Annotated in this window: 108 protein-coding genes, 2 pseudogenes and 1 riboswitch (1 of these 111 running past the window's edge); of the genes and pseudogenes, 54 read left to right on the top strand and 56 right to left on the bottom strand. The window is 41.2% G+C overall.

Annotated elements, in window-relative coordinates:
- Positions 1 to 105: 105 nt before the first annotated feature.
- The 3 genes from sppA (at position 106) to pncA (ending at position 3,787) form a co-directional block, all read left to right on the top strand.
- Positions 106 to 1,962 carry a signal peptide peptidase SppA gene (gene sppA / locus PR808_RS12150; RefSeq protein WP_206086145.1) on the top strand — a complete coding sequence of 619 codons (1,857 nt, stop codon included), beginning with the start codon at positions 106 to 108 and terminating at the stop codon, positions 1,960 to 1,962.
- 167 nt (positions 1,963 to 2,129) lie between these two features.
- Positions 2,130 to 3,149 carry an asparaginase gene (ansA, locus tag PR808_RS12155; RefSeq protein ID WP_272539380.1) on the top strand — a complete coding sequence of 340 codons (1,020 nt, stop codon included), beginning with the start codon at positions 2,130 to 2,132 and terminating at the stop codon, positions 3,147 to 3,149.
- 11 nt (positions 3,150 to 3,160) lie between these two features.
- Complete coding sequence (gene pncA, locus PR808_RS12160) at positions 3,161 to 3,787, top strand: bifunctional nicotinamidase/pyrazinamidase (RefSeq protein WP_206086147.1); 627 nt, start codon at positions 3,161 to 3,163, stop codon at positions 3,785 to 3,787.
- 67 nt (positions 3,788 to 3,854) lie between these two features.
- Here pncA and PR808_RS12165 read toward each other — a convergent pair whose 3' ends face one another.
- Positions 3,855 to 4,157, bottom strand: coding sequence for a YeaC family protein (locus tag PR808_RS12165; RefSeq protein WP_206086148.1), 303 nt, complete (start codon positions 4,155 to 4,157; stop codon positions 3,855 to 3,857).
- A 121-nt stretch (positions 4,158 to 4,278) separates the two neighbouring features.
- The gene (gene msrB / locus PR808_RS12170) at positions 4,279 to 4,692 is read right to left on the bottom strand and encodes a peptide-methionine (R)-S-oxide reductase MsrB (protein ID WP_206086149.1); all 414 of its coding nucleotides are present in this window, start codon (positions 4,690 to 4,692) and stop codon (positions 4,279 to 4,281) included.
- A gap of 355 nt (positions 4,693 to 5,047) precedes the next feature.
- On the opposite strand from msrB, the gene gapA reads away from it, so the two are divergent.
- Entirely contained in the window at positions 5,048 to 6,043 is a 996-nt protein-coding gene (gapA, locus tag PR808_RS12175; RefSeq protein WP_206086150.1) for a glyceraldehyde-3-phosphate dehydrogenase, read from the top strand.
- Between the two features lie 231 nt (positions 6,044 to 6,274).
- Entirely contained in the window at positions 6,275 to 7,156 is an 882-nt protein-coding gene (locus PR808_RS12180) for a D-hexose-6-phosphate mutarotase (protein WP_206086151.1), read from the top strand.
- A 66-nt stretch (positions 7,157 to 7,222) separates the two neighbouring features.
- Here PR808_RS12180 and PR808_RS12185 read toward each other — a convergent pair whose 3' ends face one another.
- From PR808_RS12185 to fadR, 4 genes are all read right to left on the bottom strand, one after another.
- Entirely contained in the window at positions 7,223 to 7,975 is a 753-nt protein-coding gene (locus PR808_RS12185) for a MipA/OmpV family protein (RefSeq protein WP_206086152.1), read from the bottom strand.
- 132 nt (positions 7,976 to 8,107) lie between these two features.
- The gene (alr, locus tag PR808_RS12190) at positions 8,108 to 9,187 is read right to left on the bottom strand and encodes an alanine racemase (protein WP_272539381.1); all 1,080 of its coding nucleotides are present in this window, start codon (positions 9,185 to 9,187) and stop codon (positions 8,108 to 8,110) included.
- 62 nt (positions 9,188 to 9,249) lie between these two features.
- On the bottom strand, positions 9,250 to 10,551 hold the full coding sequence (locus tag PR808_RS12195; RefSeq protein ID WP_206086154.1) for a D-amino acid dehydrogenase: 1,302 nt from the start codon (positions 10,549 to 10,551) through the stop codon (positions 9,250 to 9,252).
- Positions 10,552 to 11,042: 491 nt separating this feature from the next.
- A complete protein-coding gene (gene fadR, locus PR808_RS12200) occupies positions 11,043 to 11,759 on the bottom strand; it encodes a fatty acid metabolism transcriptional regulator FadR (protein ID WP_047756875.1) in 717 nt (238 codons plus the stop codon).
- 220 nt (positions 11,760 to 11,979) lie between these two features.
- Here fadR and nhaB point away from each other — a divergent pair, with 220 nt between their 5' ends.
- Both nhaB and dsbB read left to right on the top strand, forming a co-directional pair.
- On the top strand, positions 11,980 to 13,527 hold the full coding sequence (nhaB, locus tag PR808_RS12205) for a sodium/proton antiporter NhaB (protein WP_272539382.1): 1,548 nt from the start codon (positions 11,980 to 11,982) through the stop codon (positions 13,525 to 13,527).
- Positions 13,528 to 13,684: 157 nt separating this feature from the next.
- Positions 13,685 to 14,206: a disulfide bond formation protein DsbB gene (gene dsbB / locus PR808_RS12210; protein WP_206086156.1), complete on the top strand. Its 522-nt coding sequence runs from the start codon at positions 13,685 to 13,687 to the stop codon at positions 14,204 to 14,206.
- A 72-nt stretch (positions 14,207 to 14,278) separates the two neighbouring features.
- On the opposite strand, the gene PR808_RS12215 is transcribed toward dsbB, so the two are convergent.
- The 3 genes from PR808_RS12215 to PR808_RS12225 form a co-directional block, all read right to left on the bottom strand.
- Positions 14,279 to 14,578 carry a DUF333 domain-containing protein gene (locus PR808_RS12215; RefSeq protein WP_206086157.1) on the bottom strand — a complete coding sequence of 100 codons (300 nt, stop codon included), beginning with the start codon at positions 14,576 to 14,578 and terminating at the stop codon, positions 14,279 to 14,281.
- 47 nt (positions 14,579 to 14,625) lie between these two features.
- Positions 14,626 to 14,958, bottom strand: coding sequence for a DMT family transporter (locus PR808_RS12220; RefSeq protein WP_206086158.1), 333 nt, complete (start codon positions 14,956 to 14,958; stop codon positions 14,626 to 14,628).
- A 112-nt stretch (positions 14,959 to 15,070) separates the two neighbouring features.
- Positions 15,071 to 16,270, bottom strand: a complete 1,200-nt coding sequence (locus PR808_RS12225; protein ID WP_206086159.1) for a sugar transporter — start codon at positions 16,268 to 16,270, stop codon at positions 15,071 to 15,073.
- Between the two features lie 382 nt (positions 16,271 to 16,652).
- Here PR808_RS12225 and PR808_RS12230 point away from each other — a divergent pair, with 382 nt between their 5' ends.
- Positions 16,653 to 16,874, top strand: a complete 222-nt coding sequence (locus PR808_RS12230; protein ID WP_206086160.1) for a DUF2594 family protein — start codon at positions 16,653 to 16,655, stop codon at positions 16,872 to 16,874.
- Positions 16,875 to 17,047: 173 nt separating this feature from the next.
- On the opposite strand, the gene PR808_RS12235 is transcribed toward PR808_RS12230, so the two are convergent.
- The 7 genes from PR808_RS12235 to PR808_RS12265 all read right to left on the bottom strand — a co-directional run bounded on the left by PR808_RS12235 (position 17,048) and on the right by PR808_RS12265 (position 23,667).
- A complete protein-coding gene (locus PR808_RS12235) occupies positions 17,048 to 17,326 on the bottom strand; it encodes a hypothetical protein (RefSeq protein ID WP_206086161.1) in 279 nt (92 codons plus the stop codon).
- Positions 17,327 to 17,495: 169 nt separating this feature from the next.
- On the bottom strand, positions 17,496 to 17,804 hold the full coding sequence (locus tag PR808_RS12240; RefSeq protein ID WP_206086162.1) for a DUF7677 family protein: 309 nt from the start codon (positions 17,802 to 17,804) through the stop codon (positions 17,496 to 17,498).
- Between the two features lie 221 nt (positions 17,805 to 18,025).
- Positions 18,026 to 18,907: a protease HtpX gene (gene htpX / locus PR808_RS12245; protein WP_206086163.1), complete on the bottom strand. Its 882-nt coding sequence runs from the start codon at positions 18,905 to 18,907 to the stop codon at positions 18,026 to 18,028.
- A gap of 420 nt (positions 18,908 to 19,327) precedes the next feature.
- Positions 19,328 to 20,077: a cell envelope biogenesis protein TolA gene (locus tag PR808_RS12250; RefSeq protein WP_272539383.1), complete on the bottom strand. Its 750-nt coding sequence runs from the start codon at positions 20,075 to 20,077 to the stop codon at positions 19,328 to 19,330.
- A 245-nt stretch (positions 20,078 to 20,322) separates the two neighbouring features.
- Complete coding sequence (gene prc, locus PR808_RS12255) at positions 20,323 to 22,365, bottom strand: carboxy terminal-processing peptidase (RefSeq protein WP_272539384.1); 2,043 nt, start codon at positions 22,363 to 22,365, stop codon at positions 20,323 to 20,325.
- A 19-nt stretch (positions 22,366 to 22,384) separates the two neighbouring features.
- A complete protein-coding gene (gene proQ / locus PR808_RS12260; protein WP_206086166.1) occupies positions 22,385 to 23,074 on the bottom strand; it encodes an RNA chaperone ProQ in 690 nt (229 codons plus the stop codon).
- Positions 23,075 to 23,184: 110 nt separating this feature from the next.
- Positions 23,185 to 23,667, bottom strand: a complete 483-nt coding sequence (locus PR808_RS12265; protein ID WP_206086167.1) for a GAF domain-containing protein — start codon at positions 23,665 to 23,667, stop codon at positions 23,185 to 23,187.
- 133 nt (positions 23,668 to 23,800) lie between these two features.
- On the opposite strand from PR808_RS12265, the gene yebS reads away from it, so the two are divergent.
- The 3 genes from yebS (at position 23,801) to PR808_RS12280 (ending at position 27,722) form a co-directional block, all read left to right on the top strand.
- A complete protein-coding gene (yebS, locus tag PR808_RS12270) occupies positions 23,801 to 25,027 on the top strand; it encodes a membrane integrity lipid transport subunit YebS (protein WP_272539385.1) in 1,227 nt (408 codons plus the stop codon).
- Positions 25,002 to 27,341: a PqiB family protein gene (locus PR808_RS12275; protein ID WP_206086169.1), complete on the top strand. Its 2,340-nt coding sequence runs from the start codon at positions 25,002 to 25,004 to the stop codon at positions 27,339 to 27,341. Before yebS ends, PR808_RS12275 begins: the two co-directional genes overlap by 26 nt.
- Before the next feature lie 147 nt (positions 27,342 to 27,488).
- Positions 27,489 to 27,722, top strand: a complete 234-nt coding sequence (locus tag PR808_RS12280; protein WP_206086170.1) for a DUF1480 family protein — start codon at positions 27,489 to 27,491, stop codon at positions 27,720 to 27,722.
- 423 nt (positions 27,723 to 28,145) lie between these two features.
- Here the strand turns inward: PR808_RS12280 and PR808_RS12285 are convergent, their stop codons facing one another.
- From PR808_RS12285 to ftnA, 4 genes are all read right to left on the bottom strand, one after another.
- Positions 28,146 to 28,493 (bottom strand): DUF2511 domain-containing protein, encoded by a 348-nt coding sequence (locus tag PR808_RS12285; protein WP_206086171.1) that lies wholly within the window; start codon positions 28,491 to 28,493, stop codon positions 28,146 to 28,148.
- 65 nt (positions 28,494 to 28,558) lie between these two features.
- Positions 28,559 to 29,455: a copper homeostasis membrane protein CopD gene (gene copD / locus PR808_RS12290; protein WP_206086172.1), complete on the bottom strand. Its 897-nt coding sequence runs from the start codon at positions 29,453 to 29,455 to the stop codon at positions 28,559 to 28,561.
- Position 29,456: 1 nt separating this feature from the next.
- Complete coding sequence (gene copC, locus PR808_RS12295) at positions 29,457 to 29,843, bottom strand: copper homeostasis periplasmic binding protein CopC (protein WP_272539386.1); 387 nt, start codon at positions 29,841 to 29,843, stop codon at positions 29,457 to 29,459.
- Between the two features lie 234 nt (positions 29,844 to 30,077).
- Positions 30,078 to 30,581, bottom strand: coding sequence for a non-heme ferritin (gene ftnA / locus PR808_RS12300; RefSeq protein WP_206086174.1), 504 nt, complete (start codon positions 30,579 to 30,581; stop codon positions 30,078 to 30,080).
- A gap of 292 nt (positions 30,582 to 30,873) precedes the next feature.
- Here ftnA and PR808_RS12305 point away from each other — a divergent pair, with 292 nt between their 5' ends.
- Entirely contained in the window at positions 30,874 to 31,104 is a 231-nt protein-coding gene (locus PR808_RS12305; protein WP_206086175.1) for a DNA polymerase III subunit theta, read from the top strand.
- Positions 31,105 to 31,180: 76 nt separating this feature from the next.
- Here PR808_RS12305 and yebF read toward each other — a convergent pair whose 3' ends face one another.
- Together yebF and PR808_RS12315 are read right to left on the bottom strand one after the other, a co-directional pair.
- Positions 31,181 to 31,546, bottom strand: a complete 366-nt coding sequence (yebF, locus tag PR808_RS12310; RefSeq protein ID WP_272539387.1) for a protein YebF — start codon at positions 31,544 to 31,546, stop codon at positions 31,181 to 31,183.
- Between the two features lie 192 nt (positions 31,547 to 31,738).
- Positions 31,739 to 31,918, bottom strand: coding sequence for a YoaH family protein (locus PR808_RS12315; RefSeq protein ID WP_206086177.1), 180 nt, complete (start codon positions 31,916 to 31,918; stop codon positions 31,739 to 31,741).
- A 124-nt stretch (positions 31,919 to 32,042) separates the two neighbouring features.
- Here PR808_RS12315 and pabB point away from each other — a divergent pair, with 124 nt between their 5' ends.
- From pabB to mntP, 8 genes are all read left to right on the top strand, one after another.
- Positions 32,043 to 33,422: an aminodeoxychorismate synthase component 1 gene (pabB, locus tag PR808_RS12320; RefSeq protein WP_206086204.1), complete on the top strand. Its 1,380-nt coding sequence runs from the start codon at positions 32,043 to 32,045 to the stop codon at positions 33,420 to 33,422.
- A complete protein-coding gene (locus PR808_RS12325) occupies positions 33,406 to 33,966 on the top strand; it encodes a CoA pyrophosphatase (protein WP_272539388.1) in 561 nt (186 codons plus the stop codon). Before pabB ends, PR808_RS12325 begins: the two co-directional genes overlap by 17 nt.
- A 278-nt stretch (positions 33,967 to 34,244) precedes the next feature.
- Positions 34,245 to 35,609, top strand: coding sequence for an L-serine ammonia-lyase (locus tag PR808_RS12330; RefSeq protein WP_272539389.1), 1,365 nt, complete (start codon positions 34,245 to 34,247; stop codon positions 35,607 to 35,609).
- 656 nt (positions 35,610 to 36,265) lie between these two features.
- Positions 36,266 to 37,231, top strand: coding sequence for a PTS mannose transporter subunit IIAB (gene manX / locus PR808_RS12335; protein ID WP_272539390.1), 966 nt, complete (start codon positions 36,266 to 36,268; stop codon positions 37,229 to 37,231).
- 82 nt (positions 37,232 to 37,313) lie between these two features.
- Positions 37,314 to 38,114, top strand: a complete 801-nt coding sequence (locus PR808_RS12340) for a PTS mannose/fructose/sorbose transporter subunit IIC (RefSeq protein WP_206086181.1) — start codon at positions 37,314 to 37,316, stop codon at positions 38,112 to 38,114.
- Between the two features lie 13 nt (positions 38,115 to 38,127).
- Positions 38,128 to 38,979 carry a PTS mannose transporter subunit IID gene (locus PR808_RS12345; RefSeq protein WP_206086182.1) on the top strand — a complete coding sequence of 284 codons (852 nt, stop codon included), beginning with the start codon at positions 38,128 to 38,130 and terminating at the stop codon, positions 38,977 to 38,979.
- Positions 38,980 to 39,068: 89 nt separating this feature from the next.
- Positions 39,069 to 39,527: a DUF986 family protein gene (locus PR808_RS12350; protein WP_272539391.1), complete on the top strand. Its 459-nt coding sequence runs from the start codon at positions 39,069 to 39,071 to the stop codon at positions 39,525 to 39,527.
- 151 nt (positions 39,528 to 39,678) lie between these two features.
- Positions 39,679 to 39,867: riboswitch (yybP-ykoY riboswitch) on the top strand.
- The gene (gene mntP, locus PR808_RS12355) at positions 39,868 to 40,449 is read left to right on the top strand and encodes a manganese efflux pump MntP (RefSeq protein WP_272539392.1); all 582 of its coding nucleotides are present in this window, start codon (positions 39,868 to 39,870) and stop codon (positions 40,447 to 40,449) included.
- A gap of 44 nt (positions 40,450 to 40,493) precedes the next feature.
- Here the strand turns inward: mntP and rlmA are convergent, their stop codons facing one another.
- The 3 genes from rlmA to PR808_RS12370 all read right to left on the bottom strand — a co-directional run bounded on the left by rlmA (position 40,494) and on the right by PR808_RS12370 (position 41,902).
- Entirely contained in the window at positions 40,494 to 41,318 is an 825-nt protein-coding gene (rlmA, locus tag PR808_RS12360) for a 23S rRNA (guanine(745)-N(1))-methyltransferase (RefSeq protein WP_272539444.1), read from the bottom strand.
- Positions 41,319 to 41,424: 106 nt separating this feature from the next.
- On the bottom strand, positions 41,425 to 41,625 hold the full coding sequence (locus PR808_RS12365) for an acid-shock protein (protein ID WP_206086185.1): 201 nt from the start codon (positions 41,623 to 41,625) through the stop codon (positions 41,425 to 41,427).
- A 70-nt stretch (positions 41,626 to 41,695) separates the two neighbouring features.
- On the bottom strand, positions 41,696 to 41,902 hold the full coding sequence (locus PR808_RS12370; RefSeq protein WP_206086186.1) for an acid-shock protein: 207 nt from the start codon (positions 41,900 to 41,902) through the stop codon (positions 41,696 to 41,698).
- A 398-nt stretch (positions 41,903 to 42,300) separates the two neighbouring features.
- Between PR808_RS12370 and PR808_RS12375 the strand changes: the two genes are divergently transcribed.
- Positions 42,301 to 42,771, top strand: coding sequence for a GNAT family N-acetyltransferase (locus tag PR808_RS12375; RefSeq protein WP_272539393.1), 471 nt, complete (start codon positions 42,301 to 42,303; stop codon positions 42,769 to 42,771).
- A gap of 64 nt (positions 42,772 to 42,835) precedes the next feature.
- Here the strand turns inward: PR808_RS12375 and PR808_RS12380 are convergent, their stop codons facing one another.
- The 3 genes from PR808_RS12380 to PR808_RS12390 form a co-directional block, all read right to left on the bottom strand.
- On the bottom strand, positions 42,836 to 43,573 hold the full coding sequence (locus PR808_RS12380; protein ID WP_272539394.1) for a phosphatase: 738 nt from the start codon (positions 43,571 to 43,573) through the stop codon (positions 42,836 to 42,838).
- Between the two features lie 217 nt (positions 43,574 to 43,790).
- Positions 43,791 to 45,047, bottom strand: a complete 1,257-nt coding sequence (alr, locus tag PR808_RS12385) for an alanine racemase (RefSeq protein WP_442960061.1) — start codon at positions 45,045 to 45,047, stop codon at positions 43,791 to 43,793.
- Between the two features lie 222 nt (positions 45,048 to 45,269).
- Complete coding sequence (locus PR808_RS12390; RefSeq protein ID WP_272539396.1) at positions 45,270 to 46,253, bottom strand: aldo/keto reductase; 984 nt, start codon at positions 46,251 to 46,253, stop codon at positions 45,270 to 45,272.
- A gap of 115 nt (positions 46,254 to 46,368) precedes the next feature.
- On the opposite strand from PR808_RS12390, the gene PR808_RS12395 reads away from it, so the two are divergent.
- The 7 genes from PR808_RS12395 (at position 46,369) to PR808_RS12425 (ending at position 55,676) form a co-directional block, all read left to right on the top strand.
- The gene (locus tag PR808_RS12395; RefSeq protein ID WP_206086191.1) at positions 46,369 to 47,250 is read left to right on the top strand and encodes a LysR family transcriptional regulator; all 882 of its coding nucleotides are present in this window, start codon (positions 46,369 to 46,371) and stop codon (positions 47,248 to 47,250) included.
- A 731-nt stretch (positions 47,251 to 47,981) separates the two neighbouring features.
- Positions 47,982 to 48,401 carry a hypothetical protein gene (locus PR808_RS12400; protein ID WP_272539397.1) on the top strand — a complete coding sequence of 140 codons (420 nt, stop codon included), beginning with the start codon at positions 47,982 to 47,984 and terminating at the stop codon, positions 48,399 to 48,401.
- A 10-nt stretch (positions 48,402 to 48,411) separates the two neighbouring features.
- Complete coding sequence (locus PR808_RS12405) at positions 48,412 to 50,169, top strand: class I SAM-dependent DNA methyltransferase (RefSeq protein WP_272539398.1); 1,758 nt, start codon at positions 48,412 to 48,414, stop codon at positions 50,167 to 50,169.
- Positions 50,169 to 52,166 (top strand): restriction endonuclease subunit S, encoded by a 1,998-nt coding sequence (locus tag PR808_RS12410; protein WP_272539399.1) that lies wholly within the window; start codon positions 50,169 to 50,171, stop codon positions 52,164 to 52,166. Before PR808_RS12405 ends, PR808_RS12410 begins: the two co-directional genes overlap by 1 nt.
- Position 52,167: 1 nt before the next feature.
- A complete protein-coding gene (locus PR808_RS12415; protein WP_272539400.1) occupies positions 52,168 to 53,919 on the top strand; it encodes an AAA family ATPase in 1,752 nt (583 codons plus the stop codon).
- On the top strand, positions 53,916 to 54,773 hold the full coding sequence (locus PR808_RS12420; protein ID WP_272539401.1) for a hypothetical protein: 858 nt from the start codon (positions 53,916 to 53,918) through the stop codon (positions 54,771 to 54,773). Before PR808_RS12415 ends, PR808_RS12420 begins: the two co-directional genes overlap by 4 nt.
- Positions 54,774 to 55,010: 237 nt before the next feature.
- A complete protein-coding gene (locus PR808_RS12425) occupies positions 55,011 to 55,676 on the top strand; it encodes a hypothetical protein (RefSeq protein WP_272539402.1) in 666 nt (221 codons plus the stop codon).
- Positions 55,677 to 55,826: 150 nt separating this feature from the next.
- Here PR808_RS12425 and PR808_RS12430 read toward each other — a convergent pair whose 3' ends face one another.
- The 9 genes from PR808_RS12430 to PR808_RS12470 all read right to left on the bottom strand — a co-directional run bounded on the left by PR808_RS12430 (position 55,827) and on the right by PR808_RS12470 (position 61,700).
- Positions 55,827 to 56,057, bottom strand: coding sequence for a type I toxin-antitoxin system ptaRNA1 family toxin (locus PR808_RS12430; protein ID WP_125891112.1), 231 nt, complete (start codon positions 56,055 to 56,057; stop codon positions 55,827 to 55,829).
- Positions 56,058 to 56,132: 75 nt separating this feature from the next.
- Positions 56,133 to 56,390, bottom strand: a complete 258-nt coding sequence (locus tag PR808_RS12435) for a hypothetical protein (protein ID WP_272539403.1) — start codon at positions 56,388 to 56,390, stop codon at positions 56,133 to 56,135.
- 12 nt (positions 56,391 to 56,402) lie between these two features.
- Positions 56,403 to 57,761 carry a P-type conjugative transfer protein TrbL gene (gene trbL, locus PR808_RS12440; protein ID WP_272539404.1) on the bottom strand — a complete coding sequence of 453 codons (1,359 nt, stop codon included), beginning with the start codon at positions 57,759 to 57,761 and terminating at the stop codon, positions 56,403 to 56,405.
- A gap of 11 nt (positions 57,762 to 57,772) precedes the next feature.
- The gene (gene trbK / locus PR808_RS12445; RefSeq protein ID WP_272539405.1) at positions 57,773 to 58,009 is read right to left on the bottom strand and encodes an entry exclusion lipoprotein TrbK; all 237 of its coding nucleotides are present in this window, start codon (positions 58,007 to 58,009) and stop codon (positions 57,773 to 57,775) included.
- A 10-nt stretch (positions 58,010 to 58,019) separates the two neighbouring features.
- Positions 58,020 to 58,799, bottom strand: coding sequence for a P-type conjugative transfer protein TrbJ (trbJ, locus tag PR808_RS12450; protein WP_272539406.1), 780 nt, complete (start codon positions 58,797 to 58,799; stop codon positions 58,020 to 58,022).
- 105 nt (positions 58,800 to 58,904) lie between these two features.
- Complete coding sequence (gene traJ, locus PR808_RS12455) at positions 58,905 to 59,213, bottom strand: conjugal transfer transcriptional regulator TraJ (RefSeq protein ID WP_442960062.1); 309 nt, start codon at positions 59,211 to 59,213, stop codon at positions 58,905 to 58,907.
- Positions 59,214 to 59,843: 630 nt separating this feature from the next.
- On the bottom strand, positions 59,844 to 60,632 hold the full coding sequence (locus PR808_RS12460; RefSeq protein ID WP_442959384.1) for an ABC transporter ATPase: 789 nt from the start codon (positions 60,630 to 60,632) through the stop codon (positions 59,844 to 59,846).
- Positions 60,613 to 61,449, bottom strand: a complete 837-nt coding sequence (locus PR808_RS12465) for a helicase RepA family protein (RefSeq protein ID WP_442960063.1) — start codon at positions 61,447 to 61,449, stop codon at positions 60,613 to 60,615. Before PR808_RS12465 ends, PR808_RS12460 begins: the two co-directional genes overlap by 20 nt.
- On the bottom strand, positions 61,449 to 61,700 hold the full coding sequence (locus PR808_RS12470) for a helix-turn-helix transcriptional regulator (RefSeq protein ID WP_195569291.1): 252 nt from the start codon (positions 61,698 to 61,700) through the stop codon (positions 61,449 to 61,451). Before PR808_RS12470 ends, PR808_RS12465 begins: the two co-directional genes overlap by 1 nt.
- A gap of 93 nt (positions 61,701 to 61,793) precedes the next feature.
- Between PR808_RS12470 and PR808_RS12475 the strand changes: the two genes are divergently transcribed.
- Together PR808_RS12475 and PR808_RS12480 are read left to right on the top strand one after the other, a co-directional pair.
- Positions 61,794 to 62,966 (top strand): transcriptional regulator, encoded by a 1,173-nt coding sequence (locus PR808_RS12475; RefSeq protein ID WP_272539408.1) that lies wholly within the window; start codon positions 61,794 to 61,796, stop codon positions 62,964 to 62,966.
- Between the two features lie 29 nt (positions 62,967 to 62,995).
- Positions 62,996 to 64,357 carry a hypothetical protein gene (locus PR808_RS12480; RefSeq protein WP_272539409.1) on the top strand — a complete coding sequence of 454 codons (1,362 nt, stop codon included), beginning with the start codon at positions 62,996 to 62,998 and terminating at the stop codon, positions 64,355 to 64,357.
- Positions 64,358 to 64,447: 90 nt separating this feature from the next.
- Here the strand turns inward: PR808_RS12480 and PR808_RS12485 are convergent.
- The 3 genes and pseudogenes from PR808_RS12485 to guaB all read right to left on the bottom strand — a co-directional run bounded on the left by PR808_RS12485 (position 64,448) and on the right by guaB (position 69,074).
- A pseudogene (locus PR808_RS12485) lies at positions 64,448 to 65,635 on the bottom strand (tyrosine-type recombinase/integrase).
- Between the two features lie 310 nt (positions 65,636 to 65,945).
- Positions 65,946 to 67,523, bottom strand: a complete 1,578-nt coding sequence (guaA, locus tag PR808_RS12490; protein ID WP_272539410.1) for a glutamine-hydrolyzing GMP synthase — start codon at positions 67,521 to 67,523, stop codon at positions 65,946 to 65,948.
- Positions 67,524 to 67,607: 84 nt separating this feature from the next.
- Entirely contained in the window at positions 67,608 to 69,074 is a 1,467-nt protein-coding gene (guaB, locus tag PR808_RS12495) for an IMP dehydrogenase (protein ID WP_206086581.1), read from the bottom strand.
- A gap of 171 nt (positions 69,075 to 69,245) precedes the next feature.
- Here guaB and xseA point away from each other — a divergent pair, with 171 nt between their 5' ends.
- Positions 69,246 to 70,622 carry an exodeoxyribonuclease VII large subunit gene (xseA, locus tag PR808_RS12500; protein ID WP_272539411.1) on the top strand — a complete coding sequence of 459 codons (1,377 nt, stop codon included), beginning with the start codon at positions 69,246 to 69,248 and terminating at the stop codon, positions 70,620 to 70,622.
- A 54-nt stretch (positions 70,623 to 70,676) separates the two neighbouring features.
- Here xseA and PR808_RS12505 read toward each other — a convergent pair whose 3' ends face one another.
- The 5 genes from PR808_RS12505 to maeB all read right to left on the bottom strand — a co-directional run bounded on the left by PR808_RS12505 (position 70,677) and on the right by maeB (position 79,488).
- Positions 70,677 to 72,938 (bottom strand): TonB-dependent receptor, encoded by a 2,262-nt coding sequence (locus PR808_RS12505; RefSeq protein WP_206086579.1) that lies wholly within the window; start codon positions 72,936 to 72,938, stop codon positions 70,677 to 70,679.
- A gap of 154 nt (positions 72,939 to 73,092) precedes the next feature.
- Positions 73,093 to 75,267 (bottom strand): S9 family peptidase, encoded by a 2,175-nt coding sequence (locus PR808_RS12510; RefSeq protein ID WP_272539412.1) that lies wholly within the window; start codon positions 75,265 to 75,267, stop codon positions 73,093 to 73,095.
- Between the two features lie 12 nt (positions 75,268 to 75,279).
- A complete protein-coding gene (locus tag PR808_RS12515) occupies positions 75,280 to 76,074 on the bottom strand; it encodes an energy transducer TonB (RefSeq protein WP_272539413.1) in 795 nt (264 codons plus the stop codon).
- Between the two features lie 130 nt (positions 76,075 to 76,204).
- On the bottom strand, positions 76,205 to 77,077 hold the full coding sequence (locus PR808_RS12520) for a ChaN family lipoprotein (protein ID WP_272539414.1): 873 nt from the start codon (positions 77,075 to 77,077) through the stop codon (positions 76,205 to 76,207).
- A gap of 131 nt (positions 77,078 to 77,208) precedes the next feature.
- Complete coding sequence (maeB, locus tag PR808_RS12525; RefSeq protein ID WP_206086575.1) at positions 77,209 to 79,488, bottom strand: NADP-dependent malic enzyme; 2,280 nt, start codon at positions 79,486 to 79,488, stop codon at positions 77,209 to 77,211.
- 599 nt (positions 79,489 to 80,087) lie between these two features.
- Between maeB and PR808_RS12530 the strand changes: the two genes are divergently transcribed.
- From PR808_RS12530 to PR808_RS12545, 4 genes are all read left to right on the top strand, one after another.
- Positions 80,088 to 80,708 carry a LuxR C-terminal-related transcriptional regulator gene (locus tag PR808_RS12530; RefSeq protein WP_225818758.1) on the top strand — a complete coding sequence of 207 codons (621 nt, stop codon included), beginning with the start codon at positions 80,088 to 80,090 and terminating at the stop codon, positions 80,706 to 80,708.
- A 179-nt stretch (positions 80,709 to 80,887) separates the two neighbouring features.
- Positions 80,888 to 81,259 (top strand): ArsC family reductase, encoded by a 372-nt coding sequence (locus PR808_RS12535; protein WP_272539415.1) that lies wholly within the window; start codon positions 80,888 to 80,890, stop codon positions 81,257 to 81,259.
- A 13-nt stretch (positions 81,260 to 81,272) separates the two neighbouring features.
- Positions 81,273 to 82,400: a succinyl-diaminopimelate desuccinylase gene (gene dapE, locus PR808_RS12540; RefSeq protein ID WP_272539416.1), complete on the top strand. Its 1,128-nt coding sequence runs from the start codon at positions 81,273 to 81,275 to the stop codon at positions 82,398 to 82,400.
- The gene (locus PR808_RS12545) at positions 82,397 to 83,065 is read left to right on the top strand and encodes a M15 family metallopeptidase (RefSeq protein WP_272539417.1); all 669 of its coding nucleotides are present in this window, start codon (positions 82,397 to 82,399) and stop codon (positions 83,063 to 83,065) included. The genes dapE and PR808_RS12545 overlap by 4 nt, the downstream gene beginning before the upstream one ends.
- Positions 83,066 to 83,116: 51 nt before the next feature.
- Here the strand turns inward: PR808_RS12545 and PR808_RS12550 are convergent, their stop codons facing one another.
- Positions 83,117 to 83,509: a DUF454 family protein gene (locus tag PR808_RS12550; protein WP_206086571.1), complete on the bottom strand. Its 393-nt coding sequence runs from the start codon at positions 83,507 to 83,509 to the stop codon at positions 83,117 to 83,119.
- A gap of 237 nt (positions 83,510 to 83,746) precedes the next feature.
- Here PR808_RS12550 and PR808_RS12555 point away from each other — a divergent pair, with 237 nt between their 5' ends.
- The gene (locus PR808_RS12555) at positions 83,747 to 83,935 is read left to right on the top strand and encodes a YpfN family protein (protein WP_047757402.1); all 189 of its coding nucleotides are present in this window, start codon (positions 83,747 to 83,749) and stop codon (positions 83,933 to 83,935) included.
- Here PR808_RS12555 and PR808_RS12560 read toward each other — a convergent pair.
- Positions 83,919 to 85,952, bottom strand: a complete 2,034-nt coding sequence (locus PR808_RS12560; RefSeq protein ID WP_272539418.1) for a tRNA(Met) cytidine acetyltransferase TmcA — start codon at positions 85,950 to 85,952, stop codon at positions 83,919 to 83,921. The two genes, PR808_RS12555 and PR808_RS12560, sit on opposite strands and share 17 nt — an antisense overlap.
- A 7-nt stretch (positions 85,953 to 85,959) precedes the next feature.
- Positions 85,960 to 86,412: a DUF441 domain-containing protein gene (locus PR808_RS12565; protein WP_206086569.1), complete on the bottom strand. Its 453-nt coding sequence runs from the start codon at positions 86,410 to 86,412 to the stop codon at positions 85,960 to 85,962.
- A gap of 622 nt (positions 86,413 to 87,034) precedes the next feature.
- Between PR808_RS12565 and PR808_RS12570 the strand changes: the two genes are divergently transcribed.
- The 5 genes from PR808_RS12570 to PR808_RS12590 are packed head-to-tail and all read left to right on the top strand — an operon-like array spanning position 87,035 to position 90,438.
- Positions 87,035 to 87,460 (top strand): PPC domain-containing DNA-binding protein, encoded by a 426-nt coding sequence (locus PR808_RS12570; protein WP_272539419.1) that lies wholly within the window; start codon positions 87,035 to 87,037, stop codon positions 87,458 to 87,460.
- 35 nt (positions 87,461 to 87,495) lie between these two features.
- Positions 87,496 to 88,077: an ECF transporter S component gene (locus PR808_RS12575; protein WP_206086567.1), complete on the top strand. Its 582-nt coding sequence runs from the start codon at positions 87,496 to 87,498 to the stop codon at positions 88,075 to 88,077.
- On the top strand, positions 88,078 to 88,782 hold the full coding sequence (locus tag PR808_RS12580) for an energy-coupling factor transporter transmembrane component T (RefSeq protein ID WP_272539420.1): 705 nt from the start codon (positions 88,078 to 88,080) through the stop codon (positions 88,780 to 88,782).
- Positions 88,773 to 89,639, top strand: a complete 867-nt coding sequence (locus PR808_RS12585; protein WP_206086565.1) for an energy-coupling factor ABC transporter ATP-binding protein — start codon at positions 88,773 to 88,775, stop codon at positions 89,637 to 89,639. The genes PR808_RS12580 and PR808_RS12585 overlap by 10 nt, the downstream gene beginning before the upstream one ends.
- Positions 89,623 to 90,438, top strand: coding sequence for an energy-coupling factor ABC transporter ATP-binding protein (locus tag PR808_RS12590; protein WP_272539421.1), 816 nt, complete (start codon positions 89,623 to 89,625; stop codon positions 90,436 to 90,438). Before PR808_RS12585 ends, PR808_RS12590 begins: the two co-directional genes overlap by 17 nt.
- 42 nt (positions 90,439 to 90,480) lie before the next feature.
- Here PR808_RS12590 and purC read toward each other — a convergent pair whose 3' ends face one another.
- From purC to dapA, 4 genes are all read right to left on the bottom strand, one after another.
- Entirely contained in the window at positions 90,481 to 91,194 is a 714-nt protein-coding gene (gene purC / locus PR808_RS12595; protein ID WP_206086563.1) for a phosphoribosylaminoimidazolesuccinocarboxamide synthase, read from the bottom strand.
- A 401-nt stretch (positions 91,195 to 91,595) separates the two neighbouring features.
- Positions 91,596 to 92,204 (bottom strand): hypothetical protein, encoded by a 609-nt coding sequence (locus tag PR808_RS12600; RefSeq protein WP_272539422.1) that lies wholly within the window; start codon positions 92,202 to 92,204, stop codon positions 91,596 to 91,598.
- Positions 92,205 to 92,397: 193 nt separating this feature from the next.
- Positions 92,398 to 93,450 (bottom strand): outer membrane protein assembly factor BamC, encoded by a 1,053-nt coding sequence (gene bamC, locus PR808_RS12605; protein ID WP_272539423.1) that lies wholly within the window; start codon positions 93,448 to 93,450, stop codon positions 92,398 to 92,400.
- A gap of 16 nt (positions 93,451 to 93,466) precedes the next feature.
- A complete protein-coding gene (dapA, locus tag PR808_RS12610; RefSeq protein WP_206086560.1) occupies positions 93,467 to 94,375 on the bottom strand; it encodes a 4-hydroxy-tetrahydrodipicolinate synthase in 909 nt (302 codons plus the stop codon).
- Positions 94,376 to 94,661: 286 nt separating this feature from the next.
- Between dapA and PR808_RS12615 the strand changes: the two genes are divergently transcribed.
- Positions 94,662 to 95,219 carry a glycine cleavage system transcriptional repressor gene (locus PR808_RS12615; protein WP_206086559.1) on the top strand — a complete coding sequence of 186 codons (558 nt, stop codon included), beginning with the start codon at positions 94,662 to 94,664 and terminating at the stop codon, positions 95,217 to 95,219.
- A gap of 14 nt (positions 95,220 to 95,233) precedes the next feature.
- Entirely contained in the window at positions 95,234 to 95,704 is a 471-nt protein-coding gene (bcp, locus tag PR808_RS12620; protein WP_206086558.1) for a thioredoxin-dependent thiol peroxidase, read from the top strand.
- A 53-nt stretch (positions 95,705 to 95,757) separates the two neighbouring features.
- Here the strand turns inward: bcp and PR808_RS12625 are convergent, their stop codons facing one another.
- Positions 95,758 to 96,822, bottom strand: coding sequence for an AI-2E family transporter (locus tag PR808_RS12625; protein ID WP_206086557.1), 1,065 nt, complete (start codon positions 96,820 to 96,822; stop codon positions 95,758 to 95,760).
- A gap of 196 nt (positions 96,823 to 97,018) precedes the next feature.
- On the opposite strand from PR808_RS12625, the gene PR808_RS12630 reads away from it, so the two are divergent.
- Positions 97,019 to 98,482 (top strand): beta-barrel assembly-enhancing protease, encoded by a 1,464-nt coding sequence (locus PR808_RS12630; RefSeq protein ID WP_206086556.1) that lies wholly within the window; start codon positions 97,019 to 97,021, stop codon positions 98,480 to 98,482.
- Positions 98,483 to 98,491: 9 nt separating this feature from the next.
- Positions 98,492 to 98,848, top strand: a complete 357-nt coding sequence (gene arsC / locus PR808_RS12635; RefSeq protein ID WP_206086555.1) for an arsenate reductase (glutaredoxin) — start codon at positions 98,492 to 98,494, stop codon at positions 98,846 to 98,848.
- A 655-nt stretch (positions 98,849 to 99,503) separates the two neighbouring features.
- Here the strand turns inward: arsC and hda are convergent.
- The 3 genes from hda to upp form a co-directional block, all read right to left on the bottom strand.
- Entirely contained in the window at positions 99,504 to 100,208 is a 705-nt protein-coding gene (gene hda, locus PR808_RS12640) for a DnaA inactivator Hda (RefSeq protein WP_206086630.1), read from the bottom strand.
- A 129-nt stretch (positions 100,209 to 100,337) separates the two neighbouring features.
- Complete coding sequence (gene uraA, locus PR808_RS12645; RefSeq protein ID WP_206086548.1) at positions 100,338 to 101,630, bottom strand: uracil permease; 1,293 nt, start codon at positions 101,628 to 101,630, stop codon at positions 100,338 to 100,340.
- Positions 101,631 to 101,738: 108 nt separating this feature from the next.
- Complete coding sequence (gene upp, locus PR808_RS12650; RefSeq protein ID WP_206086546.1) at positions 101,739 to 102,365, bottom strand: uracil phosphoribosyltransferase; 627 nt, start codon at positions 102,363 to 102,365, stop codon at positions 101,739 to 101,741.
- 358 nt (positions 102,366 to 102,723) lie between these two features.
- Here upp and purM point away from each other — a divergent pair, with 358 nt between their 5' ends.
- From purM to PR808_RS12695, 9 genes and pseudogenes are all read left to right on the top strand, one after another.
- Positions 102,724 to 103,764 (top strand): phosphoribosylformylglycinamidine cyclo-ligase, encoded by a 1,041-nt coding sequence (gene purM, locus PR808_RS12655; RefSeq protein ID WP_206086540.1) that lies wholly within the window; start codon positions 102,724 to 102,726, stop codon positions 103,762 to 103,764.
- On the top strand, positions 103,764 to 104,402 hold the full coding sequence (gene purN / locus PR808_RS12660; RefSeq protein WP_206086538.1) for a phosphoribosylglycinamide formyltransferase: 639 nt from the start codon (positions 103,764 to 103,766) through the stop codon (positions 104,400 to 104,402). The genes purM and purN overlap by 1 nt, the downstream gene beginning before the upstream one ends.
- A 245-nt stretch (positions 104,403 to 104,647) precedes the next feature.
- Positions 104,648 to 105,235, top strand: coding sequence for a spermidine N1-acetyltransferase (gene speG / locus PR808_RS12665; RefSeq protein WP_206086537.1), 588 nt, complete (start codon positions 104,648 to 104,650; stop codon positions 105,233 to 105,235).
- Positions 105,236 to 105,289: 54 nt separating this feature from the next.
- Positions 105,290 to 107,359 (top strand): polyphosphate kinase 1, encoded by a 2,070-nt coding sequence (ppk1, locus tag PR808_RS12670; protein WP_272539424.1) that lies wholly within the window; start codon positions 105,290 to 105,292, stop codon positions 107,357 to 107,359.
- A gap of 4 nt (positions 107,360 to 107,363) precedes the next feature.
- Entirely contained in the window at positions 107,364 to 108,893 is a 1,530-nt protein-coding gene (gene ppx / locus PR808_RS12675; RefSeq protein ID WP_206086517.1) for an exopolyphosphatase, read from the top strand.
- 365 nt (positions 108,894 to 109,258) lie between these two features.
- Positions 109,259 to 110,539 (top strand): annotated as a pseudogene (mgtE, locus tag PR808_RS12680) (magnesium transporter); the annotation flags it as partial.
- A gap of 589 nt (positions 110,540 to 111,128) precedes the next feature.
- Entirely contained in the window at positions 111,129 to 112,484 is a 1,356-nt protein-coding gene (locus PR808_RS12685) for an MFS transporter (protein ID WP_272539425.1), read from the top strand.
- Between the two features lie 377 nt (positions 112,485 to 112,861).
- On the top strand, positions 112,862 to 114,112 hold the full coding sequence (locus tag PR808_RS12690) for an MdtA/MuxA family multidrug efflux RND transporter periplasmic adaptor subunit (RefSeq protein ID WP_206086504.1): 1,251 nt from the start codon (positions 112,862 to 112,864) through the stop codon (positions 114,110 to 114,112).
- Positions 114,112 to 115,343: the 5' end (the start) of an MdtB/MuxB family multidrug efflux RND transporter permease subunit gene (locus PR808_RS12695; RefSeq protein ID WP_206086502.1), read on the top strand. It continues 1,891 nt past the right edge of the window; the window shows 1,232 of its 3,123 coding nt (coding positions 1-1,232); the start codon lies at positions 114,112 to 114,114; its stop codon lies beyond the right edge, outside the window. Before PR808_RS12690 ends, PR808_RS12695 begins: the two co-directional genes overlap by 1 nt.

The following is a 115,343-nucleotide window of genomic DNA, read 5'->3' on the forward strand; positions in this document are numbered from 1 at the left end:
GACGGCAAGCGATTGAGTCCCTAGGAGCATACATAAGTATGTGACTAGGGCGAGTGAGTGAAGCCAACAACCTTGTGGTGCAAAATATGAAGGATAGGAGAAAAAATGCGTCAAATATGGGACATCCTCGCCACCATCTTTAAAATCAGTTGGAAGGCACTTAACTTTATTCGGGAATTCGTTTTCAACGCGATTTTCCTTGTGCTGTTCTTCATTGTGATTGGGTCTTTTGCCCTTTATCACTCAGAATCTGAGCCTGAAAAAAATTACTATGGTGCGTTGTATGTAGACTTACAAGGCGTGGTGGTTGACCAAGTCTCTGCACCTGACCCGTTCGGGCGTATGAGCCGCGAATTATTAGGCACCTCTAATAATCGGATGCAAGAAAACTCTTTATTCGATATTGTCGATACCATTCGCACTGCCGCCGATGACGACCGTATTACAGGTATGGTATTACGCCTTGATAACTTAGTCGGAGCAGATCAACCTTCCCTTGCTTATATTGGTAAAGCCATTGCACAATTTAAGCACAAAGGTAAGCAAGTTTACGCTGTAGGTAACCATTTTTCTCAACCACAATATTACCTTGCAAGCTTTGCAGACGATATCTATCTTACACCACAAGGCTCCGTTGGCTTATATGGTTTCGCTACAAACAGCATTTACTACAAGTCCTTGTTAGAAAAACTGAAAATTAGCAGCCATATTTTCCGTGTCGGAACGTATAAATCTGCGGTTGAACCCATGATGCGTGATGATATGTCCCCTGACGCGCGCCTTGCGAATCAGCAATGGTTAAATGCTTTATGGAACAATTATTTGGATGCTTTAGCGACTAACCGTAAAATGACCACTACGCAGATTTTCCCTGGAGCTGATACAGTCCTTAGCCAATTACGTGCAGTTAAAGGTGATAGCGCTCAGTATGCATTAAAACAAAAATTGGTTGATAAAGTGTATACCAACGAGCAAGTCGAAGAGCTCCTCAGTAAGCACTTTGGTTGGAATAAAGACGATAAGCAATTCAATAATATTAGTATCTATGATTACTCAGCTAAGATTGCCGATACCACCGCAAACCAAGGCGGCAACATTGCCGTCATCGTAGTGCAAGGCGCAATCATGGATGGCCCACAGACGCCTGGAATTGCTGGGGGGGATACCATAGCAGCACAAATCCGCGATGCCCGCCTTGATGACAATATCAAAGCCATTGTTCTACGTGTGAATAGCCCAGGGGGAAGCGTTAGTGCATCTGACCTTATTCGCAGCGAATTAGCGTCCGCCCATGCTGCAGGTAAACCTGTTGTTGTTTCTATGGGCGGTATGGCGGCATCAGGCGGTTACTGGGTTTCCACACCTGCGGATTATATTATTGCAAGCCCAAATACGCTAACGGGCTCAATTGGTATCTTTGGTGTAATTAATACCTTTGAAAAATCACTGGATTCTATTGGCGTATACACTGATGGGGTTTCCACTTCACCACTTGCCGATATCTCCATAACAAAAGGGATCAACCCACAATTTGCAGATATGATGCAAATCACCATTGAAAATGGTTATGACACCTTTATTAATCTTGTAGCAAAAGCGCGAAACAAAACCCCCGAGCAAATAGACAAAATTGCCCAAGGCCGTGTTTGGATTGGTCAAGATGCATTGAAAAATGGTCTTGTCGACCAACTGGGTGATTTTGATGACGCCGTGGATAAAGCCGCAGAATTGGCTAAACTGTCAGAAGTACAATTGGATTGGATGAAACCAGAATTGTCCTTTATGGACCAGCTGCTACTTGAATTAACCAGTAATGTTCAAGCAGCCATGCCTGATGTTCTGCACGTGTTTTTACCACCCGCTGTTGCAACAGATATCCGCCAACAAGCTCAATTTTTCTTAAAAATGAATGACCCACAAAACCGTTATGCATTTTGCTTAAATTGCGCTGAAATTAACTAATCGCCATCCCCTCTAGCTTACTGGAGGGGATTTCTCTCACTAGATACTCAGTTCACCTCATTTCAATCTACAAATTAGCAATTTAACGATAGTAATACACCAGTAATTACGTCAAAATTCGGATAATTATTTTCACTTCTCCATGCGCTAATAAATTAGGTAATCAAATGCAGAAGAAATCTATTTATGTCGTTTATACTGGCGGCACCATCGGCATGCGTCACTCACCACAAGGTTACATACCTGTCTCAGGTCATTTACAAGCGCAATTGGCTCAGATGCCTGAATTTCACCGTCCAGAAATGCCTGAATTCACAATTCGCGAACATCAGCCGTTAATCGACTCATCCGATATCACCCCTGAAGATTGGCAAATCATTGCAGATGATATTTGCCAACACTATGAAAAATATGATGGGTTTGTCATTTTACACGGCACGGATACCATGGCATTTACAGCATCCGCCCTTTCTTTTATGTTTGAAAACTTAAAGAAGCCCGTTATCGTGACAGGGTCACAAATTCCATTGGAAGCATTACGTTCTGATGGTCAAACTAACTTATTGAATGCCTTGTATTTAGCAGCAAATTATCCCATTAATGAAGTAGGATTATTTTTCAATAATAAATTGTACCGTGGTAACCGTACAGTCAAAGCGCATGCAGATGGTTTCGATGCCTTTAGTTCCCCGAACTGCTCACCGTTGATGGAAGCAGGTATTCATATTCGTACTTTTAATGCTTGCCCCGCCCCCATTGGTGTCGGGGAATTCAAGACACACCGCATCACACCTCAACCGATTGGCGTTGTCACGCTCTACCCTGGTTTATCTATTGATATTGTTCGTAATATCCTTCAACAACCCGTCAAAGCATTAATCTTGCGCTCTTATGGGGTCGGGAATGCACCTCAGCAGCCTGAATTACTGCGCATTCTACGGGAAGCGACTAACCGTGGGATTATTGTGGTCAATCTAACACAGTGCATTTCAGGGCGTGTGAATATGGAAGGCTATGCCACAGGACATGCCCTCGCAGAATCAGGGGTAATTAGTGGTTATGACATGACTTTTGAAGCGGCATTGAGTAAATTACATTATTTACTGAGCCAAGATTACACACCTGCGCTGATCCGCGAATTAATGCAAAATAATTTACGCGGTGAATTGAGTTACGCTGATGAATAACTGAGGAAATGATGAAAACGGCCTTATTGTTAGTCGATTTACAAAATGATTTTTGCACAGGCGGCACTCTCGCTGTGAATGAAAGTGAACACGTTATAGACATAGCAAATAAAGCAATCACGATTTGCCAACAAAAAGGGATTACCACCCTTGCAAGTCAAGATTGGCACCCTGTTAATCATTTAAGTTTTGCCGCAAACTCAGGCACACAAATTGGCGATATCGGTGAACTTAATGGGCTGGCGCAAGTATGGTGGCCTGTACATTGTGTCCAAGGCGAATATGGCTCAGAGTTCCACCCACAATTAAACACTCAAGCCATTCAAGAAACATTTACGAAAGGCGAAAACCCGCAAGTTGATAGCTATAGCGCTTTCTTTGATAACGATAAGGTAAGTCAAACTCGATTACACACATGGCTACAAGCTCAGAGGATCACCCATTTAATTATTATGGGGATTGCGACCGATTATTGCGTTAAATTTACAGTGCTCGATGCCTTGAATTTGGGCTACAGCGTTGATGTATTAGTTGACGGCTGTCGTGGGGTAAACTTAACCGCTAATGACAGCCAGATTGCATTAACCGAAATGGAACAGCAAGGCGCCAAACTTATCACACTAGACGATATTGCCTAACCCCTCATTTTCCTCAGCAATATTTTCTCTTGTACTGTATTCCTTGAGAAAATATTGCCGCTCAACCTTAATCGTTATTTTGCGGTTTGAGTGTTGCGAACATCTCGCCTTGGAACATCGCTTTCAGCTCTTGCTTGCTTTTCATGGTGATCTCACCATTGGTACCAACAGTCATATGTTCAGCATCATGGTTATGGCGTGATTGCCACAGCATCACCATCTGTAAGCTATGTTCTTTTTGCTCCGCCGTTAAAGGAACTCCATCTGGCCATTTCCCCAACTCAACGGCAGTAACGAGACGCTCATAAATCTCTGGGGTCATTACTGCAAGCAATTGTTCAATATGTTTTGGGTCGACTTCTACACTCATGGCACCGCTCCTTCGAAAAATTATACTGACGTTTAGTTAAATTGCTTTTTTATTTTTAGCTGAATCGTTATTGCTGAAGGTTGTTGATAATAACTTATAAACTTCAGCAGCCTTCAGCAGCCTAACCACGCGTCTTTTCACCCGATGACTCATCCAAAAAGCTTAAGGATGCTGAATTAATACAGTAACGTTGCCCTGTTGGCATAGGTCCATCAGGGAACACATGCCCTAAGTGGGCATTACAATTTTGGCAACGGACTTCAATACGATGCATACCATGAGAAAAATCTTCGATGTATTTGATGACATGATCATTCACTGGCTCATAGAAACTTGGCCACCCACAACCTGCATCAAATTTAGTCTCAGACATAAATAAAGGTGTACCACAACACAGGCATTCGTACACACCCTCTTTACGGTTATGCAATAATTGGCCACTAAATGGCGGCTCAGTGCCCGCTTGCTGTGTAACATAACGCTGTATCTCATTTAAATCTGAAATATCAACGTGTTGTTTATCTTTCTGTGACATAATTTATCCACGTATTTAAGCAATTTGTTCAGTTGATGACTATCACACCGTAATTTTCAGCAACAAAAAATTAACAACAATTTTTATAAAACTATTCTAAACTAAGAAGCATCTTACTTTCCGTTTTGATTTGTGAAGCGTATCACATATATCACTGATAGATGGTTTCATTATGCCGTACAATCCCGATAATACGTGCGGCTGTGTTTGCCGCTGAAGTGGCTGACAAATAAGCAGTTAGTGGTATCAGAATTGATTTTTTTCAATAATTGACACGATTCCGCTTGACGGCTGGCAAGGTTTTGGTAACTTTAACTACAACTTAATTCACGAATAAATAGCTGGTGGAAATACTATGACTATCAAAGTAGGTATTAATGGTTTTGGTCGTATTGGCCGTATCGTTTTCCGTGCTGCACAAGAGCGTTCTGATATCGAAATCGTTGCTATCAACGACCTGCTCGATGCAGAATACATGGCTTACATGCTGAAATACGATTCAACTCACGGTCGTTTCAACGGTACTGTTGAAGTTAAAGATGGTCACCTGGTTGTAAACGGTAAAAAAATCCGTGTTACTGCAGAAAAAGATCCTGCAAACCTGAAATGGAACGAAGTTGGTGTTGATGTTGTTGCTGAAGCAACAGGTATCTTCCTGACTGATGAAACTGCGCGTAAACACATCCAAGCAGGTGCGAAAAAAGTTGTTCTGACTGGCCCTTCTAAAGATGACACTCCAATGTTCGTTATGGGCGTTAACCACAAAGCTTACGCAGGTCAAGAAATCGTTTCTAACGCATCTTGTACAACTAACTGCTTAGCGCCGCTGGCTAAAGTTATCAACGACAAATTCGGTATCGTTGAAGGTCTGATGACGACTGTTCACGCAACAACTGCAACGCAAAAAACAGTTGATGGCCCTTCTCACAAAGACTGGCGTGGTGGTCGTGGTGCTTCTCAAAACATCATCCCATCTTCAACTGGTGCTGCTAAAGCTGTAGGTAAAGTTATTCCTGAGCTGAACGGTAAACTGACTGGTATGTCTTTCCGTGTACCAACACCAAACGTTTCAGTTGTTGACTTAACTGCACGTTTAGAAAAACCAGCAACTTACGCGCAAATCTGTGAAGCTATCAAAGAAGCTGCAGCAGGCGAACTGAAAGGTGTTCTGGGCTACACTGAAGATGACGTTGTATCAACAGACTTCAACGGTGAAAAACTGACTTCTGTGTTTGATGCTAAAGCTGGTATCGCACTGAACGATAACTTTGTTAAATTAGTTTCTTGGTATGACAACGAAACAGGTTACTCAAACAAAGTATTAGACCTGATTGCTCACATCTCTAAATAAGTGTTGTTAAGTAATTAGCCTGACTGAGCCGCCAATTGGCGGCTCTTTTGTATCATATCGAATACTGCATTAATATTTTATCTCACTTCATTTATCTTTAATCCATTATTCGATACTGTATAAACCAACTTTCAATCAGATTTAAGATAAGTGCCATACATCGCACAAATCTGCCACACGCAAAACGTATAATGCGTATTAATGCTGTTTCTACTAACACAGGCCGATACCATGCACGAAAAAATTTTTGCTCTACCCGTTATTAAACAACTCTCTGCCTATATTACTCAACGCCAATTAGGTGACCTACCACTGATTGTGGTTTCTCACCCAAAAGTTCGTGGTGCAGTCAGTTTACAAGGCGCACATCTCATTGATTGGCAACCTGCGGGGCAAAAGCCGTGTCTTTGGCTAAGTTCTGAAAGTGCGTTTAAAAACGGCGTAGCAATCCGTGGAGGCATTCCTATCTGTTGGCCATGGTTTGGCCCTGTAGCGAGTCCGAGTCACGGCTTTGCGCGTATCTTGCCTTGGCAATTTACTGCCCATAATGAACATGATGATGGGGTAATTTTAACCTTTACGCTCACTGACACTGATTATACCCGTAAGCTATGGCCCCACGAGTTCACATTGATTTTACGAATGAAACTGGGTGAAACCTGTGAGCTTGAGCTCGAAAGCTATGGTGATTTTGAAACGACAGCAGCATTACACACTTACTTCAACATCAGTGATATTCACAAAGCGACTGTTTACGGCCTTGGCGGTCACTATTTTGATAAGGTCGCTGATAAAGAAGTGTATGCATCTGAACCATTAAAATTCAATAAACACACTGACCGCATCTATTCAGAACCTGAAGAGTACAGCTTACTGCGCGATGACGGCTGGAACCGCACGATTGAATTGCATCATTACCATAATAGTGATGTGGTGTGTTGGAATCCATGGGCTGAATTATCATGTAGTATGCAAGACATGCCAAATAATGGTTATAAACAGATGGTTTGTGTTGAAACGGCCTGTATTAATGTGCCCATGAAAAGCGATGCTCAGCACCCTGCTCGCCTGTCTTTAGTGATGGTAAGCCGCGATAATAAACCACAAAATTAATATTAAGACAAAATAAACCCCCAGTAGAGTCATCTTACTGAGGGTTTATGATTCTTTAACGACACATTAGAATGTATAGGTCACACCCGTCCACATAATGGCAGAAACAGATTTATTCACCATTGGGCTATCTTTTACTTCACTCGGTAGGCGGTCAACACGCCCCATCGCAAACACAGTCCAATTTTCGTCGAAACGGTAGTTACCTGTGACTTCCATATACGGCGTCCAGCTTGAACCTGGGTTATAACGTTTTAAACCGCTATGATTCGATTCTTTTGAAGAAACGCCATATTCATAACGATTTTGATTTTTGCTATCCCATTTGATACCTAAGCCTGGCGTGATAGACCATTTGTCGCCTTCAAAGCCATATAGGTAAGCAAACTCACCACGAATACCATTACTAATACCAAGGATATCCCCTGAAATATTCGTACGCAGTGTGCCCCAATCCGCTTTATGGCGGTAGGTAAAACCGGTCATAACCGTATCACGGCGACGATTTAGCTCACGCATTGCTTTGTCATCATTGTCTTTAGGTTTAAAAAATTGAGGATAATAGTACGCATCTAAAGACAGTTGATCTTGCGTGTCATTCCACAGATAGTAACCTGCAGCTAACGTATGAAAGTAAAAATTTTCACTGTCATAATTCACAATTGGTACTGGCGTAATATAATCACGAGACTTAATGCCTTTATATGGCGTAGATTGCGCCAGTACAGAGCCACCAACAGACCATGTTCCAGCTAAAGCTGCGCTAGATAACACGCTTAACGCCACAGCAAGTGTGGTTAACTTAATTGTTTTAGACATAGATTAAACCTAAAAATAATGAGAAATGGATCAAACTTATATGTTATATCAATATGCAAAGATCCCCAATCTTCATAATCTAAATCACATTTAAAGCTAAATATGTGAGTTAGCGATAGTATTGGTTAACAATTATTCTACGCTTTTTTCGTAACGAACAGGAACTCTTTTTGCAAGTGCACACATTAATTCATAGCCTATCGTGCCTGCCGCTTGTGCCACATCGTCCACAGGCAAATTTTGCCCCCACAATTCCACTGTGGTGCCTAATTTCACATCACTACAATGGGTGATATCAATACTCAACATATCCATAGAAACTGCGCCTAATAGCGCACAACGTGCCCCATTGCACCAAACAGGTGTTCCATTGGGTGCATGACGTGGATAGCCATCAGCGTAACCACACGCAACCGTAGCGATACGCATCGGCTTAGATGCAGTGAATCGGCTCCCATAACCGATAGATTCCCCTGCAGCAATATCATGCATTGCTATCACCTCTGATTGTAACGTCATCGCAGCTTTTAGCGGATACTGTTGGATATCAGCTGACTTTCCACTTGGTGACGCACCATACAACAAGATCCCCGTCCGTACCCAATCATACTGAGTATCTTTGTGCCAAAGAGTTGCACCTGAATTGGCAATACAGGTTTGTAAAGACAAATGACTAAACTGTTTAATTTTCTCAAATGGCTCAATTACCCCAGTATGTGTATCTGAATTAGCAAAATGACTCATTAACGTGATGGAGCCGACATTCTCCATCTTCGCTAACTGTTCAATGACATTTTGATATCCTGATACAGGAAAACCTAAACGATTCATGCCACTATTGAGTTTGACATAAACTGAAATTGGCGTAGACAGTTGCGCATTTTCAATAGCATAAAGTTGCCATTCACTGTGTACGCTAGTCGTTAAGTGATACTGGTCGATTACCCCTAAATCTTGTGGCTGAAAAAAACCTTCAAGCAACAAAATTGGCCCTTTCCAACCTTCTTCACGCAATAGAATAGCTTCTTGGAGGTCTAACACTGCAAAGCCGTCAGTGGCTTTCAGTGCGGGCCAAATGTGTTTGATACCATGACCATAACCATCCGCCTTCATGACTGACCAAATTTTTGCCTGCCCTGAATGCTGACGCACAACCGATAAATTATGTTGTAAATTGTCTAAATGAATAATGGCACTAATTGGGCGTGGCATCTTAAGTCCTTAAATACGTGTCTATTTTTATGTCAATACATCAGTTATATGGTACCAGCGAATTAACGTGCGGGGTTTAAATGCCCACCAGCCACTAATTTCGTATTAAATCCATCTAAATACCGTGATACTGACAAATCATCAGAAGCAATATCGGGTGTATTTCCTGAAATTAAATCTGACAGCAATTTCCCTGCTCCACATGCCATCGTCCAGCCCAGTGTGCCGTGGCCCGTATTCAAGTATAAATTGCTATACGCTGTTGGCCCTACAATTGGCGTACCATCTGGCGTCATTGGTCTGAGCCCTGTCCAAAATTGTGCTTGTGCGATATCGCCACCACCTTGGTACAAGTCTTGTACCACCATTTTCAGTGTTTCACAGCGTTTTTTCAGGATATTTAAATTAAAACCGACCACTTCTGCCATACCACCAACACGTATGCGTTCATCAAAACGAGTGACTGCAATTTTATAGGTTTCATCTAAAATGGTGGAAGTTGGCGCTCTTTGGGCGTCAATTATTGGCATCGTCAACGAGTAACCTTTAAGCGGATAGACTGGGATTTTAACCAGATTTTGGAGTATTGAGGTAGAATAAGACCCCATCGCAACCACATATCTATCGGCTTGCAGGATCTGACCATCAATACGCACACCACTCACACGTTGACCTTCTGTTATAATTTGCTCCACTTGCACGCCAAATTGGAATTTTACCCCTGCATCCTTCGCCATTTTAGCGAGCTTCTTGGTGAATTGCTGACAATCCCCTGTTTCATCATTTGGTAAACGCAATCCCCCCGTTAATTTGTGCTTCACAAATTCGAGTGCTGGCTCTGCTGTGATCAATTCATCAGAGGTTAATAGCTCATAAGGCACTCCCTCTTGTTGCAGCACGGCAATATCATTCGCGGCATTATCAAATTGCTTAGCCGTACGAAACAGTTGCAGTGTCCCCCCTTGGCGTTCCTCATAGTGAATACCAATGTCATTTCTAAGCTCACGCATACAATCACGGCTATATTCAGCAATACGCACCATGCGGCTTTTGTTCATTGTGTAATGCTGAATATCACAGTTTTTGAGCATTTGCCACATCCAACGTAGTTGAAATAACGACCCATCTGGACGAATAGCCAGTGGTGCATGCTTTTCAAACATCCATTTTACCGCTTTCAATGGAATACCTGGTGCCCCCCATGGCGTAGCATATCCAGGTGAAACTTGCCCTGCATTACCTGCACTGGTTTCTTCAGCAACATCATGTTGCCTATCCACAACAATAACTTCATGGCCTTCTTGCGCCAAATACCATGCTGTTGTCACACCAATAACACCTGCACCTAACACTAGAATTTTCATAAGATCCTCAGCCGCAAAATGATGACTTACTCATTAGAATAATATTCTAGTATTCATTTGCCAATGTAGTGAATTAACACTTTTAACAATTCAGATAAAAAATTCGATTATTGTCACAATGTATTTACAAAATAGATTTTTATTCTAACGCATAAAAAAGAGGTGTTTAAATTAAATCTTAAATATCAATACCCTACCTAAAACAAGAAACAATTTTATAGCTGAAAGCAATATTTTTCAGTAGAATCTATCAAATAACCAGAACTTACTATTGCTTGCACTCACTCCTAACAAACGCCAACCTTGAGACTTAATATATTTTAAATAGCAACTTTTACAGCTTATTATTTTAATTAACGCTTTGTAACGACTGTTATATCGCGCATTCTCTGTAAGAACGATAAAACCAGAGATTTAGGAATGACTCACAAAATAAAAAAGCCAGCATCCATCGTTGAATGCTGGCTTGAATCATAAAAATTTGATGATGCTTAACGGATATGAGCTAAGTCAGATGGCATATTACCTTGCATAGAATGCCAAATCAGGCCACTTTCCTTACCGTAATTACGCACACATTCCATGATACGGTCATAGGCTTGCTCACGACACAGATGGCTTAATTGCTGATAGAAACTCAACGCTAAGCGTCTCGCTTCAGGGTTAGAAAAATAATACCGACCAACACGGGTATATAACCCTCTTAACCCATTAATAATTAGCCCATAAATTGGGTTACCTGAAGCAAAAGCGAGGCCACGGAAAATGTTATAATCCAAATCGCTAAAGGCATCTGAATTGTCTTCCACTTTTTCTCTGCCAGCTAATACCTCTAAGGACTTTTCAGGGTTGTTACGAAAAGCCGTACGAATAAAAATTGCAGCAATATTTGTCCGCACTGCCAGCAAATTATCAATCAGTTGTGGAACTCTATCGTGATCTAATCGAGCTAATGTTTCTAAAATATTTAAGCCAGAAGTCTCCCAATAGTTATTCACCTTAGTTGGCTTACCATGTTGGATGGTTAACCAACCATCACGAGCCAAGCGTTGTAACACCTCACGTAGAGTGGTGCGTGTCACACCAATTAACTCAGACAGTTCGCGCTCAGCGGGCAAGATTGAACCTGGTGGAAAACGGTTGTTCCATATACTTTCAATAATGTACTCTTCCGCAAAACCTGCCGGGCTTTGAGCTTTAATAACCATATTTTTATTATTCCAAACCTTTTAAACGGATATTGAGGAAATCATACCAGATTGTCGTCTTCTGATATAGTTAGACTCAAAATAAAGAGTGAAGCAAATCATAGAATTTCCATATAATTCATACATTATCAATTAGCAAATAGACTTAAAATCCTTAAAAGATAAGAGTAGTATGTTGTGGAACGAGACAAAACATCCAATAAGAGGATAACAAACCATAATGGATTTTAGTTTAAAAAGCGCATTTTTGAAAAACTTTCTGGGGAACTCACCTGATTGGTACAAACTTGCCATTATTATATTCCTGGTCATCAACCCAATTGTTTTCTATTTCGCCAGCCCATTCATCGCAGGATGGCTATTGGTCATTGAATTTATATTTACATTAGCAATGGCATTAAAATGCTATCCCTTACAACCTGGAGGCCTACTCGCTATCGAGGCTGTACTGATTGGCATGACCAGCCCTGCGCAGATTTCTCATGAAATCAGCAATAATCTTGAAGTCATTTTACTGTTGATCTTCATGGTGGCTGGTATCTACTTTATGAAGCAGCTGTTGTTATTTGTTTTCACCAAATTACTGATAAACGTCCGTTCTAAACGAATTCTGTCATTAGCTTTTTGCTTAGCAAGTGCGTTTTTATCTGCTTTTTTAGATGCGTTAACCGTTATTGCTGTCGTGATCAGCGTTTCAATTGGTTTCTATTCTATTTATCACCAATATGCATCTAATCAGCATAGTGATATTGACCTGCAAAATGATGGTTTTATTAATAGCAGTGAGCAAAAACAAACCTTAGAGCAATTTCGCGCTTTTTTACGTAGCTTAATGATGCATGCAGGGATTGGTACGGCGCTGGGTGGCGTGATGACCATGGTTGGTGAACCTCAAAACTTAATCATCGCAAAGCATGTTAACTGGGATTTCATTACCTTTTATATTCGCATGGCACCTGTCACTATTCCTGTTTTCCTCTGTGGGCTAATTGTTTGTTTTCTTGTAGAAAAGTTCAAACTATTTGGTTACGGTGCAGAACTTCCAGACAGTGTTCGCCAAATTTTAACCGATCATGATAAAAAAATGACGGCGAAACGGACGAAAAAGGAACAAGCCCAACTGTGGGTACAGGGGCTAATTGGGATATGGCTAATTGTTGCTTTGGCCTTCCATTTGGCAGAAGTTGGGTTAATCGGTTTATCCGTGATTGTGTTAGCGACTGCATTTTGTGGTATCACTGAAGAACACGCTCTAGGCAAAGCTTTCGAAGAAGCCCTTCCATTCACGGCACTATTAACCGTGTTTTTCAGTATTGTCGCCGTTATTATTGATCAACAACTCTTCACGCCATTCATTCAGTTTGTCTTACAGTCGTCCGAATCGTCCCAGTTATCGCTATTTTATCTGTTTAACGGCTTATTATCCGCAGTATCAGATAACGTCTTTGTGGGCACTGTGTATATCACTGAAGCAATGAAGGCTGCAAAAGAAGGACTCGTTTCACCTGAGCAATACCAGTTTTTAGCCGTGGCTATCAATACAGGGACAAACCTCCCCTCTGTAGCAACACCAAATGGGCAAGCGGCATTCTTGTTCTTACTAACTTCCGCACTCTCACCATTAATTCGTTTATCATATGGTCGAATGGTTTGGATGGCACTTCCTTATACTGTTGTCATGACCATTGTTGGCTTATTAGGTGTTGAATACTGGCTCGTACCGATAACGCATTGGATGGCGTCCATCGGTTTGATTACATTTGGATAGGGATTATACTCAACCTCAATCAGGCGCTTTTATCAGCGCCTGATTGTAATGTTAGGTAAAACCTAACTCGAAATGGCATTTATTTTGCTTTAGGCGCTTTTTTTATCAGGCAGATAGGGGCAAAATGTGCGCATCACTCAATTAGGATATCTCAAGTATGTTCCGATTTTTTAACTACTGCTCACAAGGACGAGGCGCATGGCTATTGATGGCCTTTACAGCCTTTATGTTAGAGTGTGCGGCATTATATTTTCAACATGTTATGAAGCTTCAACCCTGCGTAATGTGTATTTATGAACGCGTTGCATTACTGGGCGTTATGTTTGCAGGTTTAATTGGTGCTATCGCACCGAGAAATATTGTCATTCGTTGGGTAGCCATCGCTGTGTGGATTTACGCCGCATGGCGCGGTTTAGACCTTGCATGGGAACATACCATGCTGCAACTTTACCCTTCGCCATTTGCTTCTTGTGATTTCTTTGTCAACTTCCCTGATTGGTTGCCACTGCAAGAGTGGGTTCCTGCGATGTTTGAAGCAACGGGTGACTGCGCGGTTAGACAGTGGGCATTTTTAGGCCTTGATATGCCGCAGTGGTTAATTGGTATTTTTGCCGCTTATATTTTAGTGGCTATTATTGTGTTAATTAGCCAATTTTTCCCCGCTAAAAAATCGGTTTAACCATAAATGAATTGAAAACGTAAAAAGCCCCTGATTAAAGGGGCTTTTCTTTTGTGAAGCCAAAAATAAATATTAAATACACGCACCACTTTGGATAACATTGGCAGCACAACGTTTGCCATTTGCAAATTGGCAAACCGCCGTTTCATCACCATTTAGTTCAAGTGTTAAGGCAGGTAATCCTCCTGCAGAAACGCAGGCTTCCTGAATCCCTGGCCCTAAATTAACCACTTGCTTTGCATACTGAGTTGCAGAGTTATCAACGGTTTTATTCACTTCTGAGCTTCCACAAGCCGATAACATCACTGACATTACAACTGCCACAACAACTGTCATCACAGGTTTTAATAACTGGCTGACCTTACGCCCCATGCTGTTTATCTCCCTCCCATCAAGCCGTTGTAACCCCTTGCCTTGCACTAGTGTGTGCTACTTTTTGAAAATAAATTGATGACTAAAACACCAATAATAATTAATAGCATACCAATAATTGCAGGTAAATCGAGTTTTTGGTGATAAATAAAAATTGCAGCAACAGAAACTAACACAATCCCTAGCCCAGACCAGATAGCATAGGCAATCCCCAATGGCATCACTTTCACTACCTGCGATAAGCCCCAGAAAGATACCCCATAGCCAATAATCACAATTAAAGACGGCCAGAAACGGCTAAAACCCTCAGAAGCTTTTAATGTGGTCGTTGCAATCACTTCTGCAAGAATCGACATCAAGAGAAAACTTAGACCTTTCATTGATAAACCTTATTGTTGTATTAAAAAAATAAATTATAGCGATAAACCAGAAAAAGCCCTGTATCCAATAAAGGTAATACAGAGCTTATTTAACTGTCTATTGTTGAGAGTGTTAATGTTGTTCAGCAGGTGCCAGCTTATCCGTTAATGTTTGGCTATAACGTTTAAACAAATAGAGGCACCAAATAAGCGACATGACACCAATTATAGCCCCCACATAACCAATTTGAGTCATCCCCATATGTACAATCACTTGATTACCCAGTAACGCCCCACCACCGATACCGATGTTAAAAATTCCAGAGAAGATAGCCATCGCTAAGTCTGTTGCATCTGGTGCTAAATCAATCACTTTAACCTGCATACCTAAGCTAATACACATCATCGCAATTCCCCAGAACACGGACAATATAATGAGTGACCAGACATTGCCTCCCATAGGCAACAGCAACAACAGACATAGCGTCATTAAGGCTATTGCTGAAGGTAAGAATATTAATGAAAGTTTTGTGCTATAACGGCTAAAGATGACGCTACCAATAATACCCGCAGCACCAAAAATCAGCAGCAAGACAGTGGCAAAATTTTGGCTCTGATGGGCTACATCGCGAACAAATGGCTCAATATAACTGTAAGCAGCGAAGTGTGCAGTCACCACTAATACCGTGAGCGCGAACATTCCGACTAATGCAGGTCGCTTGAATAAAACTGGAAGGCTTTTCAAAGAACCTGAATGTTCACTTGGCAAGCGAGGTAAGAAACGAATAAGTGCAATCATCGTAAATAATGCCACGACCCCGATACACAAAAATGTCACTCGCCAGCCTAAAAACTGCCCGATAACACGGCCGATTGGTAAGCCTAAAACCGTCGCTAACGCAGTGCCTGTCGCTAATAAGCCTAATGCCTGCGCTTTTTTGCCCGCAGGAGCTACACGAATAGCTAAAGATGCCGTAATCGACCAAAACACAGCATGAGACAAAGCAACGCCAATGCGCCCCACGATCAAAACATCAAAGTTCCACGCAAAACCTGAAACAAGATGACTGATAATAAAAATAACAAACAAGAATCCCAGTAGCTTACGCCGTTCTATTTTACTGGTTAATAACATTAACGGTAATGACATGAGTGCCACTACCCATGCATAAATGGTGATCATCAGCCCTGTATGCGCCACCGTCATGCCAAAACTCGCTGCAATGTCACTTAATAATGCAACAGGGACAAACTCCGTTGTATTAAAAACAAATGCAGCAACCGCCAGCGCTAAAACACGGATCCAAGCGGTTCTTCTTGATACTTGTGTCATTATTTATTTTGCCTTCAGTTTTCCATAAGCTAATTACACAAATCGGTTACCGACTTATGATGATGGCACATGGGAAATATATGTTTAGAACTAAACTGAACGATTAAACGGTGTTTTATTGCTCAAAACCACCGTATTTTTGTGAATTGTATCACAACTATTTAGCTATTTTAAAGCTTGCTATCAGTATTGGTAATCAATTTAAAATACATATTCCTGCAATTAGCCCTTCTTAAAAACCTAACTAGGCAAAATCAAACAAACACATCATTATTTGAGTGTTTTATCTTCGATTACATACATCTTATTTATCTGAAAGCACATATTATTTTTTCTATGCTACAATCCATCAAATTACTTTTTATCTTAAAGGATCGACTTAATGAAAACGCATTTTCCTACCGAACCAGATGTCCATGCACTTGCAGATGAAGTGACATGCCTAAAAAATTTGGTTACACATATGCTTAAAGCAATTGGCCAAGCAGATGCAGGTAAGATTTTGATCAAAATGCAGCGCGAAGTTGCTCAAATGGAAGACGAAAAACAGGCTGAAACCTATACAAACATCTTAGAACAAATTAAAACAGGTTATCGCCAATAGATTATTTAGCGATAAATGCGATTTAAAGCATAAACGTATTCAAGAATGGATTAACTGCACAAATAACTAAGTTTTTGTTATCAAAATCATCTATCTTTATTGACGAATTAAACCATTCTTTATTCATTTAGCTCCCCCTTCAAAACCCTATGAAGGGGGCTTTTTTTCCTCAATTATTGCCCTGCTTGTGTATATAAGTCATTACAATAATTAGCATATTCCTCTAATGTTGTATTCTCCGTTTGCTTACCCCAACTTTTTTGCTCTTCAAAAGCCCAAACTCGAAATACCTGTCCAAGGTTTGCACCAGACATCCCCACCTCTTTATATATCCGATGGTAAAACCCTTGATCTGCTTTATAAATTTCAAATTTAATGGGGACAAGCCGTGCAGGGTTAGATGCCGTTTGAAATGAATTACCAAAAAGTATTGTTTTAACCAGTATGTCCATGCTTAACTCCCATATGAAATTGAACATAGGTAAGATTACCCTATAACTAGAGTTAATATAGCTTATTATCGGGAATATATTGAAGACTCTTAGAAAATAAATGCCTATTTTTACGTAATTAAGAATAAATATCGAGTCAGTTTGGAGCGATGTTTTAGGCGTTTATATTCTAATTTGTTGGCATACAATGCAACTCAGTCTCCCAATCCTCATATGGCGGGTCAATAACATATGAATGGTCTACATACCAACGAATATAGTCTGTCGCACGCTTTTGCGCGTGTTTGAAATTAATTACATCACCCTTTTCATCAAGCTCCAATGTATTGATTAAAATAGCATACACTTGTTCAACTAAACTCGGTTCATCTACACACAATTCAACATAATCAACACCATTTAACATATAGTGGCTACCACTAGTCATAAAATAGGCGAACGTTCTCAACGCACCACTGACACTGTGTGAAAGTTTCATAACTGTCCCTATGAATATTATATAAAAAAGCCACTTCATTTGAAGTGGCTTCAAACTGCTGACAAACCGATTAGATTTGGCTGCAGGTTGGATTGGTTTTGAAAATAAACGAGAAAAATCAATTCATTAATTTTTGGCTGATAACACAAAGCAGGAAAACCACGCTTTTATCCTGCTTTGTCAACAACCTCAAGCCACTTCATTTGAAGTGGCTTTCCATACTATTTTAAATATTCGCCTGAGCGAAGTGCTTCAATTCGTTTATCTAACGGAGGGTGAGACAGGAATAATTCACTGAATGCTTTACCACGACCATTAATACAAAATGCCATCAAACGCCCTTCTTCTTGCGGCTCATAACTGGTTTTCAGTCTTTGCAGTGCCGCAATCATTTTTTCACGTCCCACTAATTTTGCAGAGCCAGCATCAGCGTGGAATTCGCGATAACGAGAGAACCACATGGTGATAATGCTTGCTAAAATACCGAATACAATTTCCAGTACCATAGAAACCGCAAAATAGACCATTGGATTACCGTTGCTACTTTCACTTTCGTTATCATTGTTTGACATAAAACCTGCAGCTAATTGAGCAATGATACGGGATATAAAAATAACGAAAGTATTCACAACACCTTGTAACAAGGTCATTGTCACCATATCACCATTGGCGATATGACTGATTTCATGGGCAATAACCGCTTCCGCTTCGTCGCGACTCATGTTTTCAAGTAGCCCTGTGCTCACTGCAACCAATGAAGCATCACGACGTGCCCCTGTTGCAAAAGCATTGATATCTGGCGCATGGTAAATAGCCACTTGTGGCATTTGAATCCCCACTTGCTGGGCTTGGCGCTGAACCGTTGTCATTAACCACTGTTCAGTTTGGTTACGTGGGTTTTCAATAACTTCACCACCTACCGATTTCAGAGCCATCCACTTAGACATCAGCAATGAAATAAAAGCGCCACCAAAACCAAATAAGCCCGCCATAATCAACAAGCCTTGAACGCTACTTCCGCGAATGCCTGTTAAACTCAATATTATTCCAAACACAAACATAACCGCTAAGTTTGTGAGCAAGAATAAAGCAATTCTCATCATTTTTTGTATTCCTTGGTAAAAACTAAGATCACGTAGAATTTACTTTATAAATAAGGTTTTTTCACACTATTTCAAGTCAATTAACACGAAAACAGTAAAAAATAACATAACTTTACACAGCGAGACTAAAAAAAGGGCAAGCGCTCTACCTACCTCTCTGTTTATTAAGAGTTCAAATTTTAACTATTTGTTTTAAAAGGGTCAATTCATAGCCATTTCAATTTAAACTTATTTTTAGTTGAATCGAGGAAGCTAATTTTTGAGGGATATGAATCTTAATAATGTATTTATCGGCTCTTTTGATGAATTTCTTAGCCTGATAAACAATAGTTAAGGTTTCGCTTACGAAAAAATAATGCCACGCAGCGTGGCATTATTATCACAATATAATGATAGGTTAACAGCAAAAAAACTCGTGCCTTAATTCGCTTTCTCTTTAGCAACTTTTGCCGCTTTTTCTTTTGCTGCTTTAGCGGATTCTTTATCCGCGGCTTTGGTTGCTTTTTCTTTAGCAGCCTTAGCAGGCTCTTTATCAGTAGCCTTAGTCGCTTTTTCTTTTACTACTTTTGATTTTTCTTTATCCGCAGCTTTACTTGCTTTTTCTTTTGTTTCTTTTACTGCATCTTTTTTATCTGTCGCTTTTGACGCTTTTTCTTTTGTCTCTTTCACTACGTCTTTATCGGCTACTTTTGATGCTTTTTCTTTCACCACTTTTGCAGACTCTTTATCAACCGCCTTGGAGGCTTTTTCTTTTGTTTCCTTCACCACCTCTTTGTCAGCCGTTTTTGAGGCTTTCTCTTTCACCGTTTTCGCTACATCAGTGGCTTTATCCGAAGCTTTTGTTGCTTTTTCACTGGCTGTTTTGCTTGTTTTATCCCCTGTTGATTTGATTGAATCAGACACAGAAGGTTTGCTGGATTGTTTTGCGACTCCTGCCCCAATTACACCACCAGCAATACCCGCCTTGCTGTTAATGTCGTTTTTTAATTCAATGGTACACACTTGCTCTGAGCGACTTGTTGAACCATCATTACAAATAAACTTACCATCTTCGCAGCGATCTATCCCGCCTTTACTGCCCGAGCAAGGGTAATTTCTTGCATTCGCGGTATTGACCACAGAAACCATCATGACACTAACAGCCATTAATCCTAAAAGTAATTTACGCATGGTATTGCCTCATGTTTAAAAGAGCTACAACAAAAGTTTAGGATAAATTAAGCAAAGGTAAAGAATTCTATCGTTAGAGCATTAAGTTAACTTCAAAAATATTTTCGTTGTGACGTAAAATGAATAATGATAAGTCTGAGATTATCAATTTTAGTATAAAAAAAGCCAGCTTACGCTGGCTTCAGACTGCTGACAAACCGATTAGGTTTGACTGCAGGTTGGATAGGTTTTGAATGTATTTCGAACTACTGATTACCTGATAGCATTTTGGTGTTTTGTTTTGACAAATCAACCGCCATCTTCACTGTTTCGTCCAAGTATGGGTCTGGCGCTTCGTAATCTTTTGGTAGGTCTTCCAATTTCTTCAGTAATGGCTTACCTTCTTTCGTATTACGCTCATTTATTCGTTTTAGTTTCGTCGCCTCAATTTCATCATCTTCTTTCTTACGCTCTGCATAATTCAATGAAATCAGATTCTTACTTTCTTTACTTACTTTATAGCGAGCGATATCTTCATCGATATAATTGAATTCACGATCCTGACTAATTCTATCGAGGTGCTTAGTTTTAATGGCTGATAAATCAGGTGAAATATCCCCTACTTTGCTATAGTTCGCAGCAGGAATGCTATCCCATGGCAGCGCATTATCTTCAAAGCTTTCCCCCGTTTCAGCAGGATCTTGCCCCGTTGGCATCACAACATCAGGGGTAACGCCCTCACGTTGCGTACTACCACCATTAACACGATAAAATTTTTGAATAGTATATTGAACAGAACCTAATGATGGCCATTCAGGTTTTAGCATTTGGTCATAAACACGGCTTAAGCTACGGTGTTGCTGAACAGTACCTTTACCAAAAGTTGGTTCGCCCACAATTAAAGCACGACCATAATCCTGCATCGCAGCTGCAAAAATTTCAGACGCTGATGCACTAAACCGATCAACTAAAACAACCAAAGGACCTTTATAATAGATGACATCATCGTCATCAACATCTTGGCGCACTTGGCCATTGTTATCGCGTACTTGAACAATTGGCCCTTTTGGAATAAATAAACCCGATAATGAAACCGCTTCGGTTAATGCTCCACCACCATTACCACGAAGGTCAATAATTAGTGCAGAAACATTATCTTTCGCCATGTTTTGCAGTTGGGTTTTTACATCATTGGTTAAGCCCACGTAAAAACCAGGAATATCCAGAACAGCAACTTTATCTTTACCTTGCTGTTTAATCGTCAGTTTTACTGCACGATCCTCCAGTCGGATCTGCTCCCTCACTATAGTAACGATATGTGGCTTCGCCCCTTTAGTATCAGAAACGACTTCCAAACGAACCTGACTTCCTTTTGGCCCTTTGATCAATGCAACAACATCATCAAGACGCCAACCAACAACATCGACAATCGGTTTACCTGTTTGACCAACGCCGATGATTTTATCACCAACTTTCAACTCTTTACTTTTAGCTGCAGGGCCGCCTGCAACCAGTGAGTTGATAACCGTGTTTTCGTCATCTTGCTGTAAAACGGCACCAATTCCTTCTAATGATAAGCTCATTTCAGAATTAAATTGCTCAGTATTACGAGGCGAAAGATAACTGGTGTGCGGATCGATTTCACGCGCAAATGAGTTCACTATCAATTGAAAAACATCTTCACTTTGCGCTTGAGTTAAACGGCGTAACGCAAAATTATAACGCTTAGTGAGTTTCTCTTTGATTTCTTTGTCATCTTTGCCTGAAAGCTTTAGGTTTAACCAATCATAACGTACTTTTTGATCCCAAAGACGGTCAAGCTCTTGCTTGTCTTTAGGCCAAGGTGATTTTGAACGGTCAACTTCAATCGAATCTGTCGCATTTAAATCAATTGGTTGTTCTAAACGTGCTAATGCATATTTAAAACGTTCGAAACGTCTTTCCTGAGACAGGTTATACAGGTCATAAAACGCATCTAATTTGCCATCTTCAAGCCATTGCCCCACTTTTCCTTTATCTTTGGCATATTGGTCAACATCGGATTGAAGTAAAACATTGTGACCGAAATCTAACATATTGAGATAACGGTCAAATATTTTCCCAGAAAACGCATTGTCTAAATCAAATTGGCGGTAATGTGAACGTGTAAACCGTGAGGTTACTCTTTCACTGACGGTGCCATGCTGTGCGCTCTGTTTTAAGACAGGTAACTGAGCAGCAGTGACAGGAGCCACTGCTTGTGTATTAGCAATTGCACTGCCGAAAGTCGCCAGACTAACGACAAGTGCAACTTTAAGAAGTTTGTTCATGACCTGATTGACCTCCGTATCAGAACTTTAAATGTTCCGCGCGTACAATCATTGCCAGTCCAGTAGGCAATTGAACTCTCACACCGTCTTTCGCAATTTCCAGAACAGAAGCGTCCATCAAGCTGCTACCAACTTTCACTTTCAAGGTTTGGCCTATTTTAAGTGCATTGATATCAGTGACTGACTTCAGGTTTTGTTCAGGAGCTGGATTGTTACGACGGGGTGTTTTTTCTGATGTATTTTGCGGACGTTCTTTATTGTCTGATGGGCGACGACGTGGTGCTTTGTCTTTAGTAGCTTCTGGATTACGTGCTGGTTTTTCACCCGCTTTTTTCGCTACAGGACGTTTTTGCGCTTTTTGTTCAGCACGTTGTGCTTGAACGCGTGCTTTCGCCTCAGTTAATTGTTGGCGAGCATGAGCGATGTGCTCTGCATCTAGCTCACCACAATCTTCGCCATTTAGGTCAACGCGCTTTGCGCCTTCTTTAACACCGTAAAGGTAGCGCCAGCTAGAAGTATACATGCGTAATGCTGAACGCAATTGCGTTTTGCTAATACCATCTTCTTCCGTCAAGCACCCTACGATATCTTGAAAAATTCCGACTTTTAACGGACGTGCTTCGCCTTCAGCGATAAAACAGCGTGGAAAACGCTCTGCTAAAAATGCGATAACTTCTTTACTACTATTCAACTTAGGTTGATTTTCCATGAAATTTCCTGATAACAACGATTTTGCCAACCTCACGGGCATGAACAAGCCGACATTATAATCGTGTTGCTGACAATTGCCACGTTACTATTAATTTTACAGCCCAATATTTAGTAATATTTTGGCATAGAACACATTGCCAGATGCTGACACAACTGGTTTACAAGGTGTTGTAACCCTTTTTCATCTTCTTGGTCGAATTGGCTAATATTTGGGCTGTCAATATCTAAAACCCCGATATTTTGTCCATTTACTACCAGCGGAAAGACAATTTCAGCATTACTTGCCGCGTCACAAGCGATATGACCAGGAAAAGCATGAACATCTTCAACACGCTGAACTTGGTTTTCACTAAATGCCGTACCACAGACCCCTTTACCAAATGGAATTCGAACACATGCGACTTTTCCTTGGAATGGGCCTAAAACAAGCTCTTGCCCATTGCTCAAGTAAAAGCCAGCCCAGTTCACACCATCTAAACGTTCATATAATAACGCACTGGTATTTGCCAAGGTCGCAATTAAATCATATTCTCCCGCCAATAATGCAGAGAGATTATCTGAAAGTTCGAGATAATACTTCTTTTTATCCATAATTATTTCTAGTAATAATCAAGTAATTAAAATACACATATGCAAGAGTAATGCTAAGGTTACCAAGTTGTCACTTTGAGGTAAATTTTTTTACACTAGATTACATCTAGGCGAAACCCTAAAATGAGCAAATATGAATCACATTAATCATACTGACTTGATTTTGCAACGTTGTCGTCACTGCAATCAAAAAATTCATACGCCGCCATTTAGCCCGCGGCAGGTTATTATTTGCCCACGATGCGCCTCTCAACTCAATGACGGCCGTTCATGGTCATTAAATCGACTGTCTATCCTTGCCATCACGCTGCTAATGCTTGCACCCATTGCATTTTGGCAACCACTAATATCAATTCATCTATTGGGCAGCCAAATCAATGCCAATGTTATAGAAGGAATTCGCTTAATTAACCAGCAAGGTGACCCCATTACTGCCAGTATAGTGGCTTTTTGTGCAATTGCCGCTCCTTTGCTACTTCCCATTTTAGTTTTATCATTACAGGTTGGTCGAAAAATCGGCTTAAACCTCAGGCCTATTTTATTGGTCTTGAGCCATATAAAAGAATGGGTCATGCTTGATGTTTACTTAATTGCACTGGGTATCGCTGCGATCAAAATGCAAGATTATGCTAGTGTATTTATCGGCCACGGGCTGATTGCCTTTATCACAATGTCTATTTTGAGCTTGCTGATCCTCATCCACATGAACCTTGACCTGCTATGGAAAAACGTTTATCCCATCGAAGAAAAAGACTCGCAAGCCGACGCAATGACCTGTACAGCCTGCCATTACACAGGCCCACCCAATAAACACGGTAGGTGCCAGCGCTGCCATTGTTTGGTGCAATATCGGGATCCTCATAGCTTACAAAAAACGTGGGCCGCACTGATTGCTGCCATGGTGTTATTGTTTCCTGCTAACCTAATGCCGATTTCCATTTTTTATTTAAATGGTCAACGACTCGAGGATACCATTTACTCAGGTGTCGTTTCGCTAATCGATTCGGGTAACTGGCCAATTGCAATTATTGTTTTCATTGCCAGTATCTTAGTCCCGTTTATTAAAATTATTATTATGATTTTGTTGCTATTTTCGATTCATTTTAATAGCAAAACTGACCCTGTCTTACGCATGAAGCTCCTGAAGTTTGTTTCATGGATTGGCCGTTGGTCAATGTTAGATTTATTTGTCATCGCACTGATGATGACGCTCGTTAACCGAGAACAATTAATGTCCTTTACTATGGGGCCTGCCGCTCTCTATTTTGGCACCGCCGTGATTCTAACGATTTTAGCCGTTGAATGGTTAGACAGCCGTTTAATTTGGGATTCTTATGGAAAAACAAAACCCGCAAAATGAGCCTTCTGATGATGTTGCAGAAGCGATACAACGCCGACGTGTGCATATTTCGCCTTTTTGGCTGCTCCCCTTAGTCGCCATCTTTATCGCTGGATGGTTATTATTTCAACAGTGGGTTGAGCGCGGCACAGATATTACCATTGAATTCACCTCGGCTCCTGGTGTCGTCGCGAATCGTACCCCTATTCGTTACCAAGGTGTTGAAGTGGGTTTAGTGCAATCTGTGGCAATTAGCAAAGATATGAAAAACATCATTGTCACGGCCAGTATAAACAAAGATATGCGCTCAGCCTTGAATTCAGGTACTAAATTTTGGCTAGTCACCCCAAAAGCGTCCCTTGCAGGTGTCTCAGGGCTCGATGCCCTTGTTGGTGGGAACTATATTGGTATGCTACCAAGTACGGGATCTGAGCAATTTTCTTTTGTCGCACAAGACACGCCCCCTCAGCAAAATATTGACCAAGGCGAGCTGCTCATCCACCTTTCAGCTCCCGATTTAGGTTCATTAAATGAAAACTCGCCTATTTATTACCGCAAAGTGCCTGTTGGTCATATTTCAGATTATACCGTTTTGCCAGATAACCAAGGTGTATCCATCTCCGCTATCGTGCAAAAACGCTATGCCAATTTAGTGCGCAAAGACAGTCAATTTTGGAATGTTTCAGGCTTGCAAGGCCATTTTGACCTAAAGTCTGGCGCAAGTGTCAAAATGGAAAGTCTTTCTGCAGTCATTAATGGTGCCATTGCATTTGACTCTCCAGAAGGCAGTCCACAAGCTGAAGAAGGTCAATCGTTTGTCTTACAAAGTAATGCTGAGGTGGCAAATGCAGCGAAGCAAAACGCAAAATCACCACTGAATTTAACCTTATGGGCTCATGACACTTTTGGCGTCAATCAAGGGCAGCCCGTTGTTTACCGAGGTATTCAAATTGGCGAAGTGTTACAGCGTCACTTAAGTGCTGATAAAGTTGACTTTAATATTGCAATTTATGATGAATATCGCCACCTAGTAAGAGCAGACAGTAAGTTTGTCGCCAATAGCCGTGTTGATGTTCAATTGGGGCTAAATGGATTGCAATTTCAAGGCGCTACGCCGCAAGAATGGCTCGAAGGCGGGCTTCATTTAATTGTCGGAAACAGCCAAGAAAAACTCCCTGATACTTTCCCTCTCTATCGCAGTGACGAAAATGCCAAAGCGGGTATTCTGGGAGTTTCACCACCCACAACTATTACACTTAACGCGACCACTTTACCCGATATCCAAACAGGCTCAGTTGTGCTTTACCGTCAATTTGCTGTTGGGAAAATTATTGCCATTAAACCAACAAAGTTAGGGTTTGCCATCGATGTCAATATTTCCAGTGAATACCGCCATCTACTTACCGAGAACAGTATCTTTTGGGCTGAAGGTGGTGCGAAAGTCGAACTTAACAGCAATGGATTAACCGTCCAAGCAGCGCCTCTCAGCCGTGCAATTAGCGGAGCAATTAGCTTTGATAACGTTGATAGCTCCACCGTAAATAAAGCCCGTCAACATACATTATATCCCAATGAGACCTCCGCAAAAGCCATTGGTAGCGTTGTCACATTAACGACTTTTGACGCATCTAAACTTTCTGAAGGGATGCCAATTCGCTATTTAGGGATTAATATCGGCCAGATTGAGTCCTTAAAACTCTCTGCAGATAAACGCGAAGTTCAAGCAAAGGCAATCCTCTACCCTGATTACGTGAGTACATTTACCAAATTAGGTAGCCGCTTTGCTGTTGTCACACCAGAACTGTCACCTGCTGGCTTAAATAATTTAGACAGTTTACTTCAACCTTATATTAGTGCAGAGCCAGGCCGAAGTAATAAAAATCGTTACCAATTTGAATTACAAGCCGCCAATATTACTGATTCACGCTATCTTGATGGCTTAACCGTCTATCTTGATGCCACTGATGTAGGCTCAGTCCAAGTGGGTACGCCAATTCTCTTTAGGGGCTTAGAAGTCGGCGTTGTGACGGGATTATATTTGGGAGAGCTTTCCGATCGTGTTTATGTTGCGACTCGTATTGGTAAAGAATACCAATATTTGGTTCGTGACAATACCCAATTTTGGCTATCTTCTGGCTTTAATCTTTCCTTTGGTTTAACGGGAGGTGTCGTCAAAAGTGGAACATTTAAACAATTTGTTCGAGGAGGCATTGTGTTTGCAACCCCACCAACAGTGCCACTCTCCCCTAACGCTAAGCCTGAACAGCACTTCATTCTAAAATTAGAGCCACCAAGCGATTATTTGGAATGGGGAACCTCCATTCCAAAAAAATAACGACTACAAAGGTGCTTGTTCCCCCAACAATGCACCTTTTCCTTTTTAAGGATTAAAAAAATATTTTGGAAATAGATTCCATTTATACTATGCTTAATCTCGTTGGGCTGAATTTATACAGCTAAAATCAATCAGTGAGGTGTGATTATGTGTATAGTTAAATTGAAAATATCTTCCTATGAAATCAATGATGCCGTTATGGAGACCCATAAAAGCGATACAGTGAGTATCCCTTGTGATTCTGATACGGATTTTTGTATGCAATTAGACGGTTGGGATGAACACACGAGTATTCCAGCAACGATTGATGAAAAACCCGTGCTGTTATATCGCCACCGTTATGACAAAGAAAATCATCATTGGGTTATGAAGGTTGCTTAGTCGCTTATTGGGCAATAAGGCGATTAATCCAAAGATGATTGGCTTATTATTGATGGGTCAATATGTGGGAAAGCAAACCAATAGGCAAAAAAAGAGGCCTGGTAGATTCCGATTACCGGGCCTTGGGAAATGGCTCTGGCAGAGCCGTGCGCTAAAATTGCCATTGAGACGTAACAAAGTACACCTTAATACTAGCTTTCAATGTACGTTCTTACCACATTAATTATCAATTATTTTACATATTATTAACACAATTTATTGTTTAATATTCTAATATTGAACAATTTGTTTAATAGGTTATGCCTATGTAATTAATCAATAAAACCTTTCAATCAATTACTTCATTGATATATAAGATAAATTTCAATAAGCAACTATTTTAGCTTCCCACTCTTTTCAATGATAAAAACAACTTAAATATACCTACTTACTACCACATAATTTCGCAGCAGCTTCCTTTAACGGTAAAACACGTTCTTCAACACTTTTTGTAGTCTCAATCGGCTTGAGCAATACATCGATTGGTTGGCCTTTAATTTCTTTATTATTCATTTGTGTTGCAGCGATATCATTTAATGGATATTGCATTAATGTGGCTGGATTGATCACCACCAGCGCACCATTAGTGCGACATTCCAACATCACCTCTTCACGTGTAAAGGGCCAATCATCACCAAATTGTTTTTTACTAACTGATGTTAAGGGAGCAGCAACAGCAGTACTAATTGTTCCACCAACTAATAAGAAGCAAATAATGAGTTTAGATTTCATTGAGATGACCTTGTTAAACGAGTGCGATAATAATTCGCTATTATCAAATAAATAAAATGGTTTTGCTACACGGGTTGATACGTGGCAAAAATGGCTACTGCTAAAATCGCCATTGTCCCTAACAATAATTCGACCCAGCTATTAATGATCAAATAATTAACTTGCCCTTTTTGCTTGATCCTTGGCACGATGTAATAACGGTTAATAGATGCAAGCATTATCATTCCCACGACCAATATAATCTTAAACCAAAGTAGTGATTGATATTCAGAGCCTGAATACTCCATTGGCCATTGCGGCAAAATGCTTATCGCACTTATGACGCCAGTGATAACCACTAAAACAACCGCAACGTGCCCATAACAGGAGAATCGCTTCATTGTCTTAATAATTTGCGCATCCATTCCAGCCACAAGTTCACGTTTATTCCGCAAAAATTGAATACAGATTAAAAATGGCCATAAGCCACCAAACCAATAGGCTGAACTAATAAGATGAATAAATTGATTAAAGCGATGAAGCCCGCCAACGATACCATCTTGCATCGCGGCATGCCCAACGAAGGCATGTAAGCCAAGAGTAAGAATAGAAAGAAGTAAAACAAGGTGTAATCGTAACTTAATAGACTTAATAAATAAAACTACCAACAAAATTACAGATAATAATAATTCCCAGCGCCAAATTTGACCGAATGATGTCCCCAGCACGCCCTGCCAGATATCCCAATCTGTTGCATCCTCCCAGCCATCCCCCATTAACCCCGCTTGTGCTAACATCCAGCCCCAAATGGTTACAACAGTAACGACCGCACAAAAGTTGATCCCTTTATTCAAATAACGGCTAATGAGATAACTAAATTGCCCACAACTCAGCAACGCTGCAAATATTGACATTCCACACATCAATATTGCAGCAATAAAATGAATAAAACGGATTAAGGTATAAAACGCGTCCAGTGACATATTATTTCACTGTAAAGCTATAAGTCCCTTTGGTTTTGTGGCCATCAACTGAAACAACACTCCAGTTAACATCGTATTTCCCTGAAGTCAGTTTGCCTTCAACAGGCACGATGACTTTGGTGTCATTACTTGGGTCTAATGTCGCTTTTCCTGTTTTAACGATATTTTTTTCAGGTCCGATGATAGACACTTTCGTAAAGTTAGCTTCAATACCTTCAGAGAAATTTAACGTGATTGATTCAGGCGTTTGCTCAATTGCGGCACCTTCTGCTGGAAGTTGGTCTTTTAAATGTGCGTGGGCAAAAGCTTGTTGGAAAGACATCCCTAAAAATAAGACAGCGATTGCACTTAATTTGCGCCATGAAGATTTAATATGGGTAATTGGCATAGTAACCTCTTAATTTGCAGGTAAATTTAGAATAATTGCCAATCATTATACGGAAAAAAACAGTTTGTGCCGCTTAAAAACGGGATTTAAGCGTCCATCCTGTGAGTATTCACACAAAATGAAAAGAAAAAGGCTTATGAACATTGAAATTAATCACTTTTATCCATAAGCCTACTAAGGTCTTTATACATCAGATAGATTAAATTTTAGCCATAACCTATTTGTAACACAAAATTAGATATGTGTAGCTGCTGACATATTTTTCAAATCTTTATCCAATAAGAATAGTGCTTTACCAGACTCACCCACCATATCCAGTTTATCCAGCACCGATTTAAATAATTTCTCTTCTTCGTGCTGTTCTGCGACATACCATTGCAGGAAGTTAAATGTTGAATAATCTTGTGTAGTCATTGCTAGGTGCGCTAACTTATTAATTTCACGAGTAATTAATTGTTCGTGTTCATAAGTTTGATTGAACACATCAGAAATAGATTTAAAATCAACAGGTGGTGCCGCAATTTGACCTAATAATGGCAGTGCGCCAGTATCGCTAAGGTAATCAAACAAACGCTGCATATGTTCCATTTCTTCTTGAGAATGTGCCTTTAAAAAAGCAGCTGCGCCTTCGTAGCCTTTATCACTACACCAAGCGCTCATTTGCAAATAAAGATTTGCAGAGTAAAACTCAAGGTTTAATTGTTCGTTTAATTTTTTGACCATATCAGTAGTTAACATATTTTTACCTTAATGTTTAAATATTCCTGAGGCTATTATGCACAGTATTACAATAATTAAAACCCTAAAACATTCTTAAAACAAAAAAATCCAATTTACTGATTATTAATAACTTTTGCTAAAAACAATAATAATCAATCTCATTATCTTTCTCTGTTTTTAAAGTCATTACTTAAATATAAAACTATATTAGTTTGATTATATTTTCACGTTCTTTTCGATAAGAATTGAGACTTCTTCTCATTTAATCGCTACAATATTCCTAAATCCCATTAAGTGATAGAGAATTAAAATGAGCCATAATCTTGCTTTATTGCCCAAAGATGAAATGGATAAGGTTAACGTTGACTTATTGGCATCAGGCGTTGCATTCAAAGAACGCTATAATATTGCCATTCTTGCCGACGCTGTGGAGCGGGAACAACCCGAGCATTTAAGGGAATATTTTAGAGAAAGGCTGGTCTATTACCGCCAATTATCACAAAATTTCTCGCGGTTACCATACGAACCCAGAAATCGTTAAGAAAAAAGAGGGGTATCTCCCTCTTTTTCATTATCAGATATTCAATTGCAAATATTTGAAATTGAATAAAACCAAATTAGTTGGATGTGTTATAAGTCACTGTATTATTTTGGCAATCCACTGAAACAGAATAATGGAGATCAGATTTTGCCCCTCTTACCACTAAGGGAACTGTGTAGCCTGTATCTGTTTTAGTTACTTCATTATCATTAACCCAAGCAACGGCTTTTTTACCTAGTGCGGCTTTTTCTTCCGTCCAGCGTGGTAGACGATTATGCATAAAATCACTTTTAACCTGAGCCGCAATTTGTGACTCTGTTAGTGCGCCACAGCTCACAAATGGTGCAGCCTTACCTTCTTCCTTATTAACACTTAACGCAAATGAACTAAAAACAAGAGCGCACGTTCCTAAAGCAATCGCTATTTTTTTATTCGCTTCCATACTCTCCTCCGACACCTAATTATTAGGTGAATATTTTTGATTAGTTTAGCTGCTCATTTAAGCCTATAAGAAGGTATTAAATTTGCGCGTTGTCTGTGAATTATTTTCTAACGACATTAATAAACAGAATGACTTAACTAATATTAATCTATCAGATTCATGTATGGATGTTAATAGTATGTTTACTTATTATTAATTTTCATCATCAAAACGTACATGCACTTGCTCTTTACCTTGATGTTTCTCACGAATTTCTTGTGCAACGAGTGCGATTGCTTCTCCACTACTCATACCATCAGCCATTAATTGGTGAATTTTTTCCACCGCTTCTTGCTGTTCTTCATGATTAAGTGCAGGGATCCCTGATAACATGGTTTAAACCTCATTCATAAAAGACTAAAATTAATCTTTAAGATTTTAACATCTCTTCGATTATTAAGATAAGAATATCTGTTAGTCTGGTTAGAGTCACTTGCGAAAAAATAAACTTATCACCATGATTATTAATAAAATTCAGTTACCATATAGCCCAACAGCGGCAATCGATTATTTTACGCCACTCGCTCACCAACCTTGGGCGATGCTATTGCACTCGGGCAATGCGAAACACTCACACAATCGTTTTGATATTATTGTCGCTGATCCAATAGCAACACTCACAACCTATCAAACACAAACAACAATTACCGAACAGAATCAAGAACCTATTATTTCTGGAGCATCGCCATTCGCCTTGCTTCAAACGCAACTTGATAAGCACCATGCAAACCAAATATTGGATAATACATTGCCATTTAATGGCGGGGCATTGGGTATCTGGAGCTACGACCTTGGCCGCCGTATTGAAAAAATCCCAGAAATCGCGAAAACTGAATTAACATTTCCCGATATGGCAGTCGGCATCTATTTATGGGCGCTGATTGTTGATCACCAAGATAAAACCGTCACATTAATTAGTCATCAAGATGCTGAAGCTCGCCTAACTTGGTTGCAAAACCAAAAAGCACCCCGCAAAAATAAATTTAAGCTCAATACCCCCTGGCAATCCAATATGACCGAGGATGAGTATCAGCAAAATATTGCTCGCATTCATGAATATTTGCGTAGTGGTGATTGTTATCAAATCAATTTAGCACAGCGATTTAAAGCAAAATATAAAGGAGATGAATGGAACGCTTTCCTAGCCTTGCTTGAAACGAATGGCGCCCCATTCTCTTCCTTTATACGTCTACCAGAAAATGCCGTCATTAGCATTTCCCCTGAGCGCTTTATTTTATTGAAAGATGGCGATATCCAAACCCGCCCGATTAAAGGCACACTTCCGCGTTTAGACGATGAACAAGACGACTTGGCTCAAGCGCAAAAGCTGGCTAACTCACCTAAAGATCGCGCTGAGAACTTAATGATTGTTGATTTATTACGTAATGATATCGGACGCGTAGCGAAACCAGGTACCGTTAAAGTGCCTGAATTGTTTATGGTTGAACCCTTCCCTGCCGTTCATCATCTCGTGAGCACAATTACGGCAAGATTAGATAATCCATATCGAGCCACCGACTTACTACAAGCTTGTTTTCCTGGCGGTTCCATTACAGGCGCACCAAAAATTCGAGCAATGGAAATTATTGAAGAATTAGAACCTCATCGACGGCATGGATATTGTGGCGCAATAGGCTATATTAGTTTCTGTGGCAATATGGACACCAATATCACTATCCGAACCTTACTAACCTATAAAAAGCAGATTTACTGCTGGGCAGGCGGTGGTATTGTGGCAGACAGCCAAGCTGACAAAGAATATCAAGAAACTTTTGATAAATTGAGCCTTATTCTACCTCTATTAGGAGCGTTAAATTCGGATGACCGAGCTGAATAACTTTATCAACCGTTTTCAGTTTACTTTACCGACAACCCGTCAGGCACAGCGCCAGACGGGTAAGTCGGCTGCGGTTTTATTACCTATTATTAATAAACCTAATCCAACCCTGCTACTGACCCAGCGCTCACCATTTTTACGTTCTCATGCAGGGGAAGTAGCCTTTCCAGGTGGCGCAAAAGATCCCGAAGATGGCTCATTAATTCATACTGCGCTGCGCGAAACTTTTGAAGAAGTCGCCATCCCACCGGAAAAAGTGAAGGTACTGGGGCAATTAGCACCGTTGCAAAGTTATGGTGGTTATGAGGTCACCCCCATTGTTGGCTTGCTGCCTGCCAATATTCAATATCAAGCAAACCCTAGTGAAGTCGCCTCTATCTTTGAAGTTCCACTTTTTGATGCACTGTCATTGCGACAACATAAATATGTGGATATCAAACGCTCAGGCCGTGAAAATCGAATTTTTTTCTATTGGTATAACGGCCATCTCGTTTGGGGTTTAACTGCATCCATTCTTCATCAATTAGCATTGCAACTAGATTAACTCTTGCAATATAAACCACTGAATAAAATTAATTTTTCAAACAAAAATTTTACATTGACTTTTATCTGCTTCCCTATCATTCCTAATTTTTTTAATGTGGCTGTATAATTTTAAAGCAAAACACAAGCAGATTGTGCTATTTACAATCAATTATTCCTAAGCAACTACCTTATTTCAAAAAATACTTTAAACTTACTGGTTAACACTACTAAATAACAGTAAAGTAGCGCCTTTTAAAATAAAACACTCTATTTTCAACTTTTTTTAAGGAGTCCTGCGTGATAAGCGTTTTCGACATGTTTAAAGTGGGCATTGGCCCGTCAAGCTCTCATACCGTTGGTCCAATGAAAGCTGGTAAAGAATTTGTCGATGATTTAGTGAGCAAGAATCTATTACCTAACGTCACCCGTATCTCTGTTGACGTCTATGGGTCATTATCGCTTACTGGTAAAGGGCACCATACTGATATCGCCATTATTATGGGGCTGGCAGGTAACTTACCTGCCACCGTTGACATTGAATCTATCCCAACTTTTATCAAAACGGTAGAAGACACCGAAAAACTGCCTTTAGCGAATGGAGCTCAATCAGTTGATTTCCCACGCGAAGGTGGCATGAATTTCCGTCAGGATAACCTAGAGCTACACGAAAATGGCATGACTATTCATGCATTTGCAGGAAATGACGAAATTTATACTAAAACCTATTATTCAATTGGTGGCGGCTTTATCGTTGATGAAGAACACTTCGGTGAATCAACGGTTGATAGCAAGCCAGTATCCTATCCATTTAATTCAGCAAGTGAATTGTTGCTAAATTGCAAAAAATCAGGTTTATCAATTTCCAGCCTGATGATGAAAAATGAACTCGACCTTCACTCAAAAAAAGAGATTGACGACTATTTCGCAGATGTATGGCATACCATGCAAGCATGTATTGAACGAGGCTTAAATACAGAAGGTGTGTTACCTGGCCCATTACGCGTATCGCGTCGTGCGCCTGCATTAAACCGTGTGGTCACATCATCAAGCAAGTTATCGAATGACCCAATGAATGTCATTGACCTCATTAATATGTATGCCCTCGCAGTAAATGAGGAAAATGCGGCGGGTGGACGTGTCGTTACTGCCCCAACTAACGGAGCATGTGGGATTGTTCCTGCTGTTTTGGCTTACTACAACCACTGTATTGAGCCAGTTACACCTGAACTTTATCTACGTTATTTCTTAGCGTCTGGCGCTATTGGTATTCTCTATAAAATGAATGCGTCTATTTCAGGTGCGGAAGTGGGTTGCCAAGGTGAAGTTGGTGTTGCTTGTTCGATGGCCGCTGCTGGCCTAGCAGAATTACTCGGCGGTAGCCCAGAGCAAGTGTGTATCGCCGCTGAAATTGGCATGGAACACAACTTAGGTCTTACTTGTGATCCTGTTGCAGGTCAAGTTCAAGTCCCTTGCATCGAACGCAATGCAATAGCCTCCGTTAAAGCAGTCAATGCAGCAAGAATGGCTATCCGTAGAACCAGTGAGCCTCGAGTCTCATTGGATAAAGTGATTGAAACCATGTATGAAACAGGCAAAGACATGAACGCAAAATACCGTGAAACCTCTCGCGGTGGTTTAGCTATCAAAGTGCAATGTGACTGATTAAGCCTGTTTATTCCTACAAAGCGCCCTTTTTTTCATTCGAAGGGCGTTTTTTCTTCCTCTCCCATACAATATTATTCACTTTTATTCACTAAGCCCCCGCATTACCAACAAATTTTTTTAATCAATTCACCATATTAGCCCAACGATTTTCACCTTATTCCATTCAATTTCGACTATGTGTTCAATCTCAAATCAAGACTATTTTATTCTAAAAACCAATTTTGTTAGTTCTCTCTGATTAATATTTATCATACAAAACAGTCTATTTTTCACTCAAAAAATCAATACCAAACACTTTTATATTTGCATTTTGTTACCGATAACAATAATTTACTCTGAAAAATAATTATTACTCAGAGCTAATACATAACAAAAAACAAATAAAAAGATAATAATCGCAAATTATTAAGTGCTTTTAGGTATATTCTTATTTTTCTGACGCGAAACAAGTTTTTAGGTTAAAACAAAATGATATGCTACAAATGTACTTCATACTAATAATTCAAATAGCTGACTCGTGACCGCCATAAGTAAATTGTCATTATTCAGCTAATATTATGATACAGGGGAAATTGATAAAAAGGAGTCTAATTTTAGTGTCCGATTTATCTACAGATAATATTTCGTTTTTATCTATCAATGAGGGAAAAATAGTGAGTATAGCTATTATGATTGGTACCCACGGAGTCGCCGCTGAGCAGCTTCTCCGAACCACCGAAATGTTAATTGGCGAGCAAGACAATGTCTCGTTTATTGACTTTATCCCTGGGGAAAACGCAGACACCCTGTTTGAAAAGTACACTCAAAAGTTAACGGATTTAGATACCTCAAAAGGGGTGCTATTCCTTGTCGATACTTGGGGAGGTAGCCCATTCAACGCTGCTAGCCGTATTGTGAATGAAGATGATAATTACGATATTATCACAGGTGTGAATGTCCCAATGCTGGTTGAAACCTTCATGTGCCGCGATGATGACCCATCTTTGGATGAGCTTATCACTGTTGCATTAGAAACAGGTCGTGGCGGAGTTCGTTCATTCAAATTTAAAGAAGTTGAAGCACAACCTGCACCTGCTGCTGCAAGTACCCCACCTCCGGCTCCTGCCAGAAAAGCGGGACCTGGCGAACATATGGTGATCGCCCTTGCTCGCGTCGATGACCGTTTAATTCATGGCCAAGTTGCAACGCGCTGGACAAAAGAGACCCAAGTCAAACGTATTATCGTCGTTAGTGATGAAGTCGCCAAAGACCAAGTCCGTTCAACACTGTTAAAACAAGTTGCGCCTCCAGGTGTCACTGCTCACGTTGTTGACGTTGCAAAATGTGTCCGCGTCTATAACAACCCGAAATATGCGGGTGAGCGTGTAATGTTATTATTTACTAACCCGACTGACGTAAAACGTATTGTTGAGGAAGGCGTAGAAGTTAAATCCGTCAATATTGGTGGTATGGCCTATCATGAAGGTAAAACCATGGTAACCAATGCCGTTTCTATCAACCAAACTGACATTGATGCCTTTAATTATTTGAATGACAAAAATATTGAGTTAGAAGTTCGTAAAGTTTCATCTGACAGTAAAGTCTTCATGATGGACTTAATCAATAAGCTCAAAAAATAATGTGTTATCAAACTTTTAATTTTGCTTTTTAAACCATTACTCAAACAGATTTTAAAACTTGTTGGTTACAGGAGATTAAACAATGGAACTTACCGTTGTTCAAATAGTACTGGTTTTCATCGTAGCATGTATCGCTGGTATGGGGTCAATTCTCGATGAATTCCAGTTTCACCGCCCTCTCGTTGCCTGTACGCTTATCGGTATCGTTCTGGGAGACATGAAAACGGGTATCATCATCGGTGGTACGCTAGAGATGATCGCGTTAGGTTGGATGAATATCGGTGCGGCTGTAGCCCCTGATGCGGCTTTAGCCTCCATCATCTCAACTATCTTAGTTATCGCAGGTGGTCAAAGCATTGGTGCAGGTATTGCCTTAGCAATTCCACTGGCCGCTGCGGGACAAGTATTAACTATCATCGTTCGTACTATCACCGTTGCTTTCCAGCACGCGGCTGACCGCGCTGCAATCAGTGGCAACCTAACATCACTAAGCATTATCCACGTCAGCGCATTAGTGCTGCAAGCGATGCGTGTTGCAATCCCTGCGCTGATTGTTGCTGTTTCCGTTGGTACGTCTGAGGTTCAACACTTATTAAGCTCCATTCCTGAAGTTGTGACCAGCGGTTTGAACATTGCAGGTGGTATGATCGTCGTGGTCGGTTATGCAATGGTTATCAATATGATGCGTGCTGGCTACTTAATGCCATTCTTCTATTTAGGCTTTGTCACTGCCGCATTTACAAACTTCAACCTTGTTGCCCTTGGGGTTATCGGTGTGGTTATGGCTGTTCTGTATATCCAGCTCAGTCCAAAATATAACAAATCGCAAGTTGTTGTCACACAAGGCAATAGCAACAATAACCTTGATAACGAATTAGACTAGGAGGAGCACAAACATGGTTGATACAACTCAGTCTACAGAGAAGAAACTGACACAGAGCGATATTCGCGGCGTGTTCCTGCGTTCCAACTTATTCCAAGGTTCTTGGAACTTTGAACGGATGCAAGCCCTTGGTTTTTGTTTCTCAATGGTGCCTGTTATCCGTCGTCTTTATCCAGAAAATAATGACGATAGAAAACAAGCGATTAAACGTCACCTTGAGTTCTTTAATACCCACCCATATGTTGCTGCTCCTGTTCTTGGTGTGACCATGGCGATGGAAGAGCAACGTGCCAATGGTGCTGATATTGATGATGGTGCAATAAACGGTATCAAAGTTGGTTTGATGGGGCCTTTAGCGGGTGTTGGTGACCCTATATTCTGGGGAACTGTTCGCCCTGTGTTCGCAGCATTAGGTGCGGGTATCGCGATGACAGGTAGCTTACTTGGCCCTGTCCTATTCTTCGTTTTGTTTAACCTAGTTCGTTTATTAACTCGTTACTATGGTGTTGCATACGGATATAAGAAAGGGATTGATATCGTTCAAGATATGGGTGGTGGCTTCCTGCAAAAACTGACGGAGGGAGCATCGATACTCGGTTTATTCGTTATGGGGGCCCTTGTGAACAAATGGACCCATGTGAATATCCCGCTCGAGGTTTCGCGCATTAAAAACCAAACCACGGGTGTTGAAGATATTACAACCGTCCAGATGATCCTTGACCAATTAATGCCAGGCTTAGTCCCTCTTCTGCTTACATTTGGGTGTATGTGGTTATTACGCCGTAAAGTCAATGCGCTGTGGATTATTATTGGCTTCTTCGGTTTGGGTATTTTAGGTGCTTGGCTGAAATTCTTGGCGCCATAATTTTCTCATAATATTTTACTCGGGAGGTTGCGGCCTCCCTTTTTTAATTTTAAGCTTTGCCATATGTTTACTTAGTCAAGGGCGCACCAATGACTTTAAATGATGTTATTCTCGCCATTATCATTTTGATCATGCTTGTATATGCTATTTATGATGAATTTATTCAGCATTTGCTAAAAGGGAAAACGCTATTAAAAATTAACTTAAAACGAAAACATCGCGTTGATGCCATTATTTTTATTGTCTTAATCTGTATTGTAATTTATACAAATATTGTTCGACATGGTAATTTATTAACCACTTATTTATTAATGATTACTATATTTATGTCAGTCTACTTGGCGTTTATTAGAACACCTAAGCTATTCTTTAAACAAACTGGTTTTTATTTTGCCAATACCTTTATTTCCTACGATAGAATAAAAGCAATGAACTTATCTGAAGATGGTATTCTTATAATAGGTTTAGAGCAAAAGAAAATTCACATTCAAGTTTCACATCTTGATGATTTACAAAGAATTTATGAATTCCTTATAAATCATAAGTAATCATTATGTATATTCATAAGAATACTAAGGTTAATTAAAAATATAATTAACCTTTTTTTTCTTATTAACTCAATTGATAATAATTCTCACTACCGTTTAATATCCACAATTAATTAAGTGTTGCCTTTAAAATAAAATGTGGTATCTTTCTTTCCACGTCATTGGGGAGTAGCCTGTTCTGGATATATATATATTCCAGAAAGTCCGTATCAACATACTCGTTTGATTTCAAACGTGGTGCGGACACCATAATCTGGTTGGCAAGACCATAGACACATAAATACACCTTAGGTTGGGGGTAGTTTATGTGTATATGGAAACACCCAACCGAGGTTATGTTATGAGTTTTTACGCTACCCTTGTCTTAGCCCTCGCGCTATCAATGGACGCATTTGCAGTTGCTATTTGCAAAGGTGCCGTCCTGCATAAACCCCGTTTTAGAGAGATCCTCCGTACTGGTTTCATTTTTGGCTTCATAGAAGCTATCACTCCTATCATTGGTTGGGGAATTGGTATTCTTGCTAGCCAGTACGTTATCCGCTGGGATCACTGGATTGCATTCGCGTTATTATTTGTTTTAGGTGCTCGCATGATTTGGCAGAGTCTTAAAACAAAAGATGAAGAATGCTGTTCAAAACCTTCAAGCCACAGCTCTACTAGCCTTATTTTTTCAGCGATTGCAACGAGCTTAGATGCCATGGCAATCGGCTTAGGCTTAGCTTTCTTGCAGGTAGATATTGTCCACACTGCGATGACCATTGGCTTAATGACCATGATTATGGCAACTATCGGTATGATGATTGGCCGTTATGTAGGCCCATTATTAGGAAAAAAAGCAGAGATTGTCGGCGGGTTAGTGTTAATTGGGATCGGGTTCAATATCTTATTTGAACACCTCGAATTATTTATGTACGCACCATAATAATTTATTGCCCCCTACACTTCTCTTAGGGGGCTTTACCAACATTAGTCCGCTTGGTATTGATACACTCGAATTAAAAAGTCTGCTGTATAATCTTTCACTTTCGCTTGCTTCAGATGTTGCTTCACTTCTTCAGATGCTCGCCACGCAAACGGTGTCATCGCTAACAACTCATAAGCTTCGCTACCAGTCAGCACCATTTTATAATTTAATTGGCTCTCATCCAGTAATTTAAAATTCGGCAAATTTTCGTCTTTAGCGGGGTGCAATTTAACTTCATCGTAGATAAGGGCTTTTAATTCTTGCAGATGTTCCGCTGCTGGCGTGACAGTGACTAAAATACCATTATCGATTAATACTCGACTTAATTCTTCCGCTTTACAAGGCGCGTAAATACGGACAACCGCTCCTAAGCTTGACTCAGGAAAAGGTAAACGGTGGCTAGTGCCTACACAGAAATTAACTAATTTATAGCGTTTGGCCGCATAACGAATTGCTACCTTTGATACATCCAACCCAAAAACTTGGGTGCTCCCAAATTTATTTTGCAGTATTTGCCCAAAATAGTCAGTGTAATACCCTTCACCACAGCCGATATCCAATACCGATAAATGGCTTGAAGGTAAATATTGGACCAATTTTTTAGCCACTTGATCTCGCATTGGCTGATAATGCCCTGCATCAAGGAATTGACGCCGCGCTTGCATCATTTCTGTGCTATCACCTGGATCTTTCGAGCGCTTATGTTGCACAGGTAGTAAATTAACATACCCTTCTTTAGCACAATCAAATTGGTGATTGGCTTCGCAACGATAACTATTGTGAGTTTGTAAGAGAGGCGTAAAACAAAGTGGGCATTGATAATTCATAAAGGTCACTGATCGCAAAATAATAGCCAGTATACCATATAAGCAACGATGCAGCGCCATGGAAAATATCCCATGGCACCGTGACGTTAGCGAATTTTATAACTGATTATTTCGCTGATTTGCTTTTTTCAGCACGCTTTTCTTTAACAACTTGCTTCTCAGCTTTCGCGTTCAAATGAGACGATTTAGCCACTTGATGTGATTGCGCAATAGGTGAAACAGGCTCAGATTTGACGGTTGTGTTTGCTAATGCTGCACCAGAAATAGCAAATGATAATCCAGTTGCGATTGCGACTAATTTTTTCATTTTTTCTACCTTTAAATTTGATCTAGGACTTACGTTAAAATACAAAGATATTTGTCACAGCTTATTGGTTCTATATTGCTTTGCTGGTTTCTTCAGTTTTACTTTTATCCTCTTTTTTCTCGGCTTTTAATTTATTAGCATGGTGGGTTTTCGCAGTATGCTGAACTTTAGCAGCATGAGTAACAGGCTCAGTTTTTACTGCCGTATTCGTATTCGCCAGTGCGGCACCAGAAACAGCAATAGACATAACCGTTGCAATTGCTAATAACGTTTTCATTTTTGTACCTTAGAATTTTAAAGCAAGGATGTTCTTGCAACACTAATAAATCACAAATGAACATTCCCCCACAATAGGACAAATTTAAAGATTTATAAATTTTTTATAGGTTATTTTGGTAAATAAATATTTTCAGTTTGTTGATTGTTTATTTACTTTATTTTTAGCTGCTCACCATTATTTAAAATAAAAAATACAAATAAAAACAATCAATTAAAAAAATCTCTTATTTGATTTCAATTTTTTTATTTAAATAATCCATTTAAAATCAATTAATTTGTTGTCCTCTTTTTTTATTTTTTAGCTTAATTTTAACTGTTAATACTTTATAACTTGCTTTCCCCCTTTGTTTTTGGTTTTAATCAAATGATGTGTAATGACATTATTTAGGTAAAAAAATGCAAATTCGATTAGCAACACCAAAAGAAGCCAAACGGTTATGGTTTATTCGTAATCAAGCCATTCGCCATGGCTGTAAAACAAGCTATGAAACACAAACGATTTACAATTGGACACCTGATGAAATGCCACTAAGCTACATAAAAATGGTTGAGAACAATCCCTTTTTTGTTGCTGTAAATGAACACGATGACGCTGTATCAACTGGCTTTTTAAATTTAGAATCAAATAGTATTGATGCGATATTCACGCTGCCAGAGTATATGGGATATGGTGCAGCAGGCTTAATATTGGATGCAATAAAGGCCGAAGCGAAAAAACGAAAAATAAAAACCCTAACCTTAGACTCATCACCGAATGCAGAGCGTTTTTACCAAAAACACGGTTTTACGTCTATTTGCCATGATAATTATTATTCTGCACTCGCTCAGGTTAATTTAGCCTGTATACGAATGAAAATAGAGTTATAAGATAAAAGAAAAAGCCGTTAGCGTGTTAACGGCTTTATTCATTGCAAGTTATCTGATTAGTTCACTAAAAATCTGCAAATTCAGGGATTGGCTTACGTCCATGGGATTCAAGAAAATCCAACACTCGACGGGGAGTCACATTTAAAATTTGTGATTGAGGGAAATCAATCGATTCCAACATTTCCACTACGCGATCAAAACGCCCTAAATAGCCTGCAAAATGGGAATCAGAACCCAACGCAACCCACCCCCCTGCTTCTTTCACTGCTTTTGCAATCTCGAGACAATTTTGTTGACTGCCCGCTCTCGAGTGCAAAAAAGATGAATTATTCATTTCTAGCGCAACATTACACTCTTTAGCTGCTTGGGCAACGGCTTTGATATCAATAGGATATTTGGGATTACCGGGATGTGTAATAATGTGTACTTTTCCACTGCGAATAGTGGCAATCATTGCTTCGGTATTATCTGCAAGACTTTGTGGTTCAAGAACAGGTTCATGAAAACCTGCTAAAATAATGTCTAAGTGGCGAGCAATTTTTTCATTACAGTCTGTTTCACCTAGCTTATTTTTAATATTGGCCTCAATGCCATACAGTAAGCCAACGCCATCAACAATCCGCGGTAAAATGGGCATATTACCAAAATGCCATTCGTGTGGTGCATCCTGCATTTCAGGGCCATGATCGGTGATTGCAAATAGCTTTACACCACGGCTCGCCGCCTCAGCAAAATATTCATTAACGGTACTGTATGCGTGGGTGCTGGCAATGGTATGGGCGTGTAAATCAACTTGATACATAAATAATATCCTTCTCATTCTACTATTCGCCTTCTGAGTCTATCCGCTCAGAAAAGGTTCAACCAAGCTAACATATCAACGTAAAGGTTTCGATAGTCATTCACTTAAACAGCACTTTATCAACACATTGTAATATATTGCATATAATCCTAAATTATTTTTAGGATAAAAAACCCGCAATCAATGCGGGTTAAAATATGTTGAATAAAAAATTAATTTAATCCACTAAGACGCGTTTATTGGTAGCCCCCCAAAGGATGGACATTTCTGTAAATAGTGCACCGCTGATGTCTTCAACTTCTTCAGCCGTAACTTCTTCATTACCTTGTTTACCAAAGAAAACCACTTCATCACCTGGGCGGACTTGTTTTATATCAGTCACATCTACCATCACAGTATTCATTGAAGTTTTTCCTAATACGGGTACTTTCTGGCCATTGATAAGCACATGCCCTGTATTACTAAATACACGACGATAACCATCTGCATAACCAACAGGAATATTCGCTAAAATAGAATCACGTTTCAGTGTAAAGGTACGGTCATATCCAACCGTATTGCCTTTCGGATAATGATTTACTGAAGCAATGTTTGATTTCAATGTCATCACACGTTTGTAGTCGTTGGTTGCAACGGTATCACCATAAAAAATACCACCAACACGCACCATATCTAACCATGATTCAGGTACAGTAATTGTTGCATAAGTATTCGCAACATGCAGTGTGACATCTTCGCGTTTTAACCCCGTTATATTCAATACTTGCTGAGATTCTTTATTAAATTTAGCGAGATCTTTACGAATTTGTGCCTCATCTTCTTCTGGGTAATGGGACATAATGCCGACAATTTTTAAATTTGGTAATTGTGAAATTAGCTTCGCTTCATTAAGGCCCGAGGGCGTACTCACCTCTAACCCGTTACGCGACATACCTGCAGAGTTTAACGCAAGATGGATGGGGATGACTTTATTTTGCTGTTTCGCAATAGCATTTAAGCGCTGCGCCATTTCTAAATTACCGACCAACTCTTCCGTTTGATACTGTGTTGCTTGCTCCATTTCTTTTTCAGTTGCGCTTCTAACGCGCATTAAACGGCCTTTGAAACCAAGGTCTCTCACGGTTTTTAATTCTTGGTTATTAGTCACGCCAATACATTGCACATTATTGGCAATCATCACTGGCGTCACTAATGATAAATCATGGCCATAAGCATCCCCTTTGAGAACGGCGCACATGGCGGATTTATCCCCTAATAACGCTTGAACTTTTTTGATATTAAAATCCAATGCACTTTGTGAAATTTCAATCCATGAATTATTTACAACAACAGGCTGCACATGCGCAGCTGGCATTGCAATAGACGTGTTATTTGGATTAGTAGGCTGCTGACAAGCGGTTGCTGCAACAAAAAGAGGGAGTAATGCCAGATATTTTAAACGAAATGCCACAAGATTTTCCTTAACTGTTGTCATGTTACCCCAACTCATTATTTTGATGATTGTGGGATATAAAAATATACATGAAATGTATAACTTCTTTGGATGATAGCAATTTAAGGAAATTGAACAAGTAATAATTCACTTTAATTGCATAAAAAACCAAATTATCTTGCGGGATCATTTCGTATTGATAATATAAAGGCATCCATTAAATATCAGATGCCTAAACACTGTTATTCCCTGATTAATCCCTATTTAGGCATTAATCCCCTTCATACCCTCAACAGAATATCGGGATCCCACTGGTTGAAAATGCTCAAGGACTTGTTTAATTTGATGTAAATCCTCTGAGGTTAAACAAATATCAACTGCGCCAAAGTTGTCTTCAAGATGTTTTACTTTATTAGTCCCCGGTATTGGCACAATGTTATCTCCTTGAGCCAGTAACCACGCCAGTGAAATCTGTGCAGGTGAACATGATTTTTGCTCCGCCATCTGAATAATAAAATCAGATAATGTGCTGTTAGCTTTGAGGTTTTCAGATGTAAAACGTGGTAATCCCTTTCGAAAATCGCCACTTTCAAACGAACTCTGATCATTAAAACGACCCGTTAAGAAACCACGCCCTAAAGGGGAATACGGCACAAAACCAATACCCAGTTCTTTGCAAGTTGGCAAAATTTCAGCTTCAACATCACGCGTCCAAAGGGAATATTCTGTTTGGACTGCGCTAACGGGAAACACAGCATGAGCCTGTTTAAGCGTAGCCGCGCTCACTTCTGATAACCCTATATGGGCTATTTTCCCCTCAGCAACCAATTCAGCCAATGTTTCCATTGTCGTTTCTATTGATGCCTTTGGATCTAAGCGATGAATATAATACAAATCAATACAATCGACACCTAATCGGCGTAGTGAACTTTCACAAGCACTGCGAATATATTGGGCACTATTATCGATTCTACGCTCATATTCCCCTGAGCGGCGTACGATACCACACTTTGTTGCAACCTTGATATCCACATCGGTCTGTTTAAGAAAATCCCCAATCAATTCTTCGTTATGAAAATTGCCATATGTATCGGCAGTATCTAGCATTGTGCAACCAAGTTCAGCCGCCTTATGTAGTACATCCATCGCCGCTTGGTCATCTTGAGGTCCATAGAACTCACTCATTCCCATGCAACCTAGCCCAATTGCCGAAACTTCGAGCCCATTTCCTAAAATACGTTTATTCATCATCTGCCCCTTGGTTTATTTAGCGTATTTCAGTATATTTTCCTAAAATAACGATTCATATGAGCAATATTAACAATCAATTTTCCAAAAATGGAAAATGGATGAGAAAAAATAGATGAACTGGGATGATGCCAAAATATTTTTAGCTATTGCACGAGAAGGCACACTAAGTGCTGCATCCAAGGTATTAAAACTGGGTATTGCAACGACATCACGGCGCTTAGAACGACTCGAAGAAGCATTAGGCGTTCGATTATTCACCCGCGATCAGCTTGGTTATAAGCTTACGGATGAAGGAAGTGCGTTAATTTCACAGGCAGAGGCTTTAGAGCAAGCAGGCTTCGCGTTTAGCTATGCTGCGCACAAAAAGAGTGAAAGCGTTATGGGGCATGTTTGCTTAGCAACCGCACAAGGCTTAGCTGACCACCTTATTATCCCTGCTCTACCATCGCTAACTGACGTTAACCCTAATCTAACCCTCGAAATTGTCACAAGCGTTTCAACCGTTAATTTGCATAGACGAGATGCCGATATTGCTCTACGTATGGTTAGACCTGAGAGTGGAAATTTGCGGATCCGCAAATTAGGTATCCTTGGCTTCGGTCTTTATGCCTCAGAAAGCTATTTACAACGCAGGCAAAACCCAGATAGGCCTAACACCTTAGAACATGATGATTTTATAGGTTGGTCTGAAACACAACAGCACCTTAATTCCGCGCAGTGGCTAGAAAGAACGCTCAGAGGAAGACCTTGCCGGTTGACTACGACCACAATGTCAGCTCAATTTAGTGCTGTAAAAACTGGTCTCGGACTTGCGGTTTTACCGCATTTTATTGCAAGAAAAATGGGTTTAATTTGCCTACAGGATGATATTGGCTGCGACCAATCAATTTGGTTAGCCATTCATTCTGACCTCGCCCATTCACGACGAGTACGTGTTGTCGCCGATTTCTTGACCGCATTAGTTTCTGATAATCAAGAAAAATTGATGTCATAAAAAAGCCCATTTTTACATGGGCTTAAGTCGTTATTTTGCTAGTCAGTGCCAGCTGATTCTTATTGCGGGATTATTCCCACTCGATTACAAACAACCCAATATATTCTTTAATTTACAATAAGTTGAAAATATAAATCGTAGCGATACCACGAGAAATACCATCGTCAGTTTAGCTAACTGAACATGGCTTGTTCTGCCGGAGCTTGCGCTCTTTGTCAGCGATCTCGCCCGGCCGCGATCAACTCGACCTCCACTTCTTCAGTAATGAAAAATAGCTATTCGTTATGGTGTTTCAACGCCATGTCTTCTCCTCAACACTGCCAGCTTTTGGCATCCGTGCAGCCCTATTCGTATATACGAAGCTACCACTGCACTCACACTGACAGATGCCACCTTGACACACTATAAAAGGTCTCGCGAACGATACTAACAACGTATATACTAAATTAGTATTTATCTTCACGAAATGAGATGCGCTATGTCGAAAGAAGCTGTTTTCACTATGAAACTAGAACCTGAGTTGCGTGCCGAGTTTATGGCTGAAGCCGCCAGTGAGGATCGGCCAGCATCTCAAATAATGCGCGAGCTGATGCGGGGCTACATCGCTCAGCGCCGCCAAATTGAAGATCGCTCCCCCTCAATGCACTCCGATCTAGGCCAGTCGAATAGGCGCAAATAGATGTGCATGAACAGAAAACAATAAGAGAGTATCAATGGGGAAACCATCTGTTATGGATAAACACCAACTCAGTGAGCGTATTATCTGCACCAAGTTCATCACACCTGCCATCGTGCAGACGAGATGGCAGCAGTATCAATTTCGTGAAGAAGTAGCCCTCACCGATGACCGCGTCAAGTACGTAATCGACGGCAACAATGTGCGTGTGGAGGTTGAGCGCTCGCAGTATCTAAATGCTGATAGCAAGCTCATCACCGAGGACTACCGCGTTCTGCCGAAAGACGACACCAAGAAAATACTACAGGCTGAATTCGGCACCATGACCGAATTCCTGAGTCGCTGGAATACTGCCGAACGAAAACAGGCCGTGTTCGAAAAACTCGCCGAACAGGGCGTGCAAGAGCAGAAACAAGCGCTCTACGACCAGAAAGAATTGAAACATGCTGGATCCCACATCGGCCCCATGAATTGAGAAAAACTAGATGAATCTCAGCAGTACCATCAAATCCATTCAAGACATCATGCGCAAGGACGACGGTGTCGACGGTGACGCCCAACGTCTTGCCCAGCTAACCTGGATGCTCTTCCTCAAAGTATTCGATCAACGCGAAGAAGAGTGGGAAAATGACAACCAGCAATATCAATCACCACTGCCTGAGCGCTACCGCTGGCGTAATTGGGCTGCTTATATTGTCGACGCTGACGGAAAAAAGAAGCCACAGATCGCAGGGAGCGACTTGATACCCTTCGTTAATAACGAACTCTTCCCTGCGCTGAAAGAACAAATCGACGCCAGGAAGAGCCCGCAGCATAAGGTACTCAAACAGGTTTTTGAAGACGCCAACAACTTCATGAAATCTGGCCCACAAATGCTGGCCGTAATCGAGAAGCTGGAAGACGCCATCAACTTCCACGATTTCAAAACCCGTGCCAACCTGGGCGATGTTTACGAACAGATGCTAAACGACTTGCGCGGTGCGGGCAATGCCGGTGAGTTCTACACCCCACGGGCTATCACCGCCTTCATGGCTGATCGCGTTAACCCACGTCTGGATAAACGTGAAAGCGTTATGGACCCCGCCTGCGGCACCGGCGGCTTCTTGACCGCTGCCATTGACTATTTCCGCCATCAGCTCACCACCAAGTCCAGCGCCGAAGACAAGCGCGCCATTGAAGACTTGATCCACGGCATCGAGAAAAAACAACTACCCCATCTGCTGTGTACCACCAACATGTTGCTGCACGGCATCGACGTGCCCAGCCAGATCGAGCACAAAAATACATTAGGCATCGGCTGGAACGAATGGAGCGCCAACGATAAGGTCGATTGCATCATCACCAACCCGCCGTTTGGTGGTTTTGAAGATAACGGCGTAGGTAGCGACTACCCAGCCGACCTTCGCACCCGCGAAACTGCCGATATGTTCATGGCACTCATTATCAAAAAGCTACTGAAAGAAAATGGTCGCGCCGCTGTGGTACTGCCCGATGGTTTTCTGTTTGGCGAAGGCATCAAAGGCACACTGAAAAAACTGCTGCTGCGCGACTGCAAACTGCACACCATCATCCGCCTGCCCAAAGGCGTGTTTGCACCCTACACAACCATCAAAACTAACCTGCTCTTTTTCACCAAAGGCAGCACCGTGGATGACGGCACCGAGTACTTCCACACCGACACCATCTGGTTCTACGAGCACCCCTACCCACCAGGCTACAAAAGCTATTCTAAAACCAAGCCCATCCGACTGGAAGAATTCAAGCCCGAGCAAGAATGGTGGGGTGATGAAGCCAACGACTTCGCCGACCGCGTGGAAAATGAATTCGCCTGGAAGATGGATTTTAAAACCAAGCGCAAACAAGCCGAAGCTGCCGCACAACCGCACTGGCAACACGCCGAAGACCTGAACAACCAGGCCGTCGCGCTGGAAATCGAAGCGAATAACTTGCGCAAGAATTTGGTTGGCAGCACCAACGTCACCCGCCACGAAAAAATCTACGCGAAAATTGCCGAGCTGCGCCTGCAAGCGCGAGATGCGCAGGCTACAGGCGATCGCCTCTACTGGCCGATATTCAATCTTGACCTGAGAAACCACAACGCACCAGAAGAAGAAATCCGCGACCCGGACCTGCTTCTGGATAAATATAAAAAATTGCTGGATGAAATCGAAGAAACCGAGAACCAACTCAAGAGCGAACTGGCTGCCGTGCTGGCGCATCACTTTGTGGGTGAGGACGCCTGATGGACGCAAAGAAGTTTTTGGCAGCGTTTGGACATATTGCCAATGCGCCTGGGGGTATTGCTAAGCTGCGCGAACTAGTAATTCAGCTGGCCATTTCAGGCCAGCTTGTAGAGTACATCAAAACAGAGGGATCGATTTCTCTGGTTATTGATGCTGCGGACGCGTTGCGTCGTGCGTATACAGAAGAAATTAAGCTGCGTGCCACAAAAGTGCATTCGCCATTAGATTCGAGTCCATTTCAGATCCCCGATCATTGGCAGTGGATTCGTTTAGAACAAATCTGTCTATATATTCAGCGAGGTAAAAGTCCAAAGTACGCTGAGAAGAGCTCAACGCACGTCATTTCACAAAAGTGCGTGCAGTGGTCAGGATTTGATTTATCATCTGCACGTTTTCTTGCGGACGACTCTGTCGATTCATATAGCAAAGAGCGCTTTCTTTGCGAAGGTGATTTACTTTGGAATTCGACTGGAACTGGAACAGTCGGCCGTGTAACGATTTACCGTGCGAATGAGGGCATCAAGGCTGTAGCTGATTCTCACGTAACGGTTGTGCGGCTAGCCAATTGTTCCCCACGCTATCTGTGGTGTGTGATTGCATCTCCATGGGTGCAATCGCGTATTGAGCCGTCGCACCCAGATTCTCTAGTATCTGGTACTACGCAACAAGTGGAATTGAATACCAGCACTGTGCGAGCACTGCCCATTCCGCTGCCACCAATAGAAGAACAATCCCGCATCGTCGCCAAAGTCGATGAGCTGATGGCCTTGTGCGACAAGCTGGAAGTGCAACAGCAAGCCCGCCGCAAATTACAAAACAACCTGCGCCAATCCACCCTGCAAGCCCTCGCCAGCGCCACCAATCCGCACGAACTACAAACCGCTTGGGCACGCCTGGCCGATAACTTCGCGAGGCTGTTTCATACGCCAGAGGATGTAGCCGACTTACGGCAAGTGATCCTAGACTTGGCATTCACCGGGAATATCTCAGAGCAAACGGAGAAAGTAACATCAGAGCTTGTTGAATCACTGCATTTGCGCAAAGTACAGCTATCTGCTGAAAAGAGGATTAAACGAGAGACCCCTGTTATTGACTTTCCAAGCATCGCAGAGATGCTTGGCAGCATTCCTGACCAATGGGCTTGGATACGCCTTAACGACATCGCTAGTGTGGTGCGCGGTGGTTCGCCGAGACCAGCAGGTGATCCTAAGTTTTACGGCGGATCCATACCATTTCTCAAAGTTGCTGATGTCACGGCGGCAAAAGGAATGTTTGTAGAACGCTTCACTTCTACCATCACCGAAGCTGGCCTAAATAAGACTCGGGAAATCTCAACAAGAACAGTTCTTTTGACCAATAGTGGCGCCACATTGGGTGTACCTGCGATTTGTGAATTCAGAACAACATTCAATGACGGAATCGCTGCGTTTATTGAACTGAACGATGCTGTCTGTGATGAGTATCTTTACCTTTTCCTAAAGTCAAAAACGAAGTGGCTTCAAGACATAGCTTCGCGAGGCCAAGGGCAGCCAAATCTAAATACCGAGATTATTAGGTCAATGTGGTTCCCCTTGGCTCCGATATGCGAACAGCAGAGCATTGCTACTCGCGTTTCAGAGCTAATGCAATTCTGCGATACATTGGAAACGAATCTACAGAACGCGGCCACTGCGGGTGAACAACTTACGATTGCAGCTGTTTCTAGTCTTACCGGCATCACCATCGAACAAAAAGAGGAGCCTATGAAAACACCGCAAACTGAATTGATTGCCCCGTTGCGCTTAGGTGCAACACCTGACGTTAAAGCCCAAGCACCGCTAGCCACAATTCTGGCCAGGCACAACGGCGAGATGAGCGCCAAGGACTTGTGGCAACGCTTCGGCGGCGAGATCGATACCTTTTACGCTCAACTGAAAACAGAAGTCGCGCACGGCTGGATTCAGGAACCCATTCCCGCCGAAGTGCGTGAGAAACCAATTGATACGGAGAGCGTTTGATATGCAATTGCTACGCATATGTATTCCAGCCTTTCGCAATCTGCGTGATCTCGACATCGCTTTTACAACGCACTTGCAAGCAGCGGTAAGTGCGCCTTCGGATGCCCCCCTCAAGCCCATCCGCAGCCATGCCCTGATCGGCCAGAATGGTACTGGCAAATCCAACCTGATCGAAGCACTCATCACCATATTCCGTGATGTCGATTTGGACCGCGAAGCAGCCTTCGATTACACGCTTGAATACAGCATTCGCAGCCATTCGGTACGGATTGAAGCCAATACCGCCAAACAGAAGCGTCCCTTTGTGTCGGTGGACAAAAAAACCGAATCGCAAGGTTATCTGCTGAAAAACCGCGAGCTGCTACCCACGCATATCTTTGCTTATTACTCAGGCCGTAACGAACGCATTGAGTCCTTGTTTCAAGAACATCAGCGTCGGTTTAACCAGCGCCAGGAAATTACTACCGATGAAGTGCTGTCCGAACAGCTGTTGGAAAGTTTTACCGGCTCTGAAGCGGATATCCGCGCAGTGGAAGAAGCCAAGCGTCGCCGTGACGCTCGGCTGAAATACGCCGGCGACGACCGCCTGCGCCGCCTGTTCTACTGCCGTGGTGGGCATAGCCAATTGGTACTGCTGGCCTGTTTACTATCCGATGACACTGTGTTTCAGAAGGTGCTGAAGAATTTACACATCGAATCTCTGGAATCTGCGCTGTTCGTGCTGAAAGAGCCTCACCGCTTGCGCGAAAAGCGCCGTGGCGGCAGGTTCGACGAACAGGAGTTGATCGAGGGCGACCCGCGCTTCTGGTATGCACGTGGCAATGTGGTCAGTGAGTTTCTAGACAAACTCTGGCAAGTAGCCTGGGCACCTATTGAGCAGGAAGCGACCAAACAAATCGACTTCCGTGGCCGTAGCGAAAAGCAGAAGCAACTGTATTTGTTCGTGCCGAGCCAAGACAAGCTCAAGCAACTGGGAAAGCTGGTCGGCAGCACCGATAGCTTCTTCCGCTACGCCGAGGGCGCTTACATCGGCGACCTGATCGACGAGGTACGCATTACGGTCAAAAAACGTGATGAGCACGGCGGCAAGGTGAGCTTCACCCAACTCTCCGAAGGCGAGCTACAGATGCTCACCGTGCTAGGCCTAATGCGTATCACCCGTGAGGACCACTGCCTTTTCCTGCTCGATGAGCCGGATACCCACTTGAACCCCATTTGGAAGCTGCGTTACTTCGATGATATCGAAGGCGTGCTGGCCTCTGACAAAGAGGCACTAGTACAAGGCGAGTCGCAAATTCTGATCACCACCCACGATCCGATGATGATCGGTAGCCTCAAGCGCGAGCAGGTGCATATTCTGCGACGTGACAAGGGGCGCTCTGTCGTAGATACGCCGGATGAACACCCGCAAGGTATGGGAGTCACCGGGCTGCTCAAGAGCAACTTGTTTGGGCTCTCGTCCACGCTGGATATTGAAACCGAGCGACGCTTATTCCACCGCAATGAGCTGTTCGTCAAGTCACCACGCTCCCCAGAGGAAGATGCAGAACTATCAAGACTTTCCACTGAATTAGCTGATTTGGGTTTTTCTACTGCCGATTTTCGCGATCCAGATTATGCACTTTTCGTACGCAAAATGGCGCAGTACCGTCGCTTCCGCAAACCCGTTCTAACACCAGAGGAAAAGGCAGAGCAAGATGCCATTGCCGATTCGATCATTGATGAAATTTTGCGTGAGGAAGACGAACGATGATCTGGATCGATCTTGAGCACAAGCGCCCCACCGATACCGACATTCCGAATTGGGTGCCGTGGACACAAGAGCGGTGGGATGCCTGGTTGGCGAAATCAGCTCTACTAGTGGCCGATTTGGCTACTCTAGATGCGGAGGGAGAGCGTGATAAACGCAACGCACTGATTGACGCCAATAGTGCTCACTGGGGAGTCTTGAAGGAATGGCTGCTGGCCTTGTCGGCTGGTAAATGTTGGTTCTCAGAGGTACGCGAGCTATACTCGCATTACGACGTGGAGCATTTTCGCCCCAAGAAGGAAGCTAAGGCTCTGGATGCCAACCTGCGTGATGGTTATTGGTGGCTAGCTTTCGATTACATGAATTTTCGCGCCTGTGGCAATGTTGGTAATCGTAAAAAGGGGGGGTGGTTTCCACTCAAGGATGGTTCTCTTTGTTCCACTTATTCAGCTCCCTGTGAAGAATCCGAAACACGCTATCTGCTCGACCCGATTGATGACGATGACGTTGCTCTTATCGCCTTCGACGAAGAGGGCAAGGTCATCCCCATGCCAGGTTCTTCTGAGTGGGAACAGGAGCGTGTCAACGAGACGGTAAAGCGACTTAAACTCAATGAACATGCACCGTTAGCAGAAGCACGTCGCAAGGTATGGCAGCAAGTGGAGCGACTGGTTGACGATTTCGCTAAGGCCAAAGCCCGCTGCAGTGCTGGTAATAACCCGGCCGCCAAGGAGAAACTAACCGAGATTAGAGCGCGTGCCCGTGAAATGACCAACCCTACAGCAGAGCTATCTGCGGTCGCTCGTTGGTGCTTGTTAATACGCAACGATCCACAACTTTCCAGATTAGTGGGGTGAAGCATAGACATGCTCAGTTCCAAGCACCTACGGCTACTTTCTGTTTCACAAAACCCAAGACGACCGCACCAGCATCGAACGCCAATTTGCTGCCACCACCCGTCTGTATCCCCAAACTGGTATCGGTGTTTTTAAATTATTTATATGTTATAGCATTTGAAGTGGTCAACAAAAATTGTGGTCAGCATTACTGTTTTTGATATTGTGAATAAAAGAGGTCGTATGGAAAAGTGCTATATGTGTGATTCTGAAGGAACAACAAAGGAGCATGTGCCTCCGAAATGTATATTTCCTGAAACAAAAGACATTCCTGATGGAATTAATTATAAAAAAAATCTTATAACTGTACGTTCTTGTGAAAAGCATAATACGGAAAAATCAAAAGATGATATGTATTTATTGTTTTTCTTAGCTGCAAATATTATTTCAAATGAACTTGCTCAGAATCAATTCGACACGAAAATTAGGAGAGCGATAAATCGGTCACCTCATGTCTTTGCAGAATTTGCAAAAAAAAGTACGCCTGTTACTCTAAAAACTGAAAATGGAGAAGAAATTCATACTACCGCTATAGAAATTGATCGTGAGCGATTTGATTCTGCGATTAAACATATTTCCCATGCTTTGTATTACCATAAATTTAGAGAAACATTTATTGGTGATATTCAAGTTATTACTAGTGGTTTGGTAGATTTATCAGATAAAGATAGTGTTGAGCTAAACGATAAAATTCAAAATTTTGGTCAAATGGTCGATAACCTTCTAAATCATGTACCTACTGAAGGTGATAACCCTGAAGTTTTTGATTATAAGTTATTAAAAACTGATGAGCTTCAACAAGTAATCATTCAGATGAATTTTTATTGTGGTTTTAAGGTTGTTTCTATAATGAGGTACTCCTAACTAGGATTACATGATAACACATAGAAATTAACATTTTAAGTACTGTTTTTACACCTTATAGCTTTCAATCAATCCAAATCATCAATAATGTAAGAAAATTATTAAACTAATACACCCAAAGGCGGCTTATTGCCGCCTTGGAGTCGAATATCATAATGTTAACAACACTTCCTGAAGCTTAGCCTGTGCTTCCTGAAAATCCTGTTTTGTTGCATCTCCAGTTTCTGCCTGGTAATAAAGCACCGTAAACATGTTGGCAACCGCTTCGGCAACTTGTGAGATCTCGCGTGCAGCATCTTGATTTATAAACTCTAGCGCTGCCAGTTCGCTCGCTACGTGATGAATTGTTCTTTGAACTTCTGTATTATGTGGAGCTGTCATATATCACCTCATATCTAGGTGGTTTGTGAAAATGCAGGTCAGTGCACCATCACTGGCCTGCGTGCTTTAAAAACACTAGCTAATAAGCCCTGCGGCTATTGAAAATGGGCTATCTTCCGATTTTCCATCAAACACATTACTCGCTAGTTCACTACAAAACTGCTCATGTTTAGCTTTAATTTCACGATTTTTAATGAAATTAGCTATTTCTTCTGTTGCATCTACTTTTTCTTCCGCGAACACAACATCAATCGGCTCATAAGAAACTTTTGCATTTAAATCCGCATTCTGGTCAAGTAAATCGAATGCGACCAAGAAGCTACTCTGTTTCATGTTCAATGCCTCTTATTTATCTGATTTGTTACGATTAACAAAGTCGTTAACCTCATCATTATCAGTAGTTGATTGATTCATGCTGTGTTTATCACTTCCTGACAAAGCATTATCGGAAAACTCGGTCCTATCAGCATTTGTCCCTGCCATATCATCACGAATTGATGAATCTGCATCCTTAGTACGGTTTTGGGTGCTTACAGAAGGTCTATCCGTGCTATCAAAACCAGCGGCTTTGCTGAAAGGTGAATCGCCTGAATCAGTACTAGACCCACCACTTCTATTTTGTGTTGTCTCACTACCTCCACTTGGCATGGCTCCATCAGCCATGCTGCTTTGTGCTTGCTCAAAAGCAGCCTTTATCGCACTGATACCACTAGTCGCATTAGCAGCACCGCTTGCTATCGCACCACCTGCTATTTTCACCCCCGCAGCACCCATACTTGCTGCTGTCATCACTGTTCCCATTGCAGCTCCTGCACCGAATGAACCAATCCCCATTGTTCCGATATTACCGCCAGAAACTAAACCTGAAATCATCGGTGGAACCTTGTTCACTAAAAACAGTAAGCAAAGAGAAATAACTAACATCACGGCTAATTCCTGACTTGCCATGTTCTCACTGATTTTATTGTGATAATCCAGCAAAAATTGCTTACCAATAGCGACGATAAGCACCATAGACAATAGCTGTGCAGCAATACCAAGAATTGATTTGTAATAGTTAATTGCCATGTCAGAAGTCCATCTGGAGCCGCCAAAACCAAGGAAAAACACGCCTGCGTATAGTAAAATCCAACTAGCAGCTAACAGTAATAATAAATTCACTGAGATAATGGCTAATACAACCAGTACTGCCAATGCCATTAGCTCCATCATTAAAGCTGTGGCAAACTCCTTCCAGCTTAATTCTGAAGTTGCCTCAACAGTCCTGTCATATAATTCAAAGCCCATATCTAAAATGCTGGAAGGTCCTAATTTACTGCTACTTAGCCCTCCCGCCTCGGCACCCAACTGTTGTAATGAATCCACTATTGAACCTGCTATATTCATTCCGTGCGTTGCATTCGAGAGTAGCCACCAATAGAAACCAGTGAAAATAGTAAAACGAACCAATTCAGCAAAGAACTCACCAATATCCGCTTTACGTAGCGCCATCATGCCAAATGTCCACACCATCGAAATGGTTACTAATGTCCAAAATAACCGACTGGCAGCGCCTTCTATTGTTGGAGCCCAGGTTGAAGCTGCACTATGAAAACGATTAAGAACATCATTCATCACACCGCTACTACTTAGTTCTTGTGCTAATGCACTATCAGGAAATAACCCTAATATAATTAAGAAACAACATGAGATAGTGACTTTCATAATTTATTCCCTTAAAAGTTGTCTTCTGGACTTGATTTAAATTCCCACTCTCTCATTCCCTTCGATTTTCTTATGGAGTTACATTCACCAATAAATATTTCCTGTAAACTCTTATCTTTAATTTCCGATAAAGACTTTTCATAATTATCCTCATGACACGTTATTTTATTAGCCTCTATTATTGTCCTTTCACACCCAGTTAAAAAAACACAAAATAAAGTCAACACGATAAAAAATAAATTATTCATATTTATTACCTCAATAATTATCGGTTGGGCTTGGTTGATAATTCCATGTCCGTAATTGCTTTTCTCTTGCTGCACCGCGAGCCTCATCATCCAGTTCAGAGGATAGTCTAGCCGCAGCGGCATTCTGCTGAGTAATTAATAAACTACGAATTTGTAATAACTGGTTTGCCTGATTACTCGCCAGTTGGTTTGCATAACCAATTGCCGCTAATTGTCCATTCGCTCCTTGGGCTGCTTGTTGTAAACGTTGTAATTGCCTTGCATCTGCTTGTATATTTTTTTGCTGCTGATCTAATCCACGAAATAGCGCATCATTCGCAGATTTCTGCGATTCAAAAGCCAATATGCGATTTTCTTCCATTGCTTTTTTTTCTGATGGCATACATCCGCCTGTACCATTAAAGCAAGGAGATCCCCGATAATATGAAACATCCTGGAATTTACTCAGGTATGCATCTAAGCTTCCTAATTGATTCTGATAGTGCTGAAGTGTATCTGTTGCTTGTAATAAATTATCAATCGTAGTTTGAGCTTGATCCCAGATATAAGCCGTAGGTGCTAATGTATTTTGTAATTGATTTTCATATTGTTGTAGTTGAGTTTGATACTGTTCAATTTGCTTCGCTGTTTGGGCTACAGCTTCCATAGCAGACATAATGTTCTGGCTTAAATTCGTACCATCAAGTACGGGAATGCCTGCTGACATAGCAATTGGAGACTGTATGTAAGTCACAGTTGTAATTGAAGCGACAAACATAATTTTAGCCGCTAAAATTTTTATTTTTTGCATAGGTATACCTCTTTATAAAAGATAATTAACATTAAGATGCTGCTTTTAATTACTGGATATTTATTTTTTAAGTCTGAAGTAAATTTTAGCCGCTAAAATTTACTATTATTTTCGCATTACAATATCTTTCATTATTCTTCCTATTTCATTTTGATTAGATTCTATTTTGTTTAATACTGCTCTTATGGTTACACTGCTAATGTTTTTTGTTTTGATATTATTTGTTAGCCATAATTTTAATAGCCCTCCTAACCGACCTAAATCACTATTTATTTTTGCTAGCTCTCTAACACATTCATAATCAACTATTCCTGTTATTCGATAGCCTTGACCTACTTCCCGTAAATATTTAGCAACACTCATACCTGCTTTTCTAGCTTGAGATTCAATATTCTCTTTTTCACTTCGTAACAATAAACTTTTATAGGCGTGCTATTCTTCCGTGTTTCGTTTAATTCTTTATTCATCATCACCTCATTAATAGCGGTAGCTTATAACCTCGTAGAGCAGGATTTATTGTTGAGCACCGAAAAGTGCGAATAAAATCGAGTGAAGAGCGACTAACAACTTGTTGGTAGTCCTACTTCACCTATCCTGCCCTAACTTCAGAGTTCATTACTTCACTTCATGCTCATACAATAAATCGCTATTTTTTCGCTATACTTAAATTAACTGCTTTATATCGCCACATTCCTACCATCATTTAATAATTTAGTGATAAAACAGCGATTAAATAGTGTCGTAATAGTGCTAAAATAGCGTTTCAATAGCGTTTGAGTTGTGTTCTGGTAGTGTTAAAACATCATTTTATTGATTCGCCCTTCGGGCGAACCAAACGCCAGGAAAGAAGCTTTATTTCTCAGGCAGAGCTTTGTGCCTTTCTTGGCGTTCAAACCATCGGCGTATGCCGATTGAATTTAGGTGTTATGTCCGCATAAAGCGGGCAATACACCTTTTGTAAATCCTGAATAATTTTAAAGATCCTGCCAAAACCCCAAAATATCGGGCCTTTGTGAGTTCAACTCGGGCCTTTATAAGTTATACTCAGGCCCCAGTGAGTTTCAACTGGGCCCCTGTGAGGCGTTTAACTCGATTTACCGAGCTAATATCAACACCTATCTCACGTAATCTCTCAATATCATCTTTAATTCTGCTTCGATAATTACTCATTGTTTTCGCATTCACATCATTACCACTAACTGCAACTAGCAGCGTGTCAAGATACCAACCTCCAGGGGGATTATTTTTATGTGTCAGCACATGACGAGCCACCGCTTGGCTAATGCCATGTTTCAGTCGTGCAATTAATTCAGGTCGATAATATAAAGACAAATCACGCTCCAGTAACATAACCAGTGCGATGCCTAATCTAACTTTCCATAATCTACGAGTTCCTCTTGTAAGCGGGTTGTATCTAGTCATTGGTGATGAAATAACATGGTCAATTAAACCACCAATAATACTTTCTCCTATTTGCTCCAACTCAGGCGTCACAATTTCGATTGTTGCAGCCTTAAGCTCAAGAAGTAATTTATTTAATCTTCCCCCGCTATATTGATGGTCTGATAGCATTTTTCTAAGTTTTGCTGGATCGACCAATAACTCTATACCGCCATCGTTTATGTCTCGCCTACGTTCTGCCACAAAAAGCATACTTTCAACAATGTCAGCGTGACGTTGACCGAGTCTTCCTGTCACTCTGCACTTGCCAAACGAAGTCTCAATCCACTGTCCTTTACGCTCTAAAGGCTTTTTACTCGGCTGATAAATAACCACTCTCGCCTGTAAAACCGTGCTTGTTGGAACAACCACATTACCAGTTATCGTCATCATTCATCACCACGGCTTTGTTTCTGGTTACGTTCTGGCGTTTCTTTTTTGTCAGAGTCACTGGCAATAGCACACCGCCCTCATGACGTTGAAACCAGCGTTCAGTAAAAGGTTCACCATAATTTGCTTTACTGATACCAAAGCGAACAAAATAGTTTCTTTGGCTAAGCTCTATGCCCCACTCAGTCGCCTCTTCAGGCGTCATAGCTGATAGATATGATTGCCAACGGATATTATCGACTAATACAGAGGAACCTCGGCTGGCTTGTTGCTGGTCTCCTGTACGCATCATGGCAGCTCCTTTGCTTGAATGGTGCAGGAAGATGATTGAGCAATTTGTCTCGGTTGATATCGCTTCCATTTTTGCAATTACTTGCGCCATTGGACCACTGGCATTTTCTTCCTCAATATGAAAGCGCCTTAAAGTATCCAAAATTAATAAACGCCTATTTTTTGCAATATTACGTAAATCATCAAACCATTCAGAAGACATAACATTTGGGGATTTGCCAATTAAAGGTTCAATCATGAGTGCATTTGCCACGGATTGCTGTTGCTTATAAGTAAGACTTGCACCTAAAGCATATAGTCTGTGATATATCGCTATTGTTGGATCTTCAGCAGGTAAATACGCTACATTACCTGTCATTAGCTCCCCCATTCCTAATAAATCAGGCCCACCGGCTATCTGAACAGCTAATTGCAAAGCCAGCATAGACTTTCCTACACCTCCTGGGGCAACTATTGCCCCTACAGTCCCAGCGACCATATTGGGTAAAACATAGTCAAATAAAGGTGGTTCGTTTGTAAATGCAGACATTATTTCAATCGCCATGATAACTCCCTGCATAAATCTCCTGGTCTAGCCGCTTTTAACAATGATCTGCGTCTTTCTTCTATCCAGTTTTCAACTTCAGCCAAATCCCAGGCAACGCTCCGACTTGTCAGCACAATACGACGAGGAAACTCCCCTCGTTGCTCCAGGTTGTAGATGGTTCGGTCTGATAATGGGATCATTTTCAACAATGTCTTACGGTTGATCAGCGTTTTATTTTTCACTGATATGCTCATTACTTGCTCCTCCTAAACATTATTTGCTAGATAATGTCAGGCTTTGCTAGTACATTAATCATATCCATTGGACAAAAAAGTTGAATTTATTAAATGGAACTAGAATTTGATATCCAAAAACGATTAGGTAAGTTCTACATTCCAATATGGGCTGGCTGTGATAAATCCGTAGCGGCTGCCATTACGATGTTTAGGGAACAATGGCATTCATATTCTCAAGTTTCCAAAAGCCATAATATAGCCAGACTAATCAAAGAATTAGTTGACCCAGCTGTATCTGAATACTTGAATCGTCTTCCAGACAACTATCTACAATATAGTCCAATAGCGTCAGCTAAGCTAACTTACAGCGATTTAATCAAAATGAGAGGTTTTCGTTACTGCTCTGATTGTATTGGCGATTATCTTAGGCCTTTTGTTGAACATTCTACGTATACAGAGCCAGATAAATTATTTATAGCTACTCAAGAAACATTAAAAAGCTTATTTTCCCACTGCAAAGGAAAACGCCCAAAAAGGTCAAGGCTCGCACCTAATATCTACTTTAATACTGAAAGAGGCAAAGGATTATGTCACCTTTGTGGCAACCCAACTGAGTTTTCTTCATTTATTACCAATTGGAATAATGATGGTTTTATTGAAGATACTGAAGAAAAATATGGAGTAAAGAAAGTGCCAGATTTTAGCCATAAATATTGCTCTCACCATAAGCCACAATTACAAGATGGCTCTTGGAACCCAGCCTATAAACAAGCAATGCGCTCTTCTAAACAATTTGAATTGGAAGTTTTAAGATTATGTCGCCAAATAGCTAAACCAGAGCGTTTAAACGCTATGTCAGGTGATAACCTCATTGATGAATATTTTTATTATTATCTTAGCGATAAAACAATAGATTACGCTCAATCACTTACATGTTTTGAGCATATCCAAAATACATTTTCTGAATCAATTACCGTTGATGAAAAAACATGTGAGAAAATAATTAGTATTGTTGATAATATGACAAATGCAGGAGTTTCTTTAGGGCCTGATGACATAGATAAGATACGCAATATTGCCAGGGAAATGGTCAATTCACGTTTATCAGATAATAAAAAACGCATGTTAGTTTTACGCAAGAAAGGTTTTAATCAACGAGAGATAGCTGAAATAATCAGCTCACTGAGCGGTAAAAAATTATCACACCAAGCGGTATCTAAGGCCATGCAGTCTGTGTGTAAGGATTTTTTGTTAGAAGGCTCTCTAGATATAGAGTCTGAATAAATTTTATACTCAATTTATTGGAGTAATTAATGAAAAATTGTCTTGTAGAATACAACGTCAATGTCCCAGTAAAAAATGTAGCGCAATTATCCTTTTCTATAGATAACTGCTCTGTTACAACTGAAAATGATGCTGAGTCTACTACATTTAAAATCTCTATACTATGTCAACTAAAAAACTATCAATCTATTACTGACTCAACTATTCTTGTACGAGCTAAATATTTAAGTATCCTAGGAATAATATCATTCTTAATTGATGAACCCCTAGATGTATTTGGTCACTCTTCTCATAAAAAAATAATTGATAGTCCTCCAAACCTGAATTTAGATGCTATTTATATTAAAGAAAACACTGATCACACTCAAACTTTAAGTGAGTTAATGAATAAAATCATAGACTCAACGACACATGAAAAAGAATTTATTTTTTCTTTGTTAGATCGTTGGCGTAAAGCTAGATATTTAGAAAAAGAAACAGAGGAAAATCTTATTTTTAATGATGAAGCCACATTATCATACTTTCATGTCCTTGAATTACTTGGAAATACATCATCTAGTGAAATAAAAAATGATTCTAAAATTTTAACTGAAGAGTTTCTTAGAAAATATAATGATATGATTCTTTCATTACCTTCCTCAACAATAGAGAATGAAGTCACCCTAAAAACAAAATTGATCTCATCTATATTAGATAAGGATATTTCAGTATACTCTAAAATAACCTATTTATTAAAAAAATACGAACTTTTTGATGAACGTACATCTTACTGGATTAAAAATTTAATTGAATCTAGAAATTCTGTAGCCCATGGAAGAAGAGTTTATTATAGTAAAGCTATTTATCCAGTACAGCCATTTTTTCCATTAATATCTAATGACATTTACCCATTATATTTTTTACGTATTTTCATAGCCAAAGTAATTGCAAATTATCTAGGAATAAAATCATTTGAAAGTGATTGGATTCAAGTACATGCATTTCTAAATCCTGGTGAATATGCTACTAAAACTTTTCTTTCATCAAAACAATTCGAACAACCACATTCATTATCAGGCTTAAATTCATCTATTGTATTTGGAGGGCTTAATGAGTTAGTGTTATCTAAAAAGATAAAAATATCTAACTGTATTGAATTTTACAAATTCTACCTAAAATCCAAGATTGACATGGAAAAATTTGTTTACTTAAATTCTCATGCATTAAGCTTATTATTAGATTTACCAATTGATGATAATGTGGCTCAGTGTATCTTTACTACATTTAAATTGATTAACTCTAGTGGCCATAAATATCATACCAATTTCCGTGATTTATTTTATGACCTTGATTTCCATAACTTTAAAGCAAACAAGCTTGAAGATCTCATTAGCTCAAGAGATTTATGCTAATAATAAGTGTACCGCTGATTATATACATATAAAACATGTATATAATCAAGATATGATAATCATAGGTCTAATTACACTATTAAACGTACTTTAGACCGTCCACTCATCAATCATATCAGCCCAATCCTGCAACATAGCGGTGCGTTGTTCACGATACTCTGCCTTATTGTACACTGCCCTAACTCCTTTCTGTTCATGCGCCAGGCATTTCTCTATCCAATCTGTGTTATAGCCTGCTTCATGCAATAATGTACTCGCTGTTCTGCGTAAATCGTGAGGCCCAAATTTAGCAAGGTCATGCCCGTCTTTTTGTGCTGCTTTATAGGTGAGATCCAGCACCCGATTCATTGTTGCACTACTCATTGGCGCATCTGAATCATAGCGCGATGGTAGAATAAAATCAGAACCGCCTGCAAAGGTTTTTAAGGCAACTAAAATATCCATTACCTGACGCGATAAGAAAACCAAATGCGGATTACGACGTTTCATTAGCTCTTTTGGGATTGTCCAAATTGCTTCACTGAAATTAATTTCACTCCAGGTGGCATTCGTTAACTCACTTTTACGTACCATAGTTAACAATAGCAGTTTTACAGCTACCCGAATTGAGGGCGTTGTCCCAACCTTCTCAAGATAGCGATACATCAAACCAATTTCACCTGGTGTTAACGAGCGATCTCTGGGTTCAAATTTAGCAATACTTGCAGGTCTCACTAAATCTGCTGGATTTTCTACCTTCTGGCCTCGTTCAATCGCCCAGCGATAAACCTAAAGTACGATTTCTCGTGCATGAACCGCAGTCGCTGGTGCACCACGTTCAACAATAGTGTCAGTGATCGCCCGTAAGTCTTCGTGTGTGATTTCATTTAACTTTTGGTTGCCAAATTTGCCCTTGAGTTCCCTGGTATAAACTGATCCCCGCATATCCCGTGTAGAATCTGCCATTTGATAGCCACGAAGCCACTTTTCAGCCCATGCACCAAATGTTTCCGCACCTTTAATTCTCGCTTTATCTCTGGCTTTTTCTCTAGCCGGGGACTTACCATCAGCCACCATTCTTTTGGCTTCCCCTAGCCGCTCTCTGGCTTCAGCTAAAGTGATTCCGCCAATACCATAACGACCAAAAGTCACCGTTTCCTGTCTGCCATTAATAGCGTAGTTATAACGAAAAGAGACAGAGCCAGCAGGCGTTACAGCGACATACAGCCCATCTCTATCATTCACTTTATAGAGTTTTTCTTTCGGTTTTAAATTTCTCAGTTTGGTATCAGTCAGCATTCATTTTCATCCTTTTTTAACGTTTTGATACCATGCAAAAACAACCGTAGGAAACTATGATTCAATTCCTTTAAAAACAAACAATTACTTCTTTTTAATACCATGAGAGGATCAAAAACTATTGCATGGTATCAGTCAGTGTTCATGGCATCTGCATGCGATAATACCAACTTTGATACCCCATTCAACTTGTGCTTGACGCTGCTAATCAGTGCCAGATACGGCGAGCCATAAAAACAAAAAAGCCCACTTTTACATGGGCTTAGATAGTTATTTTGCTAGTCAGTGCCAGCTGATTCTTATTGCGGGATTATTCCCACTCAATCGTCGCAGGTGGCTTGCCGCTGATATCATAAACCACGCGGGAAATACCATTAACCTCATTGATGATGCGGTTAGAAACGCGGCCTAAGAAATCATATGGTAAGTGTGCCCAATGAGCAGTCATAAAGTCGATGGTTTCAACTGCACGCAGTGAAACAACCCAGTCATATTTACGGCCATCGCCCATAACGCCAACAGAGCGAACAGGTAAGAACACAGTGAATGCTTGGCTAACTTTATGATATAATTCAGCTTTATGTAGCTCTTCGATAAAGATAGCATCTGCACGGCGCAGTAAGTCACAGTACTCTTTCTTCACTTCACCTAATACACGAACCCCTAAACCTGGGCCTGGGAATGGGTGACGATATAACATGTCATAAGGTAGGCCTAACTCTAAGCCAATTTTACGCACTTCGTCTTTGAACAGCTCTTTTAACGGCTCCACTAAGCCAAGTTTCATGTCATCTGGCAATCCACCCACATTGTGGTGAGATTTAATGACGTGTGCTTTACCAGTTGCAGATGCTGCTGACTCAATAACGTCTGGGTAGATAGTCCCTTGTGCTAACCACTTGATATTTGGTAGTTTAGATGACTCTTCATCGAAAACTTCAATAAACACATGACCAATTTTCTTACGTTTCGCTTCAGGATCGCTGATCCCCGCTAAGGCATTTAAGAAACGATCTTCAGCTTTAGCATGGATAATGTTCAGGTCAAATTTACCTGCAAACATTTCCATCACTTGGTCTGCTTCGTTTAAACGTAATAAGCCGTTATCAACAAACACGCACGTTAAGCGTTTACCAATAGCGCGGTTTAACAGTAAAGCGGTAACTGAAGAATCAACACCACCTGACAATGCCAGCAATACGTGGTCATCACCAATTTGTTCTTTTAAACGCGCAACGGTATCTTCAATGATCGCAGCAGGTGTCCATAATGCTTCACATTGACAAATATCTTTGACGAAACGGGATAAAATATTTAAACCTTGATGAGTGTGAGTTACTTCTGGGTGGAACTGTACACCGTAGAATTTTTTCTCTTCGTTTGCCATGATGGCATACGGGCAGCTTGGTGTGCTTGCAATCGTTTTGAAGTCCGCAGGGATAGCCGTTACTTTGTCGCCATGGCTCATCCACACGTCTAAAACAGGTTTGCCCGCTTCATTGAGAGAGTCTTTGATATCGCGGAATAATTCACATTGTTCAGTGATTTCAACGTTTGCGTAACCAAACTCACGTTCACCTGAAACTTCAACAGCACCACCCAGTTGCATTGACATGGTTTGCATGCCATAGCAAATTCCTAATACAGGTACGCCTGCGTTGAAGACGTAGTCGGGTGCTCGTGGGCTATCATTCTCAGTCGTACTTTCTGGGCCACCAGAAAGAATAATACCATTTGGATTAAATTCTCGAATTTGCTCTTCTGTAACGTCCCACGCCCAGAGTTCACAATAAACGCCAATTTCACGGATACGGCGGGCAATCAGCTGTGTATATTGCGAACCGAAGTCAAGGATAAGGATGCGATGCTTATGGATATTTGTTGTCATTTGAGGAGAATTCCAAAAATTCAAGTCAAAAATAAAAATTGGTGATGTGCAATACATCAACACACCACCCTGTAAAGTTATCGGTTATTGTCCCAAACGATAGTTTGGTGATTCTTTGGTGATAGTCACATCATGTACGTGGCTCTCTTGAATACCCGCGCCACTGATGCGGACAAATTCCGCTTTTGTTCTCAGTGCGTCAATGGTACCACAACCCGTCAGCCCCATACAGGAACGTAAACCACCCATTTGCTGGTGAATGATTTCTTTCAGGCGACCTTTATAGGCAACACGGCCTTCGATGCCTTCTGGTACTAATTTGTCTGCTGCGTTATCAGATTGGAAATAACGGTCTGAAGAGCCTTTAGACATTGCCCCTAATGAGCCCATACCACGGTATGCTTTGTAAGTACGGCCTTGGAATAGGATAGTTTCACCCGGAGATTCTTCAGTCCCTGCGAACATCGAACCCACCATCACACACGCGGCACCCGCTGCAATCGCTTTGGAGATATCACCAGAGAAACGAATACCACCATCAGCAATAACTGGAATACCCGTGCCTTCAAGAGCTTCTGCAGCTTCAGCGATTGCAGTAATTTGTGGTACACCAACACCCGTTACGATACGCGTAGTACAAATAGAGCCAGGGCCAATACCGACTTTCACTGCGCTCACGCCTGCATCTGCTAACGCTTTTGCGCCTTCAGCTGTTGCAACGTTACCACCAATGATTTGTAAGTCAGGGTATTTTTGGCGAGTTTCACGAATGCGTTGTAATACACCTTCAGAGTGGCCGTGTGAAGAGTCTATCAGTAAGACGTCTACACCAGCTGCAACCAGCGCATCAATGCGCTCTTCATTGCCACCGCCAGCACCAACCGCAGCACCAACACGTAAACGACCTTGCTCGTCTTTACATGCGTTTGGTTTACGTTCTGCTTTCTGGAAGTCTTTAACGGTGATCATCCCTAACAGATGGAAGTTATCGTCGATGACTAAGGCTTTTTCTACGCGTTTTTCATGCATTTTTTGTAATACGATTTCGCGTGCTTCACCTTCTTTGACGGTAACTAAACGCTCTTTTGGCGTCATAACCGCGGTAACCGGTTGGTCTAAATCTGTCACGAAACGCACATCACGGCCTGTAATGATACCGACTAATGAATTGTCTTTCGCCACCACTGGGTAACCTGCGAAACCATTACGTTCAGCCATTTCTTGCACTTCGCGGATAGTGGTATCTGGGGTAACGGTGACAGGGTCAGTGACAACACCACTTTCATGTTTTTTCACGCGGCGAACTTCTTCCGCTTGACGCTCGATAGACATGTTCTTGTGGATAAAGCCAATCCCACCTTCTTGAGCCAAGGCGATTGCAAGGTCAGATTCAGTGACGGTGTCCATTGCTGCAGAAAGCATTGGAATGTTCAGGCGGATGTTTGCAGTCAGTTGAGTAGAGAGATCAGCTGTATTTGGTAATACTGTTGAGTGTGCAGGAACGAGTAATACGTCGTCGAAAGTTAGTGCTTCTTTTTTAATGCGTAACATAGGCAATATCCCACCAGGCAGCGTTATGGAAAGGTATAAAATATTGCCGCGGCATTATACACACCGTAATCGGTTGCTTCCAGCCTTTTTTTGAAAAATTACTTGATAACTCCGATAGCTAGGTTAGTATTTAGCGATTAAGTCCTTGTTTTAAAATTTGATCTGGCTCACATGTCGACTTCACAAAATAGTGCAATTTTTTCTGTTAGTAAGCTTAACCTTGCCGTGCGCGAACTTCTTGATCAGCAAATGGGGCGGATATGGTTAACTGCAGAAATTTCAAATTTTTCCCAGCCTAGTTCAGGTCATTGGTATCTGACGCTGAAAGATGACCGTGCACAAGTTCGTGCGGCGATGTTCCGTGGGCAAAATGCACGGGTAACCTTCCGTCCTCAAAATGGGCAACAGGTTTTAGTGCGCGCCACCGTCACGCTATATGAACCCCGCGGCGACTACCAGTTAATTATTGAGAGCATGCAACCTGCGGGCGAAGGGTTATTGCAACAACGTTTCGAGTTGCTAAAACAAACGCTAAGCGCGCAAGGTTTATTTGATACACGGCATAAAAAACCGTTACCCAGTCCAGCAAAATCTGTGGGGATTATCACCTCTGCAACGGGTGCGGCTTTGCACGATATTTTAAATATTCTTCGCCGTCGTGACCCTTCACTACCGATTGTTATCTACCCCACGGCGGTTCAAGGGGATCTCGCCCCTGCTCAAATCGCACGTATGATTGAATTAGCAAATTTACGCCGTGAATGTGATGTATTGATTGTTGGCCGCGGTGGCGGTTCATTAGAAGACTTATGGGCGTTTAATGAGGAAATCGTCGCAAGAGCGATATTTTCGAGCCAATTACCCATCATCAGCGCTGTAGGCCATGAAACTGACGTCACCATTGCAGATTATGTGGCGGATGTGAGAGCACCGACACCATCCGCTGCCGCGGAACTGGTCAGTCGTAACCAACAAGAAATGCTCCGCCAGATAAAATCAGCACAACAACACCTTGAAATGGCGATGGACTATTACATCGCAGGGCAACAGCAACGCTTTGCTAAGCTTCATCACCGTTTACAACAGCAACACCCGCAATTACGTTTAGCAAGACAACATAATCAGTTGAATTTATTACAGCAAAAACTTGCACAGTCAATGACTCGTCAATTGCAAACTGCCACACTTAAATTTGATAGAGCCAATCGTCGTCTGCAACAAAACGATTTACGACCACAATTGCAAAAACAACAGCGCCACTTACAACAAGTGCAATACCATTTACAAAATATGATGACGCAATTAGTGAACAGTTACAGGCAACGTTTTGCAGTAGCGTGCTCAAAAATGGAAGCTGTTAGCCCATTAGCAACACTGGCTCGTGGCTTTAGCATTAGCGAAGCACCTGATGGCGCAGTTTTGAAAAAAACCACCCAAGTTAAACTGGGACAACAGCTACGTACGCGCTTAAATGATGGCTGGGTAGAAAGTGAAATTACCCATATTGAAAAAGTAAAAGCAAGGCGCGCCACAAGAAAAACAAATTAACTGTTTTATGGGTTTCATCTTTTTAATTTAATGAAACCCATATTTTAACCCTAATTAGAAACGAATTTGCCCACCCAACATATAAGTACGCCCTCTTGCCGTCGCATTGTGTTTACCACGTTCCTCCATAATTGCTGTCGAATTTGAACGGTTTAGTGCATCAGAATAATTTTTATTTGTTACGTTATTTATTGTCATCATCAATTTGACGTTCTTGTTGATTTCATAATCGGTGTATAAATCAATCACGGTTGGCTGCTTTTCATATTTATCTTTTAAAGCATTCCCTTCATTATCTACAATAGATTCAACACCAATACGTTTGGATGGCCCAGTCCATGTAACCGTCGTTCCCAATGTTAACTTTTCATCCAATAAACGGACACCTGTATCTAAGGTTAGATAATAATCAGGTAGTTCCGTAAAATCTCCTGCACTAAAATCTGCGGTTTTCGCAATGGACGTAGGCTGGTCTCCAGTCTCTTTTGTATAAGAAAGCATTGAATAGAATACACCTGCATCATAGTTTGCTTGCAGTTCATAACCACGCAAATTAACGTCTTTTATTTCATTCGAATAGATATAGCTTTTTTGAGTAATATTCGGAAATTCGTTGTCCCAAACATCATCGTTCATCAAACACCATTCTAATTCAACCGCATTTGTTGGCTTACACAATAAATATGGCTTGCTCGTAATGTAATTTTTAATTTTTGTATTAAACCACAACGCTTTCAGATTAAATTGGTCGCCTTCAACAAATAAATCAGGTTTTAAACTGTTAAACCCAACCTGCCACGTATTTGCTCTTTCACCTTTTAAAAATGGGTTCATACTTTGTCCGCCATTTTGCGAATAAAAAACTTCCTGTGAATTTGGTGCCCTCATTGAATGTGCATAACTCACAAAAGGCTGGAATTCAGGTATGATTTCAGCAGAAAGTAATACTCCAGGGTTAAAACCACTCTCTTTTAAGTTAATATTAGCTTCTTCCTGAGGGAAACATTTCTCAGTTTCATCGCAAGCGGGTTTATAACCTTTTAAACGGTAGTGCATATAATTCAAATCAAATACCGCCGTATAAATATCGTATTTCGCTTCTAGTTGTGTATAACCGCTGGATAAATCCAGTGTGCCTTCTGGGGAAAAAGGGTTATATTTTAATGTGTCATCATCAATAACTGAGCTTACTGTCTTTTGGTATTTCGTTTTCGATAATTTAGAACCGATTTTCCATTGAAAATCGACATCTCCATAAGAAAATCGGCTCGTATTTGAGATATTAAGGCCATCTGCAATATTTTTAGACCCGCCCTCTCTCAAAGCCCACCCAAGGGAATCCCCTTCAAACTTTTGGTTGCTATTACTGTGGTTTGCCAACACCTCAATATCCACTAGTTCATTTAATGGCGTATATTTATATTTAAGGTAATAATCTTCACTATCAATTTTACGGCGAGTTAATTTATTTTGTAAAAAACGGCCGCTAAACTCTAATTCATGTGTATCATTGGGTTTATATTTTAATTTGGTTAATTGTGATTGAGGCTTTTGTTTGAACGTTGAATCCGTTGCAAAATCATCACTGTCATATCCCGCACCATTTTTATAACTTCCGGGAATATTGTGACCGCTGATGGCAATTAAACCACCAAAATATCCTTCCCCATCATTTAATAATGTTTTTCCTGCAACGGAAACCATACCGTTATAGCCAAGCCCGTTATCTCCCCAACTTCCTTTGCTACGTAGTCCATATAAATTATCTTTAAAAATTACATCATCAATACCAAGAGTACGAAAGTTTGCGCTACCAGCTAAAGCATTCACACTATTACTGCCATTTAATTGCCCTTTTTCTACATCAACTTCAACAATAAAATTAGGGTCAATTAACGCGCCGAAATCATTATTGGGCTGTTGCCCATGCGTGTATTGGCTAGGCGAAATACCGTAGTAACTTTGTGTGACACCATCCACCATCATATTAACGCGACCAAAACCGCTCAGGCCTCGAATATTTACGTTAATTGTGCCTTGGCTACCATCCATTTGGGTGTACGTCCCTGGCATAGTACGGATAATTTTATCCATACCTTGTAACTTATTTTCAGTTCCAACAGCACTGTAAGCACCTGGTTTTTCCAGTGCTTTAACCAAAGGCGTTTGTTTTTGCGCACCTGAGACTTTTAATTGGCTAAATTTAACAACCTTTTCTTTGCCTTGATTTTCTTGCTGTGTATTTTCAGCGAAAGCAATCCCCTGAGCACCAGTAAAAACCATACTCGCACTCAATATTATTATTTTATTTTTCATTTAACCCATTCCTGTAAACGCAATATTTCTATTCACGCCCACAGTGCATTCCAATATAAAAAAGATAAATTCAATACCCATAATTGAATTATCAAAAAATGTTTCCCCCTAAATATATTCACACATTTAGGGGGTTATTATTAGATTGAATAAATTATTTTAAATAAGGAAAGTATTTAGCTTTATCTTCTAGCATTAAAAGAAAACTGTAATCCAGAGCAATATCATCAAGTGCATTAAAACGCCCAGATTTCCCACCGTGCCCTGCGTTCATATTAGTTTCCAATAATAATAAAGAATTACCTTGTTTCATATCGCGTAATTTTGCCACCCATTTAGCGGGTTCCCAATATTGAACTTGAGAATCATGCAGGCCTGTGGTGACCAACATATGTGGATAACGCTGTGCTTTAATATTGTCATAAGGACTATAGGATTTTATGCGCCAATAAGCCTCTTCATTTTCAGGGTTTCCCCATTCATCATATTCCCCAGTGGTCAATGGAATAGAAGGGTCAAGCATTGTCGTCACAACATCCACAAATGGAACCGCAGAAACCACGCCTTCATATAACTCAGGCGCCATATTCACAATCGCCCCCATTAATAAACCACCTGCACTCCCCCCCATTGCATAAATATGCCCTTTTTTTCCATAACCTTGGTCAATAAGCGCATTGGTCGCATCGATAAAGTCAGTGAAGGTATTCATTTTATGAATAGTCTTTCCTTGCAAATACCATTTTTTACCCAGTTCACCACCACCACGAATATGTGCGATAGCATAGACAAAACCGCGATCTAACAGAGACAATCTTGATGAACTAAATGAAGGGTCCAAACCATAGCCATACGCCCCATAGCCATAGATAAGTAATGGGTTTTTGCCTTGTTTAAAGAGGTCTTTGCGATAAACCAGTGAAACGGGGACTTTTACGCCATCGTTAGCCGTTATCCATAAACGTTCACTTTGGTAATTTGCCTTATCAAAATTTTTGATATCCTCTTGTTTTAGTAACTGTTTTTCTTGCGTTTGCATATTGATTTCATACACAGAAGACGGCGTAGTCATCGATGAATAGCCATAACGCAATTTGTTAGTATTAGGTTCTGGATTATTTGATATCCATGCCATGTACGCAGGGTCGTCAAACGTCACATAATTTTCTTGCTGAGTTTGCCAATCAATTTGGCGAATATTCACCAAACCATTCGCCCGTTCTTCAAGCACTAACCAGTTATTAAAGAGTTCAAATCCTTCTAAATCAACATCATCGCGAGGAGCAATCAACGTCGACCACGCCGAAAAATCATCATGTTTTTCTGCATTGTTATTAGTGTACAAACCAAATAATGGGTTTTGATGGTTTGAACGAATATAGAATTTCCCATTGAAATGATCAGGGTAGTATTCCACACCCGTTTGGCGAGGTTTAAAGGTTTCAATCGCTTTATCAGGTTGGTTAGCATCGATAATCCGATATTCGGATGTCTCAGTACTGGTAATGCCAATAAAAATGATCTCTTTCGAAGTCGATTTGCTTAAACTCACGTAAAACGTATCATCGTTTTCTTCATAAAGCAGTTTGTCTTGCGCTTGTTTTGTGCCTAACTTATGGCTAACCACTTGATATGGTAATAACGTTTGCTTGTCTTTATTCACATAGAATAAAGTTTGGTTATCATTCGCCCAAACAATATTGCCTGATGTATTCATCAACACATCATTTTGCCACTGGCTTTCATTAATTTTACGAAATGAAACCGCGAATTCATTACGCCCTTGTCTATCCTCTGCAATTGCCATTATTGTGTTATCGGGTGAAATTGTTAACGCCCCCATACGATAATATTCTGTACCTTCCGCACGTTGGTTACCATCGACTAAAACAGTCCATTCACCTTGGCTATTTACAGGGCGTCTTTCATAAATTGCATAATTTTTTCCAGCAACAACACGAGTGCGATAAGTATAGCCATTAAAATCGTACGGAACTGACTCGTCATCTTGTTTCATCCGTGAGAATAACTCGTCATAAATTACTTTTTTTAATGACTCACCTGATTTAAGCTCTTGCTGTGTATAGGCATTTTCTTGGGTGAGATAGTCAATGACCTCTGGCGCTTTACGCTCGTCATCCCTTAACCAATAATAGTTATCGACACGGGTATCTCCGTGGATTGTCATCGTATGTGGCTGCTTTTTGGCCATCGGTGCTGTCATTCGTTCCTCCGCAAACACTGCGCTTGTCTGTAATCCCAATAATGCAATAAGACAAAATTTAACGGCTCCTGATAAGCCTGACAATCTATTTAAGTGCGTTCGCATTTTTTACCCTGATTATTTATTTTCAATCGTAAAATCAATCGGCAATTCCACCGTCACTTTGCCTTGAGTTAACATATCGGCAGGGGGTACTGGCAAGGGCTCAGCTCGAGTGAGTACCCGTTGCGCTTCTCTATCTAATGAGTTTGTACCTGAGCTTCTGACTAATGCACTATTCACGATATATCCCTGTGCATCTACCTCAAATTTAATCACGGGCCTTCCAACGCGATTACGCCGTCTAGCATCTTCAGGATAGCGTTTAAATTTATTCAGTTGCCCAAGAACTAGCGCTTCCCATTGGCGTTGCTCATCATCTGATTGAGCATGGCTGTTAAATGCAGCCGCAACGCGATCTGTTTGTTGCTTTGCCGCCGCATCGCTTGTCACTGGGGCAGCACTGGCTTTTGAGTTATCACTTTCCAACTCGCTAATTCGCTTATTTTTCACGTCCTTGCGTTCTTTTTTAGGTACTGGCTCAGTTTTCGTTTTTTCCACCTTTGTCACCAACACTTCAGCCTCTTCGTTAATTGGCACTGAAGGAGTGACAACATCATCCATAACCGATTCTTGTGCTTGGCTTGCTATCGCGAGCTCTTGAGTTTCACCGATATTAGTTTCAGTTAACTGTTTAGCTTGTGATTCAATGGAAATTTCCATAACCACTGAAGGTGGCGGTAATAAATATTGCCAATCATTTTCCGTAACTTTAAAAAAAAGGAGAATAACCGCAACATGCAGAATAACAGCCAAAGCAAAAGCGCCACTGGTTTTCGTCGTTCTACCGTATTCTAAAGTGATCGTCGACATTTTAATCTTTCATGTAACAACAAAGAACGCAAATGATAATCAATAACAAATGCAAATAAAAACCATTTATTACAAATAGTGCTAATTCATTCACATTATTAATATTTATTTAGCTTAATTAGCCTGACTATTAATCACTTGTTGGGGTATACCAGACGTAATCAGCATGTAAATTATCAATCTCACTGCCTTTTTCAGAGATAATTAATACCTTAAATTCAGTTTCTGGTGATAAATCTTGTAAGTGAAGAGGCACGCCAATCGCACGAGTTGCATGATATCCACCCGCAAACAGTAATGCAGGTTGTGGTGCGTTAATTAAAGCGTTAGCCATTGCGCGGTCACGCATTTGTTGGATAACCGTCATTTTGGTGACTTGTTCAGCTGTCAATTCACCACCATGTGAAGATTCAATCGTTTTACTAATAATCTCTTGTACAACGGGTTGAGTTGAATGTGCTCCCGTCAATTTAGGCGGATTTGCATAAGCCTTTGTAATCACATCTTTATCTAAGTTTGCGGCTAACACAGGATAAGGTTGCACTAATACATGTTTAATCAGCTCGCCGTACTGCTCCCATGGCCAACCCGTATTCCATTTGATCGCTGTTTGTAGCCGCTCATCACGAATATAAGCATTTCCCTGCAATTCCGTTTTTGCTCTATTGAATTCTTTTTGTTGCGATGGTGTCATCATCTCTAGTAAAACCGCACCTTGCGGCCTGACCTGCTGCATTTCTTGGACTAACCACTGCTCTATTTGATGGTGATAACGGTTGTCATGCTTTTCGCCCACAATCACATGGGAAGATTGAGCGAGTTGTTGCACCAGTTGTTCTGGGGTGATTGATTTCCCCGAAGATAAATCAATCAATTGATTTTTTTCTACGAGTTTATGATCGAGTTGAAGTGTTTTTTGCGGGGATTTCTGAACACACCCTACCAGTAACACTAGGCCTGCCAGTAATGTGATTGTTTTTCCAATAAAGCGTTTTGATATCATTATTTTATTTTCCAGTATGCAGATGAAGCACACAAAATACAGATAATGATAATCATTTTCAATTAAAAAAGGGCCTCATATAAATACGAAAGCCCTTTTATGCTTAATTTAAATACAAACCGACTGCCATATTAGAGTGGGTTAGTTTGTGCCTCAACAACCGCCAGCGCCACCATGTTCACGATACGACGAACAGAGGCAATTGGCGTTAAAATATGCACAGGTTTCGCTACACCCATTAATACTGGACCGACAGTCACACCATCAGAACTGGTCACACGCAGTAAGTTATAACTAATACGTGCAGCTTCCATCGTAGGCATAATTAATAAGTTAGCAGACCCTTTTAATGGGCTATCTGGCATCACATCTTTACGAATGGACTCAACCAACGCTGCATCTGCATGCATTTCACCATCAATTTCAAGGTGCGGATCACGTGCTTTGATCATAGCTAAGGTATCGCGCATTTTTTGTGCAGAAGGACAATCGGAAGAACCAAAACTTGAGCGTGATAATAAAGCCACTTTTGGCTCAATACCAAAGCGACGTACCGTATCTGCAGCCATCAAGGTAATTTCGGTCAACTCTTCAGGGGTTGGGTCTTCATTGACGTAAGTATCGGCAATAAAAGTGTTACCGGTTGGCAGCAATAAGGCGTTCATTGCACCTGCCGTATGGACGCCTTCGCGGAAACCAAATAGATCTTTTACTACTTCATAGTGTTCGCCATAACTGCCTACTGTACCGCAAATCATACCGTCAGCTTCACCACGTAACACCATGATACCGCCAATTAACGTAGGGTTATTGATTACGGCACGGCGAGCCATTTCTTGCGACACCCCACGACGCTTCATGATTTGGTAATATTCTTGCCAGTATTCTTTATAGCGCGGGTCATTTTCATTGTTGACCACTTCAAAATCTTTGCCTAATTCAATATGTAGGCCCAGTTTCTGAATACGCATTTCAATAACACTTGGGCGACCCACTAAAATTGGGAATGCCAAACCTAATGAAACCAGCTCCTGCGTTGCATGCAATACGCGCTCTTCTTCCCCTTCCGCTAAAACAATGCGTTTTTTCGCTGTTTTCGCTTGAGAAAAAATCGGTTTCATAAATAAATTTGTTTTATAAACAAATTGGTTTAATTTTTCGATATAGGCATCGAAATCTGCAATTGGGCGAGTGGCCACACCTGAATCCATCGCAGCTTTCGCCACCGCGGGGGCAATCTTAACAATCAGACGTGGGTCAAATGGTTTAGGAATGATGTATTCTGGGCCGAAAAATAAGTCTTGATTGCCATATGCTGAAGCAACTTCTTCACTTTGTTCTGCAAGTGCCAAATCGGCGATAGCATAAACACAAGCCAGTTTCATTTCTTCGTTAATAGTCGTTGCCCCAACGTCCAGCGCACCGCGGAAAATGAATGGGAAACATAATACGTTATTAACTTGATTTGGGTAATCAGAGCGGCCTGTACAGATAATGGCATCTGGGCGAACTTCTTTCGCCAGTGGTGGTAAAATTTCAGGTTCTGGGTTCGCCAGCGCTAAAATGAGAGGGTCTTTCGCCATCGTTTTCACCATTTCTGGTGTCAATAAGCGTGGGCCTGAGCAGCCTAAGAAAATATCCGCATTTGGAATAGCGTCAGCTAAAGTACGTTGACCATTATCTTCAATCGCATAAGCGGCCTTCGTAACATCCATGCGTTCATCACGGCCTTTATAAATCACACCTTTTGAATCACAAACTGTGATATTTTCACGTTTAAGGCCTAATGCAACCAACAGATTCATACATGCGATTGATGCAGCACCTGCACCCGAGACCACTAAGCGAACATCGCCAATCTCTTTTTTCACAATACGCAGGCCGTTAATTACCGCTGCTGTACAAATAATCGCCGTACCATGCTGGTCATCGTGGAACACAGGAATTTTCATGCGCTCACGTAATTTTTGCTCAATATAAAAGCACTCTGGCGCTTTGATATCTTCTAAGTTGATCCCACCAAAGGTCGGTTCAAGTGAGGCAATAATATCAACCAATTTATCAGGATCAGTTTCATCGACTTCAATATCAAAGACATCAACGCCAGAAAACTTTTTGAATAGAACCCCTTTCCCTTCCATAACGGGCTTACCCGCTAAGGCGCCAATATTCCCTAAGCCAAGAACAGCTGTTCCGTTTGATACCACTCCCACCAAATTACCTTTCGCTGTATAACGATAGGCTTTAAGTGGATCATCAGCAATTTCAAGGCATGGCACAGCAACGCCAGGAGAATACGCTAAGGCAAGGTCACGCTGGGTCGTTAAAGGTTTTGTAGGGGTAACCGTGATTTTCCCTGGATGTGGAAACTCATGAAAATCAAGAGCACTTTGTTTTAATTTATCATCCATCGTCAAGTCCTTTCAAAATAGGTAAGGTAAGAGCGATAACAGTATAAACACATCTCGCTAGCAAATCATGATCATGCTGGCAATTTCCAGAAAAATCTTTTGATAAGCAGGAATTTGCAACAGCAGACTGGATAAAACATCTGCATTTAAACGTATCATTTAGCTTTTTTCTCAGACGACATGGTGAGGTGAACCTCTAGCCTATTTAATTAAATAAAAAACATACTATGAATATAATCATTATAAATTGATAATGTATATGTCACTTAACTTTTTACTTAATTAATACATTAATTATATATTAATTAATTCCGCCCTTATTATTCATTAAGTATCATTTAAATTATTCAAATTACCGATATTAATTTTCCAAAATTAATGTATTATCAAAAATCAGTAAAAGTTATCTTAATTTCATATTTAAATTGCGCTTTACATATTTTATCTCAGCAGTGTCAAATAATATTACACATATTAAACTCATAGCCATTAGCATATTAAATAATAAAAATGGTTATATTAACGTCAAAATAGTGATTATTTCTATCACACCTATCCAAATAGTTCGTAACGTTTCAGACATAACAAAGGAACCCTCTATGTCTAATTACACAGTAATGATTGTTGATGAGCACCCTATTATACGCTTTGGATTGCGTCAGCTCATCAATACCGATGAACACTTCGTTGTAATGGCAGAAAGCTGTAATTGTACCGAAGCATTAAGTATTGCAACACATCTACAGCCCGATCTTATCGTGATAGATACCAATATGCATGGCAATAAAACCTTTGAAACCATTCGGATGCTCCGCAAACAATGCTTAAATAGCTATCTATTAGTTTTATCCGCATCTACAATTAAAACCGATATATACGGTGCTATTGATGCAGGAGCACAAGGTTATTTATTAAAAAGTAGTGAACTTGATATGCTATATTACAGCATGAAAAAGGCCTCTGCAGGGCAACATGTATTCAGTGAAAAAATTTATCAACATTTAATGACTCGCCATCAATCTAATGACCCACTATCCACATTAACACGAAGGGAATGTGAAATTCTGCATGAGCTTGCCGCGGGGTTAAAAAACAGAGAAATTTCTAAGTTACTTTTTATTTCTGAAGAAACCGTTAAAGTACACATTCGAAATATTCTAAAAAAACTGCGCGTGCGTTCTCGACTCGAAGCCAGCTTAATTTACATGCGTTCAAAATAACCAATATGAATTATTCAACCACTCATTTATATAATAAGTATTGGTTATAATGATTATATAAGACATTCATTATAACCAACGTAATAAATACCTACTTTTATTTATATTGTTGGGGGTAGACCCATAATGCATTTTCCCGCATTATGTAAGATAAATCATTTGCTTTAGAGGAAAACTGTATGTCTAAAACCCCTTCTTCTCCTTATATCATGTACGGAATTAAAAACTGTGACACCATCAAAAAAGCACGTCGCTACTTAGAAGACAACGGGGTCAACTATCAATTCCATGACTATCGGGTTGATGGCCTAGACGATGCCTTACTTTCTGTATTGATGGAACACATTGATTGGGAGGTTTTAGTCAATAAACGAGGCACAACATGGCGTAAACTCAGTGATGAGCAAAAAAATGCAGTGGTTGACGCAACAAGTGCAAAACAAGCATTACTTGCTGAGCCAGCAATGATTAAACGCCCTGTTTTAGTTTCAGCAGATAATCGCTATCTGGTCGGTTTTAGTGCCGATGAGTACCAAACTTTTACTCAGTAGTTAGGTGGTATAAATGGATTGTCCTGTTATTCAATTAGCAAAAGAGCTTATTTCACGCCCCTCGATTAGCCCTGATGACCAAGGCTGCCAAGCATTACTCACCGAAAGGCTACAAAAAATTGGTTTTACCGTTGAACCAATGCCCTTTGGTCATACACTCAATTTTTGGGCTCACCGCGGTACTGGAACAACACTCGCGTTTGCAGGTCACACTGATGTTGTTCCCGCGGGAAATAGCGAAAACTGGCAAACGCCACCATTCACTCCAACAATTATTAACCAACATCTATATGGTCGTGGCGCAGCAGATATGAAAGGTTCTGTTGCCGCTATGATTGTAGCTGCTGAGCGTTTTGTCGAAAAACACCCGACTCACCAAGGTCGTTTAGCCTTTCTGATTACCTCTGATGAAGAAGCTGACGCCCATGATGGCACAGTTAAAGTTGTTGAGGCGCTGATCCAGCGTAACGAAACCGTTGATTACTGCTTGGTGGGTGAGCCCTCTAGCCAATCAACGCTAGGCGACATCATCAAAAATGGGCGCCGTGGCTCTATTACCGCTGATTTAACTATTCTTGGCACACAGGGTCACGTTGCTTATCCACACCTCGCCGATAACCCTGTCCATCGTGCAGCAGCCTTTTTACAAGCGCTAACGACAACAACATGGGATAACGGTAATGCATTTTTCCCTGCAACTACCATGCAAATTGCCAATATTCATGCGGGTACAGGGGCGAGTAATGTCATTCCTGGTGAATTATTTATTCAATTTAACTTCCGTTTTAGTACAGAGCTAACAGACACTGTAATTCGTGACAGGGTCACAGAAATGCTTTCGCACTATGGACTAGAATATAAAATTGAATGGTCGTTATCTGGTCAGCCATTTTTAACGGATAGTGGCAAGTTAGTTTCGGCAACCTTACAAGCAATTCAAGAATTAACAGGCCGTACTACGGAATTATCCACCAGCGGTGGTACCTCTGATGGTCGATTTATCGCACAAATGGGGACACAAGTCATAGAGCTGGGGCCTTTAAATGCCACCATCCATAAGGTTGATGAATGCGTTAGTGTCGATGACCTACAGCAGTTGGCTTTGATTTATGAACGGATAATGGAGTTACTCATTCTATGATCACCATTGAAATGCTCACTGGCCGCTCAACGGATCACTTGGTCACTCTGGGGGGGCCTCACCGTTTGCAATTTAATGCAACCAAAGCCTTTCTTGCAATGCAGCAAGCCGCAGCAAAAGCAGGCTTTAAATTACAATCAGCCAGTGCGTTTCGTGATTTTTCACGGCAACAACTGATATGGAATGAGAAGTTTTCAGGTAAACGCCCTGTGCTGGATGCCAACAGCCAACCCCTGGATATTACCCAACTTTCTGAAGGTCAACTTTGTGAGGCCATTTTGCACTGGTCTGCACTACCTGGTGCAAGTCGTCACCATTGGGGAACTGAGATTGATGTTTATGACCCCTTACGCATTCCAGCTGGGCAAACGTTGCAATTAGAGCCTTGGGAGTACGACGCAGGTGGTTACCTTGCACCGCTAAATGATTGGTTGTCAGACAATATGGCCACCTTTGATTTTTACCGTCCTTTCACTGCAAGGGATTCAGGTGTTGCCTATGAACCTTGGCATATTAGCTATTGGCCGCTTTCACACGAAGCGGAACAATTGTTAACACCCGAGGTCATCAAAAATGTTCTGGAAAAAGAAGATATTCTTGGAAAAAATTGGTTAATCAATAACCTAGGCTATATTTTTAACCACTATATTAAAATTCCAGAGTAACGTTTAACCCTTCTTTTTAATTCAATGCAACCCCATAAGCTAGATATTGACTTATGGGGTTGTTTTATCACGCGTTTGTATGGCCTCGTCAACGACAGGTAACCGATACATAAAATAAAGCAACCAACAAAGTAATCCAAACAAGCCTATTTTCAACCACAAATAGCTCACAACCCAAATCGATAATGAAAAAGTGAGTAAAATCAAAATAATCGCTTTAGGCTTAGCACCTTTAGGCAGTCCTCTATACTTCTGCCAATGACGTAAATAACCACCAAACCAAGAGCGATACAATAACCACTGATGAAAACGCGGCGAGGAGCGTGAAAAGCACCATGCAGCGAATAATAAAAATGGCGTTGTTGGTAAAATAGGCAATACTACGCCTGCAAATGCAAGCGCCACCGCCAGCCAACCCAAAATAATAAGAAGGATTTTTTTCAAATTTGCCTGCGCTCCCTTGCAAACTCATGTAAACGTAAAAACCCTGATAAATATGTGGTAACTCACAGTAATATCAATGATATACTGTAATCGCAAATGGGTTTAGTGAAAAGTCGCTTTTCCCTGTTTAAACCCATCAGTGAAATCGTTGAGTTATATCGTGTCACTCTCATTAGTGATATAAACACAATATAACTGGCTCGACGAAAAAGCAAAAATGATAAATGGTGATAAAAAATGCAATGGCTAGCAGACTACTGGTGGATAATTCCGCTTCTCTTGGTTGGACTGATTTGGAACTCCGTCAAAGAAATGATGAAGCTTGACCCTAAAAAGTTTCTTGATGATAAACCAGAGGTTCCTCCCCACAAAGATAATAACCACCTGTGGGATGATGAAGATGATTGGCCTAAGGACAAAAAGTAATCACCTTTTGAACAATCTCAGATAACAGCGCTGGCTGGTATTGCCTGACAAAAACACCAACCTGCTTTCGCACACAATCCAACCACTGTTTTTTGCCTGTTAGCTTGAATTCTTCGCATATTTGAGACAGTGGCTTATCCTGTTCGAAATAATGTCTTAAAAGAGGGGCTGGATCAGAATATTGAGCCAAAAAGCGCAAAATAGCACTTTGACTGGCTGCAACTGGCCGCTTAAACTCACTAAAACCAATAAGTTCAACCCAATCTTCTTGATTAAGCTGTTGTTCATCCGTTGAACAAAGGGGGAAATCCGCTAAATCTCTTCGCCAGTAAAGATCCCGTTGAAGCAAGATTTTACCGTATTCGCATAATTGCTTAGCGCTTGAGGAAAGCGGTAAAATCGCCATCGCTGTATAACACCCGCTACTCGCTTCTTTCTGTGACCCAATACGAAGTAAACTAAACCCTGCTTTTTGCCAAAATGCATATAAATCAGGCGTTAGGCCAAAACTAACAGAAAGAAAATCAATATCTTGTATGATACAATCCTGCTTTTGTTGTTCAACTAATGTCAGACCAATTTGCTGGCGACGATAATGTGCATCGACAGCAATGCGCATCACCCTTCGCGACTTCCACTGTGCTGCCTGCGGAAAATAACTATGCGCCGCTAACGATTGAGCGACTAGATTCCCTCGAGGACGACGTAAACCCGCCCAAACTTGCCAACTTAATTCTTCATCTAATAACCCCTCATCCACCATCCATAGCGCAGCTAAATAGTGTTCATCCATTTGTTGGCTAGAGGCGGCCATGAAATGCTGTTTGTTTGCATCTAATAAACGACGTAAATCTAATGGTGATGTTCGATAATGAGCACTCATTAACAAACCATAAAATGCGGTTAATTTACGCTCATTTCTTGCCAATTCGTCCTGGCTAATTGATTGATATTCAATAATCGAATGCGAAGTCAAAGTTGAATTTGAAGTTGAATTTGGCTCTTGCAATAACAGTGCTTGATTTAACCATTTTTCTAACGGGTCATGCCGTGCAAAACGAATCGGCTCATCGAGATTTAAAGGCGTAAAATTGGGTAAGCTTGCACAAAACTTCAACACAAAACCGCGCCCTGTACCTTCATAGCCATCAACCGTGGTCGTTAATAACACACGAGGAAAATAATCAACTAATTGGCATAATATATAGTTCGGGATAGCAGCGGCCTCATCGATAACCAACCAATCTGCTGTTATTTTATGACCCGCTTGACAATAAGCGAGTAAAGCATCTGGCGCCCAAAAATGCAGTGGTTTAACAGCATGTTGTGCTAGCACTTCAGTGGAGACTTTAGCGGGTGCACAGCACCAACATTCCCCTAGCCATTGTTGTATTAGCTGACCTGCGACCGTTGATTTCCCACGGCCTCTTGGCGCAATAATCCCCCAAACCCCTGTTGACGCTGATAATAGTTGATTTAAGGCCTGCTGCTGCTGCGCTGTTAATTGCCCAGTTGGTGGTAACCAAACAGGGCTATTGCTCAGTAATTTTACGCGTACTGTATTGCCTTGCTGGTAAAAGATGACATCATCGGAGGCGCACATAGCACGTTGCAAATGGCGCACAAAATTGGGTGTTGAGATCATGCCATGCTGTTCATTCCAACGCAGACTATCAATGTCTAGGTGATTAGGCCATGTCTCTTGCGCTACCGTGCAAAAAACCAGCAAACTGCCCGCCTTTAGTGAGCCTGCTAGCATCGCAAGTGCTTCACTATGAATACCCTTGCGTGCATCAAAAATACCATGCAAGAATTCACGTCCTAACAATAAGTGAGCATTCTCTGGTAACACACTGTTAGATAAATCAGAGGAAAGTGTCAGCCAATCCCCTGTTAAGGTGGTTTGTAGTTCAACTAACCGCTGAGTAATCCATTCATCGTCGCCAGATAAAACCAATAAGCGGCGAAAACCAAACATACGCAGCTGCTCAACGCAGGCAGACAGCAAATCATTCATGAGGTGATTAAGATTTCCCAATTAATAATGATAATATCCCTGCAGCAATCAAAGGCCCAACAGGCACACCTCTAAATAAGGCAACACCAATCACGGTGCCAACAAGCAACCCAGCGACAGTCGAGGGTTGGTTTGACATTAACGCGACCCCGCGGCTCCCTAACCAAGAAACCGCGACACCAATGACGATTGCCAGAATGGATTTCCAATTTAAAAATGAGCCCAAGACTTCACTCGCGCTGATTTTACCACTCGCAATCGGAGCCATTACCCCAATAGTTAAAATCAAGATCCCGATGGTTAATCCATACTTTTCAATCCAAGGAAAATAATTATTTAGTGGTGTTATTCGTACAACCAATAAAAATAACATGGCAAGTGTTACTGTCATATTATGGCTAATTATTCCTAACCCAGCTAAGACCAAAAGAATGATTAATGTGGGGTCAACGTGACTCATAGATTTTTCCCTGTAGAACTGGCAATTTTTTGTAAGTAGCAAAATAACTTATTTTAAAACATGTTATTGGGTCATTAGTTAAGAAGCAAATAATTACATCAACTCTTTTTATTATTAGCCATATTCACTATTAAATCTGTGTTTTTATTCACCTAAACATGAAGTTTCAAATACGCATGAGTAACAATGGGGATTTTGATACAAATAAGCATCAAAAACCCAAGAGCGGGATATGATTAAAACTCGCGTCATGCTCCTTTTAATGAATCTCCACCTTCCAGTATAATCCATGGCAAACAAGCAAAATGAAAAAATAAACCATGACTGCACTGGAATTTAACCTCTCGATTGAAAACTTAAGTTAAATTCTTGGAATATTCATCACTCTTTATTTTTTTATCTGCCTTTTTTTTTGATTTTCCTCACTATAAACACCAACTCGTAGAGGGTTTTCCTGAAGTTTGCATCACATGTCTTATCCCCCCAGAAACGCATCAATTATTGCGTATAATGCCCCAGAGCAATCAATACACAAAAACTTATAACCTAGCATTATTTATCATTTTAATGTTTTACATGCTTGTGCGACATTCAGCACAATTTCAACTCTAGGATTGAAAACATGACCCAAGCATTACCCCTTTATTCAAATGCACGTTTTATTGCGATCCGCTTACTTCCAGGTGACGACGTTTTATTAACCTTAAGAAAACAGATTGCCCTACATGGGTTCCAAGCCGCCTTTATTGCAGGCTGTGTAGGGAGCCTTACGAATGTTGCATTACGCTTTGCTGGCCAAGAAGATGCCGATCATATCCGTGGAAAATTTGAAATTGTTTCATTAATTGGCACCTTAGAAGCCAATGGTGAACACCTGCATTTATCCGTTTCTGATGAAAAAGGCCACATGCGAGGCGGTCATATGATGCCTGGTTGTAGTGTTAGAACAACATTGGAATTAGTCATTGGTGAACTTGAAAATATTGCCTTTACACGGGAACCCTGCTCCCTTTCTAGTTATGAAGAACTTGTTGTTATTTCACGCTAATTTTTCTATTTTATTTTGCAAGGAATCATTTTTTTATGAGTAAATCATCGTTTGTTTCCAGCCGCACCCTAACGCTAATTGTTTTTTCAATTGCGATCAATATGGTTGTAGGCCAATTAAGCTCCATGTTAAAGCTGCCTATTTTTCTTGATTCTATCGGAACATTAATTTGCGCCTTACTCGCAGGGCCTTGGGCTGCTCTCACTAGCGGATTATTGACCAACTTATTATGGGGGCTTCTAAGTGGTCCAATCGCAGCGGCTTTTGCCCCCGTTGCAATGATGATAGGTTTAAGTGCAGGCCTTTTAGCACGTGCTGGCGGTTTTCGCACATTACCAAGAGTGATTTTATCAGGTGTTGCGATCACCTTCGCGTTAATGATTGTTGCCGTGCCAATTCGAACGTATTTATTTGGCGGCACAACAGGCAGTGGCGCCGATTTCTTTGTTGCCTATTTCCATGCTGTGGGTGATAACTTACTTGAATCCGTTGCTATCACCGTTTTAGGGGCAAATATTGCCGATAAGATCATCTCAGCACTCGTTGCATGGTTATTAGTTCGACAATTACCTGAACGTGTGCAACGCAACTACCCAAATATGGCGAAGGTGCGCTAAATGCACCCGTTCACCTCACTGACGTTGTGGCTTTGGCTCAGTGCCAGTGCATTGTTATTACCGCTAGACTGGCCATTGATTCTGCTGGGGTGTAGTACATTTCTTGCTTTACTATCATGGCGCCCAGCTCGCTCTCGCTGGAAAATTGTTGCATGGTTTATGATCCCAATGGCATTAGGTTTATGGCTAATACATGGAGGGTGGTTCGCACAATTGCTGACAGGTGAAACACTGAAAAATAGTCGACCTGAGTTTGCTTTAGCCTTATGGTTTAAGTTGTTAACAATTATCAGTTGTTCACAAATTTGGCTGCAATATGTACCAACTGAGCGGTTTATCCGTGCTTTATTTGCTAGCAGACTACCTGCTAGCTTTTCTTACCTTCTTGCTGGGCCATTATTACTTGTCGAACAACTTAAGCAACAACTGAATATTATCCGTGAAGCACAATTAGCAAGAGGTGTTCCACTTGACGGTAATTTTTGGCAACGGTGCACTTCATTACCCGCTATTTTGTTCCCCTTAGCCAGCAATACATTAAGCGAGCTAAGTATTCGTGGCGCAGCTCTGGATATGCATGCGTTTCGCTATAGCACCAAACGCACAACGTTGAATCCACCTGCGGATAGCTACTGGCAAGTTATATTACGTTACAGCCTGTTATTATTGATATTTATTGAAGGTGGGTTAGCTCTGTGGTGGTAAATTTACAGCAAATGCAATTTATTCCCCAAGGTGCACAGCACTCGTTACTGGGGCCCATTGATCTCCAGCTTAATGCAGGCCAATGGCTTTGCGTATTGGGAGGAAATGGTAGTGGAAAAAGCACATTAGCACAGCTTCTTGCTGGTTGGCATGGGGATTTATTACACGGTGAATTAACAGGGATAGCAAACGTCTTACAACAACCGCTGGTAAATAACGCATTAGTTCAAGCGTCTGTTACACGTCAACTTATTCAGCAATCCCCTCAGTTGCAGCTTTCTGGCTGCACATTTACCGTCGAACAAGAAATCGCCTTTGGCCCCGAGAACTTAGGCTTGTCACCCGATGAAATCGCTCAGCGTATCGAACATGCTATCGCATTCACTTTTTGTGAGCCACTCAGGCATCGGCATCCTGCGACCTTATCTGGTGGCGAAGCACAACGTGTTGTTTTGGCAAGTGCCCTGGCGATGCGTCCCAAATTATTGTTGTTAGATGAAGCTTTTAGTCGATTGACCCCCAGTGCGACGCAGCGCCTATTGTCTCAATTGAAACACTATTCAATTCACACCAATTGCTGCATCATATTATTTGAGCGTAATTTATTACCCGCTATCAATTACTGTGAAGACTACCTTTTACTCAGTAGCGGTAAGGCATTTTCAGAAGCAGGAAGAATGCTCTCCAGTGGTTCTTTAAACACAATTTTTCCGAGCTCAATTGCCACGATTAATATGCCCGATGCATGGCGTGCGATTGGGGAGTTAATTAACCTCGGCGAATGGCAAAGTTCAATCCCTCGTGATGAAACACAATTAATTGATGCGTTTAAGGTGTTATATGCTACAACTCAATAACGTCAGTTACCGCTGGCCAAGTTCAAATATCAATAATATTTCTGATTTATCATTCAATGTACAGGCAAGTGAATGGGTTGCGCTTGTCGGTGATAATGGCGCAGGGAAATCAACACTTTTGCGACTTTTAGCAGGGTTATTATCCCCTAACCAAGGTGATTTACTGCTACATAACCAGCCCCTCGCACAATTAACGACCCCTCAACGCGCTAACCAAGTCGGTATCTTATTTCAAGAGGCGGAAAAGCAAATTTTTCACAGTACAGTAAAAGCCGAAGTCGCATTTGGATTAAAACGAAAAAAGCTGCCAAAAGAGGTCATTACTGAACGTGTACAAAATGCATTGGAAGCTTGCCACTTAACTGATGTTGCGGACAAACACCCACTCGACCTGCATGCAGGGCAACGCAGAATGGTTGCAGTCGCCTGTTTAGAAGCCGTCTCGCCATCGCTAATCTTACTCGACGAGCCGAGCCGTGACTTCGATGCGTTATGGATGCAGCGGTTTGAAAATTGGTTGGATTTACAACGTATTAAAGGCACTACTATTGTGACTATTAGCCATGATTTTGACTTTGTGGCGCGCCATTTCAAGCGGGTACTACATTTATCCCATGGAAAACTGATTGCAGATGGCTCACCAATAGAGGTGCTCAATCATAATGCATTACAAGTTGAGTCTGAGCTCCCTGCTCCAACCTTGATTTCATTGAGCCAAACGTTGGCATTATCAACCGCATCCGTCACACCTAAAGCATGGGTTAAAAATTTTCTTCATCTTGAAGAGATAAAAAAATAGCCTGCTAAGCAGGCTAAAGTCATTCTATTTTATAGGAAATAATTAATCTAATTGAACCCCGATGCGACGCGCAACTTCTTCATAAGCTTCGATCAAACCACCAAGGCTTTGGCGAAAACGGTCTTTATCCATTTTGTTTAGTGTTTCTTTATCCCACAAACGGCTACCATCAGGGGAAAACTCATCACCCAGAACCACTTGGCCGTTAAATAAACCAAACTCCAATTTAAAATCAACTAGAATCAAACCTGCATCTGCAAAAATCTTGCTTAATACATCATTAGCTTTGTAGCTAAGCTCACGCATTTTAGCGAGATTTTCTTTGCTCACCCAGCCAAACGTTTCGCAGTAAGATTCGTTAACCATTGGATCGTGTTTAGCATCATCTTTTAAGAACAGGTCAAATAATGGCGGGTTTAATACCATCCCTTCTTCAACACCTAAACGCTTCACTAATGAGCCCGCAGCACGGTTACGGATCACGCACTCAACAGGCACCATGTCTAATTTTTTGACCAGAGCTTCGGTGTCGGACAGTAACGCTTCCATTTGTGTTGGAATACCCGCTTCTTCTAACTTACTCATAATGAAGTGGTTAAACTTGTTATTAACCATGCCTTTACGGTCAAATTGCTCGATACGCTCACCATCGAGTGCTGATGTATCATTACGGAATTCCAGAACTAACAGATCAGGATCCTCAGTGGTATAGACAGTTTTTGCCTTGCCACGATACAACTCAGCTTTCTTTTGCATCTTACACACTCCAGAGATGTGATTGAACTATAGAGAAAAACAATAGGTGAATAGATTTTGTGACGCTGTTTTGCAGAACACAAAATTAACGGAAAATGGAAAACAGATAAAAATGCCTTTTCTCAGTTAATTTTTTGCTCTGTTTCAGTCAGTTAACCATCAAACCGTATCGTTAATCTAACTTACTGATATTCAATATTTTATCTTTCAATGCCTATTATGATAATAAAATTTCACGCTTGACGCAAACGATTACTTAACGATAAACACTGATTTTTTGTCCATTTGTTTTTCGCTCATGAGGTATTCGTTTTTAATTTACCAATAACTAATTAGCCAACTATATAGTTGATAATAAAAGGAAGAGTATTGATAAATGAACTGATTAATGATCAGCTTTATTATTTGGACTGGTTCAATGGTGATTGGCTGATAACAACTAATTTATGCGGATGAATATCCTTGTCTTTCCCCCAGTACACGTCCATCCAGTTAAGGTAAAAATCCTCCATATTGGCAATACGAGCAAGGGGCCTCTCTTCTTCGCCATTAGATGCGTAGACAAAGTAATGATTAAAAAATGCCCAGTTAATCATATTCTCCCAAAAGCGTTGCCCATCTTCAGTTTGTTCTTCATCCGTCACCATAATATTGTACGTATTGAGCAAATAAATGAAAAACCTTTCAGGTAAATCCTTGATAGTCATTTTATGATTAGGCGCAAAAGTTCGCCACACTTTAACCTGAGTATACGTGGTTTTCCCTATTACGATGTCCCGTCGAAACCGCAGTTCAACCAAGTACACCGTTTCAGGCTTCTCGCCTTCTGCAATTAAGCGGTATTGATCCTTCTCTCGGGATTTCACTAAACGATAACCGTTAGGTAAAACAAAACCAGGGAGTGCAAATTCACTCACTCCTTCCGCTAAAAAATGTGAGGTGTCTTCTACATTTCGGCGGGTGATGCGTAATTTTTGGTTAAATTCTGTGCCTGAAATTTGCCTTGGCATAATATCGTTGCTACCGTTTTTTGTGGGTTTCGCCTCTGCGGTGTTATTGATATTAAATAAGGTATATCCGAAAAATTTCTGATGATAAATCAATCAAAATATACGTGACGAGTATCGATTATTTCTTTTCCCACAAAAAAACCGTGGCTAATAACGCCACGGCTTCTATTTTTTAACCATCAAAACTGAGTGATTATTTTTTTGCTGGGGCTTTACTGAACGCCGCTTTTAATGCTGCAACCATTTCGTCATTTTGTTTCTGCGTTAATGCAACGCCTTTTGTCGAAATAAACTGCAACGTACTACGGTTGTTTAAGTCGCCCACTTGCACTTTATAGTCTGCTTCAGGCACAGTTGGGTCATCAATGCCCAACGCTTGCCACTCAGAACTGCTTAAACCTTTATAAGTCACCATTACTGAACCTGTTGAACGCGTGCGGTCACCCACTTTCATCCCCACGCTTTCTAAAGTGTGTGGTAAGCGTTCCCATACAGCATCAAACGGTGCACGGACAACAATCAGCGGTAAGCCAGTATCATCACTGCCAGTTTGCACATCAATGATGCCATAGGCGTTTTGCAGGCTATTTTTATTTGAGGTATCACGTAACGCATACAAGTTGTCAGTTAATTCATTTAATAACAATTTGTTATAACGTTGAATTTCAACAACATCCGTAATAGTTTCATCACCTTGACGCATACCTAAGTTAGTCACCGTCAAGACTATCATGCCATTTTCAGGTTTAACTGACACTTTATGACGACTTTCCATCGGAATGTTTTCGTCAGCACGCGTCCATTTTATCCAATCAGTTTCAATGGAGTGAGTACCGTCATCTTTCGATGAAACTGGAATGTTACGTTGCTCTAAAATCATCGTAACTTGTGACCATAAAGCACTATTTTCAGGTGTGTTTTCTAGCAACAAACGGCTTGCATCAGCGCTATTTTCCGTACGCGAACCAGCTAATTGCGAAATCGTCAGTACTGGTGGACGAATATCTAACGCTTTCCCAACTGGACCTGTTGAGGTCGTTTTTGGAATGTCGTATTCACCATTTTGTGCAGGCAATGTAATCCCTTGCGGCACATTTAATACTTTCAATGGCGCGGCGTTAAGGTATTCCTCATCACCACTGACCTGACGTTTATAGCGCTGATCGCTGGAGCAGGCTGCCAGTAACACCACAAGTGACAGGCCAGCAACCTTCATAACCTTCGATTTTTGCAATAATGTTGCCATTAAAATTCCCTAAATTTTACAGTAACCCAGCGAGTTTTAAAGCGTCCTCAACTTTTTGCTGGCCTGCCGCAGTTAACGGTGTCATTGGTAACCGTAATGTTCCATCGGCAATCAGACCTAAGCGATGACAACCCCATTTCGCTGGAATTGGATTCGGTTCAACAAATAACTGTTGGTGTAAGCCCATCAGTTTTTTATTTAATTCACGCGCCTCAGTATATTTGCCTGCAAGCGCTAAGTCACACATTTTTACCATCTGAGCCGCAGCAACGTTCGATGTCACTGAAATAACGCCCTTTCCGCCCAGTTGCATGAAATCAAGTGCGGTCGCATCGTCACCCGTTAATAGCACAAAATTATCATCAACCAGCTCTTTGATTTGATGAACACGTGCTAAGTTCCCTGTCGCTTCTTTAATTGCGACAATATTCGCCAATTTTGCTAAACGACCCACAGTTTCTGGCAGCATATCGCAACCTGTACGTGATGGTACATTATAGAGAATTTGTGGCAAGCTCGTGTTTTCTGAAATTGCTTTAAAGTGTTGATATAACCCTTCCTGTGAAGGCCTATTATAATAAGGTGTTACAGTCAGGCAAGCAACCACACCACTGTTTTCAAAATCATTTGTGAGTGAAATAGCTTCTGCAGTCGCATTTGCGCCCGCTCCTGCAATAATCGGGATACGACCATCAGCAAGCTCTAATGTTGCTTTCACAACATCCACGTGTTCTTTATGCGTTAAGGTTGCTGATTCACCAGTAGTACCAACAGAAACGATAGCCGTTGTGCCGCTTTCCACATGGTAATCAACCAATTTTTTTAAGCTAGCTTTATCTAAACGCCCCGCTGAATCCATTGGTGTGATAACTGCGACAATACTTCCTGTTAAAAATTCTTTGTAGTTTGCGTTTCCATTAGCCATAGCGATACCCCTTAAATAATTGAACCTCCATGTTACGTTTTCATTTCCAAGAAGAAAACCACCCAACAGCAAGATTTTAATGAATTTTGTTAATGCCAACAGAGTTAACTTAAATAGAAGTAATAATTCACTGACTTTTCTCGCAAGAGTGAATGACGCCTCTTGGCAGATGTCACTTTTTATGGTTTCCTTACTCCCAGTGGCCGTCAGTTTTTATAGTCTCGTTTTAAGGCTATATTCTAATCAAATGTTTAACTGACATAATCAAAAAAATAAGGAATAGACTTTGCCTAAGACTGAACAGCAATTTCTTGTCATTACTGCGCTGGGAACAGATCGTCCGGGCATCGTGAACACCATTACACGTATTGTCAGTGAGTGTGACTGTAATATTGAAGATAGTCGCTTAGCGATGTTTGGCAAGGAGTTCACCTTCATTATGATGTTATCTGGCAGTTGGAATGCAATTACCCTCCTTGAGGCAACCTTGCCTCCTAAGGGAGCTGAACTCGACTTGCTGATTGTCATGAAGCGAACTCAGAGTGTTCAAATAACTTATTATCCATCCACAGTTACTGTGAATGTCGTTGTCGATGATGCACCTCGAATTGTCGAGCAATTCACAAATTTATTTACAACTTCGCAATGTAATATCGCAGAACTTGTTTCTAAGACTCAACCAGCCAATAATAATATGCCTGCTCAACTGGAAATTCAGATTACTGCACATGACCCGTTGGACGATAATGGCATAATTATAAAGAATAAATTTCAACAACTATGTACAATGCTAAATGCCACAGGCAATATCAGTATTGTTAACAACCCCAATATGCAGAGTTAACGGAGATATATGTAATGAACCCATTGAAAGCCGGTGATAAGGCGCCACAATTTAGCCTTCCTGACCAAGATGGTGAGATCATCAATCTTTCTGATTACCAGGGTCAGCGCGTATTAGTTTACTTTTACCCAAAAGCGATGACTCCCGGCTGTACAGTTCAAGCGTGCGGCTTGCGTGATGAGATGGATACACTCAAAGCAAAAGGCGTCGAAGTGTTAGGGATTAGCACTGACAAACCAGAGAAACTGTCGCGTTTCGCTGAAAAAGAAATGTTGAATTTCACACTGTTATCCGATGAAGACCACCAAGTGTGCGAGCAATTTGGGGTTTGGGGCGAAAAACAATTTATGGGGAAAACCTACGATGGAATTCACCGTATTAGTTTCTTAGTCGACCCAACAGGGAAAATCGAGCACGTTTTTGATGATTTCAAAACCACTAACCACCATGAAATCGTTCTCGCGTACATCAACGCAAACGCATAATACTTTATAATTCAATAGTGCTGTATATCCCATACAGCACTATGATTGATTTCTTATTTAGCCTCTTCTACTGGCTCTTCTGGCCAAACATGGATTACTGCTTTAATTAAAGTCGCCAACGGGATTGCAAAGAAAACCCCCCAAAAGCCCCACAATCCGCCAAATACCACCACAGATAAAATAATCACCAATGGGTGTAAGTTAACAGCCTCTGAAAACAGTAATGGCACTACAACGTTGCTATCCAGCCCTTGAATGACCAAATAAACTAACATCAGATACCAAAATTCACTGCCAATCCCATATTGGAATAACGCGACAATAACCACAGGAATGGTGGCAGCGACTGCACCAATATAGGGTATGAGTACCGCGACACCGACTAGCACCGATAACAATACCGCATAGCGCAAGTCGAAATAGGCAAAACATAAATAGGTTGCGACACCGACAATCACCATTTCCGTCACTTTACCGCGTAGGTAATTGGTGATTTGCTCGTTCATTTCGACCCAAACTTTCCCGACTAATAACCGGTTTTTAGGTAGCAATTTTAAGAAACTTCGACTAATACGTTCTTTATCTTTTAGTAGAAAAAAGGTCATTAATGGCACTAACACTAAATACACCGCAAGGGAAAAAATGCCAATTAGTGATGCTACCGAAGCCTTAACCACGGAATCAGCAATCCCAGACATACGGCTACGTAAGTTATCAGCCATCATATCTATGATCCCAACATCGACTAATGCAGGGTATTGCTCAGGGAGTTTTTGAGCAAACTCATTGAAGCGGTTAACCATATTGGGGAGATCGGCTATCAAATTAATACCTTGCTGCCATGCCGTTGGCGCAATAATTAAAATAACCATGGCACTTATTCCTGCAAACAAGGTCAAAATAATACTCACGGCAACTGCGCGGGATAACCCTGCGCGCTGTAGTATATTTGTTGGCCATTCAAGTAAATACGCCAAGGCAATTGCCACCAGCAATGGAGCCAGTATACTGCTGAAAAAGAAGATGATCACAAAACCTGAGACCAACAATGTAAACAGTGCCACGGCTTGTGGATCGGCAAAACGCCGACGGTACCATTGTAAAAACAATTCCAGCATGTGTTGCTCCCGAGGAATTAATGCGAAGGACAGTTCCTAAATTAACGAAAATTATACCGAATAACAGATTTTACGATAGCTTTTGCTATCATGTGTTTTAAACTTTTCGAGTTATTTGATGCCTTGTGTTTATGTACTCGAAATAAAGTTGGCACTTACCCTAAATTTTAAACGTTGTATGGGATACTCACGTTTCATGAAAAAAAAATTGAAATACCCATTATTGGCTTTCATGATCGCTGCACTCGTCAATGGTGCGGTTTTGCCTGCTTATAGTGCAATTGAAGATACCTTACCTGACATCGGTACCACTGCGGGTGGCACGCTTAGCATTAACCAAGAAATTATTATGGGTGATGCCATTACCCGGCAAATTCGCGCCAGCACACCACTAATTTACGATCCCTTGTTAACTCAGTATGTTAACAAGATTGGCATGCGTTTAGTGAAGAATGCTGACTCAGTTAAAACCCCGTTTAAGTTTTATTTAGTCAATAACCCAAATATTAACGCCTATGCTTATTTTGGCGGCAATGTGGTGCTGCACTCCGCTTTATTCCGTTATAGCCAAAATGAAAGCCAGCTCGCTTCTGTTATGGCTCACGAAATTTCTCACGTCACGCAAAGACACCTTGCGCGAATGATGGAAGACCAAAAAAGCACCACGCCGTTAGCCATTGCAGGGACAATTGGCTCACTCCTTTTAGTCATGGCCAATCCACAAGCGGGTTTTGCTGCACTAACAGGTACGATGGCGGGTGTGCAACAAGGTAGGATTAGTTTCACACAAGCGAATGAGCAAGAAGCAGATCGTATTGGCCTGCAAACATTGCGCCGTTCGGGTTTTGATCCTCATGCAATGGCGGATTTTATGCAAACCATGGCAGATCAAACGCGCTATATGTCTAAACCGCCTGAAATCTTGTTAACGCACCCCCTTCCCGACAGCCGTTTAGCGGATGCACGTAACCGTTCAAGTCAGTTACCCAAAGCCAGTGTGCCTTCATCATTAGATTTTATGTTAGCCCGTGTCCGTATTTTAGCCATGTATGGCACAGAGCAAAAGCATGCCCTTGACCAGATCATCGAAAATTACGAGAAAGGTTCGCAAAACGAACAGCTTGCTGCGCAATATGGTAAAGCCCTGATCCTTTCACAGGATAAAAAATACGCAGATGCAGGTAAAATTCTCACTGAATTATTAAATAAACAGCCCGATAATCCGTGGTTTATCGATAGCATGACAGATGTTGATATCGAGCAAAATCAAGCAACTAAAGCCATCACTCGCCTGCAAGGTGCACTCAAAAAATCACCGAAAAACACGGTGTTTATTGTTAACTTAGCGAACGCGTTAATCAACAACCATCAGTATAAAGAAGCGACCACGTTACTGAACAAATACACTTTTGATTATCCTGATGACCCAATTGGTTGGGATTTGTTGGCTGAAGCATCAGCAAAACAAGGCAATCGCCCCGAAGAACTCGCGGCTTATGCAGAAGGCCTCGCACTACGCGGTGGTTATGACACAGCAATCAATTATTTAAGTGATGCCAGCCGCCAAAGCCGTTTAGGCAGTTATGAACAACAACGCTACGATGCACGTATCGATGCATTGAGAAAACTACAATTACGTGATGAAAATGCAAAACCGTAAGGACTCAAAATGACGGATTCAATTAAGATTTACCATAACCCGCGTTGCTCTAAAAGCCGTGAAACCTTAGCGCTTTTAGAAGAAAAAGGGATCGCACCAACGGTGGTTGAATATTTAAAAACAGCACCGACTGCTGCTGAGATTAAAAAATTATTGAAAATGCTAGGTTTTAAAGATGCTCGTCAATTAATGCGCACAAAAGAAGACTTATACAAAGAGTTGAATTTGAGTGATGACAGCTTAACGCAAGATCAACTCATTAAAGCGATGCATGAGAACCCTAAATTGATTGAACGCCCTATTGTGGTTAATGGTGATAAAGCCCGTTTAGGTCGTCCACCTGAGCAAGTGTTGGAGATTTTGTAAAAATCCCTCTTAATAAGCAAAAACCAGTCTCACTGAAAAATTAAGACTGGTTTTTTGTTATTTCTGACCTTTATATTCCATATAGCTCAGTATGGTTAAAAAAAAGCAGTGGAGAAGCCCACTATATTTGAAATTATTATAGCTTCAATAAAATCACTTTTACCATAAGAAGATTTACCAACCTTATAGAGTATATTTAATTGGTTAATTAATTGGCTTATGACTATAACGCCAAAAAATAACAAATAAACTTAAATAAAAATAGATAAAGTACAACAAAATTTTCATTTGTTCATTATCTCCTTTTAAGTTGTCATCTATATTTTTCTTCGTTAATTCTGATGATATAGCACCCGTAGCACTACCAATAATATTAGGGTACTTAGATTGTTTTGGAGGAGCAGATATGGATGGCATATGTGTTAAAATCGTTCTTTCAGCCCACTAGACCATATATTCATTTTTTATCTAATAAAATAAAACCTACATATTTCCTTTCGTTTATGATTGAGTTTCCTAACTTTATTTTATCGTAAAGAAAAATCTAAAACACTCTTTTTTTATAGTCAACTAACCATATCTTTTATATTTATTATTTTAAATACCTTTGCCATTCAAGTTTAAGGCTATATTAATAATTAAGGCAGTAATAATACTATAGATTTAGAATATCTTTAACAAACGGAATGGTGAGTTTGCGTTGGGCAACAATCGAGGCGTGATCTAACTTGTTGAGAATATCAAACAACGTACCCATTTTTCTGTCGAGGCGTTTAAGCACAAAACGGCATACATCTTCAGGCAATTCAAAACCCCGCATGCGAGCACGTAATTGTAAGGCGTAGATTTTATCTTCATCACTTAATGGATGTAGTTTGTAAATCTGCCCCCAGTCGAGACGGGAAGCTAAATCAGGCAGTTTAAGGTCAATTTGACGAGGTGGACGATCACTGGTGATCAACAAGCAGGTACGGCCAATTTCGAGAATACGATTATATAAATTGAACATCGCCATTTCCCATTCCTCATCCCCAGCTATGCATTGAATATTATCAATACACACCAGTGATAGGTTTTCCATACCTTCAAGGACATCAGGCACAAAATAGGCACGTTTATCTAAAGGAACATACCCAACAGCAACGCCTTGCTCTGAAAGCTCTGCGCACGCAGCATGGAGTAAATGGCTTTTTCCGCCACCTTCACGTGACCAATAATAAATATAGCTACCATGTGCTTGATTGATTGCAGATTTTATAGCAGACAGCAACGCTTCATTTTCCCCTGCATAAAAGCTGGCAAAGGTTTCATCATCGGGTAGATAAAGTGGTAGTGAAAGCTGTGATGGTGTGTTCAGAATCGCCTCTGGCTGTACAAATCAATTTTCGCTAAACAGTTTACCACAAAAAACGCGGGTAGATGAACAAGATCCCTTTCAATTGCCGCTGCTTTAACCACAGCAGCAATTGTCATAAATTAAAAAATGTGATTACTTATCGTTATTTAGCTCTTTAACTTCACTGTTTACAAACTGTTTTTCAGGACGAACAAAGGTAATAAAACGGAACAGTAATGCCATAAAGATCCCGACAATAGTCGCTAATGCCATCCCTTTTAGTTCAGCTTGGCCAATGTGAATAACCGCGCCACTCACCCCGATAATCAAGATCACAGAGGTTAAAATTAAGTTTTGAGGCTTATTATAATCAACCTTCGAATCAATCAGAACGCGAATACCTGACGCACCAATAACTCCGTACAGTAATAATGAAACGCCCCCCATCACAGGTACAGGCACTAATTGGATTGCAGCGGCTAATTTACCAATGCACGATAACAAAATAGCGATAATCGCTGCCCCACCGATGACCCAAGTACTGTAAACCTTGGTAATTGCCATCACACCGATATTTTCACCATACGTGGTGTTTGGCGTTGAACCAAAGAAACCAGATAACACGGTTGAAAAACCGTTAGCAAACATCGAGCGGTGTAAACCTGGGGATTTCATTAAATCCCGTTCAACGATATTGGCCGTAACCACTAAGTGGCCTACGTGTTCTGCGATAACGACTAACGCCGCAGGTAAAATAGTGAGGATAGCAAACCACTCAAAACGTGGAGTATAGAATGTTGGGATTGCAAACCAAGGCGCTTCAATCACTGGGGTAAAATCCACAATCCCCATAAAGTATGACAACGCATAACCCGTTAAAAAACCGATTAAAATAGGGATAATCGATAAGAAACCACGGAACATGACCGCACATAAAATAGTCACCGATAACGTGGTTAATGAAATGATTAAAGTGTTAGTATCAACCGCCGCGCCATCTTTTGGCAGTAAACCTGCCATACCTGCCGCCGTTTGGGCGAGTTCTAAGCCGATAACAGCAACAATTGCTCCCATCGCCGCTGGCGGGAACATCACATTGATCCAGCTCCTTCCTGCCACTTTGACGATTAACGCCACAAGGCAAAACAACACACCACAAATAATAAAACCACCCAATGCCAGTTCATAACCCAATGGCAATAGAATTAACACTGGTGAAATAAAGGCAAAACTTGAGCCTAAATAAGCAGGGATCTGACCTTTACAGATAAACAAGTAGATTAATGTACCAATTCCGTTAAACAGCAAGATAGTTGCTGGGTTTACACCAAACAGAATAGGTACGACAACGGTTGCGCCAAACATCGCAAAAAGATGCTGAAAACTCAGTGGAATAGTTTGTAGTAATGGTGGTCTTTCTTCAACACCAATAGTGCGACGTGTCATTTGAGCTTATCCCCTTTTAGCTATGATTTATGCAAGTGGCCGAAGACTTGCAAACATTGATTTCATTTAATAAATCAAAAAAAAGCCGACTTCTCAGTCGGCTCATTTTTATTTAGTACCAAATATCTTATCGCCCGCATCACCGAGGCCTGGAACAATGTAACCTTCTTCATTGAGATGCTGGTCAATGGAAGCGGTATACAGTTCAACATCTGGGTGGACTTTTTCTAATGCTTTGATCCCTTCAGGTGCAGCAACTAAGACTAAAACCTTAATTGACTTACACCCTTCTTTTTTCAGTAAATCGATAGTCGCGATCATCGAACCGCCCGTTGCCAACATAGGGTCAACAACTAACGCCATACGCTCATTGATATCTGAAGTCAATTTTTGGAAATAAGGGACAGGCTGCAGTGTTTCTTCATCACGGTACACACCAACCACACTGATACGTGCGCTAGGAATGCTTTCCAATACACCATTCATCATACCAATACCTGCGCGGAGGATTGGGACTACAGTGATTTTCTTACCTTTAATTTGTTCTATTTCGACAGGACCACACCAACCATCAATAGTCACTTTTTCAGTTTCTAGGTCAGCGGTTGCTTCATAAGTCAGTAGGCTACCAACCTCTGAGGCCAGTTCACGAAAGCGTTTGGTGCTTATATCATGATCTCGCATCAGGCCAAGTTTATGTTTAACGAGAGGGTGTTTTACCTCAACGATCTTCATGGGTTTCTCCTACTATTTTAGACGCTGGCGGACAAAAAAATCGCGGGATTATAACTCTTTTAACCATGAATGCCACTAGATTACGTTTGATTTTGGTCAAAACAGCAACGATTAGGCAAACTTTTTTAAAATAGTATACCCCATATCGGTTAAGTTGCATGTTGATGATCTCCTGAATTTATTTTTTTGCCAATATTTAAATATTGGGCATATTTAACCTTGTGAACAGGCTCACTTTCTGCCATTTTCAGCCATAATAATTTTCATTCACAAAGCTATCGCAAACGTTTGCTTAGCCTGTTAGAATACTGCCCATGATGTTATTTTTCTCAAAAATGTAATTGCCTTGGGGGCCGTAGTGACTGATAAAACCTCTCTCAGCTATAAAGATGCCGGTGTCGATATTGATGCAGGTAACGCACTGGTTGAACGTATTAAAGGTGTCGTAAAAGAAACGCGTCGTCCCGAAGTGATGGGGGGTCTTGGTGGGTTCGGTGCATTATGTTCCCTGCCACAAAAATACCGCGAGCCCGTACTTGTTTCAGGTACCGACGGCGTTGGGACAAAATTACGTCTGGCAATGGATTTAAAACGCCATGATTCAATCGGGATTGACCTTGTTGCCATGTGCGTTAATGACCTTATCGTTCAAGGCGCTGAGCCATTATTCTTCCTTGATTACTACGCGACAGGTAAATTAGACGTTGATACCGCTGCCAGCGTCATCACGGGAATTGCCGATGGCTGTAAACAATCTGGCTGCGCATTAGTGGGTGGTGAAACCGCTGAAATGCCAGGTATGTACCATGGTGAAGACTATGACGTTGCAGGCTTTTGCGTTGGTGTGGTTGAGCGCTCTGAAATCATTGATGGTAGCAAAGTCAGCGCAGGTGATGCGCTAATCGCCCTCGCCTCAAGTGGCCCTCACTCAAACGGCTATTCATTAGTGCGTAAAATTTTAGAAGTCAGCAAAACGAACCCCGAAACTGAACAATTAGATGGCAAATCATTGGCTGACCATTTATTAGAACCTACACGTATTTATGTGAAAAACGTGTTAGAGCTGATTGCGAAGAATGACATTCATGCGATCGCACACATTACAGGTGGCGGTTTCTGGGAAAATATCCCACGCGTTCTACCGGATAATACCCAAGCGATTATTGATGGTAGTAGCTGGCAATGGCCTTCAGTTTTTAGTTGGCTACAAAACGCGGGTGATGTCAGTACCCATGAAATGTACCGCACCTTTAACTGCGGTGTTGGCATCATCATTGCCCTGCCACAAAGTGAAGTCAATACCGCATTAGCGTTATTAACATCACTAGGTGAAAACGCATGGCAAATTGGTTCAATCGGCCAATTACCTGCGGGTGAAGAGCAGGTTGTGATCCGCTAATGAAAAAAATCGTTGTCCTCATTTCTGGCAGTGGCAGTAACTTACAATCGATCATTGAAGGTTGCCAGTCAGGCACAATAAAGGGTCGCATTGTGGCCGTAGTGAGCAACCAAAACACGGCTTATGGACTAGTGCGGGCACAGCAGGCAGGGATCCCTGCCGCTTGCCTTGATGCAAAAGCGTATAGCAATCGCCAAGCCTATGATGCCGCTTTATTAGCGCTTATTGAACAATACCAACCAGACTTGGTAGTCTTAGCTGGGTTTATGCGTATTTTATCCCCTGATTTTGTCACTCATTTCACAGGGAAATTACTCAATATTCACCCTTCTTTATTGCCTAAATACCCTGGGCTACATACTCATCGTAAGGCTTTGGAAAATGGTGATAAAGAACATGGTACTTCCGTTCATTTTGTCACTGAGGAATTAGACGGTGGCCCTGTGATATTACAGGCTAAAGTTCCTATTTTCCCTGAAGATACAGAAGCAGACCTCATTGAACGAGTAAAAACGCAAGAACATACTATTTACCCTCTGGTTGTACAATGGTTTAGTGATAACCGCTTGACCATGGTTGAAGGTAAAGCCGTATTAGATGGTAAAGTGCTCCCTCAACAGGGTTATGCTAATGAGTAGTTTATTTTCTGTATAAATAACGATTCAAAGGGTGGAATTTCCACCCTTTTTGTTGCACTAAAATTGGCGAATATACAATCTGTCAATTGATTGTTTTTTCAGCGATTAACCACTTAGTTCTGCATAAAGTGAACTATTCTTCAACAAGGGGATGATCTCTCTGTGTTATGTCATTATTTTATCCCAAATAAGTGGTATCCTTATTTAAGCAAAAAATGTTTTTTCATAACCAATAGAGGTGTTTTATGACTACCGGGCAAGTTCATCCGTTTAGGTTGCGCCCACTTGAACGTGAAGATTTAGCGTTTATTCATCAACTTGATAACAACGCCAGTGTGATGCGCTACTGGTTTGAAGAGCCTTACGAGGCCTTTGTTGAGCTAAGTGATCTTTACGACAAACATATTCATGACCAATCCGAACGCCGTTTTATCGTGGAAAATGATAGCGAAAAAGTCGGGTTAGTTGAATTGGTTGAAATTGATTATGTTCACCGCCGTTCTGAGTTCCAAATTATCATTGCACCGCACCACCAAGGCCATGGCTATGCGAGCCGTGCAGCAAGGCTGGCAATGGACTATGCTTTCTCTGTATTAAATTTGTATAAGCTTTATCTCATTGTAGATAAAGAAAATGTCAAAGCGATCCACATTTATAATAAACTTGGCTTCCATACTGAAGGTGAATTGATTGATGAGTTTTTCGTGAATGGTCGCTACCATACGGCTATCCGTATGTGCGTTTTCCAACAGCAATATTTTGCAATGAAACAGCAATCAGAGAACCCTGAAAGCGTCATCGCACAAGATAAAGCAATTAAGCATCACATTTAGTTAACTGGCTGATACAATCGCCATTAAGTAACAAGCGTCTAATACGGAGTCAGAATGTCCCAAGAACGTCTCTATCATGAAAAAGAGCTAAGCTGGCTGTCTTTTAACGAGCGCGTTTTGCAAGAAGCCGCCGATAAGCGTAACCCGTTAATTGAGCGAATGCGTTTTTTGGGCATTTATTCCAATAACTTAGACGAGTTCTATAAAGTGCGCTTCGCCGACGTGAAGCGCCGTATTTTAATTAATGAAGAACGTGGCTCTGCCAGTGGCTCTCGCCATTTACTTAAGCGCATTCAAGCAAAAGTCGCCAAACAAGAACAAGAGTTTGACGTTTTATATAATGATTTATTGCTTGAAATGGCCCGTAACCAAATCTTCCTGATTAATGAGCGACAGATTTCCCCACGCCAACAAATTTGGTTGCGCCAATATTTTCGCCAAAATCTGCGCCAACATATTACACCGATTTTAATCAACCCAGACACAGATTTAGTTGAATTTTTAAAAGATGACTATACCTATCTTGCGGTTGAGATAATTAATGGCAATGACATTCAATATGCACTGCTAGAAATTCCATCGGATAAAGTCCCGCGTTTTGTTAATCTCCCGCCTGAGATGCCAAAGCGTCGTAAATCCATGATTTTAATTGATAACATTCTTCGTTATACGTTAGACGAAATTTTCAAAGGCTTTTTCGATTACGACGAACTTAACGCGTATTCCATGAAAATGACTCGTGACGCCGAGTATGATATCGCTACCGAAATGGAGTCCAGCTTGCTGGAAATCATGTCGTCGACGTTAAAACAGCGCTTAACCGCAGAGCCTGTGCGTTTTGTTTATCAACGGGATATGCCTGATGAAATGGTCGCCTTGTTGCGGGAAAAACTGGGATTATCCAACGATGACTCCGTCATTGCGGGTGGCCGTTATCATAACTTCAAAGACTTTATTAATTTCCCCAATGAAGGAAATAAAAATCTATTAAACAAACCATTGCCTCGCTTGCGCCACCGCTGGTTTGATAATTTCCGTAACGGTTTTGATGCCATTCGGGAACGCGATGTGTTGCTGTATTACCCGTATTATACCTTTGAGCATACCTTGGAGTTATTGCGCCAAGCCTCATTCGACCCAAATGTGATATCCATTAAAATCAATATTTATCGTGTCGCAAAAGATTCACGCATCATCGATTCCGTGATCCACGCGGCACACAACGGCAAAAAAGTCACTGTGGTCGTTGAATTACAAGCACGTTTTGATGAAGCAGCGAACATCCATTGGGCTAAACGATTAACAGAAGCGGGTGTGCATGTTATTTTCTCCGCGCCAGGTCTGAAAATTCATGCCAAGTTATTTATCATCTCCCGTATGGAAGAAGGCCAAATTGTCCGTTATGCCCACATTGGGACTGGAAACTTTAACGAAAAAACGGCACGGTTGTATACCGACTATTCCTTACTAACGGCTAACGAGCAAATCACCAATGAAGTGCGCCGCGTATTTAGCTTTATTGAAAACCCATATCGCCCTGTCACCTTCGATAATTTGATGGTTTCACCACAAAATACACGGACAAAGTTAACTGCGTTAATTGACCAAGAAATTACCAACGCTCTGGAAGGTCTACCAAGTGGAATTACATTAAAAATTAATAACTTGGTTGATAAAGAACTGACTGATAAGCTCTATGACGCCTCTAATGCAGGGGTGAAAATTCGTTTATTAGTTCGTGGGATGTGTTCGCTAGTGGCTGGCCAAGCGGGTTACAGTGAAAACATTCAAGTCACCAGCATTGTTGACCGCTTTTTGGAGCATGACCGCGTCTATGTGTTTGCCAACGCAGGAGACGAAAAAGTCTTTATTTCTTCAGCTGATTGGATGACTCGAAATATTGACTACCGAATTGAAGTCGCGGTTCAATTAGTCGATCCCCTTTTAAAACAACGGGTTTTGGATATTCTGGAATTACAATTCAGTGATACTGTAAAAGCGCGTTATGTTGACAAAGATTTAAGTAATCATTATGTTCCCCGCGGCAACAAGCGAAAAATTCGTTCTCAGCTTGCCATTTATGAATATTTGAAATCACTTGAAACGCCAGATACCCGAGCTTGATACTATGCCAATAACAACATCATCAGCACCAAGACCCCAAGAAATTGCGGCCATTGACCTAGGTTCAAATAGCTTTCATATGGTGATTGCGCGCGTTGTCAATGGTGCGCTTCAAGTACTTACCCGCCTAAAAAAACGTGTTCACCTTGCTGATGGACTGAGCGATACCAATGAATTAAGTGAAGAAGCGATGGAACGCGGGCTTTCTTGTTTAGCACTATTCGCCGAACGCCTGCAAGGCTTTTCCCCCGATAACGTCTGCATTGTGGGCACCCATTCCTTACGTGTCGCCACCAATGTGAAAGATTTTTTGCAACGCGCAAAAGAGATCATACCCTATCCTATTGAAATTATTTCAGGGCAAGAAGAAGCCCGTTTAATTTTTATGGGTGTCGAACATACCCAGCCAGAAAAAGGCCGTAAACTGGTTTTAGACATTGGTGGTGGTTCGACCGAAATTGTTATCGGTGAAAAATTTGAACCCTTATTGATTGAAAGCCGCCGAATGGGCTGTGTCAGCTTTGCAAAAAACTATTTTCATAATGAAACTATCACACCTGAATTTTTTAACCGTGCTTACCTTGCGGCTTGTTTAAAATTAGAAAGCACTGCCATTCTATTTAAAAAATACACATGGGATGTCGCAATGGGGGCGTCGGGGACCATTAAAGCAGCACACGGGGTTTTAGTGGAACTTGGTTACAAAGACGGCATGATTACCCGTGAACGCCTTACTGAAATAAAAAATATGGCGTTGAAATATAAAACTTTTTCTTCTCTGGATATTCCTGGACTGTCCAATGAACGCAAACAGGTGTTTGTTCCTGGCTTAGCGATTTTACTGGCGGTTTTTGACTCATTAGAGATTAAAGAATTGCGATTATCGGATGGCGCACTGCGCGAAGGGGTTTTATATGAAATGGAGGGCCGTTTTCGCCACCAAGATATTCGCCAACGTACTGCTTTAAGCCTTGCTGAGCACTACAATATTGATAGAGAACAAGCAAAACGGGTGTTGAAAACCATGGAAGAACTTTATTACCAATGGGGTCAACAAAATCCTAAACAAATCAATCCACAATTAGAGTCTATTTTAATTTGGGCAGTGATGCTTCATGAAGTTGGATTAAGCATTAACCATAGTGGCATGCATCGCCACTCCGCTTATATTTTGCAAAATACCAATTTGCCTGGCTTTAACCAAGAACAACAACTGTTGTTAGCTACGCTAGTGAGAAATCATCGCCGAGCCATAAAATACGATGATATTCCTAAGTTTAACCTATTTAAACGCAAACAGTTTATGCCGTTAATTCAAATTTTGCGGCTCGCTATTTTATTAAATAATCAACGTCAATCCACCACCATTCCATCATCTTTGCGCATCGAAACAGACGATGGATATTGGACACTTTATTTACCTGCAGAATATCTTGAGCAAAATGCCTTGATGTTATTGGATTTAGAAAAAGAAAGTGCTTATTGGGAAGATGTTCCTGGTTGGTCATTAAGTATATGCGCGGAGAATAAATAACTTTCAGCCATTATTGTGGTGATTTCTTCTTGTTTTTTTCACGCTAAACGCGGAAATCACTGCCTGTTTGGTGCGACTATTTGATATATTATTCAAATGGGCGACAATAATGATAATAAATTTCGTCCGCTCACAGACGAATTAATAAAACGCGCTTCGGCGCGGCTATTGTTTTAAGGATTAAAATGTCACAATCTGCTTTCTCAAACGATGTGGGGCCAATAGTTAACCCGCACTCACAAAAGCTGGCACACATTCGCCAGCAGATCCTGACGCTTTTTTTAGATGACGAGGAATTCGTCCACGCACTTGTTGAAAATGATCAACACGTCAGTATTGATGACAAAGCAATTAGTGAAAAAATCAGTACTGTTAAAGAATTACTTCTCGATTTACACACCGCGGATATCGCCGATATTTTAGAAATGTTACCCTACGATGAACGTCTCGCTTTATGGCGTTTAGTCGATAATAACGAGCGCGGTGAAGTACTCGTCGAGGCCTCTGTCTCTGTATGGGACAGCCTGATTAAAGACATGTCGGATAGAGAACTACTACGCGCGGTCGCTAGCTTACATGTGGATGAGCAAGCCTACATTGCCGAACATCTTCCGCGCGACACCATGCGCCGCCTGTTAACCTATTTAGAACCAAGCCTACGCAGCCGTATTCGCGAAGTTTTACAATACGCAAAAGACAGTGTCGGCCAAATGATGGATTTCGAATTCGTCACCGTTCGTCCAAACGTAGCCTTAAAAACAGTACAACGTTACTTACGCCAACGCGGCAAAATTCCAGAAGCCACCGATAAAATTTTCGTAGTAGATAACAACAATTATCTGCAAGGGGAATTACCTCTAACCACCATTTTGACACAATCACCCGATAAAATCGTCGCCGACGTCATGAAAACGGATACGGTTACCTTCCTGCCTGATGAAAAAGGGGAAGACGCAGCGAGCGCGTTCGAACGGTATGACTTAATTTCTGCTGCCGTTGTGGACAGCAATGGCTTACTGATGGGTCGTCTGACGGTTGAAGACATCGTTGATAATATTAGCGAAGAAAATGATAACAGCATCCGTCGTATGGGGGGGTTAAGCCCTGAAGAAGACGTTTTTGCGCCTGTAGGCCAAGCGGTTAAAACCCGTTGGACATGGCTGGCCATCAACTTGTGTACTGCTTTCGTCGCATCCCGTGTGATTGGTGTGTTTGAAGACACCATCTCTCAGCTGGTTGCTCTCGCCACTTTGATGCCTATTGTGGCTGGGATTGGCGGAAATACAGGGAACCAAACTATCACCATGATCGTGCGTGCGATCGCACTCCACCAGATCCAAAGTGGTAGCTTTTCCTTCTTAATGCTCAGGGAGCTGGGTGTCGCCTTTATCAACGGTATTGTCTGGGGCGGTATCATGGGGGTAGTCACCTATTTCCTCTATGGCGATCTTGCCATGGGTGCAGTGATGACGCTTGCAATGGTACTAAACCTATTGATGGCGGCAATAATGGGTGTGCTTATCCCACTTATTATGATCAAAATGGGGAAAGACCCTGCTATTGGCTCTAGCGTAATGATTACAGCTATCACCGATACTGGCGGCTTCTTTATTTTCCTCGGCCTCGCTACCCTATTCTTAGTATAATCTTTGTTCGTGCATGTTCAGCGAGAGCGTTGAGCATGCACGATTTATAAAACTCCGCCATTTCTAATAAAAACCACACAAATATTTCAAACTTAACGTAGAAAACTCATTGCATTGCAAAGTATTTATTATTTTATTAGCAAGTTCATCTATTATATAGATTAAAATTACCATTCAAATAATTATATTTAGTGTTTATTTCATTACATTAAATAGTAAGAAATTATTAAATTAATCATAATTAACTAAATATATTACTATTTTAAATATACGATATTCTGCAAAATGCAGATTATTAACATCATATAAGGTTATTTAAAGCCGCATTAGATATTAAACCCTAACAAAGAAAACTAATAAGAATGTTATGCTTGTTTTTGGTGTTGCGGTTTACAGAATATAGAATTTCCTGCTATAAATAAGGCATGCAAAAAGATACTGTGTATTGAACTACGTTATACCCATCCAACGTTTTCGACCTCTTATCTGCACCCAATAAATATGATTGGCTCATTATTTTGAGTAAATGCTTGTTACCCTGAATTTATATCATCGTGAATATTTTCAGGTATTTTAGAAGGATAGTATTATGACATCGCAAACAACCAGCCAGCCCTCGGCACGACCGTTGGGCAAAGAAGATTATAAAACCTTAGGCTTGTCCTCTTTAGGCGGCACACTGGAATTTTATGATTTCGTTATTTTCGTCTTCTACGCGAAAATTATTTCTCAGCTCTTTTTCCCTGGGGATAATGAATTTCTCGCGCTAATGGCGACACTTGGCTTGTTTGCAGCGGGTTACCTTGCTCGCCCACTTGGCGGTATTATTATGGCTCACTTTGGTGACAAAATTGGCCGTAAAAAAATGTTCACCTTGAGTATTTTCTTGATGGCATTTCCAACATTCGTGATTGGTTTCTTGCCAACATTTGAAACCATTGGTGCTGCAGCGCCACTGTTATTATTGTTAATGCGCATCATGCAAGGTGCCGCTATCGGTGGTGAAATGCCAGGGGCATGGGTATTTATCGCGGAGCATACGCCAAAACAGCGTTACGGCTTAGGTGTTGGCACATTAACGTCAGGGATCACTGGTGGTATCTTATTAGGTTCCATCGTGGCTATCATTATCGAGCGCACTTACACGACTGCTGAAGTCCATGACTTCGCATGGCGTATTCCGTTTATCTTGGGCGGTATCTTTGGCTTTATCTCTGTGTATTTACGTCGTTTCTTGCAAGAAACACCTATTTTTAGGGAGTTAGCTGCGAAGAAAGCGTTATCTCAAGAATTACCTGTAAAAACGGTCATTAAATCCCATAAGCAAGCCTGTATGATCACTGCAGCGCTGACATGGTCATTATCAACGGCGATTGTTGTGACGATTTTGATGACACCTGATGTGGTTTTAAAAGGCATCTACAATATTGACCGTAATATTGCGTTACAAGCCAACTGTGCTGCCACATTAACCCTGACGTTAGGCTGTATTTTTTGGGGCTGGTTAGGGGATAAAACAGGTACTCGTACTTCTATGACCTTGTCATGGGGCGGATTAGCAGTCACAGCGATTTATTTCTATTCGTCTTTATCAACGGATATTGCCGCCAACACCTTAATTTTTAACTATGGCTTGATGGGCTTCTTTGTCGGTGCGATTGCAACAACGCCAATTATCAGCACGCGTGCATTCCCACCTGAAATTCGTTATTCAGGTTTATCATTCGCTTATAACGTTGCCTACGCCATCTTTGGTGGTTTAACACCAATTTTAACAGGCGCATGGTTGCAACAATCTCACATGGCGCCTGCGTATTATGTGGCAGGCGTGTCATTGTTAGCCGTTGCCGTTGCCTTTTTGCCACTGTCATGGAAAGGTTGGACAGCAAAAGAAAACCAAACTGATGATCGAGCACCTGTATTAAACACCAGTGCAACACAATAAACAGCTTGTCATACCTCAATACAATGGCCTCGGGTTGAATTTAAACCGAGGCCATTTTTATTTTATAAATAACCACGTTGCAATAAGCAATGCAAAGACCAGCTCTAACGGATCAATCTCTGTTGGTAATTGATTTAGGGGCTATTTAGCTTATTTTAGGTACAAAGACGCAAAGATTAGCTTCCCCTAAAAATAGTAAGTTTATTTTGCATCGCACTCACACCACATAAATTGACACTTATTCATAATTCCTCCATTTTTCTTTGTGCCTATCAGGCTAAACTATTAGTATGTGTAACTGACTCTTTTCAGTTAGTTTTTTGCCTCACAGCCAGACTAATTTTATCCACTCTTTTGAGTTAAGCGAATGACCAAAAATGAATAAGCAAAATCGCCGCAAATCTTTTACTCGCTCTGCTATTTTTGTTGCCATCATTGTGGCCGCTGGAGCGACTTGGTATTTTTACAATCAAGAAAAAACCGCAGATACGCCTAACTCAAGCGCGGTTGCCAAACCCAATTCACAACGCAGTGCAATGGGCCGCCCTCCTCGCGTTTTAGCACCAGTACAATTTGCTGTCGCTGAACAAAAAGTGGTTCCACGGTTTTTATCGGGCTTAGGAACGGTCCAAGCCGCTAATGTGGTGACAGTAACCAGCCGCGTTGAAGGGCAATTGATGAAGCTCTATTTTACTGAAGGGCAATACGTCAATGCAGGGGATTTGCTCGCACAAATCGACCCTCGCCCATTTGAGGTACAATTAGCCCAAGCTGAAGGCCAGCTCGCAAAAGACAAGGCAACACTCGCCAATGCTCAACTGGATTTAGCCCGTTACCAAAAATTAGCGGGTACAAAAGTCATTTCACAACAAGAACTGGATAACCAACGTGCATTAGTATTACAAGCTCAAGGCAGTATTAAAGTCGATCAAGCCGCTGTCGACAGTGCTAAGTTGCAATTAACTTACAGCAAAATCACAGCCCCTATTTCTGGACGTGTAGGTTTAAAACAAGTCGATGTGGGTAATTTTGTCTCGTCGGGAACATCAACACCGATTGTTGTGATCACCCAAACGCAGCCCGCAGATGTATTGTTTGCCTTACCTGAAGGTGATATCCCCGCAATCCAGCAAGCTCAAGCGAACAGTAAAAATGTCCTGATTGAAGCTTGGGATCGTAATAACATTGCCCTGATTGCTCGTGGCGAACTGCTCAGTACCGATAACCAAATTGATGCGGCAACAGGCACATTGAAAATTAAAGCACGCTTCACCAATGAGGAACAAAAATTGTTCCCGAACCAATTTGTGAATGTGAAAATGCAAGTCGAAACCCTACAAGATGCTGTAGTTATCCCCACCGCAGCCTTACAAATGGGTAATGAAGGCCATTATGTCTGGGTTCTCAGTGAGGATAACAAAGTGAGCAAGCATACCGTCACTGTAGGGATGCAAGATAGCCAACAGGTAGTGATTGAAAGTGGTTTAGCCGCCAACACAAAAGTGATTACAGATGGTGTAGATAAGCTCACCGATGGTACAACAGTTGAAGTCGTTACCCCTGAAAGCTTAGCGAAAAAAGACAAAGAACCCCGTAAAGGTCAACCGACTCGTGCGGAGAAAGCATAATGCGGCCTGAAATGTTAAAAGGTGGCGGCCCATCTCGCCTATTTATCTTGCGCCCAGTTGCAACAACCTTATTCATGGTGGCTATATTACTGGCAGGGATTATTGGCTATCGCTTCTTACCCGTTTCCGCTTTACCTGAGGTCGATTACCCCACCATTCAGGTCGTGACGCTGTATCCTGGCGCAAGTCCTGATGTCATGACCTCCGCAGTTACAGCCCCTCTGGAAACCCAATTCGGGCAGATGTCAGGCTTAAAGCAGATGTCATCCCAGAGCTCAGGTGGCGCGTCTGTGATCACTTTGATGTTCCAGCTTTCATTGCCGTTAGAGGTTGCTGAACAAGAAGTACAAGCCGCGATTAATTCCGCCAGCAGTCTACTGCCATCGGATTTACCTTACCCCCCCATCTATAACAAAGTGAATCCTGCAGACCCGCCTGTTTTAACGTTAGCGGTGACATCCGATGCCATGCCGTTGACACAAGTACAAGATATTATTGAAACGCGGATCGCACAAAAAATCTCCCAAGTTAATGGTGTGGGTTTAGTGACACTCGCTGGCGGTCAACGCCCTGCTGTGCGGGTGAATCTTAACCCTCAAGCGATGGCAGCCAAAGGGCTGGACAGCGAAACTATTCGTGTCGCGATTAATAATGCCAACGTCAATTCTGCTAAAGGGAGTTTTGACGGCCCAACTCGCGCGGTGACCCTTTCCGCCAATGACCAAATGAAATCCCTCGATGATTACCGTAAGTTAATTGTTGCATTCCAAAATGGTGCACCTGTTCGCCTTGGCGACATTGCAACCGTCAAAGAAGGTGCTGAAAATGCATATCTCGGGGCATGGGCAAACAACGAACAAGCGATCGTGATTAACGTTCAGCGCCAACCTGGTGCGAACGTAATTGAAACCACGGATACTATTCGTACATTATTACCTGAACTTATTGAGAGCCTCCCTAAATCCGTTAATGTCGATATTTTAACGGACAGAACCAGCACCATCCGCGCTTCAGTCAATGATGTGCAATTTGAGTTGATGTTAGCCATCGCGCTGGTTGTCATGGTCATTTATCTCTTTTTACGCAACGGGATTGCCACGTTAATTCCAGGTATCGCAGTGCCACTTTCCCTGGTTGGCACCTTTGCGGTGATGTATTTTTGCGGATTCTCCGTGAATAACCTAACATTAATGGCGCTAACCATCGCTACAGGCTTTGTCGTGGACGATGC

Source organism: Providencia sp. PROV197 (assembly GCF_028479625.1).
In the GTDB taxonomy this organism is placed as follows: domain Bacteria; phylum Pseudomonadota; class Gammaproteobacteria; order Enterobacterales; family Enterobacteriaceae; genus Providencia; species Providencia vermicola.

Coding starts and splice junctions, on each gene's coding strand:
- rlmA (WP_272539444.1), bottom strand. CDS start 41,318: ATGAATTATCAATGCCCACTTTGTTTTACGCCTCTCTTACAAACTCAC.
- PR808_RS12475 (WP_272539408.1), top strand. CDS start 61,794: ATGGAACTAGAATTTGATATCCAAAAACGATTAGGTAAGTTCTACATT.
- PR808_RS12505 (WP_206086579.1), bottom strand. CDS start 72,938: ATGAAAAATAAAATAATAATATTGAGTGCGAGTATGGTTTTTACTGGT.
- PR808_RS12345 (WP_206086182.1), top strand. CDS start 38,128: ATGGTTGATACAACTCAGTCTACAGAGAAGAAACTGACACAGAGCGAT.
- PR808_RS12630 (WP_206086556.1), top strand. CDS start 97,019: ATGAAAAAAAAATTGAAATACCCATTATTGGCTTTCATGATCGCTGCA.
- PR808_RS12555 (WP_047757402.1), top strand. CDS start 83,747: ATGCAATGGCTAGCAGACTACTGGTGGATAATTCCGCTTCTCTTGGTT.
- bamC (WP_272539423.1), bottom strand. CDS start 93,450: ATGGCAACATTATTGCAAAAATCGAAGGTTATGAAGGTTGCTGGCCTG.
- PR808_RS12395 (WP_206086191.1), top strand. CDS start 46,369: ATGAACTGGGATGATGCCAAAATATTTTTAGCTATTGCACGAGAAGGC.
- uraA (WP_206086548.1), bottom strand. CDS start 101,630: ATGACACGTCGCACTATTGGTGTTGAAGAAAGACCACCATTACTACAA.
- PR808_RS12265 (WP_206086167.1), bottom strand. CDS start 23,667: ATGGATAAAAAGAAGTATTATCTCGAACTTTCAGATAATCTCTCTGCA.
- pncA (WP_206086147.1), top strand. CDS start 3,161: ATGAAAACGGCCTTATTGTTAGTCGATTTACAAAATGATTTTTGCACA.
- alr (WP_442960061.1), bottom strand. CDS start 45,047: ATGACAACAGTTAAGGAAAATCTTGTGGCATTTCGTTTAAAATATCTG.
- PR808_RS12415 (WP_272539400.1), top strand. CDS start 52,168: ATGCAATTGCTACGCATATGTATTCCAGCCTTTCGCAATCTGCGTGAT.
- PR808_RS12535 (WP_272539415.1), top strand. CDS start 80,888: ATGTCTAAAACCCCTTCTTCTCCTTATATCATGTACGGAATTAAAAAC.
- PR808_RS12370 (WP_206086186.1), bottom strand. CDS start 41,902: ATGAAAACGTTATTAGCAATTGCAACGGTTATGTCTATTGCTGTTTCT.
- gapA (WP_206086150.1), top strand. CDS start 5,048: ATGACTATCAAAGTAGGTATTAATGGTTTTGGTCGTATTGGCCGTATC.
- purN (WP_206086538.1), top strand. CDS start 103,764: ATGAAAAAAATCGTTGTCCTCATTTCTGGCAGTGGCAGTAACTTACAA.
- trbL (WP_272539404.1), bottom strand. CDS start 57,761: ATGAAAGTCACTATCTCATGTTGTTTCTTAATTATATTAGGGTTATTT.
- PR808_RS12435 (WP_272539403.1), bottom strand. CDS start 56,390: ATGAAACAGAGTAGCTTCTTGGTCGCATTCGATTTACTTGACCAGAAT.
- PR808_RS12365 (WP_206086185.1), bottom strand. CDS start 41,625: ATGAAAAAATTAGTCGCAATCGCAACTGGATTATCATTTGCTATTTCT.
- PR808_RS12530 (WP_225818758.1), top strand. CDS start 80,088: ATGTCTAATTACACAGTAATGATTGTTGATGAGCACCCTATTATACGC.
- PR808_RS12565 (WP_206086569.1), bottom strand. CDS start 86,412: ATGAGTCACGTTGACCCCACATTAATCATTCTTTTGGTCTTAGCTGGG.
- fadR (WP_047756875.1), bottom strand. CDS start 11,759: ATGGTTATTAAAGCTCAAAGCCCGGCAGGTTTTGCGGAAGAGTACATT.
- yebF (WP_272539387.1), bottom strand. CDS start 31,546: ATGGAAGCGAATAAAAAAATAGCGATTGCTTTAGGAACGTGCGCTCTT.
- dapA (WP_206086560.1), bottom strand. CDS start 94,375: ATGGCTAATGGAAACGCAAACTACAAAGAATTTTTAACAGGAAGTATT.
- alr (WP_272539381.1), bottom strand. CDS start 9,187: ATGCCACGCCCAATTAGTGCCATTATTCATTTAGACAATTTACAACAT.
- PR808_RS12510 (WP_272539412.1), bottom strand. CDS start 75,267: ATGCGAACGCACTTAAATAGATTGTCAGGCTTATCAGGAGCCGTTAAA.
- PR808_RS12520 (WP_272539414.1), bottom strand. CDS start 77,077: ATGATATCAAAACGCTTTATTGGAAAAACAATCACATTACTGGCAGGC.
- PR808_RS12575 (WP_206086567.1), top strand. CDS start 87,496: ATGAGTAAATCATCGTTTGTTTCCAGCCGCACCCTAACGCTAATTGTT.
- guaB (WP_206086581.1), bottom strand. CDS start 69,074: ATGTTACGCATTAAAAAAGAAGCACTAACTTTCGACGACGTATTACTC.
- PR808_RS12225 (WP_206086159.1), bottom strand. CDS start 16,270: ATGACACAAGTATCAAGAAGAACCGCTTGGATCCGTGTTTTAGCGCTG.
- PR808_RS12375 (WP_272539393.1), top strand. CDS start 42,301: ATGCAAATTCGATTAGCAACACCAAAAGAAGCCAAACGGTTATGGTTT.
- PR808_RS12545 (WP_272539417.1), top strand. CDS start 82,397: ATGATCACCATTGAAATGCTCACTGGCCGCTCAACGGATCACTTGGTC.
- ppx (WP_206086517.1), top strand. CDS start 107,364: ATGCCAATAACAACATCATCAGCACCAAGACCCCAAGAAATTGCGGCC.
- arsC (WP_206086555.1), top strand. CDS start 98,492: ATGACGGATTCAATTAAGATTTACCATAACCCGCGTTGCTCTAAAAGC.
- PR808_RS12480 (WP_272539409.1), top strand. CDS start 62,996: ATGAAAAATTGTCTTGTAGAATACAACGTCAATGTCCCAGTAAAAAAT.
- PR808_RS12570 (WP_272539419.1), top strand. CDS start 87,035: ATGACCCAAGCATTACCCCTTTATTCAAATGCACGTTTTATTGCGATC.
- PR808_RS12215 (WP_206086157.1), bottom strand. CDS start 14,578: ATGGGGCGTAAGGTCAGCCAGTTATTAAAACCTGTGATGACAGTTGTT.
- mntP (WP_272539392.1), top strand. CDS start 39,868: ATGAGTTTTTACGCTACCCTTGTCTTAGCCCTCGCGCTATCAATGGAC.
- PR808_RS12420 (WP_272539401.1), top strand. CDS start 53,916: ATGATCTGGATCGATCTTGAGCACAAGCGCCCCACCGATACCGACATT.
- PR808_RS12180 (WP_206086151.1), top strand. CDS start 6,275: ATGCACGAAAAAATTTTTGCTCTACCCGTTATTAAACAACTCTCTGCC.
- copC (WP_272539386.1), bottom strand. CDS start 29,843: ATGCCAATTACCCATATTAAATCTTCATGGCGCAAATTAAGTGCAATC.
- PR808_RS12470 (WP_195569291.1), bottom strand. CDS start 61,700: ATGAGCATATCAGTGAAAAATAAAACGCTGATCAACCGTAAGACATTG.
- proQ (WP_206086166.1), bottom strand. CDS start 23,074: ATGGAAAATCAACCTAAGTTGAATAGTAGTAAAGAAGTTATCGCATTT.
- bcp (WP_206086558.1), top strand. CDS start 95,234: ATGAACCCATTGAAAGCCGGTGATAAGGCGCCACAATTTAGCCTTCCT.
- PR808_RS12560 (WP_272539418.1), bottom strand. CDS start 85,952: ATGAATGATTTGCTGTCTGCCTGCGTTGAGCAGCTGCGTATGTTTGGT.
- PR808_RS12625 (WP_206086557.1), bottom strand. CDS start 96,822: ATGCTGGAATTGTTTTTACAATGGTACCGTCGGCGTTTTGCCGATCCA.
- PR808_RS12430 (WP_125891112.1), bottom strand. CDS start 56,057: ATGACAGCTCCACATAATACAGAAGTTCAAAGAACAATTCATCACGTA.
- PR808_RS12685 (WP_272539425.1), top strand. CDS start 111,129: ATGACATCGCAAACAACCAGCCAGCCCTCGGCACGACCGTTGGGCAAA.
- msrB (WP_206086149.1), bottom strand. CDS start 4,692: ATGTCACAGAAAGATAAACAACACGTTGATATTTCAGATTTAAATGAG.
- PR808_RS12590 (WP_272539421.1), top strand. CDS start 89,623: ATGCTACAACTCAATAACGTCAGTTACCGCTGGCCAAGTTCAAATATC.
- guaA (WP_272539410.1), bottom strand. CDS start 67,523: ATGACAACAAATATCCATAAGCATCGCATCCTTATCCTTGACTTCGGT.
- PR808_RS12465 (WP_442960063.1), bottom strand. CDS start 61,449: ATGTCTGCATTTACAAACGAACCACCTTTATTTGACTATGTTTTACCC.
- upp (WP_206086546.1), bottom strand. CDS start 102,365: ATGAAGATCGTTGAGGTAAAACACCCTCTCGTTAAACATAAACTTGGC.
- prc (WP_272539384.1), bottom strand. CDS start 22,365: ATGAACAAACTTCTTAAAGTTGCACTTGTCGTTAGTCTGGCGACTTTC.
- PR808_RS12350 (WP_272539391.1), top strand. CDS start 39,069: ATGACTTTAAATGATGTTATTCTCGCCATTATCATTTTGATCATGCTT.
- PR808_RS12235 (WP_206086161.1), bottom strand. CDS start 17,326: ATGGACATACTGGTTAAAACAATACTTTTTGGTAATTCATTTCAAACG.
- sppA (WP_206086145.1), top strand. CDS start 106: ATGCGTCAAATATGGGACATCCTCGCCACCATCTTTAAAATCAGTTGG.
- PR808_RS12305 (WP_206086175.1), top strand. CDS start 30,874: ATGAGCCATAATCTTGCTTTATTGCCCAAAGATGAAATGGATAAGGTT.
- yebS (WP_272539385.1), top strand. CDS start 23,801: ATGAATCACATTAATCATACTGACTTGATTTTGCAACGTTGTCGTCAC.
- PR808_RS12515 (WP_272539413.1), bottom strand. CDS start 76,074: ATGTCGACGATCACTTTAGAATACGGTAGAACGACGAAAACCAGTGGC.
- PR808_RS12195 (WP_206086154.1), bottom strand. CDS start 10,551: ATGAAAATTCTAGTGTTAGGTGCAGGTGTTATTGGTGTGACAACAGCA.
- PR808_RS12400 (WP_272539397.1), top strand. CDS start 47,982: ATGGATAAACACCAACTCAGTGAGCGTATTATCTGCACCAAGTTCATC.
- PR808_RS12315 (WP_206086177.1), bottom strand. CDS start 31,918: ATGTTATCAGGGATCCCTGCACTTAATCATGAAGAACAGCAAGAAGCG.
- htpX (WP_206086163.1), bottom strand. CDS start 18,907: ATGATGAGAATTGCTTTATTCTTGCTCACAAACTTAGCGGTTATGTTT.
- PR808_RS12690 (WP_206086504.1), top strand. CDS start 112,862: ATGAATAAGCAAAATCGCCGCAAATCTTTTACTCGCTCTGCTATTTTT.
- maeB (WP_206086575.1), bottom strand. CDS start 79,488: ATGGATGATAAATTAAAACAAAGTGCTCTTGATTTTCATGAGTTTCCA.
- PR808_RS12250 (WP_272539383.1), bottom strand. CDS start 20,077: ATGCGTAAATTACTTTTAGGATTAATGGCTGTTAGTGTCATGATGGTT.
- PR808_RS12410 (WP_272539399.1), top strand. CDS start 50,169: ATGGACGCAAAGAAGTTTTTGGCAGCGTTTGGACATATTGCCAATGCG.
- PR808_RS12380 (WP_272539394.1), bottom strand. CDS start 43,573: ATGTATCAAGTTGATTTACACGCCCATACCATTGCCAGCACCCACGCA.
- dsbB (WP_206086156.1), top strand. CDS start 13,685: ATGTTCCGATTTTTTAACTACTGCTCACAAGGACGAGGCGCATGGCTA.
- trbJ (WP_272539406.1), bottom strand. CDS start 58,799: ATGCAAAAAATAAAAATTTTAGCGGCTAAAATTATGTTTGTCGCTTCA.
- PR808_RS12390 (WP_272539396.1), bottom strand. CDS start 46,253: ATGAATAAACGTATTTTAGGAAATGGGCTCGAAGTTTCGGCAATTGGG.
- PR808_RS12425 (WP_272539402.1), top strand. CDS start 55,011: ATGTGTGATTCTGAAGGAACAACAAAGGAGCATGTGCCTCCGAAATGT.
- copD (WP_206086172.1), bottom strand. CDS start 29,455: ATGTCACTGGACGCGTTTTATACCTTAATCCGTTTTATTCATTTTATT.
- PR808_RS12165 (WP_206086148.1), bottom strand. CDS start 4,157: ATGAGTGTAGAAGTCGACCCAAAACATATTGAACAATTGCTTGCAGTA.
- PR808_RS12285 (WP_206086171.1), bottom strand. CDS start 28,493: ATGAAATCTAAACTCATTATTTGCTTCTTATTAGTTGGTGGAACAATT.
- PR808_RS12240 (WP_206086162.1), bottom strand. CDS start 17,804: ATGAAACTTTCACACAGTGTCAGTGGTGCGTTGAGAACGTTCGCCTAT.
- PR808_RS12325 (WP_272539388.1), top strand. CDS start 33,406: ATGACCGAGCTGAATAACTTTATCAACCGTTTTCAGTTTACTTTACCG.
- dapE (WP_272539416.1), top strand. CDS start 81,273: ATGGATTGTCCTGTTATTCAATTAGCAAAAGAGCTTATTTCACGCCCC.
- ansA (WP_272539380.1), top strand. CDS start 2,130: ATGCAGAAGAAATCTATTTATGTCGTTTATACTGGCGGCACCATCGGC.
- PR808_RS12600 (WP_272539422.1), bottom strand. CDS start 92,204: ATGCCAAGGCAAATTTCAGGCACAGAATTTAACCAAAAATTACGCATC.
- speG (WP_206086537.1), top strand. CDS start 104,648: ATGACTACCGGGCAAGTTCATCCGTTTAGGTTGCGCCCACTTGAACGT.
- PR808_RS12580 (WP_272539420.1), top strand. CDS start 88,078: ATGCACCCGTTCACCTCACTGACGTTGTGGCTTTGGCTCAGTGCCAGT.
- PR808_RS12460 (WP_442959384.1), bottom strand. CDS start 60,632: ATGATGACGATAACTGGTAATGTGGTTGTTCCAACAAGCACGGTTTTA.
- PR808_RS12220 (WP_206086158.1), bottom strand. CDS start 14,958: ATGAAAGGTCTAAGTTTTCTCTTGATGTCGATTCTTGCAGAAGTGATT.
- PR808_RS12230 (WP_206086160.1), top strand. CDS start 16,653: ATGAAAACGCATTTTCCTACCGAACCAGATGTCCATGCACTTGCAGAT.
- purC (WP_206086563.1), bottom strand. CDS start 91,194: ATGCAAAAGAAAGCTGAGTTGTATCGTGGCAAGGCAAAAACTGTCTAT.
- PR808_RS12340 (WP_206086181.1), top strand. CDS start 37,314: ATGGAACTTACCGTTGTTCAAATAGTACTGGTTTTCATCGTAGCATGT.
- pabB (WP_206086204.1), top strand. CDS start 32,043: ATGATTATTAATAAAATTCAGTTACCATATAGCCCAACAGCGGCAATC.
- PR808_RS12280 (WP_206086170.1), top strand. CDS start 27,489: ATGTGTATAGTTAAATTGAAAATATCTTCCTATGAAATCAATGATGCC.
- ftnA (WP_206086174.1), bottom strand. CDS start 30,581: ATGTTAACTACTGATATGGTCAAAAAATTAAACGAACAATTAAACCTT.
- xseA (WP_272539411.1), top strand. CDS start 69,246: ATGTCGACTTCACAAAATAGTGCAATTTTTTCTGTTAGTAAGCTTAAC.
- PR808_RS12405 (WP_272539398.1), top strand. CDS start 48,412: ATGAATCTCAGCAGTACCATCAAATCCATTCAAGACATCATGCGCAAG.
- trbK (WP_272539405.1), bottom strand. CDS start 58,009: ATGAATAATTTATTTTTTATCGTGTTGACTTTATTTTGTGTTTTTTTA.
- ppk1 (WP_272539424.1), top strand. CDS start 105,290: ATGTCCCAAGAACGTCTCTATCATGAAAAAGAGCTAAGCTGGCTGTCT.
- nhaB (WP_272539382.1), top strand. CDS start 11,980: ATGGATTTTAGTTTAAAAAGCGCATTTTTGAAAAACTTTCTGGGGAAC.
- PR808_RS12185 (WP_206086152.1), bottom strand. CDS start 7,975: ATGTCTAAAACAATTAAGTTAACCACACTTGCTGTGGCGTTAAGCGTG.
- PR808_RS12275 (WP_206086169.1), top strand. CDS start 25,002: ATGGAAAAACAAAACCCGCAAAATGAGCCTTCTGATGATGTTGCAGAA.